The organism is Comamonas piscis (assembly GCF_014109725.1).
GTDB classification, from domain to species: Bacteria; Pseudomonadota; Gammaproteobacteria; order Burkholderiales; family Burkholderiaceae_C; genus Comamonas; species Comamonas piscis.
Window position 1 is genome coordinate 3,577,702 of sequence record NZ_CP058554.1, and the last position, 114,759, is coordinate 3,692,460.

101 protein-coding genes, 4 tRNA genes and 1 riboswitch (2 of these 106 cut by a window edge) are annotated in these 114,759 nt (G+C 62.6%); of the genes, 38 read left to right on the forward strand and 67 right to left on the reverse strand.

Annotated elements, in window-relative coordinates:
* The 6 genes from HS961_RS16205 to HS961_RS16230 form a co-directional block, all read right to left on the reverse strand.
* A protein-coding gene (locus tag HS961_RS16205; protein ID WP_182323739.1) for a hemin-degrading factor crosses the window boundary here: on the reverse strand, nt 1-922 show its 5' portion. It extends 257 nt beyond the left edge of the window; only the first 922 of its 1,179 coding nucleotides appear in the window; it begins with the start codon at nt 920-922; the stop codon falls past the left edge of the window.
* A gap of 64 nt (nt 923-986) precedes the next feature.
* Nucleotides 987-3,176, reverse strand: coding sequence for a TonB-dependent hemoglobin/transferrin/lactoferrin family receptor (locus HS961_RS16210; RefSeq protein WP_238347952.1), 2,190 nt, complete (start codon nt 3,174-3,176; stop codon nt 987-989).
* A 475-nt stretch (nt 3,177-3,651) separates the two neighbouring features.
* On the reverse strand, nt 3,652-4,440 hold the full coding sequence (locus HS961_RS16215) for a transporter substrate-binding domain-containing protein (protein ID WP_182323741.1): 789 nt from the start codon (nt 4,438-4,440) through the stop codon (nt 3,652-3,654).
* A gap of 164 nt (nt 4,441-4,604) precedes the next feature.
* Nucleotides 4,605-5,138: a glycine zipper 2TM domain-containing protein gene (locus tag HS961_RS16220; protein WP_182323743.1), complete on the reverse strand. Its 534-nt coding sequence runs from the start codon at nt 5,136-5,138 to the stop codon at nt 4,605-4,607.
* An 81-nt stretch (nt 5,139-5,219) separates the two neighbouring features.
* On the reverse strand, nt 5,220-5,669 hold the full coding sequence (dut, locus tag HS961_RS16225) for a dUTP diphosphatase (RefSeq protein WP_182323745.1): 450 nt from the start codon (nt 5,667-5,669) through the stop codon (nt 5,220-5,222).
* 139 nt (nt 5,670-5,808) lie between these two features.
* A complete protein-coding gene (locus HS961_RS16230; RefSeq protein WP_182323746.1) occupies nt 5,809-6,291 on the reverse strand; it encodes a hypothetical protein in 483 nt (160 codons plus the stop codon).
* Nucleotides 6,292-6,548: 257 nt separating this feature from the next.
* Here HS961_RS16230 and trxA point away from each other — a divergent pair, with 257 nt between their 5' ends.
* Nucleotides 6,549-6,881 (forward strand): thioredoxin TrxA, encoded by a 333-nt coding sequence (trxA, locus tag HS961_RS16235; protein ID WP_182323747.1) that lies wholly within the window; start codon nt 6,549-6,551, stop codon nt 6,879-6,881.
* Nucleotides 6,882-7,233: 352 nt separating this feature from the next.
* Nucleotides 7,234-8,496 (forward strand): transcription termination factor Rho, encoded by a 1,263-nt coding sequence (gene rho / locus HS961_RS16240; protein ID WP_182323748.1) that lies wholly within the window; start codon nt 7,234-7,236, stop codon nt 8,494-8,496.
* A gap of 53 nt (nt 8,497-8,549) precedes the next feature.
* Here the strand turns inward: rho and HS961_RS16245 are convergent, their stop codons facing one another.
* Nucleotides 8,550-9,488 (reverse strand): helix-turn-helix domain-containing protein, encoded by a 939-nt coding sequence (locus tag HS961_RS16245; RefSeq protein WP_182323749.1) that lies wholly within the window; start codon nt 9,486-9,488, stop codon nt 8,550-8,552.
* A gap of 248 nt (nt 9,489-9,736) precedes the next feature.
* Here HS961_RS16245 and HS961_RS16250 point away from each other — a divergent pair, with 248 nt between their 5' ends.
* The 4 genes from HS961_RS16250 (at nt 9,737) to HS961_RS16265 (ending at nt 14,686) form a co-directional block, all read left to right on the forward strand.
* Nucleotides 9,737-10,780, forward strand: coding sequence for a methyltransferase (locus HS961_RS16250; RefSeq protein ID WP_238347629.1), 1,044 nt, complete (start codon nt 9,737-9,739; stop codon nt 10,778-10,780).
* A 366-nt stretch (nt 10,781-11,146) separates the two neighbouring features.
* On the forward strand, nt 11,147-11,392 hold the full coding sequence (locus tag HS961_RS16255; protein ID WP_182323750.1) for a type B 50S ribosomal protein L31: 246 nt from the start codon (nt 11,147-11,149) through the stop codon (nt 11,390-11,392).
* A 181-nt stretch (nt 11,393-11,573) separates the two neighbouring features.
* Nucleotides 11,574-13,286, forward strand: a complete 1,713-nt coding sequence (locus tag HS961_RS16260; RefSeq protein ID WP_182323751.1) for a hypothetical protein — start codon at nt 11,574-11,576, stop codon at nt 13,284-13,286.
* A gap of 8 nt (nt 13,287-13,294) precedes the next feature.
* Nucleotides 13,295-14,686 carry an MATE family efflux transporter gene (locus tag HS961_RS16265; RefSeq protein ID WP_182323753.1) on the forward strand — a complete coding sequence of 464 codons (1,392 nt, stop codon included), beginning with the start codon at nt 13,295-13,297 and terminating at the stop codon, nt 14,684-14,686.
* Here HS961_RS16265 and phoR read toward each other — a convergent pair.
* The 7 genes from phoR to pstS all read right to left on the reverse strand — a co-directional run bounded on the left by phoR (nt 14,683) and on the right by pstS (nt 21,415).
* Complete coding sequence (gene phoR / locus HS961_RS16270) at nt 14,683-16,032, reverse strand: phosphate regulon sensor histidine kinase PhoR (protein ID WP_182323755.1); 1,350 nt, start codon at nt 16,030-16,032, stop codon at nt 14,683-14,685. The genes HS961_RS16265 and phoR overlap by 4 nt on opposite strands.
* A 107-nt stretch (nt 16,033-16,139) precedes the next feature.
* Nucleotides 16,140-16,847: a phosphate regulon transcriptional regulator PhoB gene (phoB, locus tag HS961_RS16275; protein ID WP_021026591.1), complete on the reverse strand. Its 708-nt coding sequence runs from the start codon at nt 16,845-16,847 to the stop codon at nt 16,140-16,142.
* A gap of 10 nt (nt 16,848-16,857) precedes the next feature.
* On the reverse strand, nt 16,858-17,559 hold the full coding sequence (gene phoU / locus HS961_RS16280) for a phosphate signaling complex protein PhoU (RefSeq protein ID WP_182323757.1): 702 nt from the start codon (nt 17,557-17,559) through the stop codon (nt 16,858-16,860).
* A gap of 43 nt (nt 17,560-17,602) precedes the next feature.
* Nucleotides 17,603-18,394, reverse strand: coding sequence for a phosphate ABC transporter ATP-binding protein PstB (gene pstB / locus HS961_RS16285; RefSeq protein WP_182323759.1), 792 nt, complete (start codon nt 18,392-18,394; stop codon nt 17,603-17,605).
* Nucleotides 18,395-18,413: 19 nt separating this feature from the next.
* Nucleotides 18,414-19,295 (reverse strand): phosphate ABC transporter permease PstA, encoded by an 882-nt coding sequence (gene pstA / locus HS961_RS16290; RefSeq protein WP_182323761.1) that lies wholly within the window; start codon nt 19,293-19,295, stop codon nt 18,414-18,416.
* Entirely contained in the window at nt 19,292-20,263 is a 972-nt protein-coding gene (gene pstC / locus HS961_RS16295) for a phosphate ABC transporter permease PstC (protein WP_182323763.1), read from the reverse strand. Before pstC ends, pstA begins: the two co-directional genes overlap by 4 nt.
* 114 nt (nt 20,264-20,377) lie before the next feature.
* Entirely contained in the window at nt 20,378-21,415 is a 1,038-nt protein-coding gene (gene pstS / locus HS961_RS16300; protein ID WP_182323765.1) for a phosphate ABC transporter substrate-binding protein PstS, read from the reverse strand.
* Nucleotides 21,416-21,660: 245 nt separating this feature from the next.
* Here pstS and HS961_RS16305 point away from each other — a divergent pair, with 245 nt between their 5' ends.
* A complete protein-coding gene (locus tag HS961_RS16305; protein ID WP_327012001.1) occupies nt 21,661-23,181 on the forward strand; it encodes a Ppx/GppA phosphatase family protein in 1,521 nt (506 codons plus the stop codon).
* 48 nt (nt 23,182-23,229) lie between these two features.
* Here HS961_RS16305 and HS961_RS16310 read toward each other — a convergent pair whose 3' ends face one another.
* The 6 genes from HS961_RS16310 to HS961_RS16335 all read right to left on the reverse strand — a co-directional run bounded on the left by HS961_RS16310 (nt 23,230) and on the right by HS961_RS16335 (nt 30,539).
* Nucleotides 23,230-24,204 (reverse strand): 2-hydroxyacid dehydrogenase, encoded by a 975-nt coding sequence (locus HS961_RS16310; RefSeq protein ID WP_182323767.1) that lies wholly within the window; start codon nt 24,202-24,204, stop codon nt 23,230-23,232.
* Between the two features lie 194 nt (nt 24,205-24,398).
* Nucleotides 24,399-25,229, reverse strand: a complete 831-nt coding sequence (locus HS961_RS16315; RefSeq protein ID WP_182323769.1) for a GNAT family N-acetyltransferase — start codon at nt 25,227-25,229, stop codon at nt 24,399-24,401.
* A gap of 199 nt (nt 25,230-25,428) precedes the next feature.
* Nucleotides 25,429-26,763: a phosphoglucosamine mutase gene (gene glmM / locus HS961_RS16320; protein ID WP_182323770.1), complete on the reverse strand. Its 1,335-nt coding sequence runs from the start codon at nt 26,761-26,763 to the stop codon at nt 25,429-25,431.
* 126 nt (nt 26,764-26,889) lie between these two features.
* Nucleotides 26,890-27,747, reverse strand: coding sequence for a dihydropteroate synthase (gene folP, locus HS961_RS16325; protein ID WP_412101601.1), 858 nt, complete (start codon nt 27,745-27,747; stop codon nt 26,890-26,892).
* 61 nt (nt 27,748-27,808) lie between these two features.
* Nucleotides 27,809-29,731: an ATP-dependent zinc metalloprotease FtsH gene (gene ftsH, locus HS961_RS16330; RefSeq protein ID WP_182323772.1), complete on the reverse strand. Its 1,923-nt coding sequence runs from the start codon at nt 29,729-29,731 to the stop codon at nt 27,809-27,811.
* A 136-nt stretch (nt 29,732-29,867) separates the two neighbouring features.
* The gene (locus tag HS961_RS16335) at nt 29,868-30,539 is read right to left on the reverse strand and encodes an RlmE family RNA methyltransferase (RefSeq protein WP_182323774.1); all 672 of its coding nucleotides are present in this window, start codon (nt 30,537-30,539) and stop codon (nt 29,868-29,870) included.
* 32 nt (nt 30,540-30,571) lie between these two features.
* Between HS961_RS16335 and HS961_RS16340 the strand changes: the two genes are divergently transcribed.
* Together HS961_RS16340 and HS961_RS16345 are read left to right on the forward strand one after the other, a co-directional pair.
* Complete coding sequence (locus tag HS961_RS16340; protein ID WP_182323776.1) at nt 30,572-31,045, forward strand: YhbY family RNA-binding protein; 474 nt, start codon at nt 30,572-30,574, stop codon at nt 31,043-31,045.
* A gap of 25 nt (nt 31,046-31,070) precedes the next feature.
* A complete protein-coding gene (locus HS961_RS16345) occupies nt 31,071-31,790 on the forward strand; it encodes a glycosyltransferase (protein ID WP_182323778.1) in 720 nt (239 codons plus the stop codon).
* A gap of 90 nt (nt 31,791-31,880) precedes the next feature.
* Here the strand turns inward: HS961_RS16345 and HS961_RS16350 are convergent, their stop codons facing one another.
* From HS961_RS16350 to rpsB, 22 genes are all read right to left on the reverse strand, one after another.
* Nucleotides 31,881-32,765 carry a Kdo hydroxylase family protein gene (locus HS961_RS16350; RefSeq protein ID WP_182323780.1) on the reverse strand — a complete coding sequence of 295 codons (885 nt, stop codon included), beginning with the start codon at nt 32,763-32,765 and terminating at the stop codon, nt 31,881-31,883.
* A gap of 46 nt (nt 32,766-32,811) precedes the next feature.
* A complete protein-coding gene (locus HS961_RS16355) occupies nt 32,812-33,231 on the reverse strand; it encodes a DUF4149 domain-containing protein (RefSeq protein WP_182323782.1) in 420 nt (139 codons plus the stop codon).
* 27 nt (nt 33,232-33,258) lie between these two features.
* Nucleotides 33,259-33,735, reverse strand: coding sequence for a transcription elongation factor GreA (gene greA, locus HS961_RS16360; RefSeq protein WP_182323784.1), 477 nt, complete (start codon nt 33,733-33,735; stop codon nt 33,259-33,261).
* Between the two features lie 180 nt (nt 33,736-33,915).
* The gene (carB, locus tag HS961_RS16365) at nt 33,916-37,164 is read right to left on the reverse strand and encodes a carbamoyl-phosphate synthase large subunit (protein ID WP_182323786.1); all 3,249 of its coding nucleotides are present in this window, start codon (nt 37,162-37,164) and stop codon (nt 33,916-33,918) included.
* Between the two features lie 65 nt (nt 37,165-37,229).
* The gene (locus HS961_RS16370; RefSeq protein WP_182323788.1) at nt 37,230-37,589 is read right to left on the reverse strand and encodes a hypothetical protein; all 360 of its coding nucleotides are present in this window, start codon (nt 37,587-37,589) and stop codon (nt 37,230-37,232) included.
* Between the two features lie 58 nt (nt 37,590-37,647).
* Nucleotides 37,648-38,835, reverse strand: a complete 1,188-nt coding sequence (carA, locus tag HS961_RS16375; RefSeq protein ID WP_182323790.1) for a glutamine-hydrolyzing carbamoyl-phosphate synthase small subunit — start codon at nt 38,833-38,835, stop codon at nt 37,648-37,650.
* A gap of 298 nt (nt 38,836-39,133) precedes the next feature.
* Nucleotides 39,134-39,919 (reverse strand): TrmH family RNA methyltransferase, encoded by a 786-nt coding sequence (locus HS961_RS16380; RefSeq protein ID WP_238347630.1) that lies wholly within the window; start codon nt 39,917-39,919, stop codon nt 39,134-39,136.
* Nucleotides 39,920-39,977: 58 nt separating this feature from the next.
* Nucleotides 39,978-40,613: a ribonuclease HII gene (gene rnhB / locus HS961_RS16385; RefSeq protein WP_182323794.1), complete on the reverse strand. Its 636-nt coding sequence runs from the start codon at nt 40,611-40,613 to the stop codon at nt 39,978-39,980.
* A complete protein-coding gene (gene lpxB / locus HS961_RS16390) occupies nt 40,585-41,748 on the reverse strand; it encodes a lipid-A-disaccharide synthase (RefSeq protein ID WP_182323796.1) in 1,164 nt (387 codons plus the stop codon). The genes rnhB and lpxB overlap by 29 nt, the downstream gene beginning before the upstream one ends.
* A gap of 13 nt (nt 41,749-41,761) precedes the next feature.
* Nucleotides 41,762-42,562, reverse strand: a complete 801-nt coding sequence (gene lpxA, locus HS961_RS16395) for an acyl-ACP--UDP-N-acetylglucosamine O-acyltransferase (protein WP_182323798.1) — start codon at nt 42,560-42,562, stop codon at nt 41,762-41,764.
* A 6-nt stretch (nt 42,563-42,568) separates the two neighbouring features.
* Nucleotides 42,569-43,009, reverse strand: a complete 441-nt coding sequence (gene fabZ, locus HS961_RS16400; RefSeq protein WP_182323800.1) for a 3-hydroxyacyl-ACP dehydratase FabZ — start codon at nt 43,007-43,009, stop codon at nt 42,569-42,571.
* A 12-nt stretch (nt 43,010-43,021) separates the two neighbouring features.
* Nucleotides 43,022-44,008, reverse strand: coding sequence for a UDP-3-O-(3-hydroxymyristoyl)glucosamine N-acyltransferase (lpxD, locus tag HS961_RS16405; protein ID WP_182323802.1), 987 nt, complete (start codon nt 44,006-44,008; stop codon nt 43,022-43,024).
* Nucleotides 44,009-44,021: 13 nt separating this feature from the next.
* Nucleotides 44,022-44,543 carry an OmpH family outer membrane protein gene (locus tag HS961_RS16410; RefSeq protein ID WP_182323804.1) on the reverse strand — a complete coding sequence of 174 codons (522 nt, stop codon included), beginning with the start codon at nt 44,541-44,543 and terminating at the stop codon, nt 44,022-44,024.
* Complete coding sequence (gene bamA, locus HS961_RS16415) at nt 44,543-46,783, reverse strand: outer membrane protein assembly factor BamA (protein ID WP_412101661.1); 2,241 nt, start codon at nt 46,781-46,783, stop codon at nt 44,543-44,545. The genes HS961_RS16410 and bamA overlap by 1 nt, the downstream gene beginning before the upstream one ends.
* Before the next feature lie 104 nt (nt 46,784-46,887).
* Nucleotides 46,888-48,249: an RIP metalloprotease RseP gene (rseP, locus tag HS961_RS16420; RefSeq protein ID WP_182323808.1), complete on the reverse strand. Its 1,362-nt coding sequence runs from the start codon at nt 48,247-48,249 to the stop codon at nt 46,888-46,890.
* Nucleotides 48,250-48,304: 55 nt separating this feature from the next.
* Nucleotides 48,305-49,483, reverse strand: a complete 1,179-nt coding sequence (ispC, locus tag HS961_RS16425; RefSeq protein ID WP_182323810.1) for a 1-deoxy-D-xylulose-5-phosphate reductoisomerase — start codon at nt 49,481-49,483, stop codon at nt 48,305-48,307.
* 8 nt (nt 49,484-49,491) lie between these two features.
* Nucleotides 49,492-50,346 carry a phosphatidate cytidylyltransferase gene (locus tag HS961_RS16430; RefSeq protein WP_182323812.1) on the reverse strand — a complete coding sequence of 285 codons (855 nt, stop codon included), beginning with the start codon at nt 50,344-50,346 and terminating at the stop codon, nt 49,492-49,494.
* Nucleotides 50,347-50,407: 61 nt separating this feature from the next.
* A complete protein-coding gene (gene uppS, locus HS961_RS16435) occupies nt 50,408-51,121 on the reverse strand; it encodes a polyprenyl diphosphate synthase (RefSeq protein ID WP_182323814.1) in 714 nt (237 codons plus the stop codon).
* 29 nt (nt 51,122-51,150) lie between these two features.
* Nucleotides 51,151-51,711 carry a ribosome recycling factor gene (gene frr, locus HS961_RS16440; protein WP_182323816.1) on the reverse strand — a complete coding sequence of 187 codons (561 nt, stop codon included), beginning with the start codon at nt 51,709-51,711 and terminating at the stop codon, nt 51,151-51,153.
* A gap of 49 nt (nt 51,712-51,760) precedes the next feature.
* Entirely contained in the window at nt 51,761-52,480 is a 720-nt protein-coding gene (gene pyrH, locus HS961_RS16445; protein ID WP_182323818.1) for a UMP kinase, read from the reverse strand.
* An 80-nt stretch (nt 52,481-52,560) separates the two neighbouring features.
* Complete coding sequence (gene tsf, locus HS961_RS16450) at nt 52,561-53,451, reverse strand: translation elongation factor Ts (protein WP_182323820.1); 891 nt, start codon at nt 53,449-53,451, stop codon at nt 52,561-52,563.
* A 113-nt stretch (nt 53,452-53,564) separates the two neighbouring features.
* Complete coding sequence (rpsB, locus tag HS961_RS16455; protein WP_182323822.1) at nt 53,565-54,317, reverse strand: 30S ribosomal protein S2; 753 nt, start codon at nt 54,315-54,317, stop codon at nt 53,565-53,567.
* A 352-nt stretch (nt 54,318-54,669) separates the two neighbouring features.
* Here rpsB and HS961_RS16460 point away from each other — a divergent pair, with 352 nt between their 5' ends.
* Together HS961_RS16460 and HS961_RS16465 are read left to right on the forward strand one after the other, a co-directional pair.
* Nucleotides 54,670-55,926, forward strand: coding sequence for an NAD(P)/FAD-dependent oxidoreductase (locus HS961_RS16460; protein ID WP_182323824.1), 1,257 nt, complete (start codon nt 54,670-54,672; stop codon nt 55,924-55,926).
* Between the two features lie 21 nt (nt 55,927-55,947).
* A complete protein-coding gene (locus tag HS961_RS16465) occupies nt 55,948-57,525 on the forward strand; it encodes an NAD(P)H-hydrate dehydratase (protein ID WP_182323826.1) in 1,578 nt (525 codons plus the stop codon).
* A 12-nt stretch (nt 57,526-57,537) separates the two neighbouring features.
* Here the strand turns inward: HS961_RS16465 and HS961_RS16470 are convergent, their stop codons facing one another.
* Together HS961_RS16470 and rnr are read right to left on the reverse strand one after the other, a co-directional pair.
* Nucleotides 57,538-58,296: an SDR family oxidoreductase gene (locus tag HS961_RS16470; RefSeq protein WP_182323828.1), complete on the reverse strand. Its 759-nt coding sequence runs from the start codon at nt 58,294-58,296 to the stop codon at nt 57,538-57,540.
* An 83-nt stretch (nt 58,297-58,379) separates the two neighbouring features.
* Nucleotides 58,380-60,689, reverse strand: a complete 2,310-nt coding sequence (gene rnr / locus HS961_RS16475) for a ribonuclease R (RefSeq protein ID WP_182323830.1) — start codon at nt 60,687-60,689, stop codon at nt 58,380-58,382.
* Between the two features lie 19 nt (nt 60,690-60,708).
* Here rnr and HS961_RS16480 point away from each other — a divergent pair.
* From HS961_RS16480 to HS961_RS16495, 4 genes are all read left to right on the forward strand, one after another.
* A tRNA-Leu gene (locus tag HS961_RS16480) sits at nt 60,709-60,793 on the forward strand.
* 115 nt (nt 60,794-60,908) lie between these two features.
* Nucleotides 60,909-60,993, forward strand: a tRNA-Leu gene (locus HS961_RS16485).
* A 236-nt stretch (nt 60,994-61,229) separates the two neighbouring features.
* A tRNA-Leu gene (locus tag HS961_RS16490) sits at nt 61,230-61,314 on the forward strand.
* 170 nt (nt 61,315-61,484) lie between these two features.
* A tRNA-Leu gene (locus tag HS961_RS16495) sits at nt 61,485-61,569 on the forward strand.
* Between the two features lie 156 nt (nt 61,570-61,725).
* Here the strand turns inward: HS961_RS16495 and HS961_RS16500 are convergent.
* Entirely contained in the window at nt 61,726-64,500 is a 2,775-nt protein-coding gene (locus HS961_RS16500; protein ID WP_182323832.1) for a DUF349 domain-containing protein, read from the reverse strand.
* 235 nt (nt 64,501-64,735) lie between these two features.
* Nucleotides 64,736-68,623 (reverse strand): DUF748 domain-containing protein, encoded by a 3,888-nt coding sequence (locus HS961_RS16505; protein ID WP_182323834.1) that lies wholly within the window; start codon nt 68,621-68,623, stop codon nt 64,736-64,738.
* A gap of 1,244 nt (nt 68,624-69,867) precedes the next feature.
* Between HS961_RS16505 and HS961_RS16510 the strand changes: the two genes are divergently transcribed.
* The 3 genes from HS961_RS16510 to nrdR all read left to right on the forward strand — a co-directional run bounded on the left by HS961_RS16510 (nt 69,868) and on the right by nrdR (nt 72,938).
* Nucleotides 69,868-70,836 (forward strand): lytic transglycosylase domain-containing protein, encoded by a 969-nt coding sequence (locus tag HS961_RS16510; protein WP_182323836.1) that lies wholly within the window; start codon nt 69,868-69,870, stop codon nt 70,834-70,836.
* Nucleotides 70,837-70,961: 125 nt separating this feature from the next.
* Nucleotides 70,962-71,124, forward strand: a riboswitch (ZMP/ZTP riboswitch).
* Nucleotides 71,125-71,181: 57 nt separating this feature from the next.
* Nucleotides 71,182-72,426, forward strand: a complete 1,245-nt coding sequence (gene glyA / locus HS961_RS16515) for a serine hydroxymethyltransferase (RefSeq protein ID WP_182323839.1) — start codon at nt 71,182-71,184, stop codon at nt 72,424-72,426.
* Nucleotides 72,427-72,446: 20 nt separating this feature from the next.
* Entirely contained in the window at nt 72,447-72,938 is a 492-nt protein-coding gene (gene nrdR / locus HS961_RS16520) for a transcriptional regulator NrdR (protein WP_182323841.1), read from the forward strand.
* An 84-nt stretch (nt 72,939-73,022) separates the two neighbouring features.
* On the opposite strand, the gene aroC is transcribed toward nrdR, so the two are convergent.
* Both aroC and HS961_RS16530 read right to left on the reverse strand, forming a co-directional pair.
* Complete coding sequence (gene aroC / locus HS961_RS16525; protein ID WP_182323843.1) at nt 73,023-74,126, reverse strand: chorismate synthase; 1,104 nt, start codon at nt 74,124-74,126, stop codon at nt 73,023-73,025.
* 48 nt (nt 74,127-74,174) lie between these two features.
* Nucleotides 74,175-75,653 (reverse strand): CoA transferase, encoded by a 1,479-nt coding sequence (locus tag HS961_RS16530; protein ID WP_238347631.1) that lies wholly within the window; start codon nt 75,651-75,653, stop codon nt 74,175-74,177.
* 112 nt (nt 75,654-75,765) lie between these two features.
* Here HS961_RS16530 and HS961_RS16535 point away from each other — a divergent pair, with 112 nt between their 5' ends.
* Complete coding sequence (locus HS961_RS16535; RefSeq protein WP_182323847.1) at nt 75,766-77,103, forward strand: citrate synthase family protein; 1,338 nt, start codon at nt 75,766-75,768, stop codon at nt 77,101-77,103.
* Between the two features lie 93 nt (nt 77,104-77,196).
* Here the strand turns inward: HS961_RS16535 and HS961_RS16540 are convergent, their stop codons facing one another.
* Nucleotides 77,197-77,646 carry a CBS domain-containing protein gene (locus HS961_RS16540; protein WP_182323849.1) on the reverse strand — a complete coding sequence of 150 codons (450 nt, stop codon included), beginning with the start codon at nt 77,644-77,646 and terminating at the stop codon, nt 77,197-77,199.
* A gap of 139 nt (nt 77,647-77,785) precedes the next feature.
* Here HS961_RS16540 and HS961_RS16545 point away from each other — a divergent pair, with 139 nt between their 5' ends.
* The 4 genes from HS961_RS16545 (at nt 77,786) to HS961_RS16560 (ending at nt 81,443) form a co-directional block, all read left to right on the forward strand.
* The gene (locus HS961_RS16545) at nt 77,786-79,084 is read left to right on the forward strand and encodes an O-acetylhomoserine aminocarboxypropyltransferase (RefSeq protein WP_182323851.1); all 1,299 of its coding nucleotides are present in this window, start codon (nt 77,786-77,788) and stop codon (nt 79,082-79,084) included.
* On the forward strand, nt 79,084-79,506 hold the full coding sequence (locus HS961_RS16550) for a GNAT family acetyltransferase (protein WP_182323853.1): 423 nt from the start codon (nt 79,084-79,086) through the stop codon (nt 79,504-79,506). The genes HS961_RS16545 and HS961_RS16550 overlap by 1 nt, the downstream gene beginning before the upstream one ends.
* Before the next feature lie 17 nt (nt 79,507-79,523).
* A complete protein-coding gene (locus HS961_RS16555) occupies nt 79,524-80,342 on the forward strand; it encodes an alpha/beta fold hydrolase (protein WP_182323855.1) in 819 nt (272 codons plus the stop codon).
* A gap of 237 nt (nt 80,343-80,579) precedes the next feature.
* On the forward strand, nt 80,580-81,443 hold the full coding sequence (locus HS961_RS16560; RefSeq protein ID WP_182323858.1) for a PoNe immunity protein domain-containing protein: 864 nt from the start codon (nt 80,580-80,582) through the stop codon (nt 81,441-81,443).
* An 88-nt stretch (nt 81,444-81,531) separates the two neighbouring features.
* Here the strand turns inward: HS961_RS16560 and HS961_RS16565 are convergent, their stop codons facing one another.
* Nucleotides 81,532-82,881, reverse strand: a complete 1,350-nt coding sequence (locus HS961_RS16565; RefSeq protein WP_182328299.1) for a YihY family inner membrane protein — start codon at nt 82,879-82,881, stop codon at nt 81,532-81,534.
* 65 nt (nt 82,882-82,946) lie between these two features.
* Here HS961_RS16565 and HS961_RS16570 point away from each other — a divergent pair, with 65 nt between their 5' ends.
* A complete protein-coding gene (locus HS961_RS16570; RefSeq protein WP_182323860.1) occupies nt 82,947-83,381 on the forward strand; it encodes a DUF2069 domain-containing protein in 435 nt (144 codons plus the stop codon).
* A 34-nt stretch (nt 83,382-83,415) separates the two neighbouring features.
* A complete protein-coding gene (locus HS961_RS16575) occupies nt 83,416-84,837 on the forward strand; it encodes an FAD-binding oxidoreductase (protein ID WP_182323862.1) in 1,422 nt (473 codons plus the stop codon).
* A 71-nt stretch (nt 84,838-84,908) separates the two neighbouring features.
* On the opposite strand, the gene HS961_RS16580 is transcribed toward HS961_RS16575, so the two are convergent.
* Nucleotides 84,909-85,382 carry a hypothetical protein gene (locus tag HS961_RS16580; RefSeq protein ID WP_182323864.1) on the reverse strand — a complete coding sequence of 158 codons (474 nt, stop codon included), beginning with the start codon at nt 85,380-85,382 and terminating at the stop codon, nt 84,909-84,911.
* Nucleotides 85,383-85,728: 346 nt separating this feature from the next.
* Here HS961_RS16580 and HS961_RS16585 point away from each other — a divergent pair, with 346 nt between their 5' ends.
* Nucleotides 85,729-86,709: a thymidylate synthase gene (locus tag HS961_RS16585; protein ID WP_182323866.1), complete on the forward strand. Its 981-nt coding sequence runs from the start codon at nt 85,729-85,731 to the stop codon at nt 86,707-86,709.
* Between the two features lie 30 nt (nt 86,710-86,739).
* Here HS961_RS16585 and HS961_RS16590 read toward each other — a convergent pair whose 3' ends face one another.
* The 11 genes from HS961_RS16590 to HS961_RS16640 all read right to left on the reverse strand — a co-directional run bounded on the left by HS961_RS16590 (nt 86,740) and on the right by HS961_RS16640 (nt 98,494).
* On the reverse strand, nt 86,740-87,159 hold the full coding sequence (locus tag HS961_RS16590) for a DUF4124 domain-containing protein (RefSeq protein ID WP_182323868.1): 420 nt from the start codon (nt 87,157-87,159) through the stop codon (nt 86,740-86,742).
* 70 nt (nt 87,160-87,229) lie between these two features.
* Entirely contained in the window at nt 87,230-88,210 is a 981-nt protein-coding gene (locus tag HS961_RS16595) for a tripartite tricarboxylate transporter substrate binding protein (RefSeq protein ID WP_182323870.1), read from the reverse strand.
* Nucleotides 88,211-88,509: 299 nt separating this feature from the next.
* Nucleotides 88,510-89,499, reverse strand: a complete 990-nt coding sequence (locus HS961_RS16600) for a Bug family tripartite tricarboxylate transporter substrate binding protein (RefSeq protein ID WP_182323872.1) — start codon at nt 89,497-89,499, stop codon at nt 88,510-88,512.
* Nucleotides 89,500-89,618: 119 nt separating this feature from the next.
* Nucleotides 89,619-90,611, reverse strand: a complete 993-nt coding sequence (locus HS961_RS16605) for a Bug family tripartite tricarboxylate transporter substrate binding protein (protein ID WP_182323874.1) — start codon at nt 90,609-90,611, stop codon at nt 89,619-89,621.
* A 23-nt stretch (nt 90,612-90,634) separates the two neighbouring features.
* Nucleotides 90,635-91,333 carry a carboxymuconolactone decarboxylase family protein gene (locus tag HS961_RS16610; RefSeq protein ID WP_182323875.1) on the reverse strand — a complete coding sequence of 233 codons (699 nt, stop codon included), beginning with the start codon at nt 91,331-91,333 and terminating at the stop codon, nt 90,635-90,637.
* Nucleotides 91,326-92,600 (reverse strand): SDR family oxidoreductase, encoded by a 1,275-nt coding sequence (locus tag HS961_RS16615; RefSeq protein WP_182323877.1) that lies wholly within the window; start codon nt 92,598-92,600, stop codon nt 91,326-91,328. The genes HS961_RS16610 and HS961_RS16615 overlap by 8 nt, the downstream gene beginning before the upstream one ends.
* A gap of 5 nt (nt 92,601-92,605) precedes the next feature.
* Nucleotides 92,606-93,364, reverse strand: a complete 759-nt coding sequence (locus tag HS961_RS16620) for a glucose 1-dehydrogenase (RefSeq protein WP_202883173.1) — start codon at nt 93,362-93,364, stop codon at nt 92,606-92,608.
* 8 nt (nt 93,365-93,372) lie between these two features.
* Nucleotides 93,373-94,344 carry an acyl-CoA dehydrogenase family protein gene (locus HS961_RS16625; protein WP_238347632.1) on the reverse strand — a complete coding sequence of 324 codons (972 nt, stop codon included), beginning with the start codon at nt 94,342-94,344 and terminating at the stop codon, nt 93,373-93,375.
* Nucleotides 94,345-94,348: 4 nt separating this feature from the next.
* Nucleotides 94,349-95,548, reverse strand: a complete 1,200-nt coding sequence (locus HS961_RS16630; RefSeq protein WP_182323881.1) for an acyl-CoA dehydrogenase family protein — start codon at nt 95,546-95,548, stop codon at nt 94,349-94,351.
* A gap of 37 nt (nt 95,549-95,585) precedes the next feature.
* Nucleotides 95,586-97,721 carry an acetate--CoA ligase family protein gene (locus tag HS961_RS16635; RefSeq protein WP_182323883.1) on the reverse strand — a complete coding sequence of 712 codons (2,136 nt, stop codon included), beginning with the start codon at nt 97,719-97,721 and terminating at the stop codon, nt 95,586-95,588.
* Between the two features lie 2 nt (nt 97,722-97,723).
* The gene (locus tag HS961_RS16640) at nt 97,724-98,494 is read right to left on the reverse strand and encodes an enoyl-CoA hydratase/isomerase family protein (protein ID WP_182323885.1); all 771 of its coding nucleotides are present in this window, start codon (nt 98,492-98,494) and stop codon (nt 97,724-97,726) included.
* A gap of 304 nt (nt 98,495-98,798) precedes the next feature.
* Between HS961_RS16640 and HS961_RS16645 the strand changes: the two genes are divergently transcribed.
* The 4 genes from HS961_RS16645 to HS961_RS16660 all read left to right on the forward strand — a co-directional run bounded on the left by HS961_RS16645 (nt 98,799) and on the right by HS961_RS16660 (nt 103,816).
* Nucleotides 98,799-99,680, forward strand: coding sequence for an SMP-30/gluconolactonase/LRE family protein (locus HS961_RS16645; protein WP_182323887.1), 882 nt, complete (start codon nt 98,799-98,801; stop codon nt 99,678-99,680).
* A gap of 87 nt (nt 99,681-99,767) precedes the next feature.
* Complete coding sequence (locus tag HS961_RS16650) at nt 99,768-100,280, forward strand: sigma-70 family RNA polymerase sigma factor (protein ID WP_182323889.1); 513 nt, start codon at nt 99,768-99,770, stop codon at nt 100,278-100,280.
* Entirely contained in the window at nt 100,277-101,251 is a 975-nt protein-coding gene (locus HS961_RS16655) for a FecR domain-containing protein (RefSeq protein WP_182323891.1), read from the forward strand. The genes HS961_RS16650 and HS961_RS16655 overlap by 4 nt, the downstream gene beginning before the upstream one ends.
* 96 nt (nt 101,252-101,347) lie before the next feature.
* A complete protein-coding gene (locus HS961_RS16660) occupies nt 101,348-103,816 on the forward strand; it encodes a TonB-dependent siderophore receptor (RefSeq protein WP_182323893.1) in 2,469 nt (822 codons plus the stop codon).
* An 82-nt stretch (nt 103,817-103,898) separates the two neighbouring features.
* Here the strand turns inward: HS961_RS16660 and HS961_RS16665 are convergent, their stop codons facing one another.
* Nucleotides 103,899-104,837: a LysR family transcriptional regulator gene (locus HS961_RS16665; RefSeq protein ID WP_133855637.1), complete on the reverse strand. Its 939-nt coding sequence runs from the start codon at nt 104,835-104,837 to the stop codon at nt 103,899-103,901.
* 104 nt (nt 104,838-104,941) lie between these two features.
* Here HS961_RS16665 and HS961_RS16670 point away from each other — a divergent pair, with 104 nt between their 5' ends.
* The 6 genes from HS961_RS16670 to HS961_RS16695 all read left to right on the forward strand — a co-directional run bounded on the left by HS961_RS16670 (nt 104,942) and on the right by HS961_RS16695 (nt 109,438).
* Entirely contained in the window at nt 104,942-106,006 is a 1,065-nt protein-coding gene (locus HS961_RS16670; RefSeq protein ID WP_182323895.1) for an LLM class flavin-dependent oxidoreductase, read from the forward strand.
* A 12-nt stretch (nt 106,007-106,018) separates the two neighbouring features.
* Nucleotides 106,019-106,813, forward strand: coding sequence for a flavin reductase family protein (locus HS961_RS16675; protein ID WP_182323897.1), 795 nt, complete (start codon nt 106,019-106,021; stop codon nt 106,811-106,813).
* Between the two features lie 27 nt (nt 106,814-106,840).
* Entirely contained in the window at nt 106,841-107,668 is an 828-nt protein-coding gene (locus HS961_RS16680; protein ID WP_182323899.1) for an SDR family NAD(P)-dependent oxidoreductase, read from the forward strand.
* Nucleotides 107,669-107,755: 87 nt separating this feature from the next.
* Complete coding sequence (locus HS961_RS16685; RefSeq protein WP_182323901.1) at nt 107,756-108,232, forward strand: DUF6088 family protein; 477 nt, start codon at nt 107,756-107,758, stop codon at nt 108,230-108,232.
* Nucleotides 108,162-109,208 carry a nucleotidyl transferase AbiEii/AbiGii toxin family protein gene (locus tag HS961_RS16690; RefSeq protein WP_182323903.1) on the forward strand — a complete coding sequence of 349 codons (1,047 nt, stop codon included), beginning with the start codon at nt 108,162-108,164 and terminating at the stop codon, nt 109,206-109,208. The genes HS961_RS16685 and HS961_RS16690 overlap by 71 nt, the downstream gene beginning before the upstream one ends.
* 47 nt (nt 109,209-109,255) lie before the next feature.
* The gene (locus HS961_RS16695; RefSeq protein WP_182323905.1) at nt 109,256-109,438 is read left to right on the forward strand and encodes a hypothetical protein; all 183 of its coding nucleotides are present in this window, start codon (nt 109,256-109,258) and stop codon (nt 109,436-109,438) included.
* Nucleotides 109,439-109,445: 7 nt separating this feature from the next.
* Here the strand turns inward: HS961_RS16695 and HS961_RS16700 are convergent, their stop codons facing one another.
* The 3 genes from HS961_RS16700 to HS961_RS16710 are packed head-to-tail and all read right to left on the reverse strand — an operon-like array spanning nt 109,446 to nt 112,841.
* A complete protein-coding gene (locus tag HS961_RS16700; protein WP_238347953.1) occupies nt 109,446-110,378 on the reverse strand; it encodes an N-carbamoyl-D-amino-acid hydrolase in 933 nt (310 codons plus the stop codon).
* Complete coding sequence (locus HS961_RS16705; RefSeq protein ID WP_182328302.1) at nt 110,375-111,811, reverse strand: N-acyl-D-amino-acid deacylase family protein; 1,437 nt, start codon at nt 111,809-111,811, stop codon at nt 110,375-110,377. Before HS961_RS16705 ends, HS961_RS16700 begins: the two co-directional genes overlap by 4 nt.
* A 46-nt stretch (nt 111,812-111,857) precedes the next feature.
* Nucleotides 111,858-112,841, reverse strand: a complete 984-nt coding sequence (locus HS961_RS16710) for a Bug family tripartite tricarboxylate transporter substrate binding protein (protein WP_182323907.1) — start codon at nt 112,839-112,841, stop codon at nt 111,858-111,860.
* Between the two features lie 122 nt (nt 112,842-112,963).
* On the opposite strand from HS961_RS16710, the gene HS961_RS16715 reads away from it, so the two are divergent.
* On the forward strand, nt 112,964-113,941 hold the full coding sequence (locus tag HS961_RS16715; RefSeq protein ID WP_182323909.1) for a LysR family transcriptional regulator: 978 nt from the start codon (nt 112,964-112,966) through the stop codon (nt 113,939-113,941).
* A gap of 51 nt (nt 113,942-113,992) precedes the next feature.
* Here the strand turns inward: HS961_RS16715 and HS961_RS16720 are convergent, their stop codons facing one another.
* Entirely contained in the window at nt 113,993-114,223 is a 231-nt protein-coding gene (locus HS961_RS16720; protein WP_182323911.1) for a hypothetical protein, read from the reverse strand.
* A gap of 183 nt (nt 114,224-114,406) precedes the next feature.
* Here HS961_RS16720 and HS961_RS16725 point away from each other — a divergent pair, with 183 nt between their 5' ends.
* On the forward strand, nt 114,407-114,759 hold the start of the coding sequence (locus tag HS961_RS16725) for a PLP-dependent aminotransferase family protein (RefSeq protein ID WP_182323913.1). 1,075 nt of this gene lie beyond the right edge of the window; 353 of the gene's 1,428 nt are visible here — the first part of the coding sequence; it begins with the start codon at nt 114,407-114,409; its stop codon lies beyond the right edge, outside the window.

Genomic DNA, 114,759 nt, shown 5'->3' on the forward strand with positions numbered 1-114,759 from the left:
TGCTCATGGGCTCGATGCGCTGCACCGGGCCAGTGTGGATCTGGATGCAGCCACCGCTGCTGACAAACACCATGATGGGGGTGGAGGAAAAGCTCGCCTCGTTGAGCAGCGCTGTCACGCTGTCTTTGGCCAGCGGCCAGGCAAACTGGCCCTGCACCAGGCGGAAGGACTGCTGGCGCTCAGCCCCCGCTTTTTTGATGATGCTGAAGAACTCATGCGTGTCCTTCATGCCCGCCCACGCGGCCTGCAGCGCAGCCACATCGACGCTGCTGTCGGCCGGCACGCTGACGGGCTTGCGCGGCGTGGGCGCGTCAAAGCCCGGCAGGTTGGCAGAATCCGCGCCTGCAGCCACCGCAAAGCGCTCTACCAGCGCCTGCCAGGCTTGCAAGTTGCTGGCATCGCGGGCGTAGACCTTGTGCACCGCCCGGCCTGCACGATTGTAAAACTGCAGGCTGCGCAGCACCGTGCTGCCGCCATGGGCGGAGGTCTCGGTCACCGCAAAGCCGGCATGCCAGCTCGCAAAAAACAGGCGCAGGTCAATGTCTTCGTTCAGCGCAATGCCGACCTGGGCACCCAGCTCACCGCCGGCGCTGAGGTTGGCGTAGACGCCGGTTTTCTCATGCACGGTGCTGGCATTGCGGGTCAAGGCCATCACCGGGCCGCAGGCTTCCAGTGCCTTGAGCACCTCCACCCAGGCGCCCTCTGGCGCTGCCAGCGGCTGCACTTGCAGGCTGCCGCCCTCTGCCTGCCATTGCTGGGCATGGGCGGCGATGGCTTCTCCTTCGCTGCTGCCTGCGGCCTCGGCCGCTTCCTTGGCACGCAGGCCCTTGGCACGCTCTGCGGCAAAGGCGGTGCGGATCTGTGCTGCACGTGCAGCCGTCAAAGCTGCCGGCGCAGCGCTGGGGGACGGGGATGGGTTCATGGGGGACTCCTTATTGAAAAACGGGCAGCGCGCAGAAGGCGCGCGCTGCCGCACACACGCGCCGTTAGAACTCGGCGACCAGGCTGACCTTGAGCGAGCGGCCAGGCTGGGTGTAGCCATCGATAAAGGCAGCATTCGAGGCCACGCCGCGCACATCGGCCCAGCGCCAGTACTTCTTGTCGGTCAGGTTGTAGAGGCCGACATTCAGGCGCAGATCCTTGCGGATGCGCCACTGCGTAGTTAGATCCACCACCGTGGCCGAAGGACTGAGGAACTGCGCGCCCGTGCTGGGGTTGGTCGTGTCCTTGGCCTTTTTGCCCTGGGTGTAGTTCAGGCCCAGTTGGGCGGTCCAGGCGGCGGCATCAGCACGCAGGCCCACCGTAAAGCGCTGCGGGTCGATCGACGACAGCGGCTCAGCGCTGGTACGGTCACGCCCCTGGGTACGGCCCCAGGAAAACGGCGTGCTCCAGCCGATGCCGGCATAACGCCCCCAGTCAGCATGGCCCTTGACTTCAAAACCGCTGATGTTGACCCGGCCCCGGTTGACCGACTGGAAGACCAAAGGATTGGACGGTGAGCCCACGCCACCGACCTGCACCAGGTCGTCGATAAAGTCCTTGTAGCGGCCGGTGAAGGCCGCCACATCCAACGCGACATTGCCCAGGCGGCCCCGCACGCCCAACTCCAGGTTCTGGCTGGTTTCCGGCTTCAGGTCAGGGTTGGGGATGGTCTTGTAGTTGGCAACGGGGTTTTCAAAGAAGGCGTTGACCTGGCCGGCGTTGGGCGCGCGGAAGCCCTTGGCATAGTTGCCAAACACACTCCACTCAGGGTTGACGCGGTACATCACACCCAGCTTGGGCGAGGTGGCATTGCCCGACAGCGACACCGCATTGGCGCCAAAGCCAGCCTGGTCGGCCTTGATGCTGAAGTGGTCGTAACGCAGGCCTGGCGTGAAGGTCCAGTTGCCCAGCACCAGCTCATCTTGCGCATACAGCGCCCAGCTCGATTCGGTGGTGTCGGGGAAGCGCTTGAGCGGGAAGGTTTCGCCGACCGGCGGTGTGATACCCGTCTGCAGGTTCTCGACATCGCTGCGCACATAGTCGATGCCGTAGGTGATCTTCTGCGCCAGGCCCGCATCGCTGCGCAGCAGCTTGCTGGCCTGCACATTGGCCTGCCAGGTCTTTTCCTGGTAGGTCACATCGCGGGTGCGGTCGGCGGCCGTCAGGCGGTCTTCGTAGATGAACTCGCGCGAATCGGCGTTCTGGTAGCTCAGGCTGGCCTTGATGTCGTCGAACACCGGCGCGCTCAGGTTGCGCCACTCGCCGGCCCAGCTGCCGCGACTGCGCTTCATGTCCGTGGTCGCGCCGGAATCGATGACTGCGGCCGCTGCGGTGACGGGCGGCGCCGTGCGCGCGGTATAGAGCTGGTAGTCGGCCTTTTTGTCGACATGCTCTACTGTGAAGGTGTGCTTCTGGTCCGCATTGGGACGGACCACGACCTTGCCCAGCACCGAGGCATCCTTGTCGTGCTGCGGGTTGGGGACGGTGCGGCGCGTATCCAGCGTGTCGATATCGCCCATGTTCTTGAGCTCGCGGCTGCGGCCCAGGTTGACGCCCAGCAGCCATTCAACGGTCTCATTGGGCTTGCCCGCCAAGGTCAGACCCAGGTTCTTGCCGGTGCTCTCGCTGTCATAGCCCACGCTGGCGCGGCCGCCAAAGGTCTGGCCGTTCTTGAGCAGGTTGCTGGGCTCATTGGTGATGAAGTTAACCAGGCCCGCCATGCCGTCAGAGCCGTAGAGCGCGGAGGTGGCACCGCGCACTACTTCCACCCGCTGGATCATGCCCACATCCAGGTAGTCGCGGCCAAAAGCATTGGCGCTGAAGACATAGCTGCGTGGCAGGCGAATGCCATCAACCAGCATCAGCACGCGGTTGCCATCCAGCCCCCGGATATTGAAGCCGGAGTTCTGGTCACGCCCGGTGGGGCTGGAGGCCAGGGTAAAGCGCGCCGGCGCACGCTTGACGGAGACATTGGGCATGTCGCGGGCGATATCGCGGATATCGCGCATCTGCTGCTCTTCCATTTGCCGCGCGTTGATGACATCAATGCTCATCGGCAACTCGTCGGGGTCTTGCTCGTAGCGCGAGCCGCTCACGACCATTTCTTTGAGCAAAGGCGCATCAGCCGCAGCCACCAACACCGTGCCGGATGGCTGCGCAGGGCTGCTTGCCGCTGGCGCCTGGGCCTGCGCCACTTGGGCGACGCAGAGCAGTGCGGCCAGTGCCAGCGGTTGCAGAATGAGAGGCTGGCGCGCGGCACCGGGGGTGCGCGGAGCAGGACGGGACGAAGACACGCCATGCGTGTCACAGGTGTGATGAGCAGCCACGGGCCGAGCTTTCAGACAACAAGGGTTGAACAAATAAGCTGGCGATGACACCGCATGCAGGGCATGGGCTGCAGCACGGCTGGCGTGCTGGTCACAGGCTGGCGATGCAACAATTATATGAGAATAGTTCTTATTTATCGAACAGCAAAGCCCTGCAAATACCGGGGCTGCAGCTAATTAGCGACAGATGGCGCAGCTTTGGCTCCTGGAAGCAATGCTTTAATCCGCACAAAAAAAGAAAACCACCCCGTTTGCATCGCAAAGGGGTGGCAGCACGGCAGCATGCCACGGCTATTTTTCTGCCTGGCTTCCAGTACTTCTGGCAGTCAGAGAGAACAGCACCTCACTTCAGCCACTTCTGCGCCTCTTGCTGCAGCACGCCGCGCAACGCCAGCACATCCCAGGTGAACTGCATCACGCGCTGGTAATCAGCATCATCGACCGGCAGCATAAAGCCCAGCTGGTTCACGGGGGTCAAGGGCTTGTCCAGGTAAGCAGCAAACAGGCGCGGATCGGCCTTGCTGTAGTGCAGCGCCTCATAGGTTTCGGTGATCATGGCGTCACCCTTGCCTTCGGCAATCAGGCCAGGGATCTCAGCGTTCTTGTCATGCGTGCTGACCTGGGCATTCTTCAGGTTCTGCAGCACATAGGCCTCGTTGGTGCCGCCGGGGTTTTTGATCACGCGCACGCTGGCCTGGTTCAGGCTTTCAGGCGTCGTGAACTTGTCCTTGTCGGCCGCACGCACCAGGGCCACCTTGCCGAAGGGCGCGTAGCCCGGCAGCATCTGCACCTTGCTAAGCCGCGCCACATTGCGGGTGATACCGCCCACGGCCACATCGAACTTTTTGTCCTGCAGGTCTTGCATCAGCTTGGGCCAGGTGGTATCGACATACTCGACCTTGACGCCCATCTCCTTGGCCATCGCCTCGACCACCTCGATGTCATGTCCCGCGTACTTGCCATCGGCCTTCATCGCAAAGGGGCGGTAGTCGCCCGGGGTGCCGACGCGCAACACCTTGGCCTGCATGATGGCATCCAAGCGGGGGCCGGCCTGGGCAGGCAGGGACAGCGCTGCGACTGCGGTCGCGCCGACGGCCATGGCGGCGAGAACTTTGGTTTTTTTCTGGAACATGGGTACACCTTGCTATGGTCAAGAATCAGGAGGGACGGAGCGCAAAAAAAAGCGTGTACACCCATGCGGTGTACACGCTTTTCTGAGACACGCGGCGCCATTGTGGCTCAGCGCCAGCGCCCTGCCCATCGGGGTTCACCCAAGCGCAGAAGGCGCTGCGGCCATCAATAACGCGAGATCTGGCCTTGGTTGATCTGCACGCGGTCGCCCGGGCGCAGATCGCCGGGGTTGGGCACATCAAAAATGCGCTGGCCGCCATTTTGCAGGTTGATGTGGATGCGGTAGCCGCTCACCGTGCTGCGGCTGCCACCGGACGACTGCTCCAACGCGTTGCCAGCCGCTGCGCCACCGGCCACGCCGGCAGCCGTGGCGGCCATGCGGCCAAAGCCACCGCCTACCTGGTTGCCCAGCACGCCACCAACCACGGCACCCAAGATGGCGCCGACGCCCGAGGTGCTGCGCGACTGCGAGCGCAGCTCTTCAATATTGCCGACGGTGCCGTATTCCATACCGTAAGGCGCTTGCTGTTGCTGCGGGTAGCTGCCCTGCTGCTGCGGTGCCGGGCCTTGCGGGTAGCGGTTGTCATAACGGGGGGGGGCCTGCACGCAGGCGGCCAACACCGAGGTGGCCGCAAGGGCCAGGCCCAGCTTGCCTGCACGTTGCAGCAGGCTGCGCGCGCTTGGATTCGTTTGAGACATTGCGTTCTCCTTTCAGATCACAAAAATGACGAGGGGGTCAGAGCCATCTCGGCCCTGCCAGGTTCCGTACGGAGATGCGGCTTACTTGGTGCCGGTGGAGCCATAGCCCCCGGCGCCGCGTTCGGACACATCGCCAAAATCTTCCACCACCTGAAAGCTGGCTTGCACCACCGGCACGATGACCATTTGCGCCAGGCGCTCCATCGGCTGCAGCACAAAGGCCTGGCTGCTGCGGTTCCAGGCGCTGACCATCAGCTGGCCTTGGTAGTCGCTGTCAATCAGGCCCACCAGGTTGCCCAGCACGATGCCGTGCTTGTGGCCCAGGCCCGAGCGCGGCAGGATCATCGCGGCATAGCCAGGGTCACGCAGATGGATGGCCAGGCCCGTGGGCACCAGTTGCCAGGCATTGGGCTCCAGGGTCAGAGGCGCATCCAGGCAGGCACGCAAATCCAGGCCGGCACTACCAGGAGTTGCGTACTGGGGCAACTGGTCTTGCATGCGGGGGTCGAGAATCTTCAGGTCAACAATCATGGTGGTGGTTCAGCTATCAATGCAGCGAAGGCTAGCATATACATAACGCCCGCCAGCCCAGATGGTGCACAGGCCTACAAGCGTTTACCGTACGCATACAAAGGCAGCCACCACGTCAGCGCTTACGCACCCGGCTACCTCAGCTTTTTTTCGACATCGCTTTCTTCACGCCAGCGATCAGCATCACGATGCCCAGAGGCGGAAAAATAATTCCCAGAATTACCGCGATGGCGATGCCCAGCAGCTTGGGTCCGCTCATCGGCTTGCTGGATGTGGAACGCTCGCCTGCGGGCGCAAAGATAGACGCTGTCGGATGGCGTGCTGCCGAACCCACGGCGGTGGTGCTGCTGCCGCTGCCGCTGTGGCGCTTGTCCTTGCGCGTCTGGTCCATCTGGCGGATGCGGTCGAGCAGTTCCTGGGCCTGGTCGGCAATGGGGCTGCTGGATGTAGCCGATGCTGTTTGCATCTGGGGCTTGCGCAGGCCAGCCTGGCGCTGCGTGCTACTAGTAGAGCGCCCCGTGGCATGGGTCTGCCGGGCCAGCAGCTGCTCCACATAGCGAACAAAATCGCCATCCGGCGGTGTGTCGTAAACCGACGCTGTGTGCCTGTTCAGCAATGCCAATTGCATCTCCCCTTGCGCGCAGCTGGCAAGCCGCTGCAGCGATTGATAGTTTCAAACTCCGACATAGTCACTTTGCATGTCCGCAGCTCGCGCCCTCTGAGAGCGCATTGTGCTTGACATCCAGCGCCCCTACAACGCGCCAGAGGCCGCGCCAGCTGCCTGCACCCGGCCTTGCTTTCTGTCACAATGGCCTCAACTTTTGTCCATGGCGCATCCCCTGCAGCCAAGAAACCCGAAATTTATACAAGGAACCTGCCATGTCGGAATCCCTGATCAAGCATACCAACGAAGCCAGCTTTGAAGCCGATGTCATGCAACCGGACACCAATGTGTTGGTGGACTTCTGGGCCGAATGGTGTGGCCCTTGCAAGCAAATCGCGCCCGTGCTGGAAGAAGTCTCGGTGAGCTACAAGGACAAGCTGCAGGTCGCCAAGGTGAATGTGGATGAGAACCGCGCCATCTCGGCCAAGTTCGGCATCCGCGGTATTCCTACCTTGATGCTGTTCAAGAACGGCCAGTTGGCTGCCACCAAGGTGGGCGCGCTGAACAAGGCGCAACTGACGGCCTTCCTGGACGAGCAACTCGCCTAAATCCAGCGCTCGTCGCATGCACAGCCCCTGCGCAAGGGGCCTTGCCTAGCGGCGATAGCCAGCAAAGCACGGTTTTTACCGTGCTTTTTGCTTTTCTCAAGCATTTGATTTTTCTATATTTTTATAAAAATATCGAAATCTCTAGCTGCTCGCTGTCGCGCCTGATACATATAGTTGATAATTCAGGCGGGATGTTCTTGCGGCAACCTGTCTATAATCGGCCTTCAGATCACCGATCTAATTCCATCCAAGAATAGATCAAGCATGGTCTCCGGCTTCGCGGTCTCCCGCTTATTGCACCGGCTCTGCATCCCCCCTACCTCTAACAGTTACTCCGTTCTGGAGTCTATCCATGCACTTAAATGAGCTCAAGGCACTGCATGTGTCTGAAGTCCTCAAGCTGGCAGACGAGCTTGAAATTGAAAATACCGGCCGCATGCGCAAACAGGAGTTGATGTTTGCGATCATCAAAAAGCGCGCCAAAGCGGGTGAACAGGTTTTCGCCGATGGCGTTCTGGAAATCCTGCCCGACGGATTCGGCTTTCTGCGCAGCCTCGACACGAGCTTCACGGCCAGCACCGACGATATCTATATCTCCCCCAGCCAGGTGCGCCGCTTCAATCTGCACACCGGCGACATGATCGAAGGTGAAGTGCGCACGCCCAAGGATGGCGAGCGCTACTTTGCCTTGACCAAGCTCGACCAGGTCAACGGCCTGCCGCCAGAGCAAAACAAGCACAAGATGATGTTCGAGAATCTGACGCCGCTGTTCCCCAAGGAACAGATGCGTCTGGAGCGCGACATCAAGGCCGAAGAAAACATCACCGGCCGCCTGATCGACATCATTGCGCCCATCGGCCGCGGCCAACGCGCACTGATCGTGGCAGCGCCCAAGAGCGGCAAGACGATGATGATGCAGAGCATTGCGCATGCCATCACCGCCAACTACCCCGATGTGCACATGATGGTGTTGCTGATCGACGAGCGTCCGGAAGAAGTGACGGAAATGCAGCGCTCGGTCAAGGGCGAGATCATCGCATCGACCTTTGATGAGCCTGCCGCCCGCCACGTTCACGTGGCCGAAATGGTCATCGAGCGCGCCAAGCGCCTGGTGGAAATGGGCCAGGATGTCGTCATCATGCTGGACTCCATCACCCGTCTGGCCCGCGCCTACAACAACGTCGTGCCTTCGTCGGGCAAGGTGCTGTCCGGTGGTGTGGATGCCAATGCGCTGCAGCGCCCCAAGCGCTTCTTTGGCGCGGCCCGCAATGTCGAAGAAGGTGGCTCGCTCACCATCATCGCCACGGCCCTGGTCGATACCGGCAGCCGCATGGACGAAGTGATCTTTGAAGAATTCAAGGGCACCGGCAACAGCGAACTGCACTTGAGCCGCCGCCTGTACGAAAAGCGCGTCTTCCCGGCGATCGAGCTGAACAAGAGCGGTACCCGCCGCGAAGAAATGCTACTCGCTCCCGAGATCCTGCAAAAGACCCGCATCCTGCGCCAGTTCATGTACAACATGGACGAGATCGAGTCCATGGAGCTGATGATCAAGAACATGAAGCAGACCAAGAGCAATGTCGAGTTCTTCGACATGATGCGCCGAGGCGGCTAAACCCGTTCTGCGCTTGCAGGCCTGCCAACCCTCCGCTCCAACGGAGGGTTTTTTTATGCCCGCGTGTGCCAGCGCTCCCCTGCCACCGTTTTTGGCGTTCGGCCAAAGTGGCGTTCAAAGGCGGTGCTGAAGCTGGAGACATGCTGGTAGCCCACCTGAAAGGCCACGCTTGAGACGCGCTGGCCGCTGTCCAGCAGTGCCCAGGCGCGCTCCATGCGGATGCGGGTCAGCATGCGATGGGGGCTGCTGCCAAAAAGCAGGCGAAAGCCGGTTTTCAGCGCGAAAGCATTGGTGCCCACGGCTGCGCATAGATAGGCCACCGTCAAGGGCTGAGCATAGTCGCGCAGCAGGATGTCGCGGGCTTGGAGGATCTTGTCCTGGTCAGCGGGGCGCAAAAGGGCCGAGGTGCTGGGCGGCGGGCGCAGCTGGCGGGTCTGCTCGGACAGCAGACTGAGGGCGGCGATCTGGATACCCAGCAGCGAGCCTCGCTCATCCTCCTTCGTTTGCGCATGCCTGGGCAGCAAGGCGGCAGCCCATTGCGAGGTGCTCGCACCATAGGCGCCAAAATGCAGCGCGCGCGCTGATTGGTCAAAGCGCACGCCATCAAGCAAGTCAGCCAGGCCATAGCGCTGCAGCACCGCCTCATCGGCCACCAGCCGCAGCTGGCGCAGCGTTTGCCCAGCCGGAAAGCAGCGTTCGCCGCGCACGCTGGCGAACGCAGCCAAGGTGCTGTGGCCCGCGACAAAATCAAAGCGCTGGCCATCCACGCCGGTGGTGCTGGACTGTCCTTGCAGCGCCACCGTCAAGGTCAGGCAGCGGTTGTCGCGCTCCAGCAAGCTGGTCTGCTGCAAGGGCTGCTGGGCCCGGTAATCCATGTAGACAAGGGCCAGGCCCGGCTCGATCTGCAGCCGGTCGGTGACGCAGTGGCCGAGCGTTGCAGGCAGGCTCGAACGCCACCATGCCGATGAACCCAGGCGCTGGGGGGCGCTCACATCTGCGGAGCTAATTCGGTAGACCAAGACTGCCTTTCTTGTGGTCGCACGCGGCAGCATCGCGAATGACTCCGCCCTGCCAAAGCAATGCTCCGTTTTGCCTAAATCTCAAATGATAGCTATTTGCATTGGAGATTTACAGTGAATGCTCTATCTCCACTTGCGAGCATCCGGACCCCAACCATGGCACATCCTCTTCTCTCCAGAGCCACCTCACTTTCTCTCCAATCCAGAGCGGAGGCCTGAACATGCGAATGGGTTTTCAAACCGAACACCCCTTGCAGCCCCTGTGGCGCCTGGCCGCCATTCCGCTGCAAACCCAGGCCTTGGAGCAAGCTTTGGCTCACCAACTGTTTGACCACCTGCGCCAGCCGGCGAGCGCGCGCGCCGTCGCAGAGCGCCTGGGGTTGCACGCAGGGGCCTGTGCGGTATGGCTGGAGCTGCTGTGGAGCATGGAGTTGCTGAGCCGCCAGCAGCCGGTCTCCGCAGCCAGCGGCACCGCAGGCGATGCGCTGTTCAGCAGCTCCGCGCTGGCCCAGCGCTATTTTCTGGAAGACGCACCCGACTACTGCGGCCAGGCCTGGCAGTACCGCCAACAGGCCCTGTCCGGCCTGGCGGCGCAGTGGCCGCAGTGGCTGGAACAGGGCAGCGTCGACATGAGCGCAGCACCAGGCAGTTGGGCCCAGGCGGCCCGGGTACAGATTGGGCAGGAGCAGCGTGCGATCACGGTGCCAGCCATTGCGCACCTGCTGGCACAGCTGGGCCCCTTGCCCGCCAGCGGGCGCTTGCTGGATCTGGGCGGCGGCCCTGGCCATGTCGGCATGGCGCTGGCCCAGCAACTGCCCCAATGGCATGGCATGGTCTGCGATGAGCCTGCCACTGCGGCGGTGGCGGCGGAGAACATAGCCCAGGCCGGCTTGGCGGCGCGTATGCGAGCGCAGGGCTGCGATGTGCAGCAACAGGACTATGGCCAAGGCTATGACCTCATCTGGTGCTCTTCGGTGCTGCACTTTCTGCGCGACCCCGCCCAGGCCGTGCGCGGCATATGGGAGGCCTTGAATCCCGGGGGCCTGCTGCTGCTGGCCCATGCCGAGCGACCCGATGACCCGGCCATGGCTGCCTGTGTCTGGCCGTTTTATGCCGGCCTGGTGCTGCGGGGCCACTACCTGCCTCGCCCGGGCGATATGGCGCAGCACATGACGGCCGCTGGTTTTGGGCAGATCCGCGCGCTGGGGCGGCTGGATTTTCCGATGGCTCCTGTCTGGCTGCATGTGGGCCGCAAGCCTGGTTAGGGACCCTCTGCAAAACTCCCTGCCGTGGTTTGAACGCGGGCTCGGGCGATCCGCCGCGTTGTCTTCCTTGTCAATAGCTACAGCTATTGACTGCAAAAGACGCCTTGCGGCTCATCCCGATCCGCGTCCATCCCGCTTGGCGAGGGTTTTGCAAAGGATCCTTAGAGCGGTATCCATCGACGATTGGTAAATACCGCTGCAGCGCCGCCGAAGGCATCAGTGGAGTGAAGCCAGAGGTTTTTTGACGGAACGGTTAGCCTGTGCAATAATGGAGGGCTTTTATTGCGGAAAGTACGCCCAGTTTACTGGGATGCAAAGGTTGCATCCGGCTTGGCACGGCTCCCGCACTTGACCTAAGGAAGAATCATGAAAGAAGGCATTCACCCAGACTACCGCGAAGTATTGTTCGTGGACCTGTCCAACGGTTTCAAGTTTGTGACCCGCTCCTGCGTGAACACCAAGGAAAACGAAACCTTCGAAGGCAAGGAATACCCGCTGTTCAAGCTGGATACCTCGTCTGAGTCGCACCCGTTCTACACCGGCACCCAAAAGTCGGTGGACAACATGGGCGGCCGTGTGGAGCGTTTCCGCAACCGTTTCGGCAAGAAGTAATTTGCGGGATCCACAGGGTGCAGGCTGGAAAGCCAGGTGCCCTTTGTGTCTTGGCAAGACAAAAGGCAGTGCGAAACCGTACTGCCTTTTTTTATGGACCCGCAGACCATGCGCGGTTCTCCTACCTTTTCGGCGCAGGGCCTGATAAGCTCCTGAGCCTTGCCCCCTCTGGTACCCCGGTGTGAATTTTCCGACCCCTGCCATCGTCTCCCAAGCCGCTGTACGCCCCCTGCCGCGTGCACTCCTGCTGCTGCTCTGCCTGGCCTATGTGGTGCCCGGCTTTGTAGCCCGCGCGCCCTGGAAGACCTTGGACATCACCAGCTTTGGCTACGCCATGGCGCTGGCGGAAGGACGCACGCCCTGGCTCGCACCGGAGATTCTGGGCCTGAGCCCTGATACCGAAGGCCTCATTCCCTACTGGCTGGGCGCCTGGGCCATCCAGGCCTTTGGCGACGTCATCTCGCCTGAGCTAGCCAGCCGCTTGCCCTTTGCCGCCCTGCTCTGGCTGGCCCTGATGGCCACCTGGTATGCCGTGTACTACCTGGCCCGCAGCCCCGGCGCCGGCCCGGTCGCCTTTGCCTTTGGGGGCGAGGCCAACGAGATTGACTATGCCCGTGCCATGGCCGACGGCGGTCTGCTGGCGCTGATTGCCTGCCTGGGCCTGGCCCAGCCCTCGCACGAGGCCAGCAGTTATGTGGTGCAACTCTCCGGCGTCTGCTTTGTGTTCTACGCAGCCGCCTGCATCCCCATTCGCTTTGCCACGCCGCTGTGCGTGGGCGCCATTGGTCTGGTGATGCTGGCCCTCAGCGGCGCGCCCACCTATGCGGTCTGCCTGGGCCTGGGCGTGGCCTTGATTCTGGCGCTGACCCCTGTCGATGCCAAGCTGCGTGCGCGCAGCCTGCAGGCCGCTGGCGTGTTTGCGATTCTGGGTGTGGCCGCCTTGTTGCTGGCTGTTTACCTGCACCAGTGGCAATGGCGGATTTTGCCGGCCGAAAACTTCCGCCAACTGCGCCCGCTGTTTGAGTTGGTGGTCTGGTACGTCTGGCCCGCCTGGCCGCTGGCGCTGTGGTCGCTGTGGATCTGGCGCCGCCAGGTCGCAGACTGGCGCTTTGTGCACCGCCATCTGTGGCTGCCCATCCTGCTGGTGGGGCTGGCGCTGGTCAACACCGTCATCACCACGCCATCCGACCGCGCCTTGCTGCTGGGCCTGCCTGCTTTCGCGGCGCTGGCAGCCTTTGCGCTGCCCACCTTTCGCCGCGCCATGGCCGCGCTGATCGACTGGTTCACCCTGCTCTTTTTCAGCGCGGCGGCCATCACCATCTGGGTGATCTGGTTGGCCGTTTATACCGGCACGCCCGCCAAGCCTGCAGCCAACGTGGCCCGCATCGCGCCTGATTTTGTCGCCCAGTTCTCGCTGCCTCAGTTTGCCATTGCCGCGCTGGCCACCTTGGCCTGGTGTGCCCTGGTGTTCTGGCGCGCCCGCCGCAACCGGCCGGAGATCTGGCGCAGTCTGGTGCTGCCTGCCGGCGGCACGGTGCTCAGCTGGATCCTGCTGATGAGCATCTGGATGCCCATGCTGGACTACGGCCGCAGCTACACCGCTCAGGTGCAGGCGCTGGCCAAGGTACTGCCAGCGCCCATGTCAGCCGGCTGTGTGGCTGCCTGGGGCCTGAGCCGCTCGCAAATTGTGGCCATGCAGGCCCAAGGTGGCTGGAAGCTCAAGACGCTGACGGACCCTGCCAGCCAATCCTGCAACTGGCTGGCCATGCCGCTGGAATCGCAGCGCACGCCGAGCAACGAGGTGCTGGGCCCCGAGTGGCAGCGCATCGCCGCCGTGGCACGCCCGACCGACAAGAACGCGGAGATCGTCATCTACCGTCGTCAAGCGAATTGACGGTGTCTATGCGGGAGCGTTGGACGCGCCTGCTGGCAGGCCGCGATATGCGGGTGCTGGCCAAGCATGCGGGCACGGTGTTTGTGGGGCAGATCGCCGTCATGGGCTTTGGCGTGGTCGACACCATCGTCGCCGGTCGCCATGCCGAGGCCTCGCTGGCCGCGCTGTCGGTGGGCTCGGCTATCTTCGTCACGGTCTATGTCTCGCTGATGGGCCTGTTGCAGGCGCTGATGCCGATCTGGTCGGAGATGCACGGCGCCCGCCGCCATGCGGACATTGGTGCGTCCCTGCGCCAGTCGCTCTATATCTGCCTGGCGGCTACCTTGCTGGGCTGGGTCGTGCTGTTCAACCCCGCGCCCATCCTGCGCTGGACCGAGGTGCCCCAAGAGCTGCAGGCTTTGGTCAAAAGCTACCTGGCCATCATCGGCTGGAGCCTGCCCGCTGCGTTGCTGTTTCGCATCTTCAGCACCTTGAGCCAGTCGCTGGGCAAGCCCAAGATGGTCACCTGGCTGCAGGCGATGTCGCTGCTCATCAAGCTGCCGCTGTCCATCTGGTTCACCTTTGGCGGTCTGGGCCTGGCACCCATGGGCGTGCTGGGCTGTGCCTGGGCCACCTTTCTGGTCAATTTTCTGCTCTGCGGTCTTGGCTGGTGGTTGCTGCGCAGCCAGGCCGTGTATGCGCCGGCTGATATCTGGCGCCGCCTGGAGCGGCCCCACTGGCCCACGTTGGCGCAGTTTGCGCAATTGGGCATACCGGCCAGCCTGTCGATCCTGGTCGAGATCACCTCGTTCACCTTGATGGCGCTCTATGTGGCGCGCATGGGCACTGCCTCATCGGCTGCGCACCAGATTGCCGCCAATGTTACGGCGCTGATGTACATGGTGCCGCTGTCGCTGGCCATTGCGACCAGCGCCCGCGCCAGCTATTGGCGCGGTGCGGGGGACGAAGTGCGGGCGCGCCAGGTGGTATTTCTGGGGCTGTTCAGCGCCATGGGCCTGGCCACCACGCTGGCTGCGCTGGTCTGGCTGACCAAGGGCTGGATCGTGCCCATCTACACCACCACCCCGGAGGTCGCGTCCATTGCGCTGAGCCTGCTGGGCTGGGTCAGCCTCTACCACCTGGCCGATGCCAGCCAGACGGTATCGATCTTTGTGCTGCGCAGCTACCGCATCACCGTCACGCCGCTGCTGGTGTACTGCAGCTTGCTCTGGGGCGTGGGCCTGTGGGGCGGTTTTCAGCTGGCCTACCACGGCATCGCGGGCCGCCCGGCCATGGACTCCCCGGTTGCGTTCTGGATGTGCGCCGCCTATGCGCTGGTGCTGGCTGCGGTCTGCTTTGTGGTCCTGCTGCAGCGCGTGACCAGGAACGCGGTGCAACAGGGACCGTTCAACCCTGTTTAGACCAGCTCTTCGGCGAGCTGCTTGCGCACCCGCGACGGCGGGAACACCACGCTGAACTCCGAGCCCTTGCCGATCGTGCTGCGGATCTGCAGCTGCGCACCGTGGCGCTGCAGCACATGCTTGACGATGGCCAGGCCCAGACCGGTGCCACCGGTATCGCGCGAGCGGCTGCGGTCCAGGCGGTAAAAGCGCTCGGTCAGGCGCGGGATGTGCTCAGGCGCAATGCCCGGGCCGGTATCGGTGACGCTGATACGCCCCGAGCCATCGGGCTGGCGCCCGAACTGCACGCGAATCTCGCCGCCTCCCGGCGTGTAGCGCACGGCATTGTTGACCAGGTTGGACAGCGCGCTTTGCAGCTCGTTGCCGGCACCGGCCAGCTCATAGCGGTCAGCGTCGGCTTCGGCTTCCGGAAAGAACAGCTGCAAGGGCTTGTCACCTTCCTTGGCAATCATCCGTGCCAGGCCATGCGCATCTTCCTCACAGCGCCTGAGCAGGCTGCCCACGCTGACCCATTCGTTGAGGCTGGGCGGCGGATTGCCTTCCAGCCGCGACAAGGTGAGCAGATCGACCACGAGGCCCTGCATGCGGTGCGCCTGGTTGGACATCAGCCCCAAGTACTGGGTGCGCTCTTCTGCGCTGAGCGGCAAGGTCTGCAGGGTTTCGATAAAGCCGGTCAGCACCGTCAGCGGCGTGCGGATTTCATGCGAGACGTTGGCGACAAAGTCGCGCCGCATCGCATCGGCCTGCTCCAGCGAGGTGACATCGCGCGAGAGCAGCAGCTTGCGGTTGCCGCCATAGGGGAACATCTGCACGGACATGCGCATCGGACTGGCCGCACGCATCACCGGGCTGGCCATCACCACATCCTTGCTGAAGTTGTTGGCATTGAAATAGCCGATGAACTCCGGCGCGCGTACCAGGTTGGTGATGACCTGCATGTGGTCACGCTCCAGGTTGAAGCCAAAGTGGTCGCAAGCGGTCTGGTTGCACCACTCGATATGGCTGTGCTCGTCGAGCAGCACCACCCCGTTGGGAGAGGCCTGGATGGCCGTCAGCACCTGGTGCAGGCGATCATCGGACTGGGCCTCATTCTTTTGGAGCTGGCGCACTAGGCGGCGCGCGCGGTCTGCCGCCTCACCCCACATGCCCAGCAACTGGGGGGCGCTGTCGGCATCGCCGTGCCGCAGCCAGACCACCACCTTGTTACCTCGCCACAAATCCGTGACGAACCAGCACCAGGCACCGATGACAGCCGCCATCAGTGCGCCGGGCAGCTGCGCCAGCCACCATCCCAGAGTTGCGCCCAGGGCCTGAAAAACCAAAAAACTGACAATGCGAAACAGCATGTGCGTCCAACACCAAAAACGAAAAAAAGGCTGCGTCCAGCGCAGCCTATGAAAACCAAAGGTGCCTGGATGCGGGAGTATTCTCGCACCTCAGGCACGGTGCGAGGCTATGCCCGCTGAAGGGCTTGCGGTTGGCCGGTGATGCGGTAGCCGGCACCACGCACGGTCTCCACCATCACATTGGCAGCGCCCAGGGCCTCGCGCAGGCGCTTGACATGGACGTCCACCGTGCGTTCTTCGATGAACACATGGTCACCCCAGACCTTGTCCAGCAGCTGTGAGCGCGAGTGGACGCGTTCGGCATGCTTCATCAAAAAGTGCAGCAGTTTGAACTCGGTGGGCCCCAGCTTGAGCAGCTCACCCTGGAAGGTCACGCGGTGCGTGGCCGCATCCAGAACCAACTCGCCAATCGTCACACTGTCGTTGACCTGCTCGGGAATGCGCCGGCGCAGCACCGCACGGATGCGGGCCAGCAGCTCCTGGGTCGAGAATGGCTTGGTGATGTAATCATCGGCACCGGCGTCGAGCCCGGCGATCTTGTCAGGCTCATCGCCCCGGGCGGTCAGCATGATGATGGGAATGCCCTTGACCCGGGCATCCGCACGCCATTTGCGCGCCAGCGACAGGCCGCTTTGGCCCGGCAGCATCCAGTCCAGCAAGATCACATCGGGCAGCACCGCATCCAATTCACGCTGTGCGGCATCACCGTCCTCGGCCCAGATCGGCAGGCAGCCGTTGTGGCGCAGGTTCACTGCGATCAACTCGGCAATCGCGGGCTCGTCTTCGACAATGAGTACGCGTGGCAGTTTTTTCATAACTCAGGCTCTACAAAACACTCGATTCAATTTCTTGCATGGTGGTGTGGCGCACATCAATACCCTTGACCAGGTAAATGATGAGTTCGGCAACGTTCTTGGAGTGGTCGCCGATGCGCTCGATCGCCTTGGCCAGGAACAGCAGGTCCAGGCTGGGCGAGATCTTGCGGGGATCTTCCATCATGTACGTGATCAGCTTGCGCACAAAACCGTCGAACTCGGCGTCGATCAGGTCGTCCTCCTTGAGGATCGACACAGCGGCCGTGGTGTCCAGGCGGGCAAAGGCGTCCAAGGTCTTGCGCAGCAGGCCCGATGCCAGCTCGGCGGCTACCCGCAGATCCGAGGTGGGCAACGAGCGGGCAGCGCCACTGTCGATGATGGAGCCGACCATGCGGGCCATCTTGTGGGCTTCGTCACCCATGCGCTCCAGGTTGGCCGTGGCCTTGGAGAACGCGATCAGCAAGCGCAGGTCGCGGGCGGTGGGCTGGCGACGGGCGATGATGGTCGACAGTTCGTAGTCGATATCGACTTCCATCTGGTTGACGCGCTTTTCCTGTTCTTCAACCCGTGCCACGGCTTCGGTGCTGAACTGCGACAGCGCATAGATGGCCTGCTGGATCTGGGACTCGACCAGACCGCCCAGCTCCATCACCCGCGAGGAGATGCTGTTGAGCTCGCTGTCGAACTGCGATGAGAGATGTTTTTCTGTCATATCAGGCTCTTTTCGTTGTAGTGATTGGCGTGACCGCGCCGGCTTAGCCGAAACGACCGGTGATGTAGTCTTCGGTCTCTTTGCGCTGGGGCTTGAAGAACATCTGCTCGGTAGCACCGAATTCCATCAGGCTGCCCAGGTACATGTAGGCGGTGAAGTCGCTGCAACGTGCCGCTTGCTGCATGTTGTGGGTCACGATCACCACGGTGTAGTCGTCCTTCAGCTCGGCGATCAACTCTTCGATCTTGGCCGTGGAGATGGGGTCCAGCGCCGAGCAAGGCTCGTCAAGCAACAGCACTTCGGGCTTGATCGCGATGCCGCGGGCAATGCACAGACGTTGCTGCTGACCACCGGAGAGGCCCGAGCCGCTTTGGTTCAGCTTGTCCTTGACTTCGGTCCACAGCGCAGCCTTGCGCAGCGCCCATTCGACGCGCTCTTCCATGTCGCTCTTGCCCAGGTCTTCGAACAGCTTCACACCAAAGGCGATGTTGTCGTAGATGGACATGGGGAACGGCGTGGGCTTTTGGAAGACCATGCCGACCTTGGCACGGATCAGCGCCACGTCTTGCTTGCTGGTCAGCAGGTTTTCACCGTCCAGGCCGATATGACCTTCTGCGCGCTGCTCGGGATAGAGCTCAAACATGCGGTTGAAGGTGCGCAGCAGGGTCGACTTGCCACAGCCCGATGGGCCGATGAAGGCCGTCACCTTGTTTTCCGGGATTTCCAGGTTGATGTTCTTGAGCGCGTGGAACTTGCCGTAGTAGAAGTTCAGGTCACGCACCGAGATCTTGGAGTTCAGTGCACTGGCGTTAGCCGCATTGGTTTTTGTCAACATAGAGTTCACCTGTGAATACTTATTTTTGGCGCGCCAAGCTGCGCGCAAGAATGTTCAGACCCAGAACCGCCATCGTGATCAGGAAGACACCTGCCCAGGCCAGTTGTTGCCAGTTTTCATAAGGGCTCATCGCAAACTTGAAGATGGTGACCGGCAGGCTCGCCATCGGCTTGGACAAGTCGGTGTTCCAGAACTGGTTGTTCAGCGCGGTGAACAGCAGCGGAGCGGTTTCGCCAGCGATACGGGCCACAGCCAGCAACACACCGGTAATCACGCCAGCACGGGCAGCACGCAAGGTCACCATGCTGATGACTTTCCACTTGGGCGTACCCAGGGCGTAAGCGGCTTCACGCAGGCTCGATGGCACCAGGATCAGCATGTTCTCGGTGGTGCGGATCACCACTGGAATCACGATCAGCGCCAGGGCAATGACACCGGCATAACCGGAGAAACTCTTGAAGCGGATCACGATCATCGAGTAGACGAACAAACCGATCACGATCGAGGGAGCCGACAGCAGAATGTCGTTCACAAAGCGGGTCACCGAAGCGAGCCAGCCGGTCTTGTTGTACTCGGCCAGGTAGATACCGGCCATCACGCCGATGGGGGTGCCGACAAAGGTGGCCATGGTGACCATCACCATCGAGCCCCAGATGGCATTGGCGATACCACCAATTTCATTGGGCGCTGGGGTCATCTGGGTGACCAGGGCCACGCTCAGACCGCCCACGCCCAGGCGCAGGGTTTCCCACAGAATCCACACCAGCCAGAAGACACCGAAGGCCATGGCGGAGAGGGACAGGGCAATCGCGACCTGGTTGACGCGGTTGCGTGCACGGTACTTGGCAGCGCGCTGGCTGGCCAGAGCGGATGCCTGGATCAAGCTTTCGCCGGTGGTCATGAACGGGCTCCTTCATTCTTTTGCAGGCGGCTCAGCATAAATTTGGAGCAGGCCAGGACGATGAACGTGATGAAAAACAGTGCCAGACCCAGGTAGATCAGCGATGCCTGGTGCAGGCCTTCGCCGGCTTCAGCGAACTCGTTGGCCAGGGCCGAGGTAATGCTGTTGGCAGCTTCAAAGATCGACAGCGAGTTGAGCTGGTTCATGTTACCGATCACGAAGGTGACGGCCATGGTCTCGCCCAGCGCACGGCCCAGGCCCAGCATCACACCACCGAACACACCAGTCTTGGTGTAAGGCAGCACGACTTTCCACATCACTTCCCAGGTGGTCGAACCCAGGCCATAAGCGGATTCCTTGAGCAAGGCGGGGGTGACTTCAAACACATCACGCATCACCGATGCGATAAAGGGGATGACCATGATGGCCAGGATCACGCCGGCCGAGAAAATACCGATACCGACCGGAGGGCCGGAGAAGAAGGCTTCCATGTAAGGAACGCCTTGAAACAGGTTCTGCAGCGGCTGCTGCACATAGGTGGCCAACAAGGGACCAAAGACCATCAGACCCCACATACCGTAGACGATGGACGGCACCGCAGCGAGCAGTTCAACGGCGGTACCCAGCGGGCGCTTGAGCCAGACGGGCGAGAGTTCGGTCAGGAACAGCGCGATGCCAAAGCTGACTGGCACTGCAATCAACATGGCGATGAACGAGGTGGCCAAGGTGCCATAGATCATCACCAGACCGCCATAACGGTTCTGGACAGGATCCCATTCGCTGTTGAAGAAGAATCCGATGCCGTATTCGCGGATGGCAGGCCAGGCGCCTACGATCAGCGAGACCATGATGGCCATCAGCAAGGCCAAGGTCAGCACCGCTGCGCCGCGTGCCAGAAGGGCAAAGATCCCGTCCGCGAAGGTATTGGAGAGCCAAGGCTTGCGCGATGGAGGTAGGCTGGATTGCATCTGTGCTTTGCCGGCCGCAACCGTTTTGTTTTGAACAGGAAAGGATGTCGACACTTGTGATTCCAATCAGTGTGGAAAAGGGCCGCTACCCGAGCGGCCCATCCTAATTTCGACTTACTTGGCGAACACGGCCTTACCGCCGCCGTCCTTGATCTCGCCCCAGGACTTGTAGATGATGTCCTTGACGCTGGCTGGCATTGGCACGTAGTCCAGGCCATCCGCAGTGCCGTCACCGGAGGTGTAGGCCCATTCGAAGAACTTCAGCGAGGTGGTGCCCTGGGCTGGCTTTTCCTGCAGCTTGCGCATCAGGATGAAGGTAGCCGAGGTGATGGGCCATGCATCCTTGCCAGGCTGGTTGTTCAGGATCTGGTAGAAGCTCTTGTTCCAGTCAGCACCGGCAGCAGCGGCCTTGAAGTTGGCGCTTTCTGGGCTGACGAAGTTGCCGTCAGCATTTTGCAGCTGGGCAAACACCATCTTGTTTTGCTTGACGTAAGCGTACTCGACGTAGCCGATCGAGTTAGGCAGGCGGCCCACGTAAGCGGCCACGCCTTCATTGCCCTTGCCACCGGCACCGGTAGGCCAGTTCACAGCAGCGCCCTCACCCACTTTTTCTTTCCACTCGGGGTTGACCTTGGAGAGGTAGTTGGTGAAGCCGAAGGTGGTGCCCGAACCGTCAGCGCGGCGCACGGGAGCGATGGTGGCGTCTGGCAGCGCCACGCCGGGGTTCAGCTTGGTGATCGCTGGGTCATTCCACTTGGTGATCTTGCCCAGGAAAATGTCGCCCAGCACTTGGCCGTTCAGCTTCAGTTGACCGGGGGTGATGCCCTTGATGTTGACCACGGGCACAATGCCGCCGATCACGGTAGGGAACTGCACCAGACCCTTTTGGGCCAGCTCTTCGTCTTTCAGGGGCATGTCGGAAGCACCGAAGTCCACCGTCTTGGCATCGATCTGCTTGATACCAGCGCTCGAACCCACCGATTGGTAGTTGATCTTGACGCCGGTGGCCTTGTTGTAGTCGGCAGCCCACTTGGAATACAGTGGAGCGGGGAAGCTTGCACCTGCACCGGTAGCCTCTTCGGCATGAACCTGGGCAAACGCACCGGCGGCAACCAGACCAGCAACCAGCACTCGAATCGCGGACACTTTCATGAAAACTCCTGTTGGTGATGAAACGCAATGGAGTGAACTGTAAAAAATGTATATGACATTGATATGACATTTTTCGTCATCTTGCCTCGAAAGGCCATCGATGTCACACAACAACACTGCACAGGACTGTCATATTGGATTCACGGAAAAGACTTACTTTCAAAGTTTTGTCAGCAGGCCGTTGTATAGCGGCCGCACTTCTAACCCAGGTGCTATGCTGCCTGCCTCGACTGCAGAACTGATAGATGACGACACTTATGCTTGATGGCACCTTGCTCGCCGCCGTGGATCTGGGATCCAATAGTTTTCGGCTTGAAATCGGTCGCTATGCCGCCGGCCACATTGAACGCGTGCAATATTTCAAGGAAATGGTGCGCCAGGGCGCCGGCCTGGATGAGCAAGGCCTGCTGACCCCTGAGGCCATGCAGCGCGGCTGGGATTGCCTCGCGCGTTTTGCCGAGCGGCTGGCAGGCTTTCCGGCCGCCCACGTCCGCGCCGTAGCCACCCAAACCTTGCGCGAGGCGCGCAACAGCGATGTCTTCATCCAGCGCGCCAACCAGATTCTGGGCTACCCGATCAGCATCATCTCCGGCCCTGAAGAAGCGCGCCTGATCTACCAAGGTGCCGCCCATTCGCTGCCCCCGTCCGACGAGCGCCGCCTGGTGGTCGACATTGGCGGCCGCTCCACCGAACTGATTCTGGGCCAGCGCTATACCTCGCAGCGCGTGGCCTCCTTCCCCGTAGGTAGCGTCGCCTGGTCGATGCGCTATTTTCCGCAGGGCGAGTTCAGCAAATCAGCGCTGAAGACTGCCCAGATCGCCGCCCAGGCGGTGATGGAAGAAGCGGCCCACCATTTTGTGCCTGGCAGCTGGGATTGCGCCTATGGCACCTCGGGTACGGCCAATGCCATTGCCGATGTGCTGGCCTTGCATGGCGGAGAGCCCGATGTGGTCACCCGCGAGCAGCTGTACTGGCTCTGTGACCAATTGCTGGCGGCTGGCAATGCCAGCCAGTTGCGGCTCGAAGGGCTCAAGGAAGAGCGGCGTGCGGTGATCGGCGGCGGTGTCACCGTGCTCTGCGCCGTTTTTGACCTGTTGCAGATCAACGAGTTGCGCATCGCCAGCGGCGCGCTGCGCCAAGGCCTGCTGCGCGACATGGTGCAGCACGAGGAATTCAGCGATATCCGCCACCGCACGATAGCCACCCTCAAAGAGCGCTACCAGGTGGACCGCACCCAAGCGGGCCGGGTTCAGCGCACCGCCGCCACCTTGTTCGAGCAGGCACGCCGCTATGCGGGTGCGACCGAGCCTGCGCAGCTCCAGTCGTCCATGCTGGACTGGGCCAGCCAGCTCCATGAAATCGGTTGCCTGATCTCCCACACCGACCACCACCACCACGGCGCCTATGTGCTGGGCCACAGCGATGTGCCCGGCTTTACGCAGACGGAGTTGTCCCACCTGGCCGCACTGGTGCTGGCGCAGCGCGGCAAGCTGCGCAAGGTGGAACCCTTCCTGGAAGACCCACAGTTTGCCCTGGAGCTGCTGTGCCTGCGCCTGGCTACCCTGCTCTGCCATGCACGCCGCGATCCGGCACTCGACCAGATTTGCCTGCGTGACAAGACCGAAAAATGGTCGCTCAAGGTGTCGCCCGGCTGGGTAGAGCAATTTCCCCAGTCCGCCTACCTGCTGGAAGAGGAAGTGCTGGCCTGGCTGAAGACCCCCTACCCCTTCCAGTTCAAGCAGGCGCTGAGCATCGCCGCCAAATAAAGGCCCTGCACACCCGGATCGGTGACGCTCCGGGTGTTCTTCACTTCTTTAGGCACCCAAGTCCACGGGCGCCACGGCACCTTGACCGGAGAACACGCCAGTCAGGTTGCCGATAAACTGCGCCAGGCTTGCCTGCGTAGCCTCGGGTGACCAGCCCGCCACATGGGGCGTGATGAGGATGTTGGGCAGGTCGATCAGCGGTTCAGGGCGATGCGGCTCGCTCTCATACACATCAATGCCGGCTCCGGCGATGGTACCGTCCTTCAATGCGGCAGCCAGCGCCAGCGTATCCACGACTGATCCCCGAGCAATATTGATCAGGTAGCCCTGGGGGCCCAGCGCCTGCAGAATCTCGGCATTGACCAAGTGTTTGGTGCCTGGGCCGCCCGGCGTGGCACAGACGAGGATATCGGCCCAGCTGGCCAGCGCCTTGAGCGAATCAAAATAGCGCGGTGCCACGCCGGCCTTGGGCTGGCGGTTGTGGTAGCCCACGGGCATGTCAAAGCCCTCGGCGCGCTTGGCGATCTTCAGGCCGATATTGCCCAGGCCCAGGATGCCCAGCTTCTTGCCCGACACACTGGGAGGATGGGCCAGGCTGTAGCGGTCCACACCGGCACGGGCTTGCTGGTCCAGCGTGCGGAAGTTGCGCATCGATGCCAGGATCAAGCCAAAGCTGTGGTCGGCCACGCTGGTGTCATTGGTACCTGCCCCGGTCGCCAGCACAATGCCCCGCCCACGCAGCGCATCCAGCGCCAGGCCCTCATAGCCCGCACCCAAGGTGCAGGCCAAGCGCAATTGCGGCATCTGGGCAATTTCTTCGGCCGTGAGGCCAATCGAGCCAATAGTCAGCACGGCCTGTGCCTGGGCCCCATGGCTGGCCACCGCGCTGGCCCGCAGCTCCGGCGTCGGTGCATACACCAGGTCCGCATGCGCACGGATCTGTTCGAGCAGCGGCTCGGCCATGGGATTGAACACCAGCAAGGTAATCGGCGATTGTGGGGATTGCGAGAGAGAGCTCACCATAGGTCCTTTGGATAACAAAAAACACTGCCTGTACCACAAGCAGTGTTTTGATTATGAGGACTTTCCACTAGGCCTATGTGAATCCATTCTGTATGCCTACGTTGCCGCCTTGGAATGGACCAGGGAGGTGAACCGTCACTTGCGCCAGGCATCCTGCGGACGGGATGCTGGGCGCTCGCAAGCGGCTTCCGCCATCAACCCAGGAAGTGCTTGCGGTAGCGCGGAGGCAGGCGGTCGAGCTGCATCAGCATCGGCAGATCGGCGGTATTGAAGTCTGGATCCCAAGCCGGCGCACCGATCACCTCGGTGCCGACCCGCAGATAGCCCTTGATCAACGCTGGCGGCTCGACATCGACCTGGTCGTTGAGCTGCTCCAGCGGCAGCGGCAGGTGTGGCACCACGCTGTATTCCTGAGAGATCTGGCCCTTGGCCCGCAGCTGGCGCCAGATGCTGGCAGCGGCATCGCCACTGACGATACCGTTATGCCACATGGGGATGCTGGCGCAGCCCATCATCACATCGAGCTTGTTGCGCAGCATGAAGCTGGCCAACGCACCCCACAGCGCCATGATCACGCCGCCCTGGCGGAAGTCCGGGTGTACGCAGCTGCGGCCCAGCTCAACCATGCGCGGGCGCAATGCATCAATGGCGCTCAGGTCAAACTCTCCGTCGGAATAGGTGCGACCGGCCCGCAGGGCCTGGGCGGGGGTCAGCAGGCGGTAGGTACCGATCACCTGCTTGCTCTGGCCCTGGCGCACCAGCAAATGCTCGCAGTAGTCATCAAAGCCGTCGACATCATGGCCTTCCAGGCTGGTCTGCAGCTGCGCGCCCATCTCGCCGGCAAAAATCTGGTGGCGCAGGCGCTGGGCTTCGCGCACCTCATCGAGGTGGCAGGCCCAGGAGACCTCGATATCCAGCGGGTTGGCGGCCGCTGCGGCTGCAGACAGCGGTGCCTGCGGTTGGGGCACCGAGGTCGTCGCGATGCTGGTCTCGGATGCGCTGAAAAAACTGTGTTTGTTATGCATGGCAGAGCTCCTAAAGCGCCCTGCCGCCCTTGCATGGTGCCAGACCGCTATGCGGCCCCGGCTGCTCGACGGGCTGGTACAGAGCGCCTTCAGTGTCCTGCCGCCCTATGACAGTGCCATGTGCAATCGATGACAGTTGCATGATGGGGCGATGCAGCAACAGTGCCTCGGCCAGCCCCGCCGAGGCACTGGAAGGGACTCAGGACTGGCGGGCCACCTCGGCCAATTGCTCGGCACAGCGGCTGGCTTGGGCGGCATCAAAGGCCTCGACCATCACCCGCAGCAGCGGCTCGGTACCACTGGCACGGATCAACACCCGGCCCTGGCCGGCAAAATCTGCGGTGATGCTGCGTTCTAGCTCGGCCAGTCGGGTGTTGCGGCTCCAGTCTTGGCCCGGCTTCAGTCGCACATTGAGCAGCACCTGCGGGCACAGGTTCACGCCATCCAGCTGCTCAGCCACGCTCTGGTTACGGCTCACGCAAGCCTGAAGTACCTGCAGAGCACTGACCAGCCCATCGCCGGTCGTGTGCTTGTCCAACGCCAGCAGGTGGCCCGAGCCTTCGCCGCCCAGCACCCAGTTGCGGCGCTGCAGCTCTTCCAACACATAGCGGTCACCCACCTTGGCACGCACCAGCTCCACGCCCTGCGCCTTCAAGGCCGCTTCCACCGCCAGATTGGTCATCAAGGTGCCCACCACGCCAGGCAGCTTTTTGCCCCTGCGCAGGCGGTCCATGGCCATCAGGTACAGCAGCTCATCGCCGTTGTAGAGCCGACCCTTGGCATCGACCAGTTGCAGCCGGTCCGCATCGCCATCCAGCGCCACGCCCAGATCGGCGCTATTGGAGCGCACCGAGCGAACCAAGGCATCAGGGTGGGTGGCACCCACGTCCTGGTTGATATTGAGGCCATCCGGGCTGCAGCCAATGGTGATGACCTCGGCCCCCAGCTCATGGAAGACCTTGGGTGCGATATGGTAGGCAGCACCATGTGCTGCATCGACCACGATCTTCAGACCGCGCAGGCTCAGGCGGTGGTCAAAGGTGCTTTTGCAAAATTCGATGTAGCGGCCAGGGGCATCGTCGAGCCGGCGCGCCTTGCCCAACTCGGTCGAAGGCACCCAGTCAAAGCCCTCCAGCAGCGCTGCCTCGACCGATTCTTCCCAGCTGTCGGGCAGCTTGGTGCCCTCGGCGCTGAAGAACTTGATGCCGTTGTCATCAAAAGGGTTGTGGCTGGCACTGATGACCACGCCCAGGCTGGCGCGCTGGGCGCGCGTCAGGTAGGCCACGCCAGGGGTGGGCAAGGGGCCCAGCAGCACCACATCGACACCTGCAGAGTTGAGGCCGGACTCCAGCGCGCTCTCCAGCATATAACCCGAGATGCGGGTGTCCTTGCCAATCAGCACCGTCGGGCGCTCCTGCTCGCGGCGCAGCACGCGGCCGACCGCATGGCCCAGGCGCAGCACAAAGTCGGGGGTGATCGGAGGCTTGCCTACCGTGCCACGGATGCCATCGGTTCCAAAATACTGTCGTGCCATAGTGTTCTTTGTTGTAAGGGCCAGAGATACAGGCGAAAAGACGAATTCGCTTCGCGGTTGCGCCTGCGCCATGCCAACGGCTTTATGAGTGTAGCGCCTGACCAACGCGGGCCAAGCCAATCGCTGTCAGCCTTGCAGGTCCAAAGCTTGTGGCGCACGCATGGCCTGCAGCACGGCCAGTGCATCGCAAGTCTCGCGCACATCATGCACCCGCACAATGGCCGCGCCATGCTCCACCGACAGCAGCGCTGCCGCAATGCTGGCGGGCATGCGCTCGGTCACCAGACGGCCGGTGATCTTGCCCAGCGAGCCCTTGCGCGACCACCCGGCCAGCAAGGGGTAGCCAGCGGCAGCCAGGCGCGGCTGCTGCTGCAGCAGTGCAAAGTTCTGGCCCAGGCTTTTGCCAAAGCCGGTGCCCGCATCCCAAACGATGCGCCCGGCCTGCACGCCCAGCGCCTCCAGGTTGCGGGTATGGGTCTGCAAAAACTCCAGCACCTCGGCCGTCACATCGCCTTGTGCCGCCATGTGCTGCTGGTGCATGGTCTGTGGGTTGGCATGCATGTGCATCAGGCAGACGCCGCATTGCGGGTGGCCCGCGACCACGGCCTGCGCGCCGGGTTGGCGCAAGGCCCAGATGTCGTTGATGATGTCGGCGCCCAGGTCCAGCACCGCCTGCATCACCTCGGGCTTGTAGGTATCGACGGAGATTGGTACCTGCAAGGCCACAGCAGCTTTCACCACCGGCAGCACGCGCCGCAGCTCTTCATCCAAGGGCACTGCAGGGCTGCCGGGGCGGGTGGATTCGCCGCCGATGTCCAGCATATGCGCGCCATCAGCCAGCAGTTGTTCGGCATGGGCCATGGCGGCCGATACGCCTTCATGGCTGCCACCGTCAGAAAACGAATCCGGGGTGACATTGACAATGCCCATCACCTGCGGCTGGGCCAGATCAATACGAAAGCGGGTGGTTTGCCAATGGCGCATCAGAGTTCTCTTCCAAAAAGAAAAGCGCTCCATGAGCGCTTTTCGTTGCGGTGGTTCGCGATCACACAGGATTGTGTGCGGGCTCCGTCACCACGGTGGGGCTACCACCGGTGCCGCCGTCATTGCTGTTCGACGGTGGGTTGCGCGGCGTCCAGTCCTTGGGAGGACGAGGCGCCTTGCCAGCCATGATGTCGTCCAGCTGCTCAGCATCGATGGTTTCCCATTCCAGCATGGCCTTGGCCATCGCATGCATCTTGTCGCTGTGCTCTTCGATCAGGCGGCGCGCCAGGCTGTACTGCTCATCGATGATGCGGCGCACTTCGGCGTCTACCTTCTGCATGGTCTCTTCGCTGATGTTGCTGGGCTTGCTCATCGAGCGACCCAGGAAGGGCTCGCCCTCTTGCTCAGCGTACACCATCGGTCCGAGCGCATCGGTCATGCCGTAGCGGGTGACCATGTCGCGCGCCAGTTGCGTAGCCTTGTTGAAGTCATCCGAAGCGCCAGTGGTCATCTGGTTCATGAACACTTCTTCGGCAATACGGCCACCAAACAGCATGGCGATGCGGCTCAGCGCCCATTCCTTGTCGTAACCGTAGCGGTCCTTTTCAGGCAAGGTGAAGGTGACACCCAGCGCACGGCCGCGCGGCACGATGGTGACCTTGTGCACGGGATCGCACTTGGGCAGCAGCTTGCCGATCAACGCATGGCCGGCTTCGTGGTAGGCGGTGTTCTTCAGTTCTTCCGGGTCCATCACCGCAGACTTGCGCTCTGGGCCCATGAAGATCTTGTCCTTGGCCTTTTCAAAATCCTGCATCTCCACGGTGCGGGCATTGCGGCGTGCTGCCATCAGTGCTGCTTCGTTGCAGAGGTTGGCCAAGTCGGCACCGGACATGCCGGGCGTACCACGCGCGATGATGTTCGGGTTCACATCCTGGCCGACAGGGATCTTGCGCATGTGCACGTTCAGGATCTGCTCGCGGCCACGCACATCGGGCAGCGTCACGTAGACCTGGCGGTCAAAACGACCGGGGCGCAGCAAGGCGGCATCGAGAATGTCAGGGCGGTTGGTGGCAGCCACCACGATCACGCCCATATTGGTCTCGAAACCATCCATCTCGACCAGCATCTGGTTCAGGGTTTGCTCACGCTCATCATTGCCACCGCCCATGCCGGCGCCACGCTGGCGGCCGACGGCATCGATTTCGTCGATGAAGATGATGCAGGGCGCATTCTTCTTGGCGTTCTCGAACATGTCGCGCACACGGGCCGCGCCCACGCCAACGAACATTTCCACGAAGTCGGAGCCGGAGATCGAGAAGAAAGGCACCTTGGCTTCGCCCGCGATGGACTTGGCCAGCAGGGTCTTACCGGTACCAGGAGGGCCCACCAACAACATCCCACGCGGGATACGGCCACCGAGCTTCTGGAACTTGTTCGGGTCCTTCAGGAAGTCCACCACTTCCTTGACTTCTTCCTTGGCCTCGTCGCAACCGGCTACATCGGCAAAGGTGACGGTGTTGTTGTTTTCGTCGAGCATGCGCGCCTTGGACTTGCCAAAGCTGAACGCGCCGCCCTTGCCACCGCCTTGCATCTGGCGCATGAAGTAGACCCAAACGCCGATCAGCAGCAGCATGGGGCCCCAGCTGATCAGCAAGCTCATCAGCAGCGAGCCTTCTTCGCGCTCCTTCACGTCAAACTTGACGTTGTTGTTGATCAGGTCGCCAATCAGGCCACGGTCCATGTAGGTCGCCGTAGTCTGGAGTTTGCGATCGTCGCCCGTGGTGGCCGTGATCACCGTGCCAGCAGGGCTCTCCTGCAGGGTCGCGGTCTTGATGCGGCCATTGCGGACGTCCTGCAAAAACTCGGAATACGGAACCTTGTTCGCGCTGGCGCCTGAACGGTTGTCCAATTGCTTGAACACGGTGAACAGCACCATGGCAATGACAAGCCATACGGCGACCTTAGAAAACCACTGATTGTTCAAGGGGGCTCCAGTAGGTGGAAATCAGAAAAGATACAGAATCTGCTTTGTCAGATATGCGCTATTTTAGGACTTTCAAGGGGGAAGGCTTGCGCTTTCCCCTTGGTGGCACGCAGGATTGCCGATGCCGCCTATTGTCTCAGTGTTTTAAGGCTTCGGGCTTGAGGCGCATGCCCAGCAAATAGGTCTCGGAGGATTTATCGCGTGATGCCTTGGGCTTATAAGGCTTGACGACCTGGAAGGTCTGCTTGAACAGGTCCACCAGTTGCGAGTAGCCGCTGCCATGGAACAGCTTCACCACCAAGGTGCCTTCTGGCTTCATGTGCTGGCAGGTGAAGTCCACCGCCAGCTCAATCAGGTGTGAAATACGCGCGGAATCCACAGTCTCCACCCCGGACAGATTTGGAGCCATGTCGGAGATCACCAGATCCACCCTGCGATGGGCCAGGGTCGCCTCCAGCTGCGCCAGCACCTCTTGCTCGCGAAAATCCCCCAGGATGAAGTCCACGCCTTCGATCGGCTCCATCGGCAGCATATCCAAGCCGATGATGGCGCCATTGAGTGCGCCCACCGCTGCGCCATCAGGCGACAGGCGGCGGCGGACGTACTGGCTCCAGGCGCCTGGGGTGGAGCCCAGATCCACCACCACATCACCCGGCCGGATCAGCTTGAAATGCTCATCGATCTCCTTGAGTTTGTAGACCGCACGGGCTCGGTAGCCCTCCTTTTGCGCAGCGCGTACATAGGGATCGTTGATATGCTGATTGATCCAAGTCTTGTTGACCTTCTTGGTTTTAGTACTTACTTTCATGTTTTCTCCCGGGAGCCCCGATAATACGGGCTATGCCCCAAATACAACTCACTCCCGCCCAACGTCGCGAGCACCGCGCCGAAGCCCACCACCTCGACCCCGTGGTTCTGATTGGCGGTGACGGCTTGACTGAAGCCGTCGAAAAAGAGGTCGATCTGGCCTTGAATTCCCATGGCCTGATCAAAATCCGTGTTTTCTCTGATGACCGCGCCAACCGCGAAGCCATCTTCCTGAAGCTGACCGACTCGCTCAATGCAGCGCCCATCCAGCACATCGGCAAGCTGCTGGTCCTCTGGCGCCCGATGCCCGAGAAGGAAAAGCAGATCGATGAAGACCGCAAAGCCGGTCCGCGCGACGTCAAGGTGCTCAAGTTCAGCAAGAATGTCTGGCAAAAGCCAGAGATCAAGCAGATCCGCATTCTGGGCAACCAGCGCCTGACGGCCGGCGGCCAGGTCAAGCGCGCCAAGCCCAAGCAAAAATCGGTGAAAAAGCAGCAGGGCAGCTAGTGTGACCGATCGCCACATCCTTTGCATGAAATGGGGTACCAAATATGGCCCCGACTATGTCAATCGGCTCTACGCCATGGTGCGCCGCCATCTGAGTGGCGATTTTCGCTTTGTCTGCCTGACCGATGACACGCAAGGGATTCGCAGCGAAGTGGAATGCCTGCCGATTCCGGACCTGAACATCCACCTGGCCCCCGGCCAGCGTGATGGCGCCTGGAAAAAGCTCACCACCTTTGAGCGCGACCTCCACGGCCTCCACGGCCAGGCCTTGTTCCTGGATCTGGATGTGGTGGTCGTGGGCAGCATGGACGAATTCTTCAGCCTGCCGGGCGAGTTTCGCATCATCCATGACTACCCCCGCTTTTGGCGCTTTGGCACACGCATTGTCGGCAACTCCTCGGTCTACCGTTTTACCTTGGGCGCCCATGCTGATGTGCTGGAGAACTTCCGTGCCAACACGGACCAGCTGCGTGCCCAGTACCGCAATGAGCAAGAGTATTTGTCGCACTTTTTGCATGCGCAAGGCAAGTTGGATTACTGGCCTGCTGCCTGGTGCCCGAGCTTCAAGTACTACTGCATCCCCGCCTGGCCCAGCAACTACTGGAAGGAGCCGGTGCCGCCGGCCGATGCACGCATCGTCATCTTCCACGGCGAGGTGAACCCACCCGACGCCCTGCAGGGCCTGCGCAACAAGCGCTTTCACCATATCCAGCCTGCGCGCTGGATTGAAAAGGCCTGGGGCTAAGCTCTCTTGCTGAACAAAAAACAAAGGCGTTGATCCCTGCGATCAACGCCTTTTTCTATGCCCACTTTCATACGGGCTGGGACCACAGATTTATCGCTGCGCTGCCGCCACCAGCGGATGGCCTTGCATGCGCGTCAAAATCGCCAGTGGGCTGGCCTCGGGGTTGTACTCCTTGCCCGGCGGCAAGAAGAAGGTCTGCTCCAGCATGTACTGGCCGGACATCACGGCATGCACCGCCTGGTCGGAAAAGCAAACCCAGCTGGATCCTGCAGCGAAGGGCATGGTCTCTTGCGGCGCGTTGCGCTGGTAGTCCATGTCGCCCTTCATACCATCGTGCAACTGCAGCATCAGGTGGTCGTATTCGCTGCGCAAGGACTTGGTGACATGCAGCATGGCCAAGGCCTTGGCCTGCCAGGCCACATAGGGCTTGGCACGCGGCAGAAACTTGCGCGCCACATCCTCGAAGGGCTCGCCCACCCGCCAGACCCGGGGTTGGCCATCGGGATTCACATTGCTGAACACGCGCAAAATGCGCTCACCGTAATTGGGCCGCGAAGGGAAGGCATCGACATGCATGCGCTTGTCATCGGCACGCCAGGACTGCGCACGGGTCTCCACCTGCGAGGGGCGATAGCTGGTGGGTGCCATGCGCACCAGGGGCATGTAATCGGGGAACAAACCCGCAATCAAGGCAGTGGCCTGCGCACGAAAGCGCGTCACCATGGCCGCCACCGCAGCTTGCGTCGCGGCATCGCCGGCCACACCCTTGATGGCACCATCCACATTCAGGCTGATGTTGCGCGATTTGGGGTCGCGCACATCGGGCCGCAGCAAGGTTTTTTCCTGCTCGGACAGCGTGAATGCCAGTTGGGGGAAATACAGCACCTTGCCCGATTCAACGGCGGCCGTCCATTCGGTACGGCCGGGTGTGTTGCGCCAGTCATTGGCGTCAATGGAAACGATAGGAGATTGCATGGCCCGCCCAGTGTAGCGCGGCCAGATGCCATCGCCTTGGGCCAGATCAAGCCCGCGGTGGCAGTGCGGATGTACGCCAGAGCACCACGGCAGCGCACAGCCATTGCAGCGCATACAGCAAGGTGCCCAGGCCGTGCCAGAACTTGAGGTTCTCGCGCTGCACAATCTTGGGCGATACACCGTACTGCACCACCAGCGCCATCAGCATGCCTGCCAACACAAAGCCCAGCGCCGCACGGGCCCAGGGCTGGATGGTGTTGGAGGCCTTGTCCTTGGCCACCACCAGCAGCGCCAGGCCACAAGCGATTGACACCCAGGTTTGCGCGGCAAACAGCTTGGCGGCCATAAAGCCGGCCATCGATGCCTGGGGCAGGTTGGCAAATAGCATGGGCACGGCCAGGAAGCCAATGGCCGACAGGCTGCCCCACCACAGGGCTGCGGCAAATACGGGCAGGCGGTTGGTCATCACAGGCTCCTGGGCAGGGTTAACGCATCAGAGGTAGCGCACGCCCACCACTTCGTAGCGGCGCTCACCACCCGGCGCCTGCACCACAGCGGTGTCGCCCTCTTCCTTGCCGATCAGGGCTCGGGCAATGGGGCTGGATACGTTGATCAGGCCTTGCTTGAGATCGGCCTCATCTTCACCGACGATCTGGTAAGTCACCGGCTCGCCGCTGTCTTCGTCAGCCAGATCCACGGTGGCGCCAAACACCACTTTGCCGCCGGCATCGACCTGCGAAGGGTCGATAATCTGCGCGGCAGACAGCTTGGATTCCACCTCCTGGATACGGCCTTCGATAAAGCCCTGGCGGTCCTTGGCGGCATCGTATTCGGCGTTTTCGCTCAGGTCGCCATGCGAGCGTGCTTCGGCAATCGCTGCAATAACGCCGGGGCGGTCCACGGTCTTGAGGCGTTGCAGCTCTTCTTTGAGCTTTTCTGCACCGCGCTTGGTAATTGGGATAGTGGCCATCTCGGTCTCCACAAACAGTCGCGATGCCAGCGATGGCGCTGGCACCTGGTAGACATCCGCCTGCTATGCGGCGGGGATTCAAAAGCAAACCGCCGCGCTGGGGAGCGCGGCGGTTGCGAGGCAGTCTCTATTATGCCGATTTTTGAGCCTTGGAACAAAAATCGGCAAGTGCTTAAAGCATCACTGCGTGAGGCTGGCGTGCAGCTCCTGCACCGAGTACACCTCCAGATCGTCCATGTTGCGCAGTCCCTCTACGGCCGCCTCGGCACCAAAGATGGTGGTGAAGGTGGTCACGCGGGCCAGCAAGGCACTGGTACGGATGGCGCGCGAGTCGGCAATCGCGTTGCGGCGCTCTTCCACGGTGTTGATGACCATCGCAATTTCGTTGTTCTTGATCATGTCCACAATGTGCGGGCGGCCCTCGGTCACCTTGTTGACCGTCTGCACTTCGACGCCGGCGTCGGCAATCGCCGCAGCCGTGCCCCGGGTGGCGCAGAGCTGGAAGCCCATCGCAGCCAGTTCCTTGGCGATCTGCACCGCACGTGGCTTGTCTGCATTCTTCACGGTCAGGAACACCTTGCCCGAGCGCGGCAGCTTGGTGCCGGCACCGATCTGGCTCTTGACATAGGCTTCGCCAAAGGTTTTGCCCACACCCATCACTTCACCGGTGGATTTCATCTCGGGGCCGAGGATGGTGTCCACACCGGGGAACTTGACGAAGGGGAATACTGCTTCCTTGACGCTGAAATAAGGCGGGGTCACTTCTTGGGTGATGCCCTGCTCTTCGAGCGTATCGCCCACCATGCAGCGTGCTGCCACCTTGGCCAGCTGGATGCCGGTGGCCTTGGAGACAAACGGCACCGTCCGCGAGGCGCGAGGGTTCACTTCCAGCACATAGATGATGTCCTTGCCGTCGCGCTCCTGGATGGCGAACTGCACATTCATCAGGCCCACCACATTCAGGCCTTCGGCCATGGCTGCGGTCTGGCGCTTGATCTCGTCGACCGTGGCCTTGCTCAGGTAGTAAGGCGGCAGCGAGCAGGCCGAGTCACCGGAGTGCACGCCCGCTTGCTCGATGTGCTCCATCACACCGCCGATGAACACCTTGCCGGTGCGGTCGCGCACGCAGTCCACATCGCATTCGATGGCGTTGGACAGGAAGTGGTCCAGCAGCACCGGGGAGTCGTGCGACACCTTCACCGCTTCGCGCATGTAGCGCTCCAGATCGCGCTCTTCGTGCACGATCTCCATCGCGCGGCCACCCAGCACGTAGCTCGGGCGCACCACCAGCGGGTAGCCCAGCTCGCGGGCGTGTTCCATCGCCTGCGCTTCGGTACGCGCCGTCGCGTTCGGCGGTTGGCGCAGGTTCATGGTTTGCAGCATCTGCTGGAAACGCTCACGGTCTTCAGCCGCGTCGATCATGTCCGGCGTGGTGCCGACAATCGGCACACCGGCCTCTTCCAGCGCCAGCGCCAGCTTGAGCGGGGTTTGGCCGCCGTACTGCACGATCACGCCCACGGGCTTTTCAACGGCCACGATTTCCAGCACGTCTTCCAATGTCACGGGCTCGAAGTACAGACGGTCCGAGGTGTCGTAGTCGGTCGACACGGTTTCGGGGTTGCAGTTGACCATGATGGTTTCATAACCATCCTCGCGCATCGCAAGCGCTGCGTGCACGCAGCAGTAGTCAAACTCGATGCCTTGGCCGATGCGATTGGGGCCGCCACCGAGCACCATGATCTTTTTCTTGTCGCTGGGCTGGGCTTCGCACTCTTCGTCGTAGGTCGAGTACATGTAGGCCGTGTTGGTCGAGAACTCGGCCGCGCAGGTATCGACGCGCTTGAACACCGGGCGCACATTCAGCGCATGGCGCGCTTCGCGCACGGCCTTGTCGGTGGTGTGCAGCAGCTTGGCCAGGCGGCGATCCGAGAAGCCCTTTTGCTTGAGGCTGCGCAGGTCTTCGGCCGACAGCGCGGCCAGCGCCTTGTCATCACCCTGGGCTTCGGTGTGCTTGTCCAGCGCCAGTTCCAGCTTGATGATCTCTTCGATCTGCACCAGGAACCACTTGTCGATCTTGGTGATGTTGTGCACTTCGTCCAGCGACCAGCCAGCAGCAAAGGCATCGCCCACGTACCAGATACGGTCGGGACCGGGCTCGCCCAGTTCCTTTTCCAGAATCTCGCGGTCCTGGGTTTTCTCGTTCATGCCGTCCACGCCCACTTCCAGGCCGCGCAGCGCCTTCTGGAACGATTCCTGGAAGGTCCGGCCCATGGCCATCACTTCGCCCACGGACTTCATCTGCGTGGTCAGGCGGTTGTCGGCCGTCGGGAATTTCTCGAAGGCGAAACGTGGGATCTTGGTGACCACATAGTCGATGGTCGGCTCGAACGACGCCGGGGTCTTGCCACCGGTGATGTCGTTCTTCAGCTCATCCAAGGTAAAGCCCACGGCCAGCTTGGCAGCGATCTTGGCAATCGGGAAACCCGTGGCCTTGGAGGCCAGTGCCGACGAACGCGACACGCGGGGGTTCATCTCGATGACGACCATGCGGCCATCCTTGGGATTGATCGAGAACTGCACATTGGAGCCACCGGTGTCCACACCGATCTCGCGCAGCACAGCCAGCGAGGCATTGCGCAGGATCTGGTATTCCTTGTCGGTCAGGGTCTGGGCAGGGGCCACGGTGATCGAGTCACCGGTGTGTACGCCCATGGGGTCCAGGTTCTCGATCGAGCAGACGATGATGCAGTTGTCAGCGGTGTCGCGCACCACTTCCATCTCGTACTCTTTCCAGCCCAGCAGCGATTCTTCAATCAGCAGCTCATTGGTGGGCGATGCCTCCAGACCGCGCTTGCAGATGACTTCAAATTCTTCCGGGTTGTAGGCAATGCCGCCGCCGGTGCCGCCCAGGGTGAAGCTGGGGCGAATCACGGTGGGGAAGCCCACCTGGCGCTGCACATCCCAGGCCTCTTCCATCGTGTGCGCAATGCCCGAGCGGGCAGAGCCCAGCCCGATCTTGGTCATCGCATCCTTGAACTTGAGGCGGTCTTCGGCCTTGTCGATGGCTTCGGGCTTGGCGCCAATCAGCTCGACTTTGTATTTGTCGAGCACGCCGTGCTTCCACAGGTCCAGCGCGCAGTTCAGCGCGGTCTGGCCGCCCATGGTGGGCAGAATCGCATCGGGACGTTCCTTGGCAATGATCTTCTCGACCGTTTGCCAGGTGATGGGCTCGATGTAGGTGACATCGGCTGTGGCCGGGTCGGTCATGATCGTCGCAGGGTTGCTGTTGATCAGGATGACCTTGTAGCCCTCCTCGCGCAGTGCCTTGCAGGCTTGCACGCCGGAGTAGTCGAATTCGCAGGCCTGGCCGATGATGATCGGGCCAGCGCCAATGATGAGAATGCTTTTGAGATCTGTGCGTTTAGACATGAGGCTCGCCTTGCAGTCGCGCGCGCTGGCTGGCTGCCCTGGTAGGCAGACGCCCAGCGCTGGGGTTATACGCGGTCGTTATCTAATTTGTTCAAAATGGCCAGGACACGGGCCTCGGGCAGGCTTTTCTGCATCAGCTGCAGCAGGCCATCCCCTTGCACCATGGGGCGCAGCACCTGCGCCTCGGCTTCGTAGAACTTGGCGTCCCACTCGGCCATCACCTGGTCGAAATCCTCGTCTGTCATGGTCTTGCACTTGGACACGATGGTGACCAGCGGCAAGGCCTTGTTGTCGAGGAAGGATTTTTTATAGGGCTTTTGCTGCCAGCGCGCCATGAACCACTCCTTGTGCTCAGGCGACAAGGTCATGATGCGCTTGCTGATCGCTTTCTCGAGGGTGGCGATGGGAAAGGAGAACAGTTTCACGGCAGCAAATTCCTTGGCTTCTGGGTGGACGGTGACTGGCAGCAGCGCAGGCGGGCCATCAGGCCTTCTTGTGCTTGCGCATCAGGTCCACAAAACGGTCGAACAGGTACGACACATCATGCGGTCCGGGCGATGCCTCAGGGTGGCCCTGGAAGCAGAAGGCGGGGCGGTCGGTGCGCTCCATGCCCTGCAGGGTGCCATCGAACAGGCTCACATGCGTGGCACGGGTGTGGGCTGGCAGGGTGTCCAGATCCACCGCGAAACCGTGGTTCTGGCTGGTGATGCAGACACGGCCGGAGTCCAGATCCTTCACAGGGTGGTTGGCACCGTGGTGGCTGTTTTGCATCTTGAAGGTCTTGGCACCGCTGGCCAGCGCCATGATCTGGTGACCCAGGCAAATGCCAAAGGTGGGCACGCCGCTGTCCATGATCGTGCGCGCAGCATCAATGGCGTAGTCGCAAGGCTCTGGATCGCCAGGGCCGTTGGACAGGAACACGCCATCGGGCTGGTACTTGAGCACGTCGGCAGCCGAGGTCTGCGCTGGCACCACCGTCACGCGGCAACCGCGCTGGGCCAGCATGCGCAGGATGTTTTTCTTGACGCCGTAGTCAAAGGCCACCACGTGGAAGCTGTGGTCCTGCAACTTGCCGTAGCCTGGCGTGCCGTCAGCACGGAACAGCTGCCACTCGGTCTGCACCCATTCGTAGGATTGGGTGACACTGACCACCTTGGCCAGATCCAGGCCCTTCATGCTGGGCGCAGCCTTAGCAGCGGCCAGGGCCTCGTCGATGCGGGCTTGCGAGACTTGTTCGCCAGCGGCCAGACCCACGATGGCGCCATTTTGCGCACCCTTGTCGCGCAGATGGCGGGTCAGCTTGCGGGTATCGATGTTGGCAATGGAGACCGTGTTGCTGCGAACCAGGTATTCCGACAGGGTTTCCGTGCTTCGGAAATTGCTGGCCAGCAAGGGCAGGTTCTTGATGATCAGGCCAGCAGCAAAGACTTTGTCGGACTCAATATCTTCCGCATTGATCCCGTAGTTGCCGATGTGCGGATACGTGAGTGTCACGATCTGCTGGCAGTAGCTGGGGTCGGTGAGGATTTCCTGGTAACCGGTCATCGCGGTGTTGAACACCACTTCGCCAGTCGTGGTGCCTTGCGCACCGATTGAGTTGCCAATAAAGACCGTGCCGTCTGCGAGCGCCAGAATGGCGGGAGGAAACGCGCTCTGTTGAGACAAAAACACTGGGTTCTCCGGATGGTTACGGGTCGCCCGGAGCCTTTGGTGGACCTGGGGACCACCACGAAGACTGTGCTTATGAGAGATTGCTTTGAGTGCAGCCGGGCGACGTGATTACTTGAAAGCCACCCATTGTAGCGTGCAAGCTGCATTCTGAGTGGGCGCAGGGGATGATTTCAGGGGCAAAGCCGCAAAAATTACACACTCTGCGCAGAGGATGCAAAACGCAGAGCGTACAAACAACAGTAAAAATACACAAAGCGCATACTCGTTACCCCCTGAATTTTCAGCTCCCTGTGGGACCTCAAACAGCGCGCGCAGCGGCACTGGCATGCAGGCAGATGGCAGCAGCGGCGCCCACATTCAGCGACTCCTCGCCACCCGGCTGGGTGATGCGGATATGCTGGTTGGCTGCCATTTGCAGCGCCTCAGACACGCCCTGGCCCTCATGGCCCATGACCCAGGTGCAGGGCCAGGGCAGCTGAGCGCGGTGCAGCCAATCGCCTTGGTGCGAGCTGGTCACCAACAGCGGCTGCTGCAGTGCCAGTACCTCATCGACCGAGGCATTCTCGACCAGGTGCAGCGCAAAATGCGCCCCCATGCCAGCGCGCAGCACCTTGCCACTCCACAGCGCCGCCGAGCCTTTGAGTGCAATCACCTGGCCAAAACCAAAGGCCGAGGCACTGCGCAGAATGGAGCCGACATTGCCAGCATCCTGCACGCGATCCAGCACCACAGCGGCCAAACCGGACTGTATGACAGCTTGCTGCACCGGCAGATCCATCAAAAAGCCAAAAGGCGCGGGCGATGGCAAGGGGCTGAGGCTGGCGAACAAGGCAGTGTCGATGACGATGTTCTTGCCCGCCTCGCGCGCATAGACGTTGCCTGGCGACTGCCAGAACTGCTCGGAAAACACGCCAATGGCCGGCTTGACCCCGCGCGCCAGCGCCGCGCGACAGAGGTGGTCACCCTCGATCCAGTAGCGCCCTTGCTTGCGGTAGGCGGCGCCGTCTTCCATCAGGCGGCGCAGATCCTTGACCAAGGCGTTGTCACGCGACTGGATAAAAACGGCTTGGTGGTCTTGGGACACAGAATATTCCTTTGGGCAGCCTTTGGGCTGCAAGCGCATCAATAGCGGGAGAGCCGACTCAGGCGTCCAGCTTCCGCAAACCCATCACCTGGGCTACTGGGGAGAAGGAACGGCGATGCTCCGGGCAAGCACCAAAACTCTGCAGCGCGGCCAGATGCACTGCCGTGCCATAGCCTTTGTGCGCGGCAAAACCATACTGCGGGTACAGCCGGTCCATGTCCTGGCACCAGCGGTCGCGGTGAACCTTGGCCAAAATGGATGCGGCCGAGATGGACTGCACCAACGCATCGCCTTTGACGATCGCCTCGGCGGGCACTTCCAGGCGCGGAATGCGGTTGCCATCGACCAGCACACGCACGGGTTTGAGGCGCAGGCCATTCACCGCGCGCTGCATGGCTAGCATGGTGGCCTGCAAAATATTGAGGCCATCCACCTCTTCCACGGTGGCCAACGCGATCGAGCAGCACAGCGCCTTGCCCCAGATCTCGTCATAGAGGCGCTCACGCGTGCGCGCCGTGAGCTTTTTGGAATCCGCCAGCCCGGCAATGGGCGAGCGCTCATCCAGAATCACCGCAGCAGCCACCACCGGGCCCGCCAAGGGACCCCGCCCTGCCTCATCCACACCCGCAACCAAGCCCGGCGGATGCCAGGGCAGGCTGCCCTGGTCAGACAGAGAGAATTTTTTGGATGGCATCGGCAGCAAGCTTTGGGGTGTCCCTGCGCAGTTCCAGGTGCAGGTCGTGAAAACGCTGCTCCAACTGGGCCAGGCGTGCTGGATCAAGGCGCGGCGCGTCCAACCATTGCGTCACGGCCTCGGCCAAGGCCTCGGGCGTGGCGGCCGCTTGCAGCAGCTCGGGCACGACAAAGTCTTGGCACAGGATATTGGGCAAACCCACCCAGGGCTGCAATTGCTTTCTGAGCATCAAGCGCCAGCTGATGGCATGCATGTGGTAGCTGATCACCATTGGCCGCTTGTACAGCGCCGCTTCCAAAGTGGCGGTACCGCTGGCAATCAAGGTGCAATCACAGGCCTCAAGCGCCAAGTGCGACTGGCCATCCAGCACACGGATACGATCCAATATCCCGCATTCAGCAGCCAGCGCATCAATACGTGCGCGCAAAGCCGGAACGGCAGGGACGATGATTGTAAGCGAAGGTCGCGCCTGCAAAAGGCGCGCAGCGGCCAGAAAGAATGGCTTGGCGATGTAGCTGACTTCAGAGGCGCGGCTGCCCGGCAGCACGGCCAGCACTTCGCCATCCAACGGCAAGCCGAGCTGCTGGCGAGCCGCTGCACGATTGGGCTGCAGCGGAATCACATTGGCCAACGGATGGCCGACATAGGTCGCCGCAATGCCATGCTGGGCCAGCAAGGACGGCTCGAAAGGGAAGATGCAGAGCACATGGTCGGCCGAGCGGCGGATCTTCTCGACCCGCTCAGGGCGCCAGGCCCAGATCGAAGGGCAGACAAAATGCACGGTCTTGATGCCCTGGGCACGCAAGCGCTCCTCGACACCGAGATTGAAATCCGGGGCATCCACACCGACGAAGAGTTTGGGCGGCTGCGCCGTCAAACGCTGTACCAGCTGCTTGCGAATGCGCAAGATCCCCCAGATCCGGCGCACCAACTCAGCGCTATAGCCATGCACCGCCAGGCGCTCGCTCGGCCACCAGGCATCAAACCCGGCTTGGGCCATGCGCGGCCCGCCAATACCGGCTGAGCGCAGACCTGGGAAATCATTCGCCAGCCCCTGCAGCACCAAGCCGGCCAGCAGATCGCCCGAGGTCTCTCCGGCCACCATGGCCAAAAAAAGGTCTTGATGCTTGTCCATAAGGCTTGGCGCTTCAGCGCACGATACCGCGCGTGGACTGCCGCAGAAAGTCGAGCATCAACTGCACATCGGCCTGGGCCTCGGCTTCGCAGCTGCTGTGCAGATTGTCGAGCGCGTCCACCGCCGCCTGCAAGGTCAGGCCACTGCGATAAACCACACGGTAGGCCTGCTTGATGACGGCCAGGCGCTCGGCACTGAAACCGCGCCGGCGCAGACCTTCCAGATTGAGGCCGCGCACCGCCAGCGGATGGCCATCGACCATGCAGAATGGGGGTACATCTTGGCTGATATGGCTGGCAAAACCGGCCATCACATGGGCGCCCACCTTGGTGTACTGGTGTACACCCGACAGACCGCCAATGATCGCCCAGTCCGCCACATGCACATGGCCCGCCAAGGTGGCGTTGTTGGCCAGGATGGTCTGGTTGCCAAGCTGGCAGTCATGGGCAATGTGTACATAGGCCATGATCCAGTTGTCATCGCCAATGCGGGTGACACCACCATCCTGGGCGGTGCCGGTATTGAAGGTGCAGAACTCGCGGATGGTATTGCGGTGACCGATCTCCAGACGGGTCGGCTCACCGGCATATTTCTTGTCCTGCGGCACGCCGCCCAGCGCGGCATGCGAATGGATCACATTGGACTCACCGATCGTGGTGATGCCCTCGATCACACAGTGCGAACCCACACGGGTGTGGGCGCCAATGCAAACCTGGGGGCCAATAACTGCGTACGGCCCAACTGACACCGTAGGGTGCAACTGGGCCGCAGGGTCAATGATCGCCGTGGGGTGGATGGGGCTGACCGCCGTCATCTACCGTTATTCCACGTGGCGCATGGTGCACATCAGCTGCGCTTCGGCAGCCACTTCGCCTTCGACGCTGGCGACGGCATTGAACTTCCAGATACCGCCGCGCACGCGGTCGATGGTGATCTCCAGCACCAGCTGGTCACCCGGCACCACCGGGCGCTTGAAGCGGGCAGAGTCGATACCCACGAAGTAGTAGATGTTGTTCTCATCGGGCACCTGGCCCATGGCATCAAAGGCCAGCAGACCGGCCGCCTGGGCCAGTGCTTCCAGGATCAACACGCCAGGCATGACGGGGCGCCCGGGGAAGTGACCAGTGAAGAACGGCTCGTTGAACGTGACGTTCTTGATCGCCTTGATGCGGGTGTTGCTCTCAAGCTCCAGCACGCGATCCACCAGCAAGAAGGGGTAGCGGTGAGGCAGCTGCTTGAGAATTGCTTGAATATCCATCATTGTGAACTCGGCTTAGCCGTTTTTCTGGGTTTGCTCCAAGGCCTTGATTCGGTCCCTCAACGCATGGAGATGTTTTAGGGTAGCGGCGTTCTTTTCCCAGCTGCCATTGTCGTCGATAGGGAAGAAGCCGGTGTACTGGCCCGGCTGTCTGATCGAACGACTGACCACGGTGGCCGCCGAGATGTGTACATTGTCGGCGATTTCCAGGTGACCCAGAATCATTCCAGCGCCTCCGACGGTGCATTGGCGCCCAATTTTGGCGCTTCCCGCAATGCCGACACAGCCGGCCATCGCCGAATGCTCGCCAATCTCGACGTTATGGCCGATCTGGACCTGGTTATCGATCTTCACGCCATTGGCAATGATGGTATCCCGCAGTGCTCCGCGGTCGATGCAGGTGTTGGCCCCGATTTCGACATCGTCACCAATCTGAACACCGCCGAGTTGCTCAATCTTGATCCAGCGCCCGCGCTCGTTGGCAAATCCAAAACCATCGCCGCCGATGACGGCGCCTGGTTGCACCAGCACACGCTGGCCCAGCACGCAGTCTGCACCCACCGTCACACGCGAGGTCAGCACGGAATCGGCACCGATGACGGCGCCACTGGCAACATGGCACAGCGGCCCGATGGATGCCGAAGCATGCACGATGGCCCCCTCTTCCACCACCGCCGAGGGATGGATGCCAGCAGTCACCGGGCGAATCGCATGGTGCTTGCGCCACAGCTGCGTCAGCCGCGCAAAGTAGAGATAGGGGTTATCGACGACGAGGTAGCTGCCGCCGCGCTGGCGGGCTTTCTCCTGCATCTGTGCACTGACTGCTATACAGCCCGCCTGTGAGGCCAGCATCTGGCCTTGCAGCTTGGGGTTGCTCAGAAAACTGAAATCCTGGGGGCCGGCATCTTCGAGCGAGGCGATTGCCTGGATCTCCATCGCTGGATCTCCTTGCTCAAGCTGCCCTCCCAGGACCTCAATGATCTGTGCTAGCTGCAGGCTCACGCGTACCTCTGTCTTACTTGCCAGCGGCAGAAGCGTTCAGGGCCTTCAGAACTTTTTCAGTGATGTCGAACTTGGGGTTGATGTAGACCGCTTCTTGCAGCACCACATCGTACTTTTCCTGCTCGGCGACTTGCTTGACCACCTTGTTGGCGCGCTCCAGCACTTGCGACAGCTCTTCGCTCTTGCGGGCGCTGAGGTCTTCCTGGAATTCGCGGCGCTTGCGCTGGAATTCACGGTCCTGGTCCACCAATTGGCGCTGGCGCGTCACGCGCTGGCTTTCGGACAGCGTAGGCGCTTCGCGCTCAAACTTCTCGCCAGCGGTCTTGAGGACATTGCCCTGGTCCAGCAGGTCCTTTTCACGCTTGGAGAACTCGGCCTCCAGCTTGGTCTGCGCAGCCTTGGCGGCGTTGGCTTCGCGGAAGATGCGATCGGTGTTGACAAAACCTGCCTTGAACTCTTGGGCCTGCGCCGTAGCGCCAAAGGACAGCGCTGCTGCCAATACCAGCAGTGGGAAAGAACGAGATACGGTTTTCATTAGAAAGATGTTCCGATTTGGAATTGCAATTTCTGGATTTTATCGCCTGTGAATTTGCGAACTGGCTGAGCATAAGCCAAACGCAGCGGTCCCAGTGGGGAAATCCAGCTCAACCCGATACCTGCAGACGCACGCATTTCATTCAGTTTCAAATCCTGCTCATCACCCCAGACATTGCCGGCGTCCACAAAGGCAAACCAGCGGAAGGTACGGTCGTTACCGGTACCGGGCATGGGGCCGATGAACTCGGCGTTCAACGTGACCTTCTTGGCACCACCCAGAGTGGCACCGGTCACGTCACGGGGACCCAGGGTGTTTTGTTCGAAGCCGCGCACCGAGCCCAGACCACCGGAGAAGTAGTTCTTGAACACGGGGAAGACCCGGCCGCCCATGCCCTTGCCCCAGCCAGCTTCACCATTGAGGGCAATGGTGTAGCGCTTGTTCAGTGGCAGGTACTGCTGGATCTGGTAGTTGCCCTTCAAGTAACGGGCATCGCCGAACAGCGACCACTCGGAACTGAGCTTCTGCAGACGGCCGGAGTTAGGCGCCAAGGCGCTGTCCCGGCTGTCGCGCGACCAACCCAGGGTCAGCGGGAAGTTCAGGCTGGTATCACCATAGCGCGTGGCGTAGTCCAGATAAGCGGCAGGCATGTTGGTACCGAGCTTGATGCGGGTATTTTCCAAACCGCCGCCGACATAGACGGTATCCAGTTCGCTGAACGGAATGCCAAAGCGCACGCTGGCACCGGTCGTCACGATCTGGTAGTTACCGCCCTGCTCGTCATAAGGACGGTCGGTACGGTAGTACATGTCATAAGTTCGCGAGATACCGTCCGGTGTGAAATACGGATCGGTGGTGCTCACCACCAAGGTGCGGTGGTACTTGCTGGTGTTCACGTCAATGCCCAGGTAGTTGCCCGAGCCAAAGACGTTTTCCTGCTTGATACCGAAGGTCAGCGAGACTTTCTCGGCGCTGGAGTAACCAGCACCCAGCTGCAGCGAGCCGGTGGGCTTTTCCTGCACGGTCATCGTCACGTCGACCTGATCGGGTGCGCCAGGCACTTCCTGGGTATCTACCGAGACGTCGTTGAAGAAGCCCAGGCGGTCCACGCGGTCGCGGGACAGCTTGATCTTGTCCGAGTCGTACCAGGAGGCTTCGTACTGGCGAATCTCGCGGCGCACCACTTCGTCACGGGTGCGGTTGTTGCCCGCCACGTTCACACGGCGCACATAGGCGCGGCGCGATGGCTCGGCCTTCAGCACCAGGTCAACGCGGTTGTTTTCGCGGTCGATCTCCGGCACAGCTTCCACGCGTGAGAACGCATAGCCGAAGCTGCCAAAGTGGTCGGTGAAGCGCTTGGTGGTTTCGGTCACGCGGTCGGCGTTGTAGGGCTCACCGGGCTTGATCGAGATCAGCGACTTGAACTCGTCTTCACGCTCCAGGTAGTTGCCTTCGAGCTTGATGCCCGAAACCACATACTTGGGGCCTTCATGGATCTGCAGATTGATGGAGATGCGTTCTTTGTCCGGCGAGATCGACACTTCGGTCGAGTCAATGCGGAACTCCAGGTAGCCACGCGAGAGGTAGTAGGACTTGAGCGTCTCCAGGTCGGCGTTGAACTTGGAGCTGGAGTAGCGATCGCTCTTGGTGTACCAGCTCAGCCAGCCACCGGTGTCCTGGTCGAACAGGTCCGTCAAGGTCGATTCCTTGAAGTCCTTGTTGCCGGAGATATGGATTTCCTTGATCTTCGCTGCATCACCTTCGGTGACGGTGAAGGTCAGGTTGACCCGGTTGCGCTCGATAGGCGTGACCGTGGTCACCACTTCGGCCGCATACAGGCTCTTGTTGATGTACTGGCGCTTGAGCTCTTGCTCGGCGCGGTCGGTCAGGGCCTTGTCGTAAGGACGGCCTTCAGTCAGGCCGACATCACGCATGGCCTTCTTCATGGCGTCCTTGTCGAACTCCTTGGTTCCCAGGAAGTCGACATTGGCAATGGTGGGGCGCTCTTCGACCACCACCACCAGCACGGTGCCATTGGCTTCCAGGCGGACGTCCTTGAACAAACCGAGCGCGAACAAGGCGCGGATCGCCGCAGAGCCCTTTTCGTCGTTGTAGTCCTCGCCCACATGCAAGGGCATGGACGCGAAGATCGTGCCGGGCTCAACGCGCTGGAGGCCTTCGACACGGATGTCCTGAATGGTAAATGGGTCCAAAGCCCACGACAGCTTGGCAAGCAGCATCAACGCCGCTGCAGCCGTGGTCTTGCGAAGAAGCGAAGAAGGGATGGAATATGTCATTTGTGATAGCAACCAGAGCCGCTCATTATGCAGCAGGGGCAAGAAATTCAGCCCAAGAGCCGGGACAAATCGTTAAAGAACGCAATGCACATCATGAGCAGCAAAACGGCTATACCGCCTTTTTGCAAGCGCTCCATCCATTGCAGGGTGGGTGGCTTGCCGGTAACAGCCTCCCAAAGATAATACATCAGGTGACCACCATCGAGCACCGGCAGCGGCAGCAGATTGAGCACGCCTAGACTCACGCTGATGAGGGCCAGAAAGGCCAGGTACTGGGTCAGTCCGATCTCGGCCGACTTGCCTGCGTACTCGGCAATCGTCAATGGGCCGCTGATGTTCTGCAGCGAGGCCTGGCCGATGACCATCTTGGCCATCATCTTGACTGTGAGCGCAGAAACCTCCCAGGTCTTCTGCACGCCACGGCTGAGTCCTTCCCAGGGACCATAGCGCACATCCACCATCGCGGGCGGCGCGCCAATATAGGCACCCAGGCGTCCGATCTTGTTACCGCCATCTTCGCTTTGCGTCAGTTGTACGGGCACATGCACTTGCGCTCCGTTGCGCGACACCAGCCAGTCCTGCATGGCAGGCACCGCCTGCTCGCCCGAGGCACGGATCATGCGGCGCAGCTCACCACCATCGCCTACGCGTGCACCATCGATGGACAACACCTTGTCACCCTTGCGCAGCGCCGATTGCGCAGCAGCACTGCCCGCTTCAAAGTCGCCCAGCACCGCATCGGTCCAGGGGTGGGTCAGGCCGATCTTTTCGAGCAGTTTGACATCTGCCTCGCGCGCATCCAGGCTGGATAACGCCAAGCGGTAGCTGCGCTCTGCAGCGCCCGCGCCGGGGCGGGCACTCAATGCCACATCCTTGCCGCTGAGCGCGGCTTGCGCCACAAACCAGCGCAGGTCGTCGAGCGAGCGTACGGCTTCGGGTTCCGCATCAGGGAAACCCATGGACACAATCTCTTCACCGCCTTGCATGCCCGACTGCGCCAGCAAGCTGGCAGCGGGCGGTGTGCCCACAATGGCGGCGGGCTCGCGCACGCCCACCCAGTTCACACAGGCGTACAACAGCACGGCCAGCAGCAGGTTGGCCAGCGGGCCAGCGGCCACGATGGCAGCACGCGCGCGCAGCGGCTGCACATTGAATGCCAGATGGCGCTCCTCGGCAGCTACCGGTGCTTCGCGCTCATCGAGCATGCGCACATAGCCACCCAGCGGGATGGCGCTGATGACAAATTCGGTGTCTGCGCCCTTCTTCTTCCAGCGCAGCAACGGGCGGCCAAAGCCCAGCGAAAAACGCAGTACTTTCACACCGCAGGCCACCGCCACGCGGTAGTGGCCATATTCGTGCACGGCGATCAAGATGGCCAGCGCAACGACGAATGCAACAACGGTCAACATTGCTCAAGCCCTTGCTATCAAAAACGCGATTCTACTGAGGCGGGCAATAGCCCTCTCAAACCGCCAGCTCCGAGATGGTGGTTTCGGCGTAGGCGCGCACTTCGGCATCCAGCGCCAGCAGCGCATCAATGCTGCCCGGCGCCTGCGGCTGCACGCCTTCCAGCGCCTGTGCATTGACCTGGTAGATCTGGTCAAAGCGCATGCGGCCATCGAGGAAAGCGGCCACCGCTACCTCGTTGGCGGCATTGAGCACGGTCGTAGTGCCCTCGGGCGCGCGCAGCGCCTGCCATGACAGGTGCAGGCCCGGGAAGCGCTTTGCGTCCGCTTCTTCAAAGGTCAAGGCCGAGAGCTTGACGAAATCGAGCGGCGCAGCGCCACTGGCCACGCGCTCTGGCCAGGCCAAACCGCAGGCAATCGGCACGCGCATATCGGGCGTGCCCAGCTGGGCCAAGACGGAGGCATCACGGAACTGCACCATCGAATGCACGATCTGCTGCGGATGGATAACGACCTGGATCTGCTCGGGCTGCAGGTTGAACAGCCAGCGCGCCTCGATCACTTCGAGCGCCTTGTTCATCATCGTGGCCGAATCGATGGAGATCTTGCGGCCCATCGCAAAGTTGGGGTGGTTGCCAGCTTGCTGCGGCGTCACATCGCGCAAGGTGGCTGGGTCGCGGGTGCGAAACGGCCCGCCTGACGCCGTCAGGATGATGTGGTCCACGCGCTGCGGCCAGACTGCCGGGTCTTCTGGCAGGCACTGGAAGATCGCCGAGTGCTCGCTGTCAATCGGCAGCAAGGTCGCGCCGCCATCAGCAACCGCATCCATGAACAGCTGGCCACCGACGACCAAGGCCTCTTTGTTGGCCAGCATCAAACGCTTGCCGGCCTTGGCCGCTGCCACGGCCGGCCGCAGGCCGGCAGCGCCGACAATGGCCGCCATCACCGCATGCACATCGCTGTGCGACGCCACCATCTCCAGCGCGGCCTCGCCCTCCAGCACCTCCACCCGGCTACCCTCTTGCTGCAGGCCCTCGCGCAGCGCGCGCGCGGCGGTGGCACTGGTCATCACCGCATAGCGTGGCTTGAATTGCAGGCACTGCGCCAGCATCAGGTCGGCGCGCGAATGGGCGCTCAACGCAAACACTTGGTAGAGGTCGGGATGGCGCGCCATCACGTCCAGCGTATTGGTTCCAATCGAGCCCGTCGATCCGAGCACGGTAACTTGCATGGTCATCGCGAGTGTCACTTATCCAAAAATTGCAGCAGCATCAGCGCCAGCGGTACGGCTGGCAAGATGGCATCGATGCGGTCGAGCACGCCACCGTGGCCAGGCAGCAAGTGGCTGCTGTCCTTCATGCCGGCGCTGCGCTTGACCAAGGACTCCACCAGGTCGCCAGCCACGCTCATGCCTGCCAAAAACACGCAGGAGACCAGCAACAACCAGGGCGAAAAATCCCAGAGACGGCTGTAGAGACTGGGAACCTGGGCACCGAAATGGCGGTCTGCCCAGCTCCACACCAAGGCCATCAGCACAACCCCCAGCGCGCCACCCCAAACGCCTTCCCAGCTTTTGCCAGGGCTGATCGCCGGAGCCAGCTTGTTCTTGGTAAAACGCAGGCCAAAACGGCGGCCCGCAAAGTAGGCACCGATGTCGGCCATCCACACCAAGGCAAACACCGACAGCAGAAAATTCACGCCCATCCATTTGGCCTGGGCAATGGCCAACCAGGCCACCCACAGCGCCAACACACCAACCACCAGGCGCAGCGCGCGGGGAATGGGCGCCCAACCCGGCACGCCCGCTTTGAGCAGGTAGGCAGCAATCAATACCCAGGCAGCGCCTGCCACCAACCACAGCTGCGGCAGCGCAGCCTGCGTCCAGCCCAGGGCCCAGGCAGCGCCGCACATCAGCAAGGCCACCGCAGCCAGGCCATAGCTAGCCGCAGCCTGCAGGCCATTGAGGCGCGCCCACTCCCAGGCCGCAGCCACCACAGCCAGCAGCATCAGGGCGGCAAAAGGCACGGGATTGCTAGCCACGATGGCGGGCACGAGGATCAGCAGGAGAACGATGGCCGTGAGAATGCGTTGCTTAAGCAAATGGTGCTCCTGGAAAAAAGAAAACTGGTACCCGCTGTAGCAGGAACCAGTCATGTGCGCCCTAGGCTGCAGAGGGAGCCAGCTGCTCCGAGGTCTTGCCAAAGCGCCGCTCACGCTGCTGGAACTCGGCGATCGCGGCATCCAAGGCTTGCTCGTCAAAATCGGGCCACCACTTGTCGCTGAAATACAGCTCCGAATAGGCCGACTGCCAGAGCAGAAAATTGCTGATGCGCATCTCGCCCCCGGTGCGAATCAGCAGGTCGGGATCGGGCACATGGGCCAGCGCCATCGCCCCGTTCAGCGCAACTTCGGTGATGGGCTGACCTGCTGCCACCAGCTTGGCAGCGGCTTGGGCGATATCCCAGCGACCACCGTAGTTGAAGCAGACATTCAGCACCATGCGGTCGTTGTGCGCCGTGGCAGCCTCGGCTTGCGCCAGGCCTGCCTGCACCTTGGTCGACAAAGACGCGCGGTCACCCACAAAAAACAGGCGGATGCCATCACGCGCCAGCGAAGGCACTTCCTTGGCCAGCGCACCAGCCAACAGGTTCATCAGGCCATCCACCTCGTCCGTGGGCCGGTTCCAGTTCTCGGAAGAGAACGCAAACACGGTCAGCACCTTCACGCCACGCTCGGCACAGGCCTTGGCACAGCGGCGCAGCGCATCAACGCCTTGCTTGTGGCCAGCCAGGCGCGGCAGAAAACGGCGCTTGGCCCAGCGGCCATTGCCATCCATCACGATGGCAATGTGCTGGGGTATTACAGCTGCAGTCATGCGAGAAAACACAGATCCATCGAGGCGGATCAAACCGCCATGATGTCTTTTTCTTTCTCGACCACCAGCTGGTCGATCAGCAGGATGTGCTTGTCGGTGACCTTTTGCACATCGGCTTCCGAACGCTTTTGGTCGTCTTCCGACGCTTCCTTGTCTTTGACCAGCTTCTTGACACCTTCATTGGCATCACGGCGAAGATTGCGGATGGCGATCTTGGCGTTCTCACCTTCGGACTTGACCAGCTTGGTCATTTCCTTGCGGCGCTCTTCGCTCATGGGCGGCATCGGCACACGAATCAGATCGCCCATGGACGCGGGGTTCAGACCCAGATCGCTTTCGCGAATCGCCTTCTCCACCTTCGCAGACAGGCCCTTTTCCCAAGGCGTCACGCTGATGGTGCGGCTGTCGACCAGCGCCACGTTGGCGACCTGGGACAGGGGCACCATCGAGCCGTAGTAATCCACCTGGATGGAATCCAGCAGCGCAGGGTTGGCGCGGCCGGTACGGATCTTGGTCAGGTTGTTTTTGAAGGCGGCAATCGATTGGTCCATCTTGCCTTCGAGATTCTTCTTGATTTCTGCGACTGTCATTGTCAACTCCTAACTACCTTATTGTGCCCATGGCGCACGCCAGCTGCCATCAGGCGTAGACCAGCGTGCCTTCTTCTTCACCCATCACAACGCGCTTGAGCGCGCCGCTCTTGATGATGGAGAATACACGGATGGGCAGCTTCTGATCGCGGCACAGCGCAAATGCGGTGGCATCCATGATGCCCAGATTGCGGTTCATCGCCTCATCAAAACTCAGCTTGGAGTAGAGCGTGGCAGTGGGATCCTTCATCGGATCCGCCGTGTAGACGCCATCCACCTTGGTGGCCTTGAGCACCAATTCTGCGCCAATTTCAGCACCACGCAGTGCTGCTGCGGTATCGGTGGTAAAGAAAGGGTTGCCGGTGCCTGCGGCAAACACCACCACCTTGCCCTCTTCGAGGTACTGCAGCGCCTTGGGGCGCACATAGGGCTCGACCACCTGCTCAATCGCAATCGCCGACATCACGCGCGCCGTCAGGCCTTGCTTGTCCATCGCATCGGCCAGGGCCAATGCATTCATCACCGTAGCCAACATACCCATGTAATCGGCCGTTGCGCGGTCCATACCGACCGAGCCGCCTGCCACACCACGGAAGATGTTGCCACCACCAATCACCACGGCCACCTGGACGCCCATGCGCGTGACCTCGGCGATCTCCTCAACCATGCGCACGATGGTGGCGCGGTTGATGCCAAAAGCATCATCGCCCATCAGAGCTTCACCGGAGAGTTTGAGAAGAATGCGCTTGTGGGCTGGGCTGTTGGACATGGTGATGAGCTCCGGGTGTGGGGGGATGGGTGAAAAACGATAGGTGAAACAAAGGGGCCGTAGCCCCTTTGTCAGGATGATTACTGGCCCTTGGCGGCCGCAACCTGTGCGGCAACCTCGGCAGCGAAGTCATCCACCTTCTTCTCAATGCCCTCACCCACCACGTAGAGCGTGAAGCCCTTGATCGTGGTGTTGGCGGCCTTGAGCATTTGCTCAACGGTTTGCTTGCCGTCAGCGGCCTTCACGAAGACCTGATTGAACAGCGAGACTTCCTTGAGGAACTTCTGCACCGAGCCTTCAACCATCTTGGCAGCGATGTCGGCTGGCTTACCCGACTCTTCAGCCTTGGCAGCAGCAACAGTGCGCTCTTTTTCGATCAGTTCAGCAGGCACATCGGCGCTGGTCAGTGCCACAGGCTTCATGGCAGCCACGTGCATGGCCACATCCTTGGCAGCTTGCGCGTCGCCTTCGAACTCGACCACCACGCCAATGCGGGTACCGTGCAGGTACAGCGCCAGGCTGGTGCCTTCAAAGCGCTTGAAGCGGCGGAACGACATGTTCTCGCCGATCTTGCCGATCAGGCCCTTGCGCACATCTTCCAGGGTCGGGCCAAAGCCGTCTTGCTCGTAAGCCAGCGCGCCCAGAGCGGCCACGTCAGCAGGGTTCTTTTCAGACACCAGCTTGGCAGCGGCATTGGCCAAAGCCAGGAAGCTGTCGTTCTTGGAGACGAAGTCGGTTTCGCTGTTGACTTCGATCATGGCGCCGTTGTTGCCTTCAACAAAAGCGGTGATCACGCCTTCAGCAGCAATACGCGATGCGGCCTTGCCGGCCTTGGTGCCCAGCTTGACGCGCAGCAGCTCTTCAGCCTTGGCCATGTCGCCATCCGCTTCGGTCAGAGCCTTCTTGCATTCCATCATCGGCGCGTCGGTCTTAGCGCGCAGTTCTGCCACCATGCTTGCGGTAATTGCCATTTTTCTCTCCGTATTCAGTTCAATTAGGGGGTTTGTGGAAACGTAGGTTAAAAAAAACGGGGCTAATCAGGAGCCCCGCTTTTCATTCGCGGCCCAATGGGCAGCCCTGTGGATTAAGCAGCGGTGTCTTCCACTTCCACAAACTCGTCGCCTTCTTCGCCGGAAGCAGCCTTGACCACTTCGTTCACGGCGTTGGCACGGCCTTCCAGGATCGCGTCAGCGATACCGCGAGCATACAGCTCCACAGCCTTGGCCGAGTCATCGTTACCTGGGATCACGTAGTCGATACCTTCTGGGTTGTGGTTGGTGTCAACCACGCCGATCAGAGGAATGCCCAGCTTCTTGGCTTCAGCGATGGCAATCTTGTGGTAGCCCACGTCGATCACGAAAATGGCATCAGGCAGAGCGTTCATGTCTTGAATGCCGCCGATGTCCTTTTCCAGCTTTTGCAGTTCGCGAGCAAACATCAGTTGCTCTTTCTTGCTCATGGATTCCAGACCGGTTTCTTGCTGAGCCTTCATATCCTTCAGACGCTTGATCGAGGTCTTGACGGTCTTGAAGTTGGTCAGCATGCCGCCCAACCAGCGTTGGTCGACGTAAGGCACGCCAGCACGTTGTGCTTCGGCAGCCAGGGTTTCGCGCGCTTGGCGCTTGGTGCCGACCATCAGCACGGTACCGCGGTTGGCGGTCAGCTGCTTGACGAACTTTTGTGCGTCCTGGAACAGAGGCAGGCTCTTTTCCAGGTTGATGATGTGAATCTTGTTGCGGCTACCAAAAATGTACTGGCCCATCTTGGGGTTCCAGAAACGGGTTTGGTGGCCAAAGTGGACGCCGGCTTCCAGCATCTCGCGCATCGTAACGGACATATATCTTCTCCGAAGGTTAGGTCTAAAATTCTGCCCAACTATCACGGCAGCCGTGCTATCGCACGGCACACCGCAACACCTTAGGTAGGCAGGTTTGCGATTTTGTTTTTACCCAGCGCAGCAAGCTACACTCGGCAAAACCCTAGGATTCTAACATAGTCCGACACGGCTCAGGGCAAAGTCAGCGCAATGGGTCTGTTGACGATGCCTTGCATTTTTTGAACCACAGTGGCGCAGGCAACTGCGGGAGCCGCCAAAAACTGGGCACAATCTGTCACTCGAACTCACGGTTTCTGCAAATTCTTGCATCTCCCGAGCCCCCATGTGAAGAACGGCCCCTGTCTTTGTTGTTATGAAAATTGCGATCGTTGGAGCAGGCATTGCGGGAATAGCAACCGCCTTCGAGCTGATGGAGGCCGGCAACGAGGTCAGTGTTTTTGAACAGCACCGTGCTGCTGGCGAGGAAGCCAGTTTTGCCCCTTCGGGCCTGATGTGGCCTTGTGCCATCAATCCCTGGGGCGCCACGGCCTTCCACCAGGCGCTACAGCTGGGCCTGACGCGCCCTGCCTTCTCGGAGTTGCAGGTGCAAGGCAGCATGCTCTCGGCACCGCGCCGCTGGGCACGGCGCCAGCAAGCCTTTGCCAAAAAACAGCGCGACCGCGAGTTCCTGCCCGACCTGCAGGCACTGGAGCTTCTGGCCATGCAGCGCATGCAGCATGTGCAGGAGATGCTGGACATCAGCGCCCAGTTCAGCCAGGGCCTCTTGCTGCCGCTGCGCAAGGAGCCCGGTGCAGCGGCTTTGTATGAGCTCACTCGCCGCCTGTCGGCCGCGCATATTGATTACCGCCGCTGCAACGAGGAAGAAACCCGCAGCATCGAGCCCGGCCTGGCCACCGATATACAACTGGCCGGCGCCATCCATTTGCCCGAGGCCTGGTCCGGCAACGGCCGCCTTTTCTCACAAGGGCTGCTGCAGGCACTGCAAACGCATGGCTTGCAAGTGCACACCCAGCATGCCGTCAGCGGCATCAACAGCACCGCCAGCGGTGCCAGCTTGCAGCTACCCAGTGGTGAGCAGCACTTTGATGCCGTGGTTCTCTGCGCGGGCGCAGATACCAACCGCCTGCTGCGCCCCCACCATGTGCAGTTGCCCAGCGCGCCTATCTATAGTTACAGCGCCAGCATCCAGATCAGCGAGGAGTCGCTGGCTCCGCGCCACGCGGTCATCGATCTGGAAAACAACATGATCCTGACCCGCCAGGGATCGAGGCTGCGCATCAGCGGCGGCGCCGAGCTGGGCTACCCTGACAGCCCGGAGCGCACCGAGGATGCCCGCCACGCACTGGTCAGCGTCCTGCTCGAATGGTTCCCAGGCTGCATCCAGCCCAGCCAATCCATCTTGCAGATGTGGCGCGGCGCCCGCCTAACCATGGCGGACGGCCTGCCGGTGGTGGGCGCCTCCGGCATTCCGCATATCTGGCTCAACACGGCCCACGGCGGCATGGGCTGGGGACTGTCGATGGGCTGCGCCCACCATGTGCGCCAGCGCCTGATGGGCCAAAGCAGCAGCGTAGAGCCCGAGGCTCTGGAGCTGCAACGCCTGCGCTAAGCCTTGCGCTAGGATGGCGCCATGCACCCCACTGCCGCCGACCTGCCCTACCCTGCACTGCTCAGCAGCCAACAGCTACGAGCGCGCGAAACCCGCCTTGCCCGCCAGCTCCCGCCTTACAGCTTGATGGCCCGCGCAGGCGCCGCTACCGCCAGGCTGGCCCTGGCCATCGCACCCCATGCGCGGCATATCTGGGTGGTCTGCGGCGCTGGCAACAATGGCGGCGACGGGCTGGAAGCCGCCATTCATTTGCAGGCTGCTGGCAAGACCGTACATCTGTCACTAATGCAGACCGGCGACAAACCGCTGCCCAGCGATGCCGCTCAGGCACTGCAACGCGCCCAAGCGGCAGGCTTGCGCATCGGCGACCAGGCTCCCGGCCATTTCGACCTGGCCATTGATGCCCTGTGGGGCATTGGCTTGCGCGCTGACCGTTCCAGCCCAGCCGATGGCCCCATGCTCGACTGGCTGCAGCAGCTGATGCAGACCGAGAAAGATGTGCTGTGCATGGATACCCCTTCGGGCTTGCTGGCCGATACCGGCGCCTGGCTGCCCTGGCTGGCAGCGCAGGTGCCACCCAGCCCCAAGGGTCGCCGCTTCACCCTCAGCATGCTGACCCTCAAGCCTGGCCTTTTTACACTGCAGGGGCGCGACTGGGCTGGCGAGGTATGGCTCGCACCGCTGAGCGCGGGCAACCCCCTCTGGCGCAGTGACCAGATTCCTGCAACCGACATTACCGTTTCAGATTGCGGCCAGCTCGTCACCCACGCCCGCTCGCCTGCGCTAGCCCATGACAGCCACAAAGGCATTTTTGGCGATGTCGGCGTGCTCGGCGGCCAAAGCGCGAGCAGCGACGGCCAGGGCATGGAAGGCGCCGCTATTTTGGCCGCCAGCGCAGCGCTGCATGCCGGTGCAGGCAGGGTCATGCTCCATCTGCTGGGCAGCCACCCCGCATCGCCCCGGCCCACGGGGGTCGTGGCCGACATCATGCTGCGATCGCTGGAAGCCATGCGCGCACTGCGTGGCAGCCTTGTCTGCGGTTGTGGTGGCGGCAGCCAAGTAGTCCAGGTGATTCCCCAGGCTTTGCAGCACCCGGGCAGCCTGGTCTTGGATGCCGATGCGCTCAATGCCATCGCCGCACAACCCCAGCTGCAGCAAGCGCTAGTGCAACGGGCAGCGACCGCAGACAACAGGGGCATCACCGTGCTCACTCCCCACCCGCTGGAGCTGGCAAGGTTGCTGGGCACGGACACCCCAGCCATTCAAAGCGACCGCATTGGCGCAGCCCGGCAAGCGGCGCAGCAGTGGCAGTGCCTGGTAGTGCTCAAAGGCAGCGGCACGGTGGTGGCTGCACCGAATGGGCGCTACGCCATCAACCACAGCGGCAATGCGCGCCTGGCGATTGGGGGCACCGGCGATGTGCTGGCCGGCTGCATTGGGGCGCACTTGGCGGCGCTACCGCCGGGCAGCAGCTGGGCAGATGGCTGGCAGCCGCTGCTCAATGCCGTTTGGCTGCATGGCCATGCGGCCGATACCTGGCCGCTGGGCCGGATGCTGACGGCTTCGCGCCTGGCGCACAGCCTGCATCGCCCGGGCTAGGCGCCTGAGGGCTTAGCCGCGCCCCACAAAAGGCATCTTGGTCGCCATCACCGTATGGAACAGCACATTGCATTCCAGCGGCAAGTTGGCCATGTAGAGCACCGACTGGCCCACGACATCCACATCCATCAGCGGCTCGGGGGCGATCTCGCCATGCGCCTGCATGACGCCCTGGGTCATGCGCATCGCCAGCTCGGTGCCGGCATTGCCCACATCTATCTGACCCACAGCGATGTTGTACTTGCGGCCATCGAGCGCGGCCGTCTTCGTCAAGCCCATCACCGCATGCTTGGTGGCAGTGTAGGCAATCGACATGGGCCGGGGCGCATGGGCCGAGATCGAGCCGTTGTTGATAATGCGGCCACCCATGGGCGACTGCTGGCGCATCACGCGGAACGCCTGCTGCAGGCAATAGAACATGCCGTTCAGGTTGACATTGACCACATCCTGCCAGGTCTCGATCGGCAGCTCGTCAATCGGCACCGCTGGTGCACCGCGCCCGGCGTTGTTGAACAGCATGTCCACCCGGCCAAACTGCGTGATCGCTGTATCGAACAAGGCCTTCACTGCGACCGGATCGGCCACATCGGTGGGTACCACCAGAGCCTGGTTGGCATCGGCTGCGTGACCAGCCACTTCCTGCAAAGGCTGCTCGCGGCGGCCCGCCAGCACCACAGACCAGCCATCTTTCATCAAGGCCAGCGCCGCTGCGCGGCCAATTCCGGTGCCCGCACCGGTCACCACCGCAATCTTGCGCGTCTTCTCGGTCATCCGTACTCCTTGGTAGTTGCCACAAAAAAAGCCAGGCCATCACGGTGATGGCCTGGCTTGGATCATAGTCACACTATGCAGGTTCAGCGGCGTTTGCGCGGTGTCTTCTGTCCCGGCTGTTTGCTGGCACCGGCGCTGCGGTCGTTGCCACGCGGCTTGCTGGCGCCATGCGGCGCGCCCTTGGCCTTGCTTCGCTTGAGGCTGGCACGCTGGGCATCATAGGCCTCATCGCGGCCGTCACGCTGGCGACTGCCTGGAGACGTTGCCACCTTGGCAGCACGTGCGGGCGATGCCGCGGTTTTGGAGCCGTCTTCACCCTCGCGCACCAGGCGGAAGTCGATCTTGCGCGCATCCAGATCCACGCGGCTGACCTGGATCTGCAAGCGGGTGCCGATGGTGTAGCGGATGCCGGTGCGCTCGCCGCGCAGTTCCTGGCGCATCTCGTCAAAGCGGAAGTAGTCCCCACCCAGCTCGGTGATGTGGATCAGGCCTTCGACATAGAGCTGGTCCAAGGTCACAAACAAGCCAAACGAGGTGACCGCAGAGACGGTCCCGCCGTATTCCTCACCCAGGTGCTCGCGCATGTACTTGCACTTGAGCCAGGCCTCGACATCGCGGCTGGCCTCATCGGCGCGACGCTCGTTGGCGCTGCAGTGCAGGCCAGCGGCTTCCCAGGCTTGCACCTCGCGCGAGACGCGCTGCACCCGCTCGGCCTGCAGCTTTTGCTTGGGTGCTGCCACGCGGCTGGCCAGGCGCTTGGCCAGCTTGGCCTCAGCCTCGCCCGGCGTGGGCAGCAAGGGCAACTGGTAGCGCTTGCCCGCCAAAATGGCCTTGATGACGCGGTGTACCAGCAAATCCGGGTAACGGCGGATCGGGCTGGTGAAGTGGGTATAGGCCTCGTAGCCCAAACCAAAGTGGCCGCTGTTGATCGGCGTGTAGATCGCCTGCTGCATCGAGCGCAGCAGCATGGTGTGGATCTGCTGGGCGTCGGGGCGGTCCTTGGTGGCCTGTGCAATGGCCTGGTATTCGGCAGGCTTGGGGTCGTCGCTGATCGACATGCCCACACCCATGGCCTTCAGGTAGCCGCGCAAAATGTCTTGCTTCTCGGGCGTGGGGCCCTCGTGCACGCGGAACAGACCCGGCTGGCCACCTTGCTGGATAAAGTCAGCCGCGCAGACGTTGGCCGCCAGCATGGCCTCTTCAATCAGGCGGTGCGCCTCGGTGCGGGTGCGCGGCACGATCTTCTCGATACGGCCGTTCTCGTCACAGATGATCTGGGTCTCGGTGGTCTCAAAATCCACCGCGCCACGGCGGCCCCGCGCCAGCAGCAAGGCCTTGTAGACATCGTGCAGGTTGAGCAGGTCGGCTACGCGCTCCTTGCGCTTGATCGCCTCTTGCCCCCGGGTATTGGCCAAGATGGCTGCTACCTCGGTATAGGTAAAGCGCGCATGGCTGTGCATCACCGCCGGGTAAAACTGGTAGGCCTGTACCTCGCCATCGGCGGAGACCAGCATATCGGCGACCATGCACAGGCGTTCCACATTCGGGTTCAACGAGCACAGGCCATTGGAGAGCTTCTCGGGCAGCATCGGGATGACGCGGCGCGGAAAGTAGACGCTGGTAGCACGGTCGTAGGCATCGACATCGATGGCATTGCCGTTCTGCACATAGTGGCTCACATCAGCAATCGCCACCAACAGGCGCCAGCCCTTGGTCCGGCCAATCTTGGTGGGCTCGCAGTAGACGGCATCGTCAAAGTCGCGCGCATCTTCACCATCGATGGTGACCAGCGGAATATCGGTCAGGTCAATGCGTGCCTTGCGGTCTGCCAGCCGCACTTTGTCGGGCAGCTTCTTGGCCAGGGCCAGGCATTCTGGCGAGAACTCATGGGGCACGCCATATTTGCGCACCGCAATCTCGATCTCCATGCCGGCGTCGTCGATCTCGCCGAGCACCTCGATCACGCGGCCCACCGGCTGGCCAAACAATGCCGGCGGCTCAGTCAGCTCAACCACCACGACCTGGCCGGTCTTGGCGGCGCCGATGGCGCCATTGGGGATCAGTACATCCTGGCCGTAGCGCTTGTCTTCAGGCGCTACCAGCCAGACGCCGCTTTCCTGCAGCAAGCGACCAATGATGGGTTGCGCAGAGCGTTCGATGATTTCAACAATGCGGCCTTCAGGGCGGCCGCGGCGGTCGGTGCGCGCGATGCGGGCGCGTACCCGATCACGGTGCAGCACGGCGCGCATTTCATTGGCGGGGATGTAGATGTCGCTCTCGTTGTCATCCCGGATCACAAAGCCGTGGCCTTCACGGTGGCCTTGGACTACACCTTCAATTTCTTCTGACAAATTATCTGCTCCTGTTTTGGAAGCCGTTTTTTTGATATACAATCTGATTCTTTCCTGAAATGCCCAGGTGGCGGAATTGGTAGACGCACTAGTTTCAGGTACTAGCGGGTAACTCCGTGGAGGTTCGAGTCCTCTCCTGGGCACCAAGTTTAACGACAAGTACCACTTGTTTTGTGAAAACGGTGAAAAATCAGTCTTTAGGGGCTGTTTCTACAGTGGTTTTTTAGGAAAGTCGATAAAGGGCACTGCCCTGCATCATCAGCCCAGGTGGCGGAATTGGTAGACGCACTAGTTTCAGGTACTAGCGAGTAACATCGTGGAGGTTCGAGTCCTCTCCTGGGCACCAGACATAAGCCGTTGCACTTCATGTGCAGCGGCTTTTTCTTTGCCTGCATCGCACAGCCCGGTCACCCCGCTACATCACACCACTCCCGCGGTGTTGATGGCGCGACGCCAGGCTCTGCGCTCCCATCCAGCGCGCACCGCAGGGCTGCACTACGCCCTACTTCCCCATCTGCAAAATTTTCTGCATTTGTCCGATGCACTGCAAAATTCGCCCCTATAATTGCGGCTTCCCTGAAAGCCCAGATGGCGGAATTGGTAGACGCACTAGTTTCAGGTACTAGCGAGTAACATCGTGGAGGTTCGAGTCCTCTTCTGGGCACCAAACAGCAAAGGCTGCTGCACATCATGTGCAGCAGCCTTTTCGCTTTGCTGTCCAGCGAAAGCTCGGCATCGCCCAGCAGTCCAACGTTCATCGCTATCTTTTTTGAGAAAATAATTGCACTTTTCCCAAAACAGCGTCCAACGCAGCCCTATAATTCATCCATCCTGAAAGCCCAGGTGGCGGAATTGGTAGACGCACTAGTTTCAGGTACTAGCGAGTAACATCGTGGAGGTTCGAGTCCTCTCCTGGGCACCAAACACCAAGCCATTGCACAACGTGCAATGGCTTTTTTGTTGCCTGCTCCAAACGCTTCAATCTCCGACGCAAGCACGCAGCACCGCATTCGCAAACGGAATAAAAAACGCCCTGCGCGATGAGCACAGGGCGTTTGGTGTAGCGATCAGGTGCCGCTTACTTCTTGAGCAGCGCCTTCAAGGCATTTTGCAGGCGACGGGCAACTGCCTCATCGCTGCTTGACGCCAGCACCTTGGCCACGTCCTGCTGCCAGGTCTCTTGCGGCGACGGATCATTGCGGCGCGTCAGCAGCTGCAACTGCAGCGCACGGCGGGCAGTGATGTGCTCAGCTGGCGTTGGCACTTCAGCCGCCATTTCCAGGCGCAGCATCGCTTCACGACCATCCCCAGCGGCAGGCGCCGCAATAGCCTGGCCCCAGCTGTTGCGCGCACCACTGGCCAAGCGGCCCAGATCCTGGGCGTTGGGCAGCAGTTCGGCATTGCGCTGGCTCCAGGCATCCATCATCTGGGTCAGTGCCTGGCCATGGGCCTGGGTGGCCAGCTTGCGCAAGGCGGCTTGGGCATGTTCCACCGCATCGCGCTGGGCACGGAAGGCAGCATCGCCCAGGCGTGGGCCACGGTCTTCGCGCGGTGCACGGTCCATGCGGTCACCACGGCCAAAGCGGTCGTCCGGACCCCGGCGCTCCTGGCCCCGGTCGGGACGCGGGCCCCGGCTGTCGCGGCCATCGCGGCTGTCACGGCGATCGCCACCAGGTTTGCCGCCACGGCCTGCAGGCGCTGCCGGTGCATCGCGGCGCATACCCGGGCGGTCATCGCCACTGCGCTGTGCAATGACGGGCTTGGCAACCGGCGCTGGCGCAGCTGCGGGGGCAGCGGCTTCCTCAGCCTGCGGCTCAGTACCTTCTTGCGGCGCTTGTGCATCTGCTCCGCCATTTGTCTCAGCCTCAGCAGGTTCAGCCTCTGGCTCCGCAATGACCGCTGGCGCAACCACGGGCGCTGGGGCAGCAGCGGGAGCTTGCTCCACAGGCGCTTGCTGGGCCTGCAGCGCTTGCTGCAAACCGTCCAAGGCGGCCTGGATTTGGGCGGCATCACCGCTGTGGTTGGCCGCTTCCAGCGCCTTGGAGGCATCGAGCACGGCCTGGTCACGGGCGCTCATGTGGTGCTGCACGCGCTCACGCTGCTGCGTCTTGCGGGCAAAGGCCTCATCCAGCGGCTTGCGGAACGCATCCCAGAGCTTTTGCTCATGGCGGCGATCCATCGGCACGCCCTGCGCCTCGGTCTGCCACTGGCGTTGCAACTCGCGCACTGCGTCAATGTTCAAGTTCGGCGCAGCGGCCAATTCTACGGCCTGGGCAATCATCGCGTCGCGGCGTGCAATGCTCGCCTTTTGGGCAGCATGCAAAGGCGCGGTGGCGGCATGGTGCGCAGCCTTCCAGGCATCTTGCAGCTCAGCATAGGCCTTTTCACCCACATGGCCACTGGCACGCCAGCGGTCGCCAAACTGGAACAGATCGCGCTGCACGCGCTTCCAGTCGGTCGATGCCTTGTGCGCTTCCACCCAGGCCTTCAGCTCGGCGATCAGCGCCTCGCGCTCGGCGCGGTGCTTGGCGCCCTCTTCGCGCACCTTGGACAGCCAGACCTCGACATGCTTGTAGGCAGCGTTGCAGGCTTCGTCAAATTTCTTCCACAGCGCATGGTTGGTAGGGCCGCTTTGGTCGGCCTTCTTCCAGTCCTCGCGCAATTGGCGCAGTGCTTCTTGCAGCTTGCGGCCACCCAGCTCCTGGCCTTCAGGCCGGGCGAGCAGGCCCTGGGCCTTGGCCAGCAGCTCCTCACGCACCTTGTCCGTGCTCCAGCGCTGCCAGCCTTCCAGCTCGCCCGCAGCGATCAGCGCGGTATTGACTTGCGATTCCAGCTCCTGGTCGATCTGCTTGCCGTGTTGCTTGAGGACAGCACGCAACTGCTGCGCTGCATTGGATGCGCCCTTGCCATGGCCTTCGGCCGTATGGGCTTGCAGAGCCTTCAAGGCTTCTTGCACGGCATGCTTGCCCCGCTTGGCTTCCTGCGGATCGGCAGGCGGCTTGGCGGCTGCGGCGCGGGCAGCGGCTTGCTCGGCTTCGGTGGGCAGGCCACGTCCAGCGCGGATTTCATCGGCCCAGACTGGCACGGTAGGCAGCGCTGCTTGCGCGTCCTCAGCCGCAGCCAAAGTCAGTTTGAGCGCAGATTGGAAAGCATCCCAGACCACCAGCAGCTGCGACTTGGAGGCATCCAGCATGGTCGGATAGCGCGCTTCCACGCTGCCCCAGCTGGCATCGCCTTCCAGCACGGCAGCCTGGTCTTGCCAGTGCTGCACGTCGGTGGCCAAAGCGGCTTCAGCGCCTTGCGCATCCTTGTACGATTTGGTGGACAGCACTTCGACGCGCTGGGCCAGCAGCACGGCAGCTTCGCGCTGCACCTGCACGCGGTGCTGCAGGTCTTCAATGGTTTTGATGCGGTCGGCCAGCTGGATCTTCAGCGCAGCCAGGGGCTCCTTGGACAGCGGGGCGCCGGCCTTGGCCGCATCGCGCTGCCAGGCCAGTGCGTCGGCAATGTTCAGCTTGGAAGCGCCCAGCAGCTTGCCTGCCTTTTCTGCCCATTCGGCGGCGATGGCTTCCTGGCCTTTGGCGCGGCGCAGCTCTTCCAGGCGCTCGCGGATGGCCTTGGCAGCACCCTTGTCGCGGGCAGACAGCTCTTTGAACACTTCCTGGAGCTGCTCTGCGCCAGGGTTGGTGCCCAGCCATTCGCGCACCTTGGCCGCGCGCTCGCCCGAGGTGGCTGCCGAAAAAGCACCACCGGTGACGCCATCCAGAGGATGGGGTGCAGCGGCCGCCTTGGCAGGTGCGGGGGTTGGCTCAGGGGTTTCGGGCGTCTTGTTGCGCGAGATAAAGGGGAACATGGAGTCAGTTCAGTCGTAAATACGGCCTGCATCGCAGCCGATGCAGCCATTGGCACATAAAAAAGAGGGCGGCAGGCATGGGCTCACCACCAGGGTGCTATTTTGACCGGGTTTGGCAAGGACTCCAAGCACACGGGCATCGCTATAAGGTAATTCCCCAGCGGCAGGGGCCAAAACAAAGGGCTGGAACCCTGCGGTCCAGCCCTTTCCTGTCTTATACCCAATGAAATCGCCTTCAGCGCGGCGCCAGGCTCAGCTCCGCATGCGGCGCCCAGTCCTTGACCTCGCCAAATCCCTCCGTCTTGGCATTGCCCAGAAAGAGCCGTTCGAGCTTGATACCCTTGCTGGCCAGGTAGTCGCGCACGGTCACGCCCCGGGCCAAGGCCAACTCGCGCATGGCGTTGTCCGGCACGCTGATGCTGGTGAGCAGCAGGGTTTCCATCTCGGCGGTGGGGATGTCGGTGGCCATGCCGACCATGTTGCGCGGCTTCTGTATATCTGCGCGCTTGTACACGTCCTTGAGCAGCGCGGGGTACTCGGCAGCGCTGACCTGCTGCACATCCTCAGGCTTGCCGCCGGCACGCACCGTGGCCCGGCGCTTTTGGGCCAGCACCAAGTCGTTGATACGGGCCTTGCGCCAGCCGTCCTTCTCGCGCTCCAGATCGGCCTGGCCAGCCACGGTCAGTTGCAGTGCTGGCCGGTCCTCCAGCGCTTTGGCCACTTTGTCCAGGCTCTCCTTGCTGGCAGCGTCCAGCATCGCACTGCCGGGGCCAAAAGGCACATGGCTGGCCTCACTGCCGCCACCAAAGGCACCGGATAGCAGCGCAAATGGCGAGGTGACGGCCTTCATGATCAGGTTGCCGATGACCTTGAAGATGATCGGCGCCAGGCGGAACTGCGGATCATTGAGCGAGCCGCTGATGGGCAGGTCCAGATCGATCACGCCATTGCGGTCAGCCAACAGGGCAACCGCCAGCTTGACCGGCAGGCTGGCCGGCGCGCCCTCCACCGCATCGCCAAAGGTCAGCTGGTTCAGCACCAGCTTGTTGCTGGCCGTCAGCATGCCCTCTGGCGTTACGTCGTACTGCACATCCACGCTCATCTTGCCGCGCTCGATGCCATGGCCGGCGTATTTGATGCTGTAGGGCGTCAGCGGCGACAGCTCCAGATCACGCACCTTGCCATGGATATTGAGCGCCAGCGGCTTGACCAGCGGGTTGAGCTGGCCGGTGATCTCCAGCGACGCCGTGCCCTCGGCCTTGCCGCGCAGCTCCAACTCGGCCAGCTGCAACTGGCCCGCCGTGGGCTCTGACGAGAACGCCCCCATGCGCCCGGCCAGCTCGGACAGGTCAGCCGAATAATTGGGCCGCACAAATTGATCGCTGAACTTGACATTGCCGCCCGCCAAGGTGATCGGGCCCATGTCGATGATCGGACCGGTGGCTGGCTCGGGGCTGGCGGGCGAGGCCGGCGGGCTGACTGCCGCAGCCCCCGATGCTTCCACCACCACGCCTTCCGCAGGTGCCGCCGGATCGGAAGCGGCCGCATCCCGGCTGCCACCCAGGTCCTGCAGATTGAGCTTGCCGTTTTCCTGCACCAAAAGGCGGGCATAGAAATCGCTCAAGGCCGTCTCACCGACCTGCACCTTCATGCGCTGGCCGGGCACCATGTCCACAACCAGGGCGCGCAGGCTCAGCAGTTTCCAGTTCAGCAGGTCATCGCCCGCACCCATCAACCCCAAACCCAAGGGCCCCGAACGCCCGCTGGCCGCTGCCGCAGCCGCTTTGCGACCTGTGTCACTGGCACCACTGGCGTCGTCATCGCTGCGGCTGGGCGCAGCGGCGGCCACCAAGGGACGTACGCGGACATCATCCAGCCCAGCATCGCCTTTGACACGCAGCACCGGTCCCTTGTCCGATTGCGCGTAGTCCACGGTGCCCCGGAAATTGGCATCCGCCCGCACCAGGCGCACCGGCAGCATGGCTTCCGCATAAGGCACAAAGGCATGGACCGGCAACTGGCTCAAATTCACGCGGCCGGCCGCCGCCAAAGGCGCCAGACCCAGACTGCCGTCGTAGGCAACACGGCCCGGCTCGGCCCTGCCGCTGCCGATCCGGCCGGAGAGCTTGAGTGGCGAGGGCTTGGCCTTGCGCGCCAGCGGCGCATAGTCGCGCAGCTCGACATCCCAACCGGTCAAGCGAAAGGCGACCTTGCGGGCCGTCGATTCATCCTGGAAGGCCAGCTGCGCACCCTTGATGGCGATCAAGTCCAGCTGCACATCCCAGGGTTTGCTGGCCGCCGGCTTGCTTTCGTCATCGGCTTTACGGGCCTGCGATGCCACCAGCCAGTCCTCAAACATCATGCGGCCATCCTTGGCCCGCGAGACACCCAGCACGGGCTCCACCAGTTGCACCGAACCCAGCTTGACCTGCTGGGCTTCGGTATCCAGCACGGCATCCTTGACCAGCAACTGGCGCAGTTCCAGCAGGTTGTTCTTGCCCTTGAGGCCGATGGCCGGGCCATGGGGCGGTGCGCAATTGGCCTTGCTATTGCACTGCAGGGCCACATCGGACACGCGCATCTGCGCCAGCGCCACTTTGAGCGCCGTGCCCTGGCGGCTCAAGTGCATCTCGCTGTCGATCGTGCCCAGCAGGCCGGGCTCGATCACCCCGGTCAAATAGGAAGCGCCAAGCTGCAGCGGCAGGCCCGTGGTGCTCACATCCACCTCGGCCATCTGGTCGGTCGCCTTGCCCGAGAACACCAGACGGCCGGTAGACGGCACACCCTGGGCACCCGAGAGGCCCGACGAACCCTCAAAACTGAAGGGGTCCTTGAAGGGCCAGGCAATGTGCTGTGCTTCCATGCTGAAGTCATCGAGCTGCACGCGCGCCGGCAGTGGCACGCTCTCATCCACCCACACCCCCTTGAGGCGGCTGAGCTTGAGCGCATCTACCTGCACGGACCATGCGGGTTTGCTGCTGCTGGCGGTGCTCGCCGCTTCTGCGGGCGCTTCGGATGGGGCCGGTTGCGACTCCGCCTTGTCGCTCTGTGTCCCTTCCTCAGCACGGCCTGGCAGCGCCTGGCCCTGAGCATCCAACAGGCTCAGTCGGCCATTCTTGCCCCGCTTGAGCGACAGCTGCGCACCATCCAACGCCAGCTGGGCAATATGCACCTGCCCCAGCAATGGCTGCACATCGGCCAGTTGCACATCCAGCCGCTCCCAACCCAGCAACTCGCCGTTGGCCGCGTCACGCAGCTGTACATCGGTGGCATGCAGATCACCACTCAGGCGTACCTGCGTCTTTTCCTGCTGTTCAAAGGCCAGCGCCAGATCGGCATTGAGCACACCTGCAGCCAGTTTGATGGGCAAGGACGTAGGGATATAGGCCAGATAGGGCTTGAGGTCGAGGTCCTTGATCGCAAATTTGGCCTCCGCCTTGCGGTCATCGGCAAAGGGCGTGGCCTCGGCATGGCTTGCGAACTGGCTGCCATTCAGCACAAAGGCCAGTTGAGGCAGCACCTTGATCTCACGCTTGGATTCCAGATTGCTCAGAAATGGAATGCCCAGTTGCAGATCATTGAGCGCATGGGTCTGGCCCACGGTGTCGTCGCGGAATGCCAGCTGCCCCCCTTTGAGCTCAATGTTGTAGAGCGCAAAATGTGCAGTCTTGCCGTCATCGGGCGTTGGCTGGGGGCTGCGCAGCTTTTGCAGCACATCGTCAAAATCAAACTGCCCGGGGGCCGTCTGGGCCAGATGCAGCACCGGCTTGTCGACCTGGATGGCATCGAGCACCGGTGCCAGGCGGAAAACGGATTGCATGTCTGCATCTATATAGATGCGCTCCACTGCCAGCATGGCGGGGCTGTCTGGCTGGGTGCCTGCGATCTGCAGGTCACGCACGGTCAGCTCCAGCGACCAGGGCCTGAACTCCACCGCCCCGATATGCACGGCACGGCCCAGTTTCTCGGTGCCCAGCTTTTCACCTTGGGTGCGCAAAAGCCAGGGCAGCAGCAGCCAGGACAAGGCCCACAGCAGCAGCAGCGCCAGCAGGCACCACCCCAGCCGGCGCAACCAGCGCAGCACGACGGACTTTTTCTTGTTTGTTTCTTGCGTTTCGCGCATCGCGACCATCCTCACTCTGAGTCCATACGGCCCACAACACGGCCCGATTGGCTGACCCAAGCGCCATTGTGCACACATAAGCCCCTGGTGCGGTGCCTGCTTAGCACACTAAAGCGGCATCGGAGGCGGGTTCACAATCGTTAAAGGCTGGCCGGCGGCACCTGCACACCTGCTCGGGGGAACTGCGGCCATTGCACTGGGCGCAGCCTCAAGAAAGCGTGTGCCTCTATATATATAGAGCAAGGACTCCGTTTCTATGGCGGCCATCAGACAAACGACCGGCCAACCTGGCATCCACCGGCGGGTTCGCCGATGCGTCGATGCATCGGACCAACCATTCGGACAAGAGTCGGTACAGCGCAAAGGCGTCGCATGCTCCATGCTTTTCGCCATTCAGCATCCCCACTGCCCTTTGGAACTGCAAAAACCCAACGTTCAGGCCTGCTTTTTTGCGATCTTTATAATTTTTCCTGGGTACAACTACAAGAAACCCGCAGATTTCATAGGTTATTGGCAGTTTTAACCTGGTTTTTATACAGTTTTTTCATCTATTTTGTTCTGGCTTGTCGGGCTGGCAGATGACCGCATGATGACGAATGTGCCCTTGCCCAAATCAAGCCAGTATTTTGCGCTCTCGGCAAGGGCTCCAGGACAGCCTTCGTGCACTCCCCCGTCGAGGCATCGGTGGCGATTACCGCGCAGATGGCGTCGCATACCGCAAAAAAAATGAGCAGCAAATGAACGCAGCAATTGATAAAGATTGACTTTTTATCAATGCCTTGATGTCAATCAAGACTTCAAAAGCATTAAACACAAGCTATCCATCCACTGAAAAGCCGTTTACAAAGCGCAGAACTGGGCGGTGCTTTTTGTGCCCACCACCCGGCCCCTCTTGACCAGCACTTTTTCCGCCGGGACGGGTCCCTGGATGGCATTGCTATACACGTTTTTTTATTACTTTTTATTCTTATTTTGATATTTGTTAGTGTTGACTGAGTATTAAGCATGCTTCTAGAATTCAGCCCATCGCATTGATTGCTGATTTTTTAGTCAACACCCCTCACGGTGTTTTGATCGTAGCCCCTGACACGCAAGAGCGTGCTTGAAACGACAAAGGGCCGTCTGCAACGCAGACAGCCTGCCGGAGACCGCACAGGACAGTGCGGCTTCACCCTGCCAGACCCCAGCCCGGTGCTATCCGCCGGGCTATTGGAGGTGGTGGGACTTAGAAAGGAAAAATCCCTATGACGGCTCCCGCGCAAGTGGATGCCGGTGTGCGCTCTTTGGGCGCCACCATCAGTCGTGGTCTGATGACCGTGGCACACAACAGTTTTGCTTTGATCGGTTTGATCGTGGCGTTTTGCGCCCTCACCCTGGTGTCGCGTCCCGACCTGCGCCATGCCGGCGAGGCGCAATTGCGCAGCTGGTTGCAGGCGCGTACCCATGCCGCCCCGGCACATGAGCTGGCTGGCACCGAGGCCGACGCACTGGCGGGCGACGACGCCACCATGATCGCTGCGGTGGATCGCGCCACCGCAAGCAACCCGCAACAGTTGCCCCGCAACCAGGCGGCTGTGGCTTACTGGCTGGCCAAAAAGTACCGCGTGGCACCCGAGCCTCTGGCGGTACTGGTGTCCGAAGCCTACCTGGTGGGCAAGGAAACCAAGTTGGACCCGACCCTGATCCTCGCCATCATGGCGGTGGAATCGAGCTTCAACCCCTTCGCGCAGAGCTCGGTTGGCGCACAAGGCCTGATGCAGGTGATGACCAAGATCCACACCGACAAGTACGAGAACTTCGGCGGCCACTTTGCAGCCTTTGATCCTGTCACCAACCTGCGCGTGGGCGTCAAGGTGCTTCAGGAGTGCATCCAGCGCGCTGGATCGCTCGAAGGTGGCCTTAAATACTATGTGGGCGCTGCCAACCTGCCTACCGACGGTGGCTATGCCGCCAAGGTGATGGCCGAGCACTTCCGCATCAAGCAAGTGGCCGATGGCCGTGGCAATGCGCCCAAGGCACCTGCCGCCAAGCCTTCGCTGTCGGCCCAGGCGGATACCCCGGCCAATGCGGAAACCGTGGTTGACAAGGCCAAGGCCCCTAGCAACAGTGCCACTCCAGGCACCAAGGCAGAGACCGTGGCCCTGGCTGACAAGCAAACCGCCGTGCCTGCGGCTGCCAAGGCCGAGGCGACCACCGTCGCCATGGGTTCCTGATTCCCCAACCTGTCCATCTCAGGCTTTCAGCACGAGCACCCTGCGGGGTGCTTTTGTTTTTGCAGGCTTTTACCAGCAGCCGCGATAGACCCATAGCGCCAGGCCTGCGCTGCCTCGGCTACACTAGCCGGGTACGCGACTGGCGATAGACATCTGTGTGACCGGATTGTTGACGTGGAATGCAGGCCCAGCCTGCAGCAACCACCGGGGAGCGTACCGTGCAGTGCTTCGGCGAGCTATTCGCCACAGGCACCTGCCACGTGTTAGCCGTGCGCCTGGGCAGCCCCTGTTTTCGCCAACCTCTTTGTTGGCAGGCAGGGCTCACTCCTGACTCCAACGACCGCCATGTACCAACGCAACATCCTTGTCGAACAGACCGACGCCGAACTCTTTGCGGCCATCCAGGCCGAAAACCAACGCCAAGAGCAGCACATCGAGCTGATCGCCAGCGAAAACTACGCCTCCCCCGCCGTGATGTGGGCCCAAGGCACCCAGCTGACCAACAAGTACGCCGAAGGCTACCCAGGCAAGCGCTACTACGGCGGCTGCGAATTTGTCGATATCGCTGAGAAGCTCGCGATCGACCGCGTCAAGCAACTGTTCGGCGCCGATGCCGCCAACGTGCAACCCCATTGCGGCGCCTCCGCTAATGAAGCTGTCTTCCTGGCCTTCTTGAAGCCCGGCGACACCATCATGGGCATGAGCCTGGCCGAAGGTGGTCACCTGACCCACGGCATGCCGCTGAACATCTCCGGCAAGTGGTTCAATGTCGTCTCCTACGGCCTGAACGACAAGGAAGAGCTGGACTACGACGCCATGGAAAAGAAGGCGCACGAGACCAAGCCCAAGCTGATCATCGCTGGCGCATCCGCTTACTCGCTGGAAATCGACTTCGCCCGCTTTGCCAAGGTGGCCAAGGACGTGGGCGCGATCTTCATGGTAGACATGGCCCACTACGCCGGCCTGATCGCCGCTGGTGAGTACCCCAACCCCGTGCCCCACGCCGACATCGTGACCACCACCACCCACAAGAGCCTGCGCGGCCCCCGTGGTGGCGTGATCCTGATGAAGGCCGAGCACGAAAAGGCCATCAACTCGGCCGTGTTCCCCGGCCTGCAAGGCGGCCCGCTGATGCACGTGATCGCAGCCAAGGCCGTGGCCTTCAAGGAAGCGCTGGCGCCTGAGTTCAAGACCTACGCCCAGCAAGTCAAGACCAACGCCCGCATCGTCGCTGAAACCTTGACCGAGCGCGGCCTGCGCATCATTTCCGGCGGCACCCAAAGCCACTTGATGCTGGTCGATCTGCGCGCCAAGGGCATCACCGGCAAGGAAGCCGAAGCCGTGCTGGGCGCTGCCCACATGACGATCAACAAGAACTCCATCCCCAACGACCCGGAAAAGCCGATGGTCACCAGCGGTATCCGTATCGGTACGCCTGCGATGACCACCCGTGGTTTCAAGGACGAAGAAGCGCGCCTGACCGCCAACCTGATCGCCGACGTGCTGGACAACCCGCGTGACGAGGCCAATATCGCTGCCGTGCGCGCCAAGGTCAACGCCCTGACCGCCCGCTTCCCCGTCTACCGCTAATCTGACTCGCGCCCGCGCCTATGAAATGCCCCTTCTGCAGCCACCCCGACACCCAGGTGGTGGAGACCCGTGTTGCAGAAGACGGCGGCTTTGTACGGCGCAGGCGCCAGTGCGGTAACTGCGAAAAGCGCTTCACCACCTATGAGCGGCCCGAAGTCAGCTTGCCGGTGATCGTTAAAAAGGATGGCCGGCGCATCGACTACGACCGCAGCAAGCTGCGCGGCTCCTTCAGCCTGGCGTTGCGCAAGCGCCCTGTATCCATCGACAAGGTGGACATGGCGCTGGAGCATGTCGAAGACAAGCTGCGCACCTTGGGCGCCCGCGAGGTGCAGACCCATCTGATCGGCGAGCTGGTCATGGCCGAGCTGCAAAAGCTCGACAAGGTGGCCTACATCCGCTACGCCAGCGTCTACCGCAGCTTTGAGGACATTGACCAATTCAAGTCCATCGTCGACGAGGTGACCACCCCGCCACCGGAGCCCAAAAAAGACGGCGTCCGTAAAAAAGACTGAGCCCACGAAAAATGCAAAAAGCGAACCCCAGGGTTCGCATTTTTATTGGGGGGCCAGCCACGGAGCCAGCCAACCTGCACCTTGTCAGTCTTGCGGTGCCTCAGCAGCAATCGGGCCCACTGACAGCACCACATCGCTGTTCTGGGCGCGGTGGCGCAGTGCATGGTCCATCAGCACCATCGCCAGCAAGGCCTCGGCAATCGGTGCGGCGCGGATGCCCACGCAGGGGTCGTGCCGGCCCTTGGTGATGACCTCGGTGCTGTTGCCCTCGGTATCGATGGACTCGCGCGGGCTGATGATCGAGCTGGTCGGCTTGATGGCAATGCGGATCTCGATGTCCTGCCCGGTGCTGATGCCGCCCAGAATGCCGCCGGCATTGTTGCTGCGAAAGCCTTGGGGGCTGAGCGAATCGCCATGCGTGGTACCACGCTGGCCCACGCTGTCAAAGCCGGCACCAATCTCCACCGCCTTGACGGCATTGAGGCCCATCATCGCGTAGGCGATATCGGCGTCGAGCTTGTCGTACAGCGGCTCGCCCAGGCCGACGGGCACGCCGCTGGCCTGCACACGGATCAGCGCGCCACAAGAATCGCCTGCCTTGCGCAGCGCATCCATATAGTCTTCATAGCGGGTCACATCGGCCACCGGCGCAAAAAACGGGTTGTGGGGCACATGCGCCCAGTCCTCAAACGGCAGGGCCACTTCGCCCACCTGCAGCATGCAGGCGCGGAACTCGGTGCCGAACTTCTCTTTCAGCCACTTCTTGGCTACCGCACCAGCGGCCACGGTGGGCGCCGTCAGGCGGGCCGAGGAGCGACCGCCTCCACGCGGGTCCCGGATGCCGTATTTGTGCCAGTAGGCATAGTCGGCATGCCCTGGGCGAAAGCTCTGCGCAATATTGGAGTAGTCCTTGCTGCGCTGGTCCGTATTGCGGATCAGCAGCGCAATCGGCGTTCCCGTCGTCTTGCCCTCGTAGACGCCGGAGAGAATCTCCACGCTGTCGGGCTCATTGCGCTGGGTGACAAACTTGCTGGTGCCGGGGCGGCGGCGGTCCAGATCCTGCTGGATATCTGCCTCGCTCAACGCCATGCCGGGCGGGCAGCCGTCAATCACGCAGCCAATCGCCGGGCCGTGGGATTCGCCAAAGTTGGTAACAGTAAACAGGGTGCCGAAGGTATTGCCGCTCATAGCCCGCCATTATCACTGATGCCAGCGCCCCACACAGCCCCGCAGGGCTCACCAGCGGGGCTGGTCGCTACCGGGCGGCTGCCCGGCATGGGGCCAGCCACTGGGCAGACCCTGCAGCACCGCTCTGTGGCGCACGGCAAGCAGGCGGCCAAAGCCGGTGTCCATTGCTTCCAGATAGGCCTCCGGCGGCACGACGGTTTGTGCTGAAGCAGCGGCTACCGGCCGCTGCCCCATCGCCTGCAGCCACTGCGCCACCCGCGCCAGCGACACCTGCACATGCCAGCTGCCGCCCACCGTCGCCTGCCGGTACAGAGCAGCCTGGATGCCAAAGGCCAGCAAAAAGCCCGCGCTGTAGTCCAGAATCTGCAGCGGCAGCGCCCGCAGTCCCTCGCTGCCAAATGCCTGGCCCTCGGCCACGTTGATGCCGCAGACCGTCTGCACCAGCGAATCAAAGCCACGCCGGTCGGCCCAGGGGCCGCTGCGCCCATAGGCGGACAGTCTGGCATATACGATACCGGGCCGCTGCCGGGCGACAGACTGCGGGTCAAGCCCCAGCGCATCCAATGCGCCAGGCCTGTAACCTTGCAGCAGCACATGGGCCTGGCCCAGCAAATCGGTCATGGTTGTCTGGCCTGCTGGGGTTTTCAGATCCAGCAAGGCCGAACGCTTGCCCCGGCTCATATCGGCAATGGCCTCGATATTGGGCAGGCCCGGCCCATTGAGCATCAGCACATCGGCGCCCTGCGCTGCCAGGCTGCGTGCTGCTACCGGGCCAGCCAAAATGCGGGTCAGGTCCAGCACGCGCAGGCCATCCAGGGGCCGGTGCTGGGCAGGCGCAGGCCAATCACGCGGGGCGGCGGGGTGGTCGCTGTCCAGCTGGGTGATGGACACCAAGGGCTGCGCTGCCACCGCTGCACTTTGGGGGTGCGCCTGCCAGGCCTCCGGGCTGCGCGCTGCCGCCACCACCAGGCCCAGCGCTGCAGCGCGCTCTTCCACCGCCTGCGCCGTCCAGCCTTTGAGCGCATCGGCCACCGCTTGGCGCGAGGTGTCCGCTCCCGTGGGCAGGCCCAGCAGCTGCAGTACGCCATCGCGGTGGTGCGCAAAATTGGCATGGATGCGCAGCCAGCCCGGCTGGCCCACATCGGCGCCGCAGGCATACAGCCCCGAGATGGGGGCCCATTGCGCAGGCTGGCGGCCATCCAGCGTGAAGTAGCCGCTGCACTCGGCCAGCACCTGGCCCACATCCAGAACCACCTGGGGCATGGCTTGCTGCTGGCGGTGCTGGGCAATCAAGGCGCTGGCCAGGCCGCTAGCGGCTAAAGCCGCAGGTGCCGCCACGTCCAGGCAAAAGCTGGAAGGGTAGGCACCGCCATCGCCGCTAAGTGCCAAGCTGCCCTCGCCCAGGGACGGCGCTGGCAGGCCTGCTTGCTGCCACAGCGTTTGTACGCTGGCCTGTATAGCGGCATACAGCGGCTGCTGCGCCAGGTGGTGACTGGTGGCGGCGGTGTTGTTGTTAGTGGTTGGCAAGGCGTTCTCCTGGTGGGCACATGGCTGCCATTGCATACCTGCCGCCATCTCGGGTCAATCTTGATTGGGCCAGTACACCTGCTATATAGCCCGCACTGCAGTAGCATGCCCCATGGTTTCTGAACGCCCCGCACCCACCCCGCCTTCCGAAGACGACAGCCCCTGGCTCAACAGCCAGCAGGCCGCTGCAATGCTGGGTGTGCAGCGCGCCAGCCTCTACGCCTATGTGAGCCGGGGCTTGTTGCGGGCGCACAGCCAACCAGGCTTGCGCGGCCATGTCTATGCCCGCCTGGATGTGCAGCGCCTGGCACGCCAGCGGCACACCGTGCGCAACCCCGCGCAGCTGGCCCGTTCCACCTTGGACTGGGGCACGCCGGTGCTGCGCTCCGCCATCACCCAGGTCAGCCAAGGCCGGCTGACGTACCGGGGCCGCGATGCGCTGCAATGGGCGCAGCTCGCCAGCCTGGAAGAGACGGCCGCGCTGCTGTTGGGCTTACCCGTAGGGGATGCATCATTCAGCGCCCACAAGCCACCTTCCATGCCACCCACCACGGCAGCGCCAGCACAGCGAGTGCCGACACCCCGACCGCCCGCCGAGGCACTGAGCGCCTGGCACAGTCGGCCCACCAGCGAGCCTGCGCTAACCCACCCCGGCGGGGCCCAGCCGCTGCTGCAGCACATGCTGTGGGTGCTGACGGGGCTGCCGCCGCCCCCGGAGGCTGCTCCGCCCCTGGCCGAACTGCTTATCCACCAGCAACTCGCAGCCCTCTGGCAGCAGGATGCAGCGGGCGAAAACAGCTTGCGCCAGGCTCTGGTGCTCTGTGCCGACCATGAGCTCAATGCCTCCAGCTTTGCCGCACGGGTGGTGGCGTCCACAGGCGCCAGCCTGCATGCCAGCCTGGGCGCAGGCCTGGCGGCACTCAGTGGCCCCCTGCACGGGGGAATGACGGCGGTGATCGACCAGCACTGGGACGACTGGCATGCGGCGCCGCAGGCCGACGGCAGCCTGCCGCCATCGCTCGCCCAGTTGCTGGCCGATACCCGCATCAACGGCAGCCCGCATTACTGCGCGGGCTTTGGCCACCCGCTCTACCCGGCCGGCGACCCGCGCAGCCAGCGCCTGCTGAGTCTGCTGCCTGCCGATGCGGGCCGCGGTGCCTTGCTGGCGGCAGTTCACCGCCAAACCGGTTTGCACCCCAGCCTGGACTATGCGCTGGTTGCCATCCAGCGCGGGCTGGGCCTGCCGTCGGGCGCCGCCTTTGTGCTGTTTGCGCTGGGCCGCACGGCAGGCTGGTTGGCCCATGCGCTGGAGCAGCGCGACAGCGGCCAGCTGATAAGGCCCCGGGCGCAGTATGTCGGCCTGCTGGCTGAAACGGATATCCAGACTGAGGCCACGGGCGCCACGGGCAACACCCCCGTCAGCATCCCCGGACGCATCATCCGTTTCTGAGCGAAGCCAAGCAACAGGCGCAAAAAAGCGGCCTCGCGGGCCGCTGGTTGGGCTGGTGACCGGCTTGCGCATACAGGCGCGCCGGTCAAACCATCAATCCGTCTCGCCTTCCACCGGCCAATCGCGGATATAGGCTTTGAGCATCTTGTTCTCGAAGTTCTGGCTGTCGACGACGGCCTTGGCCACGTCGTAGAAGCTGATCACACCCATCAGCATCTTCTTGTCCATCACCGGCATGTAGCGCGCATGGCGGTCCAGCATCATGCGGCGCACCTCGTCCATGTCGGTTTCCATCGTGCAGGTCAGCGGTGCGTCGTCCATCACGCTGCGCACGAGGATGTTGCCGGCAGTGCCGCCGTTGTTGACGATGGCGACGATCACTTCGCGGAAGGTCAGCATGCCCACCACATCACCGTGCTCCATCACCACCAGCGAGCCAATGTCCTTCTCGGCCATGGTCTGGATGGCGTCACCGACCGGGTCGTTCACGCTGGCGGTGTAAAGGGTATTGCCTTTGAGGCGGAGGATATCGCTGACTTTCATGGGTGTCTCCTTGTACCGTTCTCCGGTGCTGGCGGGGCCTGCCTGCGCGCACACGCATGGGCGACAGGCCAGCCAGCCTGGGTCTGCTAAATATAGCCGACAATTCCCGTCCAGAACGACAACATCGCGGAGATACGCCATGCCCGGTTATACCGACCCCGGCTTTGACACCCTGAGTCTGCACGCCGGCGCCCAGCCGGACCCAGCCACCGGCGCCCGTGCCGTCCCCATCCACCTGACCACCTCTTTCGTCTTTGAGTCGAGCGACCATGCGGCGAGTCTGTTCAACCTGGAGCGGCCTGGCCATGTCTACAGCCGCATCAGCAACCCCACCAATGCGGTGCTGGAGCAGCGTGTATCGGCCCTCGAAGGCGGCGTTGGCGCCATCGCGGTAGCCAGCGGCCAGGCAGCGCTGCATTTGTCGATTGCGACCTTGATGGGCGCGGGCAGCCATATCGTTGCCAGCACCGCGCTGTATGGCGGCAGCCAGAACCTGCTGCACTACACCCTGGCCCGCTTTGGCATCGAGACCACCTTTGTCAAACCTGGCGATATCGATGGCTGGCGTGCGGCAGTGAGGCCCAACACCAAGCTGTTTTTTGGCGAGACCGTCGGCAACCCCGGCCTGGATGTGCTGGACATCCCCACCGTCTCGGCCATCGCCCATGAGGCCGGTGTGCCCTTGCTGGTCGATTCCACCCTGACGTCGCCCTGGCTGATCAAGCCCTTCGCGCATGGCGCCGACATCGTCTACCACTCGGCCACCAAGTTCCTCTCTGGCCACGGCACTGTCATTGGCGGCATTGTGGTGGATGGCGGCAGCTTTGACTGGGAAAAATCCGGTCGTTTCCCCGAGCTGACCGAGCCCTATGACGGCTTCCACAACATGGTGTTCAGCGAGGAGTCCACCACCGGCGCCTTCTTGCTGCGTGCTCGGCGCGAAGGCCTGCGCGATTTTGGCGCCTGCATGAGCCCGCACAGCGCCTGGCTGATTCTGCAAGGCATCGAGACCCTGCCGCTGCGCATGGAGCGCCATATGCGCAACACCGAAAAAGTAGTGCAGTTCCTGGCCAGCCACCTGATGGTCAGCCGCGTGGGCCACCCGATGCTGGAGAGCCACCCCTCCCACGCGCTGGCGCAAAAACTGCTGCCGCGCGGCGCAGGCTCGGTGTTCAGTTTTGACATTGCCGGCAACCGCAACCAGGGCAAAAAGTTCATCGAGACGCTCAAGGTCTTCAGCCACCTGGCCAATGTCGGCGACTGCCGCTCGCTGGTCATCCACCCAGCCAGCACCACGCACTTTCGCATGCACGACGATGCCTTGGCGCAAGCGGGCATCAGCCAGGGCACGATCCGCCTGTCCATCGGCCTGGAAGACGCCGACGACCTGATCGACGACCTCAAGCGCGCGCTCAAAGCCGCAGAAAAGGCCGCATGATGGAAATCCGTGTTTTTGCACTGCAAGATTCCGACGAGGTTGTGCAGCTGTGGCATGACTGCGGCCTCTACCGGCCCTGGAACGATCCGCACAAGGATATTGCGCGCAAGCTCAGCGTCTCGCCCGCATTGTTCTGGGTGGGGGTCGATGCGCGCGGTGAGGTGATGGCCAGCATCATGGTTGGCTATGACGGCCACCGAGGCTGGATCAACTACCTGGCGGTACACCCCAGCCAGCAGCGCAAAGGTTATGCCGGGCAGCTGATGCAGCGGGCCGAGGCCGAGCTGACGGCACTGGGCTGCCCCAAGCTCAACCTGCAGGTGCGCGTCGGCAACGAGGCGGTGATCGCCTTCTACGAAAGCCAGGGCTACAGCAACGACCAGACGGTGAGCCTGGGCAAGCGCCTGATTGCAGACACCTAAACCAGCAGAGCACAGATATGCAATTCCAAGTTCAAGCTGCCGACCTGTATGCCTACACCGGCGGCAAAGCGCTGGATGCGAGCCAGCCCACTGCCATCTTCATCCACGGCGTGCTGTGTGACCACAGCGTCTGGGCGCTGCAAAGCCGCTACCTGGCCAACCACGGCTGGAACGTGCTGGCCATCGACCTGCCCGGCCACTGCAAAAGTGGCGGCCCAGCACCGCGCAGTGTGGAAGAAGCGGCCGACACCATCGCCCAGCTGCTCGATGCCGCAGGCCTGGAGCGCGCCGCCCTTATCGGCCACAGCTGGGGGAGCCTGATTGCGATGGAAGCGGCAGCGCGCCTGGGCACGCGCGTCAGCCACCTGGTTCTGGTCGGTACCGCCGATCCGATGAAGGTCGCCCCCGCCTTGCTGGAGCAAGCGCTGAATGCGACGGACCAGGCCATTGGCATGGTGCAGACCTTCTCGCGCGCCACCCTGGCCCCACCCTCCGGCGCTGGCAGCTGGGTGTTTGGCGCCGGCATGGCGCTAGCCCGCCGTGTGCAGGCCAGCAACCGCGATACCAACCTGCTGCACACCGGCTTTGTGGCCTGCGACAGCTACCGCAACGGCCAGGCCGCCATGGCCGCCCTGGCCTGCCCCGTGCTGTTTGTGCTGGGCGAGCAAGACCAGATGACCCCAGCCAAAGCTGCACGCAGCCTCATCGATGCCGCAAAGGCCGCTGGCAAGCAGGTACAGGTCCAGATGCTGCCCTGCGGCCACAACCAGATGACCGAGTCGCCTGACGAAACCCTGTTTGCAATCCACGATTTCCTCAAAACGCCAAAAGCCTAGCCACCAGGCAGTGCGTGAGAGAGTGTTGCAGCGCTGCATGCGTGACTATTAGCTTTGCTAATGTGATATTGCTTTTGTTTTTATAGCAGTAGATCACGTATGTATCTGGCGTAAGAAGGCGTAAGCCACCACAAAAAATGCCGCAATCCGGGCATCAAATGCGTTAGCCTATCCGCTAGGCCAATGGAGGCCCAGCCAGCTGCATCTGAGAAGCTGCAGACTAGATACATACCATTTATGCAATACAAGGCCCTTCCCTGCTTGCTGCAACACTGCCAGGCGCAACCCTGGCATTTGCTGCGGCCGCGCGTGGACATGGACCTGGAGCGATGGGCGGAGACCTGGGCAGACCAGCTGTCGAGCCTGCATGAATTCGCCAGCCATGGTTACTACGGGCTGGATGTGCAGGATCTCGATGCCGACAGCCAACGCGCTGCCCGGGCCGGCTGGTGCCGTGCGGCACTTCAGTCGCTGGCACTGTTGGATCTAGCCTACAGCCGGGGCCTGCCGCCCCGCGCGATGGAGAGCCTGTTTGAACATGTGCTGCACTGGTGCAATGAATATGCGGTCTTCATGCGCAGCGATGCCGCAACGCCCGCGCAGGCCCGCCAACCCATCAACCCCGCCTCCAACAGCTACCCGGCCGCCGTGCAGCTGCTGGCCCTGCCCGTCTTGCTGGAGCGCCAAGAGCTGATCCCCGGCATCGTCGAGCGTTTGCTGGGCAACCGCTGCGACTGCCTACTCGATTACCTGAGTGCCGTCGCCTGCGAAAAGGACGAGGCCTCGGCCCAGGTCTTCTGCCCCAAGCCCTATGCCGATCTGGGCGAATTTTTCGAGCAGTCCGAGCTGGGCACCGAGCCCCTGCAGCACTACCTGGCAGAGAACTACAGCAGCCAGTTGCACCCGGCCCTGGCTGCTATCGGCCGGCTGATTGGCATGGGCGAGCACCATCCCCGCTGGGCCTGGGAAGTCGCTGCCTTGGTGGTGCTCTATGAGCTGGACGACAGCCCCCTGACCGCCTACAGCTGCTACCCCGCCGATATGGTGGCCCTGGCCCGCCAGCGCCTGGCCGTCCATGAAGCCAGCTTCGCCGCGCACTGAGCGCATGCCCTTCTCCAAAAGCTAACTCGGCAGATCGCCATCAGGCAAGTCGCCTGATTGGCTGCATTTTTTAGCGATCAAACTGCGCTCAAGCCTTGGTGGGATCCGCAGGCACCGCATCCAGCAACGCAGGTTCCAGATCCTGCACTACTGCATCCACCGCTTCCACCGGCACCTCATCAGGCAGCCACTCGCGCCGCTCCAGCAGCGCAATCAGCGCGATCTGGTCCAGGCCGCTGTGCCACCACAGGGGCTCGGTGGCCTCATTGCGGTCCAGCATCAGTGCAGAAACCAGCGGCGCAGCCAAAGTCTGCGCAGGCTCGATCAACAGCACATAGCGCATGTCCTGCTGGCTTTCGGTAACGCCAGCGGTGGACCGGCGCTCGTCCACATCCACCACGGCACCCACCCAATCGAGCTGGCACAGCACATCCAGCGCGCGGTGCAGCTGCACATCTTCCACCTTCAAGCGGGTGGCCAACTGGTGCAGGTACAGGCCCTTCTCAGGCTGGTAGCGCATCAGGTTCAGTTGGCGCAGGCATTCCAGCGCCAGCTGAAAATCCCAGCTCTGCGCCAGCGGCAGCCGGGCCACACCGGCCAACAGGCTGGGCAGGTAGGCGGCCACCACGGCGCCCAGCAGCACAATCACCCAGGCCACATAAATCCAGATCAGCAAGATCGGCAAGGTGGCAAAGGTGCCATAGATGGTCGAGTAGGTCGGCACATAGACGAGGTACAAGGTCAGCACCTTCTTGGCCACCTCAATGCCCACCGCCACAAACAGGCCACCGGCCAGCGCATCGCGCCAGCGCACATGGGTGTTGGGCACATAGCGGTACATGGCGGTCACGCCAGCCGCCAGCAGCACAAACTCCAGCGAATCAAAAGCCAGGCGGATCAGATAAGGCAGCTCGCCAAAGGCGCTGCGCGATGCCGCTACCACCGACGAGGTCAGCACCAGGCTGGAGGCCAGCACCAGCGGGCCCAGCGATATAGCGGCCCAGTAGATCAGAACCCGCTGGCCTAGCGGCCGCAACTGGCGCACACGCCAGATGTTGTTCAGGGTGCGGTCCATCGTCAAAATCAGCGCCAGCGCGGTGACCAGCAAAAAGCTCAGGCCCGCCAGGCCCAGGCGGCTGGCTTTAGAGGCAAACTGCGTGATGTAGCCCAGCACCTGGCTGGCAATGCTGCTGGGGATCAGGCTCTCGATCAACCAGCGCTGCAGTTGCGCCTCGACCGTGGCAAACATCGGGAAGGCGGTGAGCAAGGCCAGCGCCACCGTGAAGAAAGGCACCAGCGCCAGCATGGTGGTAAAGGTCAGGCTGCTGGCCGTGAGGCCCAGGCGGTCCTCACCAAAGCGGTTGCGCAAGGTATTGGCAGTATTGCGCCAGGGGAAGGCAGCCAATTGCTGCCACCACATCGCCCAGCCCTGGCGCATTGGCGGCTGCAAAGATGCCGCGTTTTTCTCATCACTTACGTACATACCGATATGATGCCATTTCCATGCCTTCATCCACCCCTGAACACGCGGCAAATCTGCCTGATTTGGTAACGCCTGCCCCTGCAGGCGCGGCTGCGCAGTCCTCGCGCTGGTTGGCCGTCTTCTCGTTGCTGGGCCTGGTGCTGCTGTGCCTCGCTTGGGAGCTGTGGCTGGCACCGTTGCGGCCAGGCGGCTCCTGGCTGGTGCTCAAGGCCTTGCCACTGTGCATTCCGCTGGCTGGCCTGCTCAAGCACCGCATGTATACCTACCGCTGGCTGAGCCTGTTGGTCTGGCTGTATTTTATTGAAGGCGTGGTGCGCGCCTGGGGCGACGCCCCGCCCAGCCGCTGGTGCGCGCTGGCCGAGATTGCGCTATGCCTGCTGCTGTTTGCCGCCTGCGTGATGCACATCCGGGGCCGCCAGCGGGCCGTTGCCCCGGCGCCCGCAGCCGCCCCCTAAATTCCTATTTTCTTTTCATTTGCAGAGACATCCAATGACCGACCTGATTGCGAGCTTGCGCCAGATTGTGGGCGATGCCCATGTGCTTACCGATGGCGACCTGACGGCCTATGAGCAGGACTGGCGCCGCCGGGTCCACGGCAAGGCGCTGGCAGTGGTGCGCCCCGCCAACACCGCGCAAGTGGCGGCCGTCGTCAAGGCCTGCGCGGCCAACGGCACCTCCATCGTGCCCCAGGGCGGCAACACCGGCCTGGTCGTGGGCTCCACGCCGGACACCTCGGGCCAGCAAGTGGTGCTGAACCTGGGCCGCATGCAGGCCATCCGCGCGATTGACAAGGACAACCTGACCGTCACCGTCGAGGCCGGCTGCATCCTGCAAACCCTGCAAGAGCGCTGCGAAAGCCAGGGCTACCTGTTCCCGCTGTCGCTGGCGGCCGAAGGCAGCTGCACCATCGGCGGCAACCTGGGCACCAATGCCGGCGGCACCCAGGTGGTGCGTTACGGCAATACGCGCGAGCTCTGCCTGGGCCTGGAAGTGGTCAATGCCCAGGGCGAAGTCTGGGAAGGCCTCAAAGGCCTGCGCAAGGACAACACCGGCTACGACCTGCGCAACCTGTTCATCGGCAGCGAAGGCACCCTGGGCGTCATCACCGCCGCGACGATGAAAATCTACCCCATGCCCGCGAGCCAGCTCACCGCCTGGGCCGCGCTGCCGTCTTTTGATGCCGCCGTGCGCCTGCTGGCACTGGCGCACCAGTACCTGGGCGCGGGCCTCACCGGCTTTGAGGTGATGAACCGCTTTGCGCTGACCCTGGTCGACAAGCACATGCCCCAGCTGCGCGTGCCCTTTATCGACAACCCCGCCTTCCCCTACGCCGTGGTGCTGGAGAACTCCGACAGCGAATCGGAAGAACACGCCCGCAGCCGCTTTGAGGCGCTGATGGAAGCCGCGTTTGAACAAGAAATCGTGCTCGACGCCGTCGTGGCCGAGAACCTGGCCCAGGCCCACACCCTCTGGCATATCCGCGAAAGCATTCCACTCGCCCAGGTCGAGGAAGGCCTCAACATCAAGCACGATATCTCCGTGCCCATCTCGCGCATTCCGGAGTTCGTCGAGCATGCCACCCAGGTGCTGAACGACAAGGTGCCCGGCATGCGCCTGGTCAATTTCGGCCACCTGGGCGATGGCAATCTGCACTTCAATGTGCAGGCGCCCGAAGGCGTCGATGCCAAGCAGTTCCTCGACGAGCGCGAGCACGAGGTCAACCACATCGTCTATGACGCCGTGGCCGCATTCGGCGGCTCCATCTCGGCAGAGCACGGCATCGGCACGCTCAAGGTCGATACCTTGCCGCAGTACCAATCGCCGGTGGCCCTGTCGATGATGCGTGCGGTGAAGGCCGCGCTGGACCCGCAGAACATCATGAACCCACATGCAATGATTACGCGCGGCTAATACTTAGCGTCTCACAACAAAACAGGGCGGCCCTCGCAGAGGTGCCGCCCTGTTTTTTGTTCATCAACGGATCAGGACGCCGGCGTGCCCACCGCGTTGCTGATCATCTGGTTCACATCCTTGGGCCAGGAAAAGGCTGCGCCCGGGTCTTGCACCACGCGCGGCTGGCCGTCCTGCAGCCACCAGATGCGCATGGTGTTGCTCTTGGCATCCAGCGCCACGGCGGCGGCATTCTGGCCGCCATCGTGCTGGCGGTTGCCGGTGATGTAGTAAACAGAGCCCTGCTTGCTCAGCGGGCCAGTCACCTGCAGGTTCTGCATAAAGGCCGTGCGGTGCTCGCCCAGCAAATGCTGCATGCGCGCAGCCATCACCCCTTGCTGCAGGAAAGCGGCATCCTGCGGATACTGGCCCACCTGGGCCTGGAGCTGGTTCCAGGCCTGCTGGCCGTTGGGGTCCACGCCAGCGGGCGTCGTCTGGCAGCCGGCCAGTGCCAGCGCCGCAGCAGCCCCCAGGGCCAGGCCCCATTTCTTCGTCATCATCCACATAGTTAGCTGTCCTTGTAGCGTTTGCAGCGCCCTCTCCTGCGCCTCGCAAACTGTCGATGTCCCGCTGCCCACCTGCGCTTGCCGCCGCATCGCGCGGCCGGCCCCGGTGGGCCCGGGCGCCAAAGCCGACACCCTACACCAATTTATGGCGGCTCAGGGCGGCCGCAGACATCTCCCACACTGGCTTATCCTTACGGCCTACGCAGCAAGCACAGCCGTCGTACAGTAGGCCCTTTGGGCCTTGCCCTCCTGCCCCGCCTCTGCAGTGCGCCCATCGCACCGGGCCAGGCAGCGCCTCAGCACCAGCGGGGCGGCAAGGCCCCCGTCTCGATCAGGCCAGAAGAACATGAAGCAATACCTCCAACTCGTCCAGAACATCCTGGACCAAGGCTCCTGGCAGTCCAACCGCACAGGGATACGCACACTCAGCATGCCCGGCGCCATGCTCAAATTTGATCTGCAGCAAGGTTTCCCGGCCGTCACCACCAAAAAGCTGGCCTTCAAATCGGCCGTCGGCGAGATGGTGGGTTTTCTGCGCGCCGCGCGCAGTGCGGCCGACTTCCGCGCGCTGGGCTGCAAGGTCTGGGACCAGAACGCCAATGAAAACCAGGCCTGGTTGGCCAACCCCTACCGCCTGGAGGCCGACGACCTGGGCCCCGTCTATGGCGTGCAATGGCGCCAGTGGCCGGCCTACAAGCTGATCGACCTGGCCCAGCCCCAAGGCCCCGCCCAGGTGGCCGATGCGCTGGCCAAGGGCTACACCCAGATCGGCGAAGTGGCCGAAGACGGCAAGCGCCAGATCGTGCTCTACAAGGCCATCGACCAGCTGCGCCAGTGCCTGGACACCATCATGACCGACCCCGGCAGCCGCCGCATCCTCTTCCACGGCTGGAACTGGGCCCAGCTCGAAGAAATGGCCCTGCCCCCTTGCCACCTGCTCTACCAGTTCCTGGTCGACCAGAGCAAGCGCGAGATCTCGCTGTGCTTGTATATCCGCAGCAATGATGTGGGCCTGGGCACCCCCTTCAACCTGACCGAAGGTGCTGCGCTGCTGCACCTGATGGGGCGCCTGAGCGGCTACACCCCGCGCTGGTTTACCTATTTCATCGGCGATGCCCACATCTACGAGAACCACCTGGACATGCTGCAAGAGCAGCTCAAGCGCGAGCCCTTTGAGTCGCCGAAGCTGGTGCTGTCCGACCGCATCCCCGACTATGCGGTGACCGGTAAATACGAGCCCGAGTGGCTGGAGAAGGTTGAGCCTTCGGACTTCTGGCTGGAAGGCTACCAGCACCATGCGCCGTTGACGGCGCCAATGGCCGTGTAAACCAAAACGCCCGCTTTTGCGGGCGTTTGCTTAGGAAGGAGCCTTGGTCTCGCAGCGCTCTTTCAGTTCCTCAAATGACGCCCGCTTTTGCTTGCGGATCGGCAGCGGCAGCGCAATCGATTCGGCTTCGATCTGCATGCTCTTCATGCGTTCCGGGTCGGGGCAATCGGCCGGGCGGGGATCCGGTTCATCGGCGGCTTGTGGGACGGGTGCCGGCGCTTTCTCTGCTGGTTTTTTGCTGACTGGGCGGTCATGCTCACGCGGGTTGATGCCCTGGCTGGAGGGCGTCACGGTGATCGCCTCCGCCTTCTGTCCGGCCGCGCAGGGCTCGTCCTGAAAACTGGTGCGGCCCTGGGCATCGACGCATTTGTTGATGGCCCAGGCCGGTGCGCTCAAGCAGCACGCTGCCGCGATCAATCCGGCAGCAAAGGTGGGTCGGGCGTGGGGCATGGGGCAGTCCAGACAAATGGCGAAAAGCCCATTATGCGGCAGGCTGCCACAGCGCCCCGCAGCCCCATCCTCAATTCAGCTCGATGCGCACACCACTCTTGACCAGGGCCTGCAGCTTGTTGGTTTCGGCCTGCAGAAACTGGCCAAAGGCCTCGGGTGTGGACAGCGACACCAGCATACCGGTCTTGGCAATCTGGGCCCGCACAGCAGGGTTGTCCACCACGCGGCGCATATCGGCATTGATCTGCTGCACCACTGCATCCGGCGTGGCAGCCGGTGCCAGCATGCCAAACCAGCTGCCGCTGACAAAGTCCATGCCCAGCTCCCTGAAGGTCGGAATCTCGGGCGCGCCCGGGTGGCGCTGCTCGGAGGCAATGGCCACCGCCGCCACCTTGCCGGCCTGCACCAGCGAGTACGAAGACATGCCATCAAACATGCCATCGACCACGCCCGCCATCAGATCGGTCATCGACGGCCCCTGGCCTTTGTAGGGCACATGGGTAAAGCGGATGCCCGCCTTGGTGGCGAACAGCTCGGCCGCCAGGTGCGGGCTGGATCCGGGGCCCGACGAGGCCAGCTTGAGCGCACCAGGATCGGCCTTGGCGCGGTCGATCAGGCTCTGCAGCGACTGGCCGCGCAAGCGGTTGGTGACCAGCAGCACATTGTGGCTGGAGCCCATCAGACCGACGGGGCGGAAAGCATCGGGCCCATAGGGCAACTGCCGGCGCAGCACCGGGTTGGAGGTATAGGCATAGCTGGTGAACAGCAGCGTGTAGCCATCGGCTGGCGTACGGGCCACTGCGCTGGTCCCTATGATGGTGCCCGCGCCATCGCGGTTCTCCACCACCACCGGCTGGCCCCAGAGCGTCGCCAGCTTGGCCGCCAAAGTGCGGGCCAGGGTATCGGTGATGCCGCCAGCGGAATACGGCACCACGATCGTCACGCGTTTGTTGGGGAAAGCGGCCTGCGCCTCTGCCGCCGGCGCGGCTACGCTGCACAGAGCCAAGCCGAGCCCCAGGACTGCGCCAAAGCAAGAAATTGATTTAGACATAAGACCTCCTTAGGGATCCTCTGCAAGACTCCCTGCCGTGGTCTGAACGCGGGCTCGGGCGATTCGCTGCGTTGTCTTCCTTGTCAATAGCTACAGCTATTGACTGCAAAAGACGCCTTGCGCCTCATCCCGATCCGCGCCCATCCCGCTTGGCGAGGGTCTTGCAGAGGATCCCTTACCCAGCCTGTCTGCCGGGCAATCGCCAGACCATCGCAAGAGTTGGCTGTGCCAATAAGGCACAGAGGGTCCCTGGGCAGGCTGCAGCGCCCTTTGCCCCGCAGCCTGCCCGGGGGAGTCGCTCAATCGACCTTGAGCTTGGCCACCTTGGCCAGCTGCTGCCACAACGCCATGTCGTTCTTGACGACCTGGCTGAACTCGGTGGCCGACTTGTGCGCAGGGATCAGCATGTTCTGCTCGGCAAACTTGGCCTTCATCTCGGGGCTGCCCAGCGCCTGGCCCAGATCGGCATTGAGGCGGTCGATGATCTTGGGGTCGGTCTTGGCGGGAGCGAACACGCCATACCAGCCGTCGGCGTCAAAGGTGTAGCCCTGCTCGGTCAGGGTCGGCACATCCTGCAATGCAGGGCCGCGCGCGGAACCAGTGGCGCCCAGCGCACGCAGCTTGCCGCTGCGCACATGGGGAATCGGCGAGGCAATGTCCATAAAGCCCACGCCAATGGTGTTGGCCAGCAGATCGCCCAGCTCCACGGCGGTGCCCTTGTAGGGCACATGGGGCATGTCCAAGCCGTAATGGGCCTTGATGCCTTCCATCACCAGGTGGCCGGTGGAGCCACTGCCCCAGGAGCCATAGGCCAGGCGGCCCGGGTGGGCCTTGGCGTACTGCACCATGTCGGCCAGGTTCTTGAAGCCGGTCGCGGGGTTGGCCACCAGCAGCACACCCGCTGCACCCACCTGCGCCACGGGCGCCAGGTCGCGCATGGCGTCATAGGGCATCTTCGGTTGGATGATGGGGTTGATCGCAATCGACGACGACGGCGAGAACAGCAAGGTATAGCCATCGGCCTGGGCCTTGGCCACATGGTCATTGCCGATGATGCCGTTGGCGCCGGCCTTGTTCTCGACGTAGAGGCTTTCCTTCAGCGTGGTCTGCAGCGGCGGCAGCAGCATGCGCGCAAAGATGTCGCCGCCCGATCCGGCCGGCCCCGGCACAATCATCCGGATCGCCTTGTTGGGCCAGGCCGTATTGGCCCAGGCCGTGCCGGTGCCCGCTGCGGCGAGCAGGCCTAGCAGCATCTGCCGGCGGTTGAAGTTTGCGCATGAATCGGTCATTTTTTGTCTCCTGTTGACTGCGGATAGCGGGCCCTTGCCACAGCTACCACCTGGTTCTATCGCTGGCATATCGCGGCTGCCCGGGCTTATCGCGCCCGGTGCAGCCACCAGCGCGTTCGTTACGACATCTTCAGATCGGCCAGCTTGGCCAGCCCACCCCAGACCTTCATATCGGACTGGATGGAGCGGGCAAACTCTGCCGCCGGTTTGACGGCAGGCAGGGCCATGTTCTGGTCTTCAAACTTTTTGCGGATATCGGCGCTCTGCGCCACCTGCACCAGAGCCTGGTTGAGGCGTTCCACCATCTCGGGGTTGGAGGTGCCAGCGGGCAAAAACACGCCATACCAGCCGTCGGCATCAAACTTGAATCCCTGCTCGGTAAACGTGGCCACCTGCGGTGTGGCCGGTGCGCGCTGCGTGCCCGTTACGCCAACGGCCAGCAGCTTGCCATTGCGGATATGCGGCACGGGCGATGCGATGTCCATAAAGCCCATCGGAATGTTGTTGCCGATGATGTCGGACAGCTCGGTGGACAGCGCCTTGTAGGGCACATGGTGGATGTCGATGCCGTAATGGGCCTTGAGGCCCTCCAGCGCCAGATGGCCCGACGAGCCATTGCCCCAGGAGCCGCAGGACAGTTTGCCCGGATTGGCCTTGGCATAGCGCACCACGTCCGGCAAGGATGCAATGCCCGTCTCCGGGTTGGCCACCAGAAAAATGCCCGACAGCCCAATCTGGCCCACCGGCAGCAGATCGCGCTGCGTGTCATAGGGCAGCTTGGGCTGGATAAAGGGGTTGATCACGATGGCCGACGACGGCGCAAACAACACCGTGTGCGCATCATTGCTTTTGACGACAAAGTCATTGGCAATGATGCCGTTGGCACCCACCTTGTTTTCTACATAGAAGGGCTGGCCCAGCGCCGCCTGCAGGCCAGGCGCCAGCAGGCGGGCAAACACATCGCCGCCCGATCCGGGCGAGCTGGTCACCACCAGGCGCACCGGCTTGCTGGGCCAGGGCACGGCCGCCCGCGCCAGGGGAAGTGCGGCAGGCAGTGCGGCAGCCACGGCCGCCATCAGCAGGGTACGGCGTTCGATACGCAGCGGGTTCATATTTGTCTCCTTGTAGTTCGATGTCATGCCGCCTCCAGCTCAGCCAGCACTGTGATGCCCAGCGCCGTGCCATGCACCGCCAGGTGTGCGCCCATCTGGATGACCTGCAGCACCGCTTCGCGCGCCACGCCCAGGCCATGGGCCTGCTGCAGCGCTGCGCGCAAGGCCTCGGGCTGGCTGGCGGTAAAGCAGGCATGCAGCGCAATGGTGACCAGGCAGCGCTCGCCAGCGCTCAGGCCCTTGCCGCTTTCTGCCGTGCTGGCCAGCGCCTGCAGATGGCCAAAATAGGCCGGGTCGATGGCCTGCAACCGTGCCCACAGGTCGGGCTGTTGGCCGTCCAATGTGCTGTCTGCCTCGGGTGGCAGACCATACACCTGGGCTACCTCGTCCAGCGCTGCCGCTGTCGCGCCTGCGCCTTGCAGGCAAACCAAGGTCAGCACATCCAGCAAGTCGTCATCGCTGGCGCCGCAGGCCAGGGCTTTTTGCATATGCAACTTCAAGCCGCTGGCAAACAAGTGGCTGGCTGATGCGTCGAGTGCCACATAGACCAGTTCCACCATGCGCTCGCTCAGCCCGCCGCTGCGCGCCGGGTAGCCGGCATAGTGGGCATAGGCCTGCAAAAACGCCGGGCGGCGGGCAAGCAGTTGCGCATTCCAGGGCCGCCAGTAGCCACGCTCCTGGCGGTACAAGGCTTCGACAACGGCGGTGTCCAGTTCAGCCATGCTGGCTCTCCTTGCTGCCTGAGATATCCAGGCTCTGCCCGGTCACAAACTGCGCCTGCGCACCGGTCAGAAAACGGACCAGCGGCAGCAGTTGCGCCACGGCCGCCCCCGTGGCCTGTTCAGGCGACAGCAGCAGCGCATTGATGCGCAGGCCCTGCGCTGCCCATTCGCAGGCCAGGGTGGCGACCAGCATGCGCGCGGCAGCCAGCGCCGTCTGGTGCTGCCAGGTAGGCACATCATCGGGAGCGCTAGCCGGCAGCAGGAGCAGCAGGCTGGCATCGCGCGCATGGGCGGCTGCAAACTGCTGGCCGGCGCGCAGCACGGCCTCCACAAGATCGCCGCCAGCCAGCGCCTGCGTGCTGATCAGGCTCTGGCATGGCGCGGGCGTTGTCGCCACTTGCGCGCCGTCCTCCGCCTGCAGCGCTTGCAACCAAGCGCCATCACAGGCGGCATCGCTGCCCGGTTGCAGCTGCAGATGCAGCGGCGTCTGCAACGGAGCAGGCACGGCCGTACTCAGCGCGCAGCGGCTGCTGCCGCCGTAAATGCCCGATCCACCATCCACCGACAGGACCTGGCCCGACAGCACACGGGCTTGGGGCTGCGCCAAAAACACCAGCGCGGCGGCCATTTCTTTGGGCTCGGCCAAGCGGCCCAGGGGGATCTTGGCAACGGCATCGGCCAGCGCCAGGCGGCCGGCATCCATCAGGCCTTGCACCAGCTCGGTACGCACAAAGCCAGGGCACAAGGTGCTCACACTCAGCTGGGGATAGCGCCGCGCCAGGCTTTGCGACCAGGCGATCAGCCCGGCCTTGCTGGGGCTGTACAGCCCGCGCCAGGGAATGGCCTTGTGCCCCGCGCCGGAGGACACATTGACAATGCGCGCATCGGGCTTCAGGCTCGGCAGGCAGGTCTCGAACAAGGCCTGCGGCGCCTGCAGGTTCAGCCGCAGCAGGCGCTGCCACTGCGCGGGAGCCTGCTCGACCAGCGGCCGTCCGCTGCTGTCCGAGATACCGGCGTTGTTGACCAGGGCATCGAGCGCTGGCAGCGCAGCCAGTTGGCGGCCCAGTTGCGTCAGCGCCTGCGTATCGGTCAGGTCCAGCGCAAAGGCCTGCGCGCTGGCCGCACCCTGCGCCAGGCAGTGCTGGGGCAGCTCGGCAATCGCGGGGCTGATGTCGACCAGCAGGCAATCCCAGCCCTGCTGCGCAAACTGCAGCGCGGCAGCGCGGCCAATGCCGGAGGCAGCACCGGTGATCAAGACAGCGGGCATAGGCTTCAGATATTGGTGAAGGTGATGCCGCCATCCACCACCAGCGCCTGCGCGGTGGTGAACTGCGCAGCATCGCTGGCCAGGAAGCAGATGGTGCCGGCAATGTCGTCCACCGTGCCCAGGCGCCCCATCGGCGTCTTGGCCACGCGGCCGGCATCGCGCTCGGCATTGCGATTGCGTTGCGTGCCCTCGGTCGGCACGGCCGAGGGGCAGACCGCATTGACGCGGATATTGCGCTCGCCCAGCTCCGCCGCCGCAGCGCGGGTAATGCCCAGCACACCAGCCTTGATGCCCGAATACACCATCGAGCTGCCGGCCGAGCGCAGCGCCGCGACCGAGGCCACATTGATGATGGCGCCACCGCGCTCCGCATCCATGCGGGCAGCGGCGGCCTGGATGCCCCAGAGCACCGCCTTGAAGCCGATATCCAGCATGCGGTCCACCGTCTCAGGCATGATCTCGCCGACCGATTGGTAGCGCACCCAGGCGGCGTTGTTGACCAGGATGTCCAGCCGCTGGTGGCGGGCATAGGCCTCATCCACGGCGGCGGTCATCTCTTCCCGCGTGGCCACGTTCTTCACCACGCCAAAGGCCTGGCCGCCCTGCGCGGTGATCGCGGCCACGGTTTCTTCAACCAGCGCATCCTTCAAATCATTCACCCCCACCACGGCACCGCGGGCTGCCAGTTGCAGCGCCGTGGCGCGGCCAATACCGGCGCCTGCACCGGTGATCAGGGCCACGCGGCCTTCCATATCTCTCAGCATCGCCTTTGTCATTGCGTCACCTCACAGCGGTCGATAAAGTCTGCGCCCACAGCGCGCATCAGTGCGCCTGCACCCAGGCAGGCGTCCAGCTTTTTGTGCTCGCGCAGGCTGCGGTGCAAGCCCAGCTCCCAGGTAAAGCCCATGCCGCCATGCAGGTGGATGGCTTTTTCCAGCACCCAGGCGCCCTGGCTCAAGGCGGCGGCCAAGGCGCTGTCCGCCTCGCGGGGGGCATCGCATCCATCCGCACGCTGGGCGCGCCAGGCCTGGGCACTCGATGCCTCCAGCAGCAGGCGCATGCGCGCCAGGTGGTGGCGCACCGCCTGCTTGGCCGACAGCGGCCGGCCAAACTGCACGCGGGCCTGCAGGTAATCGGCAGTGCGCTCCAGCGCGCCGGCGCAAAGGCCGTTCACATACTCGGCCCAGAGCAGCTTGATATCCGCACAAAAGGCCTGCGACTGCTCTGCGTCCAGGGTCAGCAACGGCGTGGCGCCGGTGGTTGATACCCACAGCTGGGGCACTTCCGGGTCCAGCATTTCTTCGGCCTGGCAGCGCAAGGCCGCCTTGTCGTAGAGCGCAAAACCGGCATCGGTCTGCACCAGCACATAGTCGGCCTGCAGGCCATTGCGCGCCACCCCGCTCCAGTCGCCAGCGGCCTGCGCAGCCATCACCACGCACAGCGATTTCTCGCCGCGCAGCAGCTGGCCACCGGCTTCCGTGCCCTGCAATGCCTTGCTGGCGGGAATCTGCTCGGGCAAGGGGTAGGACAGTTGCATCTGCCCTGCTACCCGCACCACCGGCATCGCAAATGCCAGCGGCAGGCCCAGGCCACCCTGCGCCTCATCGGCGCAGATACCAAACAGGCCAGCATCGGCCATGGCGGCGGCCGCCTCGGCCGGGCCTTGCCCTTGCAGCGCTGCGATGACCGCCTGCGCCGCCTGCCCAAACTCCTCGGGCTGCAGCTCTTCACTTTGCATCGTCATCCCCTCAGTCCTTGGTCAGCTGTTGAATGCGCTGGGCAATGACATCCAGCTGCACTTCGGTGGTCCCGGCATAGATGCTCTCGGCGCGCGAGAACAGGTAAGCCTGCGTGAAATGGGCCTTGGCGCGTTGCGCCAGTGCGCTGTGGCCAGGGTTGATATCGGCCACCATCGACAACGCCAGCGAGGCAAAGGCCTGGTGGCATTCCGACCAGTAGAGCTTGGTCAGCGACCCGCGCGCACCAATCGGCTCGCCGGCCTGGAGCTGCTCCACACTGCGCTCGACCAGGCCCTTGAGGCCATCGATCTGGCTGACCACCTGGCCCACCGCCTGGCGCAGGCCCGGCTCTTGCAAGCGGCCACGCAGGGCGGGCTCTGACTGGTAGGCCCGCACCAGCTGGCGCAGCTCGCACTCAAAACGCCAGGCGCGGTACATGCGGTTGGTGGCGCGCTCGATCGACAGCACGCGGATAGCGGCGCTCCAGCCCTCGTCGGCCGCGCCCAGGCGGGCCGAATCGGGCACGCGCACCTGGTCAAAAAACACCTCGGCAAAGGACTGCTTGTTGTCGATGGAGCGGATCGGCACCACGCGGATGCCCGGCGTGTCCATCGGCACCGCAAACATCAGCAGGCCCCGGTGCTTGTCGGCCACCGTGCCGGTGCGGGTCAGCAGCAGGCAGTAATGGGCCTTGGCGGCGCCGCTGGTCCAGATCTTCTGGCCCTGGATCAGCCAGTCATCGCCATCGGGCGTGGCCTTGGTGCGCAGCCGCGCCAGGTCCGATCCGGCCTCGGGCTCGGAAAAGCCCTGGCACCAGTACTCGCGCATCTCCAGAATCGCCGGCAGAAAAGCCTGTTTTTGCGCCTCGGTGCCCACCGCCATGATGATGGGGCCGGCCAGCTCCTTGCCGATCGAGCTGACGCTCTCGGGCATGGCCAGCGCGCCCACTTCCTTGTTCACCGCCAGGTGTTCGCGCAGGCTCAGGCCATGGCCGCCATAGGCGGTCGGCCAGGTCATGCCGGCCAGGCCCACCTGGTACATGCGCGCTTCCCAGTCGCGACACTCGTCCAGGCTGGGCGTGCGGTAGTCCACGCTGTCGGCGCGCATATGGGCAGGCAAATGGCTGTGCAGCCATTCACGCGCATATTGCCGGTAGGCACCCGGGCCCGATGCGGCATCGGGGCGGGCGAAATTCTCTTCCTGTTTCATCGCATAGTTCCGATCAAAGTCTCCGTGGCGCTGCACATCAGGCCTGCGGCCGGGCCGCCACCATCAGGGCATCAACCGCAATCACGCCCTCGCCGGCGGGCTGGACCAGCACCGGGTTCAGGTCGATCTCTGCGATCTCGCCGGCATAGGCCAGCGCCAGCTCCGACAGGCGCGCCACTGTGGCGGCCATGGCCTGCACATCGGCAGCGGGCTGGCCGCGCACCCCTTGCAGCAGCGGGTAGAGCTTGAGCGAGGCGATCATCTGCAGCGCCTCGGCCTGCGTCACCGGTGCCACCTGCACCGCCACGTCTTTCAGCACCTCGGCATAGATGCCGCCCATGCCCACCATCACCACCGGGCCAAAGGCCGCGTCATGCGATATGCCGGTGATCATCTCCACACCGCCACCCACCATCGGCGCCACCAGCACGCCGTCGATCTGCGCCTGCGGCGCGCGCTCGGCCACCCGCGCCAGCAGCTGTGCATGGGCCGTGCGGGCCTGCGCGGCGCTGCGGATGTTGAGTTCCACGCCACCGACTTCGGTCTTGTGGGCAATGTCGGGCGAGACAATCTTGAACACCACCGGAAAACCGATCTGCTCGGCAGCGGCCACCGCCGCATCGGCGGACTGCACCACCTGCTCCTGCGTCACCGGCACACCGGCCCGCGCCAAAAAGGCCTTGGCGTGGAACTCGTTGCGGAAGACCTGGGCATCCAGCGGCTCCCAGTTCTGCGCGGCAGCGGGCACGGTTGGGGGCTGGCCCAGCGTCTGGCCCAGGCGCACCATACCGGCCAGCCCACGGGCTGCCGCATCAATGGTCGGGAAGATCGCAATGCCCGCATTGGCAATGCGCTCGGTCACATCGGCAGGGCCCTGGCCAATCAGCACAATCAGGCGATCGGGGTAGTCGCGCCGGATCTGGGCCAAGGCCTCCTGGTACACACCGCTCAAACGCGGGTTGTGCAAGGACAACGACAGCAGCAGTACCAGGGTGCTGCGCGATGCGTCTTCCAGCAAGGCCGTCAGCAGCTTGTACAAGATATCGGGCCGGCTGGACATCTGCGCCGTGGCATCCACCGGGTTGCGGGTGCCGGCCACCGGCACGGCTTCCTGGATACGGGCACGGGTGGCGTCGGACAGCTCGGGCAGGTCCAGGCCCGCCTGCACCATCGCATCGGCCATCATCACGCCAAAGCCGCCCGATGCTGCCACCAGGGTTACGCCTCGGTTGCGCGGCAGCAGTGCCTGTGGCACCACCGACAGCGCCGCCGTCAGCTCCACCATGTCTTCGATGGACTGCACCGTCAGCGCACCGGCGCGGGTCAGCGCCGCTTCGATCACCGCATTCGATCCGGTCAGCGCGCCGGTGTGCGAAGCAGCCGCCGCCTGGCCTTGCTCGGTCGCGCCAATCTTGAGCACCACGACCACCTTGCCGGCGGCGCGGGCCGCTTCCAATGCCTGCAGCAGCTTGCTGCCATCGCGGCAGGTTTCCATGCAGCACAGGATGATGCGGGTCTGGCTGTCACGGGCCAGCGCGGCAATGCCGTCGGCAATGTCCACATCGGCCTCATTGCCGGTTGCCATAAAGCGGCTGATGCCCATGCCCCGGCGCACCACTGACTGCATCGTGAAGCTGCCCAGGTTGCCCGACTGCGAGACGATGCCCACATGGCCAGCGGCCGGCAGCTTCTCTTCCAGCGCGACCGAGAACGTGCCAATCACCCGCTCCTCAATACCCACCGCGCCCAGACAGTTGGGGCCCAGCACGCGGATCTGGCGCTCACGCGCAATCTGGCTCAGCTGCCGCTGCAGCGCAGCGCCCTCCTCCCCGGCTTCTATAAATCCGGACGACAGCACAATCGCGGCCAGCACCCCTTTGTCGGCGCAGTCGCTCAGCGCAGCGGGCGCCATGGCAGCCGGCACCGCGATGATGGCCAGCTCAGGCACCTGCGGCACATCGCGCACGCTGGTATAGGCGGGCAGCGACTGGATGCTGCCCCCCTTGGGGTTGACCGGGAACAGCGCGCCGGCAAAGCCATGCTTTTTGAGCAGATGCAGCGGCCGCCCACCAATCTTGGTCGGATCATCGGAGGCACCGATGATGGCAATCGCGCGCGCATTGAAAAACGGATCAAGACCTGCACCGGGCTGCAGGCGGGTGGTTTGCAGCATGCTCAGCGTCCTTTGAAAACAGGGGCGCGCTTTTCCAGGAAGGCCATGCGCGCTTCCTTGGCGTCTTCGGTCTTGGCCAGCGCCATCGTGAACTCCTGCTCAAAGCGGTAGGCGTCACGCTGGGGCATCAGGTCCACCATGTTGGCGGCGCGCTTGGCGTAGATCACCGCCAGCGGTGCCTTGGACGCAATCTCGCGCGCCATCTCCATGGCCTTGGGCAGTAGCGCTTCGGGCGCCAGCACTTCTTCGACCACATTGCGCTGCAGCATCTCCTGGGCGGTCAGGCGCTGGCCGGTGAAAAACATGCGGCGCATCGTGGAGCGTCCCAACAAGGTCTTGAGCATCGATGCCCCGCCGGCCAGGCCCACATTGATCTCGGGCATGCCAAAGGTCGCGTTTGACGAGGCATAGAGAATGTCGCAGGCCGCAGCCAGGCCCATGCCTGCGCCCAGGGCCGTACCGTTCACCGCTGCAATCACCGGCTTGGCGCATTCCTTGATTGCATTGCCGGTTTCGCGGGTGACGCGGTTGTGCTCCAGAAAATCCCCGGCCACCTCGGCATTGGGCCGGTCCTTCAGATCAGCGCCAGCGCAGAACACCGAGCCGGCGCCGGTAAGCACCGCGCAGCGCACATCGTCCCGCTCGGAGATGGCATCAAAAATGGCCACCAGCTCGCGCCGCATCGCACGGTTAAGGGCATTGACGGGCGGGCGGTTCAAGGTCACCAGGGCCACGCCATCGGCGACTTCCAGCAAAACGGATGGCTCAGACATGGCGACCTCCCTGGGTGTGGGCCACTACCGTGGTAGCCAGGGGGTGGACGGCGGCGCAGGGCGCAGCCTGCGCAATAGGCGCTATCACTTGCATGTTGTCTCCTTGGATCTTGGCCGCTCATGGGGAGCGCCTGTTTCGAATCTGTGTTTGATTCTAGGAAGGAACCCTGCAAATGATTTCCCCCCGATTGGTTGAATCTGTTCTGCGTTCCCCGGGGTAGTGGCGCCCTGGGGCCACCCTATGATGGACAGCAACCTACGTGCAGCGCGGCTCCATCCCAGGAGCCCCAACCAGAAGCCCCCCATGCATATCCAGCCCCTGATCCCGCAACGCCTGGCCCTGGGTGAATGCCCCAACTGGGATGCCGCCACCGGCCAGCTCTGGGCCATGGACTGCCGGCGCGGCTATCTGCTGCGCATCGACCCGGCCAGCGGCCAGACCGAGCAGCACCTGCTGCCAGCACCCACCGGCTCGTTCGCGCTGAATGCCGATGGCAGGATCGTCATCGCGATGAAGGAGGCGCTGGGCCTGTATGACCCTGCCAGCCGCCAGCTGCACACCCTCGCCGAGCTGGACCAGCACCTGCCCCATCTGCGCCTAAACGATGGCTGCGCGCTGCCCGATGGCCGCTTTCTGGTCGGCAGCATGCATCTGCATCTGGAAGAAGGCGAAACACCCAAGGGCGGCATCTATGTATTGGAGCGGGATGGCCAGCTGGCGCGCATGGGCCCGGCCCTTAAAACCGCCAATGGCCCGCTGATCCACCCGCACAACGGCCGCCTCTTTATCGCCGACAGCGCCGCGCAAAGCATTTATTCCTTTGATATCAGCAGCGGGCAGGCACAAGACCAGCAGCTGTTCATCAGCACCCAGCCCCAGCAATCCGCCCCCGACGGCTGCTGCTGGGACAGCGACGGCGGGCTCTGGACGGCTATGGTGCGTACGGGCCAGCTCGCCCGCTACGATGCCCAAGGGGCACTGAGCGAGCTGATCAGCCTGCCTGTGGCCCACCCCAGCGCGCTCTGCTTTGGCGGGCCGAATCTGGCAGACCTCTATGTCACCAGCATCTCGGACAGCGGCCGCCTGCGCGCCGGTGGCCCGCTGGACGGCGCCATTCTGCGCATCACCGGCCTGGGTTACCGGGGGCTGGCCAAGCCCCAGGCGCGCATCCTTATCCACGATTAAACGGCCACGCACTCGCACTCAGCGCTGAGCAGGCGCCCGCGATAGGTAGAATGAGAGGCATTCGCATTCTTCTACCCTGTCACTGGCATGCCTTCCCTCTCCCCTGGCGCAACGGCCTACACCATCGAGACCATCTACCGCCAGGAGCATGGCTGGCTGAAGGCATGGTTGCAGCGCAAGCTGGGGACGTCGAACCATGCAGCAGATCTGGCGCATGACACCTTTGTCCGGTTGCTGGCCGCGCCCGGCTCGGAGCCTATCCGTGAGCCACGTGCGTTTTTGCGCACCGTCGCGCATGGGCTGCTGGTCAACCACTGGCGCCGCCAGGACCTGGAACGTGCCTGGATCGAGACCCTGGCCCAGCTGCCCCCGGCGCTGGCGCCCTCGCCCGAGGAGCGCGCCATGGCACTGCAAACCTTGCAGCTGGTCGATGCCATGCTGCGCCGTATCAATCCCAAGGCCCGCGCGGCCTTTTTGCTGTCACAGCTCGACGGTCTGACCTATGCCGCCATCGCCGCACAGCTGAAAGTGTCGGAGCGCATGGTCAAACGCTATATGGCCCAGGCCATGTTCGAATGCCTGTTGCTGGAGCAGGCATGAGCCCGCTCGCTACTGGCCAACCCAGCCGGGAAGCGCTGCGCCAGGCGGCCGAATGGTTTTCGGTGCTGCAGTCCGGCAAGCCCAGTGCGGCAGACATCCAGGACTGGCAGCAGTGGCTGGCTACTGGCACGGGCGCCCAAGCCGCATGGCAAAGGGTGGAAGACCTGGCCGGCGGCCTCTCCCGCTTGTCCAGCCTGCCAGCGCGCCAGGCGCTGGAGCATGGTGCCCGCCTGGGGCGCAGCCGCCGCAGCGCGCTGCGTGCCCTGGCCTTGCTTCCCCTCGGTGGCCTGGCGGCCTGGCTGCTGCAGCAGCAGTCCGAGCGGCGCGGCTGGTTGGCCGACTACCGGACCTCGGTCGGTGAACGCCGGGAGCTGCAGCTGGCCGATGGTGGCCGTCTCTGGCTCAACACCGGCAGCGCGGCCGATGTGGACTACCAGCCCGGTCTGCGCCGCATCGCGCTGTATGCCGGCGAGCTGTTGCTGAGCACCAGCCGCGACCCGGTTCAGCCCGCGCGGCCCATGGTCGTCGATGTGGCGCCTGGCCGACTGCAAGCCTTGGGCACCCGGTTTGCGGTGCGGTATGCGGACAGCGGCGCCGTCCACTTGGCCGTGTTCGAAGGCCGGGTCGCTGCGCAGCCGCGTGCCGGCAGCAGCTTGGTGGTGGTGGCGGCCGGTCAGCAGGCCCTCGTCTGGCCGGACCGGGTGGAGGCCCTGGGCAGCGTTGCCGCGCAGGCCGATGGCTGGACCCGAGGCATGCTGGTGGCAGACAACATGCGCCTGGACGACTTTCTGGCCGAGCTGTCGCGCTACCGGCGCGGCTTGCTCAGCTGCGCACCCGAGGTGGCCGACCTGCGCATCGTCGGCGCCTACCCCTTGGCCGATACCGACCAGGTCTTGCAGGCGCTGGCCTCCAGCCTCAACATCCGCGTGCGCCAGCCCTTCCCCTGGTGGGTGTCGGTCGAGGGCATGTAGATATCTCTTCTAGAAAATAGCGACCTGAGGTTCCCTTTGCGGTGATTGGATTGGCATGGGAAGTAACCAATCCGGTTTTCTTCCATCCAGCCATTCATGAACCGACCTACCGACCCGGCCTGCCTTGCCCAACGCCATCTCGTTCGCGCCCTGCGGGGGCGCCCCATTGCCATCGCCGTGGCCAGCTTGCTGGGCGCCTCCGGTGTGTATGCGCAAACGCTGCACAGCTTCTCCATCCCACCGGGGCCCTTGGGCACCGTGCTCAGCCAGACGGCGGCCACCGCCGGGGTGCTGTTGTCGGTGGATGCCAAGCTGACCCAGGGCATCCACAGCCCCGGCGTGCAAGGCCGGTTCAGCGCTGAAGAAGGGCTGGCCCGGGCACTGGCAGGCAGCGGGCTGGCAGCGGTGCCCAACGCAGGTGGCGGCTACACCTTGCGGGCCGCACCTGTTGCCGCCGCCGCGCCAGCCAACCCGGCAGCCACCGCCGACAACAGCACCACCTTGGGCACGGTAGTGGTCAGCGCTGCTGCCCAGGCGCCAGCTACCACCGAAGGCTCGGGCGCCTACAGCGCGCGCGCCGCCACCATCGGCAAGACGGCGCAAGCCCTCAAGGACATTCCCCAGTCGGTCAGCGTGGTGACGCGCCAGCGCATGGATGACCAGAACCTGAGCTCGGTCAGCGATGTGCTGGAAAACACCACCGGCATCATGATCAGCGAGGTTGCCGACGGTGGCCGCAACTACTATTCGCGCGGCTTCAAGATTGCCAATGTGCAGTACGACGGCGTGCCCTTGTCGCGCGGCAATTACGGGGTGGGCAACAGCTTCACCGGAAATGCCGCCTACCTGGACCGGGTGGAGGTGTTCCGGGGTGCGCAGGGCCTGTTCGAGGGGGCGGGCCAACCATCTGGCTCCATCAACCTAGTGCGCAAGCGCCCCACCGCCGACAAGCAGCTCCTGGTCGAGGCCCGCGCCGGCTCCTGGAGCCACTATGGCGGTATGCTCGATGCCAGCGGCCCGCTCAATGACGAGGGCAGCCTGCGTGCCCGCGCCGTGCTCGATTACGACGACAAGGGCGGATTTATCGACCACACCGATGAGAAGAACCTCAACGCCTACCTGGCGCTCGACTACGACCTGTCGGCCGACACCACGCTGGTCCTGGGCCTGGCGGTTTCGCGCCTGCGCTCTACACCCTTCTTTGGCGGTTTGCCACGTTACAGCGATGGCCGCTCACTGAACCTGAGCCGCTCCACCTTCCTGGGCGCTGACTGGAACCGCTGGGACCGCGACGAAACCCAGCTCTTTGCCGACCTGTCGCACCGCCTCAATGCGGACTGGCGGTTCAAGGTCGCGGCAGCCTATTCCCGCGAGACCAGCCTCACCACCGTGCGAGATTCCACTGGCGCCGTCGACCCCGTCAGCTTGACGGGCCCGGAAGGCGCGGCCTGGAACTACGACAAGCTGTCCAAGAACGCCGGCATCGACATGCACCTCAACGGCCGCTTCGCGCTGCTGGGCATGCCCCAGCAACTGACGGTGGGCGCCAGCATGTCGCGGCTGCGCAGCAATGACCGCATCGCCTATGCCTACAACCTGGGCGCGATCGATGTGTTCAACCCCAACCCCCACGTGCCCAAGCCCCAGGACTTCCCCGATTCGCAGCGCCTGTCGCGTTATGAGCCGCATCTGCAAAAAGGCATCTACGCCCAGCTGCGCACGGAAATCGCACCCGCCTGGACCTTGGTCAGCGGCGGCCGCATCAGCTGGTTTGAAAGTGTCTTCAGCACCCAGGCCACCACCTGGGAAAGCAAGAGCGAGCAGACGAAGTCCGGCGAATTCACGCCCTTCCTCGGTCTGATCTACGAACTGACACCGCAATGGTCGGCCTACGCCAGCTATGCCGATGTCTTCATGCCCCAGACCACCACGGCCCAGGATGGCAGCACGCTTAAGCCCGTGATCGGCGCCAACTACGAGGCAGGGATCAAGGGCGAGTTGCTCGATGGCAGGCTCAATGCCTCGCTCGCCGTCTACCGCGTTGATGAAACCAACCGCGCCGTGGAAGACACAGCCGCCGGCCGGCTCTGCAACGGCAACTACTGCTACCGCGCAGCCGGCAAGGTGCGCAGCCAAGGCTTTGAGGCCGAACTGCAGGGTGCTGTTGCCCCCGGTTGGCAAGTGGCTGCCGGCTACACCTTCAACCGCAACAAGTACCTGTCCGATCCGGTCAGCGAGGGCCTGACCTTCAACGAAGATACGCCGCGCCACCTGCTGCGCCTGTGGAGCGACTACCGCTTTCGGGGTGACTGGAGCGGGCTGAGCCTGGGCGCTGGCGTCAGCGCCCAAAGTGCCATGAGCAACAGCGTCTCCGGCGTGCGCCGCCCGTCCTATGGTGTCTGGAACACGCGCATCGCCTATGACCTGAACCGCCAGTGGACCTTGGCGCTCAATGTGAACAATGTCTTCGACAAGGTCTACTACGAGTACGCCAGCTACATCGAGAACCGCAACAACTACGGTACGCCGCGCAACTTCCTGGTGACCCTGCGCGGCCGCTTCTGATCTGCGCTGGCCAACGCGAAGCGCATCTGCGGCTGCTCTGCGGAGAGGCCGCCAGATGCGCTGTTGGCCAGCTGCCGCCCCTTCAGTGCGGCGCGTTGGCGGCCGGCAGCGCAAAGCGCTGCGCCTCCCCCGCCACCTGGCTGGCGACAAAATCCAGAAACAGCTTGACCTTGGCCGGGATAATCGCCGAATCCACAATCGTCGCAAACATACCCTCTTCAAAGGTGGTATTGCTCACCACATAATCGGGCAAGAGCCGCACGAGATTGCCCGCCGCCAAATCGGGGTAGACGGTGTAATCATCGAGCAGTGCAATACCCTCGCCCAATTTGGCCAACTCTAATAAGGCAATGCCATTATTGGTCAAATGCCGGGGCGAAAATCGAATATCTTCCACCCCCGCATCGTTCTTGAAATGCCAGATATGGTCTTTACCTGGCAAATAATAGGCCAGGCATTGGGCCTGCAATAAATCGGCCGGCTTGTGGATGGCGGGCATCTTATCGACATAAGCCGGTGATGCCACCAAATAGCGCTGGCTGTGGAACAGCATGCGCCGTTTGACCCCCGCCTCGACCGGCGGCGATATTCTGAAATCAATATCGATATTGTTCTTGACCAGGTCGACCTTGGTCTCGGACAGCAGCAGCTCAACCAGGATCTCCGGGTGGGCCTGGCGGAAGCGGGCAATCAGCCCGGGGAGCACGCGCTGGCCGAACATGGTGCGGGCATGCACCCGCAGGCGCCCTTGCGGGGCGGAGCTGATCGCGGTGATGCTGGTGTGCGCCTGGTTGATGGTCCAGAGAATGCCTTCCAGCTGGGCCGCGTACTCCTGGCCCGATTCAGTCAGCGACACCTGGCGCGTGGAGCGCAGCAAGAGCTTGACCTGCAGTCCGTCTTCAAACTCGGTGATCATTCTCGACACGGCGGTGGCCGAGATGCCAAACAGCCGCGCCGTCTCTGAAAAACTGCGGGTCTGCGACACCGACAGGAACAGCTCCATCGCTCTCAGACGGTCCATGATTCCTCCAGATTGCGCAGTACTGAATCTCGAATTTCACGCATACAGATCTCCTGACCCCAGCCCTAGAATGATTCCATATTGCCCAACATCAAGGAGACATCATGGAATTTGGCGTATTCATTCTGGCGCAGCAGCGCGGCTACCACCAGCGCTCTCAGGACGTTATCAACAACTCCATCGAACAAACCGTGGTGGCAGAACAAGCAGGTTTCAATACTGCCTGGTATGCCGAGCACCATTTCAATAATTATTCGCTGTCGCCATCGCCATTAATGACCGTGGCCCATGCAGCGGCTAAAACCAAAACCATTCGCCTGGGCACGGCGGTGTGTATTTTGCCACTCTACCACCCCGCCCGCTTCCTGGCCGAGGTCGGCTTTGTCGATACGGTGTCCAATGGGCGACTCGAACTGGGCGTAGGCTCGGGCTACCAGCAGTTTGAATTTGAACGCTTTGGCGTCGAGATCGCCAATTCCGGCGCGATCTTCAATGAGTTTCTCGACATTATTCCCAAAGCCCTGACCCAGAAAATATTCGAATACCAGGGCGAGTTCCTAAATATGCCGCCCAGCTCCATCGCCGTGCGCTGCGTGCAAGACCCGATGCCCCCGCTCTGGGTCACCTCGGGCAACCCGGTCACCCTGGGCCGTGGCGTGCGCGAAGGCCACAACCTGTTTGTCACCGCGCTGCTCAATGGCAACGAGGCCATTGCCGGCCTGCGCACCAAGCTGGAGAACATCGCGACGGCCGAAGGCAAGGACCTGGACAACGATGTGAAGTTCGGCTTTCTGCGCTGCGGCTATGCCTCGGACCATGAATCGGAAATCAATGCCTACCTGGACTGCGCACGCTTTCAGCGCCGCATCTCGGAGAGCCTCAAGTTCCGCCGCGCCCAGTCGGAAGACGGCTATATGGTCAAGGAAGTGCCGACCGAAACCGACCCTACCTTCGAGCAGCTGCGCAAGAACCTGCCCGTCGGCTCGGTCAACGAAGTGATCGACAAGCTGCTCGAAGAGATCAGCATCCTCAAGCCCAAGCACATTGCGCTGCAAACCCAGCTGGGCGACTTCGACCAGAAGACCATGCTCAAGCAGATCGAGCTCTGGGGCGACAAGATCATTCCCGCCGTGAAAAAAGAAGTGGGCCAGGCCGTAGCGCTGGCTTAAGGAGACAGGGCCATGCGCGTTCACCTCAGCAACTGCGGCTCCATCAGCCTGATGGATGCCCACAATTTTCGGGCACTCGATGTGCTGATCGAACCCCAGCCCGAGCCCCAGCTCGCGCAGGCCCTGACCCGCATCGGCACGCGCGACGGCGACAGCCATGTCTGGCTCTTTCCGCAGGTGCTGCGCTTTCTGGCCTGCCAGGCCGCAGACAGCGAATGGGACACCGGCTTTGCCGCCATGCTGGCCTATGCGCAGCAGCACGGCTGGGTCAACGACCAAGGCCAGGTGCGCGCGCACATCACCTTGGCGGCGGAAGACCAGGTCGTCTCGGTCGCCGACTTCAAGGCCGCCATGCGCGCCCTGCCGGCCGGCATCAGCGCCGTGACCACCGGCCAGGGCAAGGATGTCGCCGGCATGATCGTATCCAGCCTCACCTCCATCTCGGCCGAGCCCCCCATGGTCGGCTTCTTTGCGCACAGCGCCTCGTCGATGGGCGATACCTTGCTGCAAACCGGCAAGTTTGTGGCCAATGTGCTGGGTGAGGAACACAGCCAGATCATCGCCAGCTTTCTGAGCCAGCCGCAGGGCGAGGCCCGCTTCAAGGAAGGCCGCTGGCACAGCAGTGAACACCAGTTGCCCGTGCTGAGCGACGCGCTGGCCAGCATGGAATGTGACATCGTTTGCACCCACACCCTGGGCACGCACAAGCTGGTGGTCGGCAAGATCCGCAAATCCTCCTGCAACAGCGCCAACCCGGTGGTCAACTTCAACGCCAGCACCCACAAGCTGGTGCCCTTGGCAGCCTGATTGCAGACCAGAAAGGGGCTTTGAAGCATGGACTGGTTGCAATTGGACCAAAGCATCTGCGTCGTCACCGGCGGCGCCAAAGGACTGGGTTCGGGCATCGTGCAGGCGCTGCTGGCGAGCGGCTGCCGTGTGGCCGTGCTGGACCACGACAGCGATGCACTGGCACAGCTCGCCAGCACCTATCCCGATGCCCAACGCCTGCTGCCCATCCGCGCCGATGTCTCATCGCCCGCTGCGGTAGAGGCCGCCTTTCAAACGCTGCAACAGCACTGGGGCGCCGGCCCCAGCGTGCTGGTCAACAACGCCGCCATCACCAGCGCCGCGCCGCTGGCCGAGCTGGATCCTGCCGTTTGGGAACGCCAGCTGCAGATCAACCTGGGCGGCTACCTGCGCATGGGCCAGGCCTTCTACCGCCATTCCGACGCGAGCCTGCCTCGCGCCATTGTCAACATCGCCTCCATCTCCGCCCAAAACGCCCAACCGCTGAGCGGCGGCTACAGCATGAGCAAGGCCGCCATCCGCATGCTGACTGCGCAAATGTGCCTGGAATGGGGCCCCGCCGGCATCCGCTGCAACACCGTCAGCCCCGGCCTGTTTGTGACCCCGCTGAGTGAGCGCTTCTACCGCAACCCCGACGACCGCGCCCGCCGCGAACAGGTCGTACCGCTGCGCCGCATCGGCCAAATCGAAGAACTCGCCCAGGCAGTCGTCTTCCTCGCCAGCCCCCGGGCCAGCTACGTCCATGGTGCCGATCTGGTGGTCGATGGCGGGTTCAGCCATTCGCTGATGACGCATATTCCTCGGGCTTATGGGCAGGGGGAGTTGGGTGCAAAGCAGCCTGTTCCGAGAACCTGACGCACACAAAATATACCCATCGATGGGCATCTCTTGCATCCATAAACTCTTGCTGTATATTGGTTTTTTGATAAAATCCTAAGCACTATGAGTAAAGGTTTCAGCATCACAACGGCAGAGCGCATCCAACGCTCGCTGGACCGCAGCCAGAAAAAAGTGATGCTGCGCTCAGACTTTGAGCGCTTTGGCAGCCCCAGCCAGTTGTCGCGAACATTGAGCCGATTCATCGACGAAGGGCGCATTTTGCGCGTCAGTTCAGGCGTCTATGTCCGAGCAAGACCCAGCTCTTTAACGGGAGCACCCGTCCCCGACATCTCCATGTCGGAGCTCGTTGAAGAAGTCTTCAAGCGACTTGGCGTAGAGATTTACCCCAGCCAGGCCACACGGAATTACAACGACAGACGGACCACCCAGCTCCCCGGTCGTCTCAGCATTTCAACAGGCAAACGACGCATTACCCGAACCGTGCAGGCCGGTGCACAAAAGCTGATCTATGAGAAGCCTTCCTCCGCACATCAGGCAGGAGCTGCAAGACGCGGCTTACGAGCTGCCGAACCTGCCTGACAGCGTCATTGTCAAAGACGCGCATTTAACCGATGCGTTGCGGCTGATTGCAAGGCTGCCGCGTGTCGAGCACGCGCGTTTGGTCGATACACGCGACACGAATGCTCCTGAGACGCAAGTGCTGGCTATGGATATGGTGTTCGCTGGCGGAACCTGCCTTGCCAAAGCGCATGGAACCATCCAACGCATGTCCGAAGACATTGACTTCAAGCTTCATTTAACAGAAGTGCCGCAAGGCTACAAAGTGGGCTCGCTGGTATCTGTCGAAAGCCGATTGCGCGCTTTGCACAGAGTCCTGGAGCAATCCCTGGTCAAGGACGGCTTTTCCATAGCCGAGCCATACACTCCGCAAGACAAAAACCCGATCGTCCTCGACGGGCGCCGTTACTACGAGCTTGAGTTGGACTACGCCGAGTCCGGGGAAAGCCAGGCGCTGGCAGCACCCGCACTTCGAGCAGCATTGAAGCTGGAACTCAAGGCCCAATCAACGCCCATTGCGCATGAAATGCTGAAAGTGGGCTACCTGCACCGGCAACTGCTGGGAATGCAAGACCCAGACGCTTTTGAGATTCCCTGTGTCTCCCGAGAAATAACACTTGCCGAGAAAGCGCTGTCCTTCCTGCGCCGCTATGCCTGGAGGATGTCCGGCAATCACCGCGGAGCTTTTGACACGGCTTTGGTTCGGCATGTGTATGACATCTGGCGCATGACTGAAGACGACCCAGAACTGCTGGGTCGCTCCAAGCGTCTCTTCCCGCAGTTGGTGGCCGCAGATGCCTTGCAATTCGGAGCGCAGTATCCAGCGTTCAGAAACGAGCCGATGGGCGTTCTTCAACACACCCTCAGAGACCTTCCCCTTGCGGAAATTGAAAAGGATTTCAAAACCCGCTTGGCGCCCTTGGTCTATATCGAGGTTCCGCCCTTTGAAGAGGTTTTTGAGAAATTTCGTGACGTTGCCACGGAGCTGCTGCGCTAAGCCACAGGTCATATCGCGTTGGTTCCGCCAGTGCACTCGCCCAGGCGGTGGTCTTCCTCGCCAGCCCCCGGGCCAGCTATGTCCATGGTGCGGATCTGGTGGTTGATGGTGGTTTCAGCCATTCGCTGATGACGCATATTCCTCGGGCTTATGGGCAGGGGGAGTTGGGTGCTGAGAAGCAGCAGCCTGGCTTGGTGCAAGCCACCAATCCAGGCGTCAGCAACCTGTGAGACCGGTTCAGGGAAGCGGATCGCCCGCGCCCACCCGGTCCACAATCAAACGGTAGTGCTCAGGCCTGCGGTGCTTGGCGAAATTGAATACGTGCTGGCGGAAATGTTCACCCAGCGATAGATCGGCGCTGACGCAAATCACTTCATCTTCCTGGGTCAGCGTGCGCGCCACGATCTCCCCGGTGGGAGCAACGATGACGGAGCTGCCGATCATGTGGTGGCCATCTTCCGAACCGCATTTAGCGGCCGCAGCCACCCAAATTCCATTCTGGTAGGCATTGGCCTGCAATGAAACCAGATGGGTGGTTGTGCGCAGATGCACCGGCTCATTCCAATGGATATTGAGCGACGGCGTGTTGTAGCCCAGCATGACCACCTCTGCACTTTGCAAAGCCATCACGCGGTAGGTCTCCGGCCAGCGGCGGTCGTTGCACAGGCACATGCCGTACTTGACTGCCTCGGACTCGAAAACCCGGAATCCCAGGTTGCCGACATCAAAGTATTTTTTCTCCAGATGCTGGAATGGCGCCTCCGGCTTGTGCTCCATATGCCCAGGCAAATGGATCTTGCGGTATTTGCCGCTGATTTCTCCCTTCCGGTTGACCAGTACCGCTGTGTTGTAGGGTCGCCCGTCTTCTGCCAATTCCGCATAGCCCAGATAGAAGCCCACGCCTAACTCACGGGCTGCGTCAAACAACGGCTGAACATCCGTATTGGGCATCTGTGCTTCAAAAAATCTTGCTTGGGCCTCTGCCTCTTCCATCCAATAGCGCGGGAAGAAGGTCGTCAACGCCAACTCCGGAAACACCACCATCTCAGCACCCCGGGACTTGGCCTCCCGCAGCATGGCCACCAAGCGCCGGACCACGGCGCCCCGGCTATCCGACAAATGCACCGGCCCCATCTGGGCCACTGCCAAACCTAGTTTTCTTGTTGTCATTGCACGCACTCCTTTTGCGTTTTCTCTTGAGGCTCTGTTCGGCGCAGCACTTGCCCTGGGCGCGCACCTGTGGGTTGGTGGCCATCCCACACCTGCCGACCATTGACCCAGACTTGTTCGATTCCCTGGCTGGCCTGCACAGGGTCTTCAAAGCTGGCTTTGTCCGTCACACGCTGAGGATCGAACACCACCAGGTCGGCAAACCAGCCTGGTTGCAAACGTCCACGTTGGGCCAGTCCATATTGCTCTGCTGCCAATCCGGTCATCCGATGGATGCCTTCCTCCAGCGACAGCAATCCACATTCGCGCACCATGCGCCGCAGCACACGGGTAAAGGTGCCCCACTGGCGTGGATGGGGATGCGGATCAAACGGCAGGCCATCGGATCCCACCATGGTGAGCGGGAACGCAAAGATGCGGTCCACATCTCCCTGGTCCATCAAGAAGTAGATGGCCCCGGCCGGTGACAGCCGCGCCAGCAGCGCTTCATCGTCCAAACCCCATTCCTGCTGCAAGTCGGCAAAGTCCCGCCCTTTGGCTTCAGGGCAAGCGCTGGACCAGGTGATCATGGTGCGGCTGGCCAGACGAACCCGGTCGAGCCGCAGCATGGTGGATGTGGCGGGATAGGGATGGCAGTCCACGCAGACGGGCTGTTTGCTACTGGCCTCCCGGATCAACGCCAGCGTCTCCTCTGAACGACCGTGGTTGCGCTCTCCTGCCAGTTTGTGGTGGGAGAAAACCACCCGGCAGTCTGCCTCGCGCCCTACCGCCAATGCTTCTTGCATCGCGGGGACAATGTCATCCGCCTCATCCCGCAGATGGGTGGCATACACGGCCTGGCGGCCGCGCAGGGGCTGGCAGACCTCCAACAGTTCTCGTGTTGAAGCATGGCGTGCAGGCGGGTAAAAGGTACCGGTCGAGATGCCAAACGCTCCTTCGTCCAGCGCTTCGGTCAGCAGGTCACGCATCTGCGCACACTCGTCATCTGTGGCTTCACGCTGGTGGTCCGCCATCACATTGACGCGCAAGGTCGTGTGGCCCACCAACGGAATGACATTCACCGCAGCAGGCTGCGCTTGCAAGGCCTGCACCCACTCCCCAAAGCGCCCAAAGCGAAACAGCTCGGGAGGGCCCAGCAGGTCCAACGGCTGCGGCAGGCTTTGCTGCACCAGCGGCGCCAAGCTGATGCCACAGTTGCCGGTGACCACCGTCGTAATACCTTGGGATACTTTGGGCACCATGTCGGGATGCACCAGCAGGTAGCCATCGTCATGGGTATGTGAATCGATGAAGCCCGGTGCAATGGCCAGACCCTGAAGGTCGATGACGGTATCGCCGGCCTGGGCCTGCAGCTCCCCCACCTGGGCAATCCTGTCTCCATCAACCGAAAGGTCTCCGCTGAACGCCCGTTGGCCAGTCCCATCGATCACCATCGCATTCTTGAATATCAGCACGTTTGCCTTCTCTTTCAGGGGCTGATCAGTTCAGCTTCTCGATCTTGCTGGACTGGATGATGTCGGTCCATTTCTTCGTCTCGCGGGCAATCAGTTGCTTGAAATCTTCGGGCGTCCCACCCACCGGCTGGGCGCCCAGGCCATTCAGGCTTTCCCGTACGTTGGACGTCTTCAACACCTTGTCCAGGTCGGCCGCCAGCGCCTTGGCTTGCTCCGGTGTCATCTTGCGATTGCCCACCACGCCACCCCAGGAGACGATCTCGTAGCCCTTGACGCCCGCCTCGTCCATGGTCGGCACATCGGGCAGCTGCTCGATACGCTTGCCCAGTTGGGTCACCGCCAGCGCACGCACCTTGCCCGACTTGATGAGCGGCACGGATTCAGAGCTGTTGATGAACATATAGTCCAAGCGCCCGCCCATCAGATCCTGCAGGGCAGCCGGCCCGCCTTGGTAGGGAACAAAAACCGTGTTCAGCTTTTCCAGGTGGTTGAGCAGCTCACCACTCATGTGGCCCGTGGTGCCGACGCCCGATGCCCCATAAGAAAGCTTGCCGGGGTTCTTGCGTGCTTCGGTCAGCAAATCCTTGACGGAGTGGGCGCTGGATGCCGCTGGAACGATCAGTACGTTGTAGAGGTTGAAGAGGTGCGACACGGGGACCAGGTCCTTGTCCACGTCATAAGGCAAGGTGGAGAACAGCGCGCGATTCACCGCAAGGGTGTTGATATTTCCGTAGCCAACGGTAAGCTCATTACCCTTGATCACCTGCACCATGCCGATATTGCCTGCGGCGCCAGGCTTGTTTTCGACAATCACCGGACGATGGGCATTCTGCGACCATTGGTTGGTGATGATGCGGCTCAGCACGTCCGGAGAGCCACCGGCAGCGGAGGGAACGACAAAGTTAATGGCTTGGCCAGCGTTGCCTTGAGCAGCGCTAGGGCCCGACTGCACAGCCAATAAAACAAGGGGCATCAGGAGGGCAAAACGGTTCAGAAGGCGACGGTTCATGGCTTGGTTCTTTCATGGGTCTGAATATTGCTTGCAGCGTAAAGGACAAGCCGACCGCGCCCAAATTGAAAAATGTCGGTGCATTCACAAACAAAGTTATATCGACCAGGGGTTTACCCCACATGCCAAGCCATTCGCCGGAAGCCAGTACACCCGCCATCCGCGCCCGCGCACTCAACATGCGGCAGCTGGAGGTGTTCCACGCCATCATGACCACCGGCACCATCAGCGGTGCGGCCTTGGCCTTGCATGTATCGCAACCAGCCCTGAGCCGCGCGCTGGCACACTGCGAAGCCCGTCTGGGGTATTTGCTGTTTGAGCGACAAGGAAGGCGACTGCAACCCACGCCAGAAGCCCAGCGCCTGCACGAGGAGGCGCGCGATGTGTACCGAGGTCTCGATCGCCTCAATAGCCTGGCCCAGCGCATCGGTCATGCCGGCGTGGCCACTTTGCACTTGGCCTGCAGTGCCACGTTTGCCAACACCTTGATTCCGCAGGCGCTGCAGCAACTGATGCGATACAGCCCCCAGTTGCGCGTCGACTTTCGCACGGCGACCTATGACGAATTGCCGGAGTACTTGCTGTCCGCTCAAGCGGATGTGGGTGTTTCCTTGGTGGAATCAAACCACCCGGGCTTGAAATCCCGCTTGATTGGGCGCCAGCACCTGGTATGCGTACTGCCGCCGCAGCACCCGCTTGCAGATCGCCCCACCGTGGATCCCATCGAACTGTGTGGCACCGCCTGGATCGGCTACCCCCCAGACACCCCGCTGGGGCGCCTTTGTGCGTCGGCGCTGGCGATGGATGCCAGCTCAGCGAGCATTCAGGTCCGCTCGCCCGCCATTGCCCTCAGCTGCGTTCAGACGGGATTGGGGGCTGCCATTGTGGACGCTTCATGCATGCCGCATATTCCCCGCCACGACATCGTCGTCAGGCCGCTGACGACCGATGTGTACTCCGACATCTGGACCATCACATCCGCCCGGCAGCCTTGCTCGGCAGCAGGCCAGCAATTCATCGATGCGCTGCATGCGGTGGTGAAGCAGCTGACGGCGACTAGTCCTCGGCCTTCGGACACCAAGAACACCGGCACCGCCTGAGCATTTTTTGCAGACCCTCAGCCCGGGATCGCTGGAAAGGGCTGACGCCCATCAAAACGCTAAATCCAAACCCATCGTTCTGACCAAGGTAAAAGTCAGCAGCCCCAGCAGCAGCAGCGCCAACATAAAAATCGCCGCCACCTTGCCGCCTGCGCGCAACACGGCACGCGGGTCGCCGCCTTTTTTGCCCTGGTCGTAATGCCACTTGATGGCAAAGAACATGCAGGTGCTGAACATGCTCAGCTTGAAGATGACGAAGACTACGGGGATCCAATCGATCATTTTGCAAATTTCCAGCCAATGACTTGGCACTGTCCGAGCCCCAACGATGCATGAGGCCACAACGCCAGCGATTGCCATACAAGCATGGGCCGCTGCACGTTCTGGTGCATATTACGCAAAAGCAATTTCCATACATGCGGACAAATTGTCCAAGGCTCAGTGCATACATCCCCTGGCAAAACCATGCAAGAAGACGACACCCCCCCCTGGTTGCCGCGATTGGCCGCGCGTGGCGGGCCGCGCTTTTTGCAGATTGCCGATGCCTTGCAAGCGGCCGTGGCCGATGGGCTGCTGAAACCCGGGGATCGCCTGCCCCCCCAGCGCCACCTGGCGGCCTTGCTGGATGTGGATCTGACAACCATCACCCGCGCCTATGACGAGGCCAGGCGCCGCAACCTGCTGGAAGGGCGCGGCGCGCGGGGCACCTATATTGCGGCACCCAAGGTGGAGCTGACGGCGGTGCTTGACCTGGGCATGAACACCCCTCCGCCGCCCGCCGGGCTGGACTTTGACGATCTGTTGAAGCAAGGCCTGGC

Bases quoted from the DNA above. Each gene is read 5' to 3' on its own strand.
- HS961_RS16565 (WP_182328299.1), bottom strand. From the start codon at position 82,881: ATGCGCCAGGGCTGGGCGATGTGGTGGCAGCAATTGGCTGCCTTCCCC.
- glyA (WP_182323839.1), top strand. From the start codon at position 71,182: ATGTACCAACGCAACATCCTTGTCGAACAGACCGACGCCGAACTCTTT.
- HS961_RS16535 (WP_182323847.1), top strand. From the start codon at position 75,766: ATGGTTTCTGAACGCCCCGCACCCACCCCGCCTTCCGAAGACGACAGC.
- HS961_RS16500 (WP_182323832.1), bottom strand. From the start codon at position 64,500: ATGTTCCCCTTTATCTCGCGCAACAAGACGCCCGAAACCCCTGAGCCA.
- HS961_RS16640 (WP_182323885.1), bottom strand. From the start codon at position 98,494: ATGTCTGAGCCATCCGTTTTGCTGGAAGTCGCCGATGGCGTGGCCCTG.
- HS961_RS16605 (WP_182323874.1), bottom strand. From the start codon at position 90,611: ATGAACCCGCTGCGTATCGAACGCCGTACCCTGCTGATGGCGGCCGTG.
- HS961_RS16645 (WP_182323887.1), top strand. From the start codon at position 98,799: ATGCATATCCAGCCCCTGATCCCGCAACGCCTGGCCCTGGGTGAATGC.
- HS961_RS16720 (WP_182323911.1), bottom strand. From the start codon at position 114,223: ATGATCGATTGGATCCCCGTAGTCTTCGTCATCTTCAAGCTGAGCATG.
- pstS (WP_182323765.1), bottom strand. From the start codon at position 21,415: ATGAAAGTGTCCGCGATTCGAGTGCTGGTTGCTGGTCTGGTTGCCGCC.
- rho (WP_182323748.1), top strand. From the start codon at position 7,234: ATGCACTTAAATGAGCTCAAGGCACTGCATGTGTCTGAAGTCCTCAAG.
- HS961_RS16505 (WP_182323834.1), bottom strand. From the start codon at position 68,623: ATGCGCGAAACGCAAGAAACAAACAAGAAAAAGTCCGTCGTGCTGCGC.
- pyrH (WP_182323818.1), bottom strand. From the start codon at position 52,480: ATGTCCAACAGCCCAGCCCACAAGCGCATTCTTCTCAAACTCTCCGGT.
- lpxA (WP_182323798.1), bottom strand. From the start codon at position 42,562: ATGACGGCGGTCAGCCCCATCCACCCCACGGCGATCATTGACCCTGCG.
- HS961_RS16465 (WP_182323826.1), top strand. From the start codon at position 55,948: ATGCACCCCACTGCCGCCGACCTGCCCTACCCTGCACTGCTCAGCAGC.
- lpxB (WP_182323796.1), bottom strand. From the start codon at position 41,748: ATGGACAAGCATCAAGACCTTTTTTTGGCCATGGTGGCCGGAGAGACC.
- uppS (WP_182323814.1), bottom strand. From the start codon at position 51,121: ATGACTGCAGCTGTAATACCCCAGCACATTGCCATCGTGATGGATGGC.
- HS961_RS16410 (WP_182323804.1), bottom strand. From the start codon at position 44,543: ATGAAAACCGTATCTCGTTCTTTCCCACTGCTGGTATTGGCAGCAGCG.
- pstC (WP_182323763.1), bottom strand. From the start codon at position 20,263: ATGCAATCCAGCCTACCTCCATCGCGCAAGCCTTGGCTCTCCAATACC.
- HS961_RS16335 (WP_182323774.1), bottom strand. From the start codon at position 30,539: ATGAAAGTAAGTACTAAAACCAAGAAGGTCAACAAGACTTGGATCAAT.
- HS961_RS16670 (WP_182323895.1), top strand. From the start codon at position 104,942: ATGGAATTTGGCGTATTCATTCTGGCGCAGCAGCGCGGCTACCACCAG.
- HS961_RS16315 (WP_182323769.1), bottom strand. From the start codon at position 25,229: ATGCATAACAAACACAGTTTTTTCAGCGCATCCGAGACCAGCATCGCG.
- greA (WP_182323784.1), bottom strand. From the start codon at position 33,735: ATGGCCACTATCCCAATTACCAAGCGCGGTGCAGAAAAGCTCAAAGAA.
- glmM (WP_182323770.1), bottom strand. From the start codon at position 26,763: ATGGCACGACAGTATTTTGGAACCGATGGCATCCGTGGCACGGTAGGC.
- HS961_RS16665 (WP_133855637.1), bottom strand. From the start codon at position 104,837: ATGGACCGTCTGAGAGCGATGGAGCTGTTCCTGTCGGTGTCGCAGACC.
- HS961_RS16715 (WP_182323909.1), top strand. From the start codon at position 112,964: ATGCCAAGCCATTCGCCGGAAGCCAGTACACCCGCCATCCGCGCCCGC.
- rpsB (WP_182323822.1), bottom strand. From the start codon at position 54,317: ATGTCCGTTACGATGCGCGAGATGCTGGAAGCCGGCGTCCACTTTGGC.
- rseP (WP_182323808.1), bottom strand. From the start codon at position 48,249: ATGTTGACCGTTGTTGCATTCGTCGTTGCGCTGGCCATCTTGATCGCC.
- HS961_RS16635 (WP_182323883.1), bottom strand. From the start codon at position 97,721: ATGCTGCAAACCACCCGCCTGCAGCCCGGTGCAGGTCTTGATCCGTTT.
- phoB (WP_021026591.1), bottom strand. From the start codon at position 16,847: ATGAAAAAACTGCCACGCGTACTCATTGTCGAAGACGAGCCCGCGATT.
- HS961_RS16595 (WP_182323870.1), bottom strand. From the start codon at position 88,210: ATGTCTAAATCAATTTCTTGCTTTGGCGCAGTCCTGGGGCTCGGCTTG.
- HS961_RS16570 (WP_182323860.1), top strand. From the start codon at position 82,947: ATGCCTTCATCCACCCCTGAACACGCGGCAAATCTGCCTGATTTGGTA.
- HS961_RS16585 (WP_182323866.1), top strand. From the start codon at position 85,729: ATGAAGCAATACCTCCAACTCGTCCAGAACATCCTGGACCAAGGCTCC.
- fabZ (WP_182323800.1), bottom strand. From the start codon at position 43,009: ATGATGGATATTCAAGCAATTCTCAAGCAGCTGCCTCACCGCTACCCC.
- HS961_RS16630 (WP_182323881.1), bottom strand. From the start codon at position 95,548: ATGAAACAGGAAGAGAATTTCGCCCGCCCCGATGCCGCATCGGGCCCG.
- phoR (WP_182323755.1), bottom strand. From the start codon at position 16,032: ATGCTGTTTCGCATTGTCAGTTTTTTGGTTTTTCAGGCCCTGGGCGCA.
- HS961_RS16590 (WP_182323868.1), bottom strand. From the start codon at position 87,159: ATGCCCCACGCCCGACCCACCTTTGCTGCCGGATTGATCGCGGCAGCG.
- HS961_RS16575 (WP_182323862.1), top strand. From the start codon at position 83,416: ATGACCGACCTGATTGCGAGCTTGCGCCAGATTGTGGGCGATGCCCAT.
- HS961_RS16470 (WP_182323828.1), bottom strand. From the start codon at position 58,296: ATGACCGAGAAGACGCGCAAGATTGCGGTGGTGACCGGTGCGGGCACC.
- frr (WP_182323816.1), bottom strand. From the start codon at position 51,711: ATGACAGTCGCAGAAATCAAGAAGAATCTCGAAGGCAAGATGGACCAA.
- ispC (WP_182323810.1), bottom strand. From the start codon at position 49,483: ATGACCATGCAAGTTACCGTGCTCGGATCGACGGGCTCGATTGGAACC.
- HS961_RS16710 (WP_182323907.1), bottom strand. From the start codon at position 112,841: ATGAACCGTCGCCTTCTGAACCGTTTTGCCCTCCTGATGCCCCTTGTT.
- HS961_RS16310 (WP_182323767.1), bottom strand. From the start codon at position 24,204: ATGGTGAGCTCTCTCTCGCAATCCCCACAATCGCCGATTACCTTGCTG.
- trxA (WP_182323747.1), top strand. From the start codon at position 6,549: ATGTCGGAATCCCTGATCAAGCATACCAACGAAGCCAGCTTTGAAGCC.
- HS961_RS16350 (WP_182323780.1), bottom strand. From the start codon at position 32,765: ATGCAATCTCCTATCGTTTCCATTGACGCCAATGACTGGCGCAACACA.
- rnhB (WP_182323794.1), bottom strand. From the start codon at position 40,613: ATGCCATCCAAAAAATTCTCTCTGTCTGACCAGGGCAGCCTGCCCTGG.
- HS961_RS16680 (WP_182323899.1), top strand. From the start codon at position 106,841: ATGGACTGGTTGCAATTGGACCAAAGCATCTGCGTCGTCACCGGCGGC.
- HS961_RS16220 (WP_182323743.1), bottom strand. From the start codon at position 5,138: ATGTCTCAAACGAATCCAAGCGCGCGCAGCCTGCTGCAACGTGCAGGC.
- HS961_RS16655 (WP_182323891.1), top strand. From the start codon at position 100,277: ATGAGCCCGCTCGCTACTGGCCAACCCAGCCGGGAAGCGCTGCGCCAG.
- HS961_RS16580 (WP_182323864.1), bottom strand. From the start codon at position 85,382: ATGTGGATGATGACGAAGAAATGGGGCCTGGCCCTGGGGGCTGCTGCG.
- HS961_RS16660 (WP_182323893.1), top strand. From the start codon at position 101,348: ATGAACCGACCTACCGACCCGGCCTGCCTTGCCCAACGCCATCTCGTT.
- HS961_RS16625 (WP_238347632.1), bottom strand. From the start codon at position 94,344: ATGACGATGCAAAGTGAAGAGCTGCAGCCCGAGGAGTTTGGGCAGGCG.
- HS961_RS16600 (WP_182323872.1), bottom strand. From the start codon at position 89,499: ATGACCGATTCATGCGCAAACTTCAACCGCCGGCAGATGCTGCTAGGC.
- HS961_RS16550 (WP_182323853.1), top strand. From the start codon at position 79,084: ATGGAAATCCGTGTTTTTGCACTGCAAGATTCCGACGAGGTTGTGCAG.
- HS961_RS16555 (WP_182323855.1), top strand. From the start codon at position 79,524: ATGCAATTCCAAGTTCAAGCTGCCGACCTGTATGCCTACACCGGCGGC.
- HS961_RS16340 (WP_182323776.1), top strand. From the start codon at position 30,572: ATGCCCCAAATACAACTCACTCCCGCCCAACGTCGCGAGCACCGCGCC.
- HS961_RS16305 (WP_327012001.1), top strand. From the start codon at position 21,661: ATGACGACACTTATGCTTGATGGCACCTTGCTCGCCGCCGTGGATCTG.
- HS961_RS16540 (WP_182323849.1), bottom strand. From the start codon at position 77,646: ATGAAAGTCAGCGATATCCTCCGCCTCAAAGGCAATACCCTTTACACC.
- tsf (WP_182323820.1), bottom strand. From the start codon at position 53,451: ATGGCAATTACCGCAAGCATGGTGGCAGAACTGCGCGCTAAGACCGAC.
- HS961_RS16700 (WP_238347953.1), bottom strand. From the start codon at position 110,378: ATGACAACAAGAAAACTAGGTTTGGCAGTGGCCCAGATGGGGCCGGTG.
- HS961_RS16545 (WP_182323851.1), top strand. From the start codon at position 77,786: ATGCCCGGTTATACCGACCCCGGCTTTGACACCCTGAGTCTGCACGCC.
- HS961_RS16255 (WP_182323750.1), top strand. From the start codon at position 11,147: ATGAAAGAAGGCATTCACCCAGACTACCGCGAAGTATTGTTCGTGGAC.
- carB (WP_182323786.1), bottom strand. From the start codon at position 37,164: ATGTCTAAACGCACAGATCTCAAAAGCATTCTCATCATTGGCGCTGGC.
- folP (WP_412101601.1), bottom strand. From the start codon at position 27,747: ATGCGCCATTGGCAAACCACCCGCTTTCGTATTGATCTGGCCCAGCCG.
- HS961_RS16675 (WP_182323897.1), top strand. From the start codon at position 106,019: ATGCGCGTTCACCTCAGCAACTGCGGCTCCATCAGCCTGATGGATGCC.
- HS961_RS16345 (WP_182323778.1), top strand. From the start codon at position 31,071: ATGAAATGGGGTACCAAATATGGCCCCGACTATGTCAATCGGCTCTAC.
- HS961_RS16610 (WP_182323875.1), bottom strand. From the start codon at position 91,333: ATGGCTGAACTGGACACCGCCGTTGTCGAAGCCTTGTACCGCCAGGAG.
- pstA (WP_182323761.1), bottom strand. From the start codon at position 19,295: ATGACCACCGGCGAAAGCTTGATCCAGGCATCCGCTCTGGCCAGCCAG.
- HS961_RS16215 (WP_182323741.1), bottom strand. From the start codon at position 4,440: ATGTTCCAGAAAAAAACCAAAGTTCTCGCCGCCATGGCCGTCGGCGCG.
- HS961_RS16650 (WP_182323889.1), top strand. From the start codon at position 99,768: ATGCCTTCCCTCTCCCCTGGCGCAACGGCCTACACCATCGAGACCATC.
- dut (WP_182323745.1), bottom strand. From the start codon at position 5,669: ATGATTGTTGACCTGAAGATTCTCGACCCCCGCATGCAAGACCAGTTG.
- aroC (WP_182323843.1), bottom strand. From the start codon at position 74,126: ATGAGCGGCAATACCTTCGGCACCCTGTTTACTGTTACCAACTTTGGC.
- nrdR (WP_182323841.1), top strand. From the start codon at position 72,447: ATGAAATGCCCCTTCTGCAGCCACCCCGACACCCAGGTGGTGGAGACC.
- HS961_RS16685 (WP_182323901.1), top strand. From the start codon at position 107,756: ATGAGTAAAGGTTTCAGCATCACAACGGCAGAGCGCATCCAACGCTCG.
- HS961_RS16250 (WP_238347629.1), top strand. From the start codon at position 9,737: ATGCGAATGGGTTTTCAAACCGAACACCCCTTGCAGCCCCTGTGGCGC.
- HS961_RS16615 (WP_182323877.1), bottom strand. From the start codon at position 92,600: ATGCCCGCTGTCTTGATCACCGGTGCTGCCTCCGGCATTGGCCGCGCT.
- HS961_RS16460 (WP_182323824.1), top strand. From the start codon at position 54,670: ATGAAAATTGCGATCGTTGGAGCAGGCATTGCGGGAATAGCAACCGCC.
- pstB (WP_182323759.1), bottom strand. From the start codon at position 18,394: ATGTTGACAAAAACCAATGCGGCTAACGCCAGTGCACTGAACTCCAAG.
- HS961_RS16265 (WP_182323753.1), top strand. From the start codon at position 13,295: ATGCGGGAGCGTTGGACGCGCCTGCTGGCAGGCCGCGATATGCGGGTG.
- bamA (WP_412101661.1), bottom strand. From the start codon at position 46,783: ATGCTGCTTGCCAAGCTGTCGTGGGCTTTGGACCCATTTACCATTCAG.
- HS961_RS16620 (WP_202883173.1), bottom strand. From the start codon at position 93,364: ATGCTGAGAGATATGGAAGGCCGCGTGGCCCTGATCACCGGTGCAGGC.
- HS961_RS16510 (WP_182323836.1), top strand. From the start codon at position 69,868: ATGACGGCTCCCGCGCAAGTGGATGCCGGTGTGCGCTCTTTGGGCGCC.
- HS961_RS16690 (WP_182323903.1), top strand. From the start codon at position 108,162: ATGAGAAGCCTTCCTCCGCACATCAGGCAGGAGCTGCAAGACGCGGCT.
- HS961_RS16560 (WP_182323858.1), top strand. From the start codon at position 80,580: ATGCAATACAAGGCCCTTCCCTGCTTGCTGCAACACTGCCAGGCGCAA.
- HS961_RS16705 (WP_182328302.1), bottom strand. From the start codon at position 111,811: ATGGTGATCGATGGGACTGGCCAACGGGCGTTCAGCGGAGACCTTTCG.
- phoU (WP_182323757.1), bottom strand. From the start codon at position 17,559: ATGACAGAAAAACATCTCTCATCGCAGTTCGACAGCGAGCTCAACAGC.
- HS961_RS16355 (WP_182323782.1), bottom strand. From the start codon at position 33,231: ATGACCAACCGCCTGCCCGTATTTGCCGCAGCCCTGTGGTGGGGCAGC.